The sequence below is a fragment of the Haloarcula sp. H-GB5 genome (genome assembly GCF_054850705.1).
This window is the reverse complement of sequence record NZ_JBTWBG010000005.1, coordinates 57,672-173,014: the sequence shown is the minus strand read 5'-3', so window position 1 is coordinate 173,014 and position 115,343 is coordinate 57,672. Positions and strand designations below refer to the sequence as shown.

Annotated in this window: 111 protein-coding genes (2 of these 111 cut by a window edge); 97 read left to right on the top strand and 14 right to left on the bottom strand. The window is 52.7% G+C overall.

The window, feature by feature from the left end; translation table 11 throughout:
• The 11 genes from ACYJ11_RS19070 to ACYJ11_RS19020 all read left to right on the top strand — a co-directional run.
• Positions 1–506: the 3' portion of a deazapurine DNA modification protein DpdA family protein gene (locus tag ACYJ11_RS19070; protein WP_461649028.1), read on the top strand. 424 nt of this gene lie to the left of the window's left edge; the window shows 506 of its 930 coding nt (coding positions 425–930); its start codon lies beyond the left edge, outside the window; its stop codon occupies positions 504–506.
• A 109-nt stretch (positions 507–615) separates the two neighbouring features.
• Complete coding sequence (locus ACYJ11_RS19065; protein WP_461649027.1) at positions 616–786, top strand: hypothetical protein; 171 nt, start codon at positions 616–618, stop codon at positions 784–786.
• Positions 787–834: 48 nt separating this feature from the next.
• Positions 835–1,677, top strand: a complete 843-nt coding sequence (locus ACYJ11_RS19060; RefSeq protein WP_461649026.1) for a DNA adenine methylase — start codon at positions 835–837, stop codon at positions 1,675–1,677.
• Entirely contained in the window at positions 1,678–2,562 is an 885-nt protein-coding gene (locus ACYJ11_RS19055; protein WP_461649025.1) for a DNA adenine methylase, read from the top strand.
• Positions 2,563–2,621: 59 nt separating this feature from the next.
• On the top strand, positions 2,622–3,203 hold the full coding sequence (locus ACYJ11_RS19050; RefSeq protein WP_461649024.1) for an ASCH domain-containing protein: 582 nt from the start codon (positions 2,622–2,624) through the stop codon (positions 3,201–3,203).
• Between the two features lie 38 nt (positions 3,204–3,241).
• A complete protein-coding gene (locus ACYJ11_RS19045; protein ID WP_461649023.1) occupies positions 3,242–3,577 on the top strand; it encodes a hypothetical protein in 336 nt (111 codons plus the stop codon).
• Positions 3,578–3,583: 6 nt separating this feature from the next.
• Complete coding sequence (locus ACYJ11_RS19040; protein WP_461649022.1) at positions 3,584–3,940, top strand: hypothetical protein; 357 nt, start codon at positions 3,584–3,586, stop codon at positions 3,938–3,940.
• A 58-nt stretch (positions 3,941–3,998) separates the two neighbouring features.
• Positions 3,999–4,673: an RNA polymerase subunit sigma-70 gene (locus tag ACYJ11_RS19035; protein ID WP_461649021.1), complete on the top strand. Its 675-nt coding sequence runs from the start codon at positions 3,999–4,001 to the stop codon at positions 4,671–4,673.
• Positions 4,674–4,676: 3 nt separating this feature from the next.
• Positions 4,677–5,375 (top strand): nucleotidyl transferase AbiEii/AbiGii toxin family protein, encoded by a 699-nt coding sequence (locus ACYJ11_RS19030; RefSeq protein WP_461649020.1) that lies wholly within the window; start codon positions 4,677–4,679, stop codon positions 5,373–5,375.
• A gap of 413 nt (positions 5,376–5,788) precedes the next feature.
• Complete coding sequence (locus ACYJ11_RS19025) at positions 5,789–6,109, top strand: hypothetical protein (protein WP_461649019.1); 321 nt, start codon at positions 5,789–5,791, stop codon at positions 6,107–6,109.
• Between the two features lie 15 nt (positions 6,110–6,124).
• Positions 6,125–6,610 carry a hypothetical protein gene (locus ACYJ11_RS19020; RefSeq protein WP_461649018.1) on the top strand — a complete coding sequence of 162 codons (486 nt, stop codon included), beginning with the start codon at positions 6,125–6,127 and terminating at the stop codon, positions 6,608–6,610.
• A gap of 83 nt (positions 6,611–6,693) precedes the next feature.
• Here ACYJ11_RS19020 and ACYJ11_RS19015 read toward each other — a convergent pair whose 3' ends face one another.
• Positions 6,694–6,861, bottom strand: coding sequence for a DUF1931 domain-containing protein (locus tag ACYJ11_RS19015; protein ID WP_461649017.1), 168 nt, complete (start codon positions 6,859–6,861; stop codon positions 6,694–6,696).
• Between the two features lie 271 nt (positions 6,862–7,132).
• Here ACYJ11_RS19015 and ACYJ11_RS19010 point away from each other — a divergent pair, with 271 nt between their 5' ends.
• From ACYJ11_RS19010 to ACYJ11_RS18980, 7 genes are all read left to right on the top strand, one after another.
• A complete protein-coding gene (locus ACYJ11_RS19010) occupies positions 7,133–8,239 on the top strand; it encodes a transcription initiation factor IIB (protein ID WP_461649016.1) in 1,107 nt (368 codons plus the stop codon).
• A 204-nt stretch (positions 8,240–8,443) separates the two neighbouring features.
• Positions 8,444–8,887, top strand: coding sequence for a protein-tyrosine phosphatase family protein (locus ACYJ11_RS19005; protein WP_461649015.1), 444 nt, complete (start codon positions 8,444–8,446; stop codon positions 8,885–8,887).
• 105 nt (positions 8,888–8,992) lie between these two features.
• On the top strand, positions 8,993–9,310 hold the full coding sequence (locus ACYJ11_RS19000; protein ID WP_461649014.1) for a hypothetical protein: 318 nt from the start codon (positions 8,993–8,995) through the stop codon (positions 9,308–9,310).
• A gap of 14 nt (positions 9,311–9,324) precedes the next feature.
• The gene (locus ACYJ11_RS18995) at positions 9,325–9,522 is read left to right on the top strand and encodes a hypothetical protein (protein ID WP_461649013.1); all 198 of its coding nucleotides are present in this window, start codon (positions 9,325–9,327) and stop codon (positions 9,520–9,522) included.
• A gap of 658 nt (positions 9,523–10,180) precedes the next feature.
• Positions 10,181–10,603 carry a hypothetical protein gene (locus tag ACYJ11_RS18990; RefSeq protein ID WP_461649012.1) on the top strand — a complete coding sequence of 141 codons (423 nt, stop codon included), beginning with the start codon at positions 10,181–10,183 and terminating at the stop codon, positions 10,601–10,603.
• A gap of 352 nt (positions 10,604–10,955) precedes the next feature.
• A complete protein-coding gene (locus ACYJ11_RS18985; RefSeq protein ID WP_461649011.1) occupies positions 10,956–11,390 on the top strand; it encodes a hypothetical protein in 435 nt (144 codons plus the stop codon).
• 65 nt (positions 11,391–11,455) lie between these two features.
• Complete coding sequence (locus ACYJ11_RS18980; RefSeq protein WP_461649010.1) at positions 11,456–11,689, top strand: hypothetical protein; 234 nt, start codon at positions 11,456–11,458, stop codon at positions 11,687–11,689.
• 51 nt (positions 11,690–11,740) lie between these two features.
• On the opposite strand, the gene ACYJ11_RS18975 is transcribed toward ACYJ11_RS18980, so the two are convergent.
• The gene (locus ACYJ11_RS18975; protein WP_461649009.1) at positions 11,741–12,424 is read right to left on the bottom strand and encodes a S26 family signal peptidase; all 684 of its coding nucleotides are present in this window, start codon (positions 12,422–12,424) and stop codon (positions 11,741–11,743) included.
• A 112-nt stretch (positions 12,425–12,536) separates the two neighbouring features.
• Between ACYJ11_RS18975 and ACYJ11_RS18970 the strand changes: the two genes are divergently transcribed.
• The 4 genes from ACYJ11_RS18970 to ACYJ11_RS18955 all read left to right on the top strand — a co-directional run bounded on the left by ACYJ11_RS18970 (position 12,537) and on the right by ACYJ11_RS18955 (position 18,015).
• Positions 12,537–15,275 carry an oligosaccharyl transferase, archaeosortase A system-associated gene (locus ACYJ11_RS18970; RefSeq protein ID WP_461649008.1) on the top strand — a complete coding sequence of 913 codons (2,739 nt, stop codon included), beginning with the start codon at positions 12,537–12,539 and terminating at the stop codon, positions 15,273–15,275.
• Between the two features lie 157 nt (positions 15,276–15,432).
• Complete coding sequence (locus ACYJ11_RS18965; RefSeq protein WP_461649007.1) at positions 15,433–15,882, top strand: hypothetical protein; 450 nt, start codon at positions 15,433–15,435, stop codon at positions 15,880–15,882.
• A 143-nt stretch (positions 15,883–16,025) separates the two neighbouring features.
• Entirely contained in the window at positions 16,026–16,451 is a 426-nt protein-coding gene (locus tag ACYJ11_RS18960) for a hypothetical protein (RefSeq protein ID WP_461649006.1), read from the top strand.
• Between the two features lie 208 nt (positions 16,452–16,659).
• On the top strand, positions 16,660–18,015 hold the full coding sequence (locus ACYJ11_RS18955) for a DNA methyltransferase (RefSeq protein ID WP_461649005.1): 1,356 nt from the start codon (positions 16,660–16,662) through the stop codon (positions 18,013–18,015).
• Between the two features lie 40 nt (positions 18,016–18,055).
• Here ACYJ11_RS18955 and ACYJ11_RS18950 read toward each other — a convergent pair whose 3' ends face one another.
• Positions 18,056–18,568: a DUF192 domain-containing protein gene (locus ACYJ11_RS18950; protein WP_461649004.1), complete on the bottom strand. Its 513-nt coding sequence runs from the start codon at positions 18,566–18,568 to the stop codon at positions 18,056–18,058.
• Positions 18,569–18,888: 320 nt separating this feature from the next.
• On the opposite strand from ACYJ11_RS18950, the gene ACYJ11_RS18945 reads away from it, so the two are divergent.
• The 4 genes from ACYJ11_RS18945 (at position 18,889) to ACYJ11_RS18930 (ending at position 22,026) form a co-directional block, all read left to right on the top strand.
• On the top strand, positions 18,889–19,338 hold the full coding sequence (locus ACYJ11_RS18945; protein WP_461649003.1) for a hypothetical protein: 450 nt from the start codon (positions 18,889–18,891) through the stop codon (positions 19,336–19,338).
• Between the two features lie 81 nt (positions 19,339–19,419).
• Complete coding sequence (locus ACYJ11_RS18940) at positions 19,420–19,938, top strand: hypothetical protein (RefSeq protein ID WP_461649002.1); 519 nt, start codon at positions 19,420–19,422, stop codon at positions 19,936–19,938.
• A 96-nt stretch (positions 19,939–20,034) separates the two neighbouring features.
• Positions 20,035–21,579 (top strand): N-6 DNA methylase, encoded by a 1,545-nt coding sequence (locus ACYJ11_RS18935; RefSeq protein ID WP_461649001.1) that lies wholly within the window; start codon positions 20,035–20,037, stop codon positions 21,577–21,579.
• Between the two features lie 231 nt (positions 21,580–21,810).
• A complete protein-coding gene (locus tag ACYJ11_RS18930; RefSeq protein WP_461649000.1) occupies positions 21,811–22,026 on the top strand; it encodes a hypothetical protein in 216 nt (71 codons plus the stop codon).
• Between the two features lie 157 nt (positions 22,027–22,183).
• On the opposite strand, the gene ACYJ11_RS18925 is transcribed toward ACYJ11_RS18930, so the two are convergent.
• Entirely contained in the window at positions 22,184–22,801 is a 618-nt protein-coding gene (locus ACYJ11_RS18925) for an archaellin/type IV pilin N-terminal domain-containing protein (RefSeq protein ID WP_461648999.1), read from the bottom strand.
• Between the two features lie 298 nt (positions 22,802–23,099).
• Here ACYJ11_RS18925 and ACYJ11_RS18920 point away from each other — a divergent pair, with 298 nt between their 5' ends.
• From ACYJ11_RS18920 to ACYJ11_RS18830, 19 genes are all read left to right on the top strand, one after another.
• A complete protein-coding gene (locus tag ACYJ11_RS18920; protein ID WP_461648998.1) occupies positions 23,100–23,648 on the top strand; it encodes a hypothetical protein in 549 nt (182 codons plus the stop codon).
• 349 nt (positions 23,649–23,997) lie between these two features.
• Positions 23,998–24,267: a hypothetical protein gene (locus tag ACYJ11_RS18915; protein WP_461648997.1), complete on the top strand. Its 270-nt coding sequence runs from the start codon at positions 23,998–24,000 to the stop codon at positions 24,265–24,267.
• A complete protein-coding gene (locus ACYJ11_RS18910; RefSeq protein ID WP_461648996.1) occupies positions 24,260–24,739 on the top strand; it encodes a DUF6884 domain-containing protein in 480 nt (159 codons plus the stop codon). The genes ACYJ11_RS18915 and ACYJ11_RS18910 overlap by 8 nt, the downstream gene beginning before the upstream one ends.
• A 406-nt stretch (positions 24,740–25,145) precedes the next feature.
• Positions 25,146–25,340 (top strand): hypothetical protein, encoded by a 195-nt coding sequence (locus ACYJ11_RS18905; RefSeq protein WP_461648995.1) that lies wholly within the window; start codon positions 25,146–25,148, stop codon positions 25,338–25,340.
• A gap of 422 nt (positions 25,341–25,762) precedes the next feature.
• Entirely contained in the window at positions 25,763–27,169 is a 1,407-nt protein-coding gene (locus tag ACYJ11_RS18900; protein ID WP_461648994.1) for a DNA-methyltransferase, read from the top strand.
• 269 nt (positions 27,170–27,438) lie between these two features.
• The gene (locus tag ACYJ11_RS18895; protein WP_461648993.1) at positions 27,439–27,861 is read left to right on the top strand and encodes a hypothetical protein; all 423 of its coding nucleotides are present in this window, start codon (positions 27,439–27,441) and stop codon (positions 27,859–27,861) included.
• A gap of 190 nt (positions 27,862–28,051) precedes the next feature.
• A complete protein-coding gene (locus ACYJ11_RS18890; RefSeq protein ID WP_461648992.1) occupies positions 28,052–28,237 on the top strand; it encodes a DUF192 domain-containing protein in 186 nt (61 codons plus the stop codon).
• A 566-nt stretch (positions 28,238–28,803) separates the two neighbouring features.
• The gene (locus ACYJ11_RS18885) at positions 28,804–29,217 is read left to right on the top strand and encodes a hypothetical protein (protein WP_461648991.1); all 414 of its coding nucleotides are present in this window, start codon (positions 28,804–28,806) and stop codon (positions 29,215–29,217) included.
• Between the two features lie 130 nt (positions 29,218–29,347).
• Positions 29,348–31,618, top strand: coding sequence for a DEAD/DEAH box helicase (locus ACYJ11_RS18880; protein ID WP_461648990.1), 2,271 nt, complete (start codon positions 29,348–29,350; stop codon positions 31,616–31,618).
• 145 nt (positions 31,619–31,763) lie between these two features.
• Positions 31,764–31,976 (top strand): hypothetical protein, encoded by a 213-nt coding sequence (locus tag ACYJ11_RS18875; RefSeq protein ID WP_064289247.1) that lies wholly within the window; start codon positions 31,764–31,766, stop codon positions 31,974–31,976.
• 305 nt (positions 31,977–32,281) lie between these two features.
• Positions 32,282–32,803, top strand: a complete 522-nt coding sequence (locus ACYJ11_RS18870; RefSeq protein ID WP_461648989.1) for a hypothetical protein — start codon at positions 32,282–32,284, stop codon at positions 32,801–32,803.
• A gap of 104 nt (positions 32,804–32,907) precedes the next feature.
• A complete protein-coding gene (locus tag ACYJ11_RS18865) occupies positions 32,908–33,726 on the top strand; it encodes a hypothetical protein (RefSeq protein ID WP_461648988.1) in 819 nt (272 codons plus the stop codon).
• Positions 33,727–33,728: 2 nt separating this feature from the next.
• Positions 33,729–34,097 carry a hypothetical protein gene (locus tag ACYJ11_RS18860; RefSeq protein ID WP_461648987.1) on the top strand — a complete coding sequence of 123 codons (369 nt, stop codon included), beginning with the start codon at positions 33,729–33,731 and terminating at the stop codon, positions 34,095–34,097.
• Between the two features lie 79 nt (positions 34,098–34,176).
• Positions 34,177–34,611 carry a hypothetical protein gene (locus tag ACYJ11_RS18855; RefSeq protein ID WP_461648986.1) on the top strand — a complete coding sequence of 145 codons (435 nt, stop codon included), beginning with the start codon at positions 34,177–34,179 and terminating at the stop codon, positions 34,609–34,611.
• Between the two features lie 16 nt (positions 34,612–34,627).
• Entirely contained in the window at positions 34,628–34,993 is a 366-nt protein-coding gene (locus tag ACYJ11_RS18850; protein ID WP_461648985.1) for a hypothetical protein, read from the top strand.
• A 98-nt stretch (positions 34,994–35,091) separates the two neighbouring features.
• The gene (locus ACYJ11_RS18845) at positions 35,092–35,877 is read left to right on the top strand and encodes a hypothetical protein (protein ID WP_461648984.1); all 786 of its coding nucleotides are present in this window, start codon (positions 35,092–35,094) and stop codon (positions 35,875–35,877) included.
• Positions 35,874–36,314 (top strand): hypothetical protein, encoded by a 441-nt coding sequence (locus tag ACYJ11_RS18840; protein ID WP_461648983.1) that lies wholly within the window; start codon positions 35,874–35,876, stop codon positions 36,312–36,314. Before ACYJ11_RS18845 ends, ACYJ11_RS18840 begins: the two co-directional genes overlap by 4 nt.
• Positions 36,315–36,413: 99 nt before the next feature.
• Positions 36,414–36,770, top strand: coding sequence for a hypothetical protein (locus ACYJ11_RS18835; protein WP_080510122.1), 357 nt, complete (start codon positions 36,414–36,416; stop codon positions 36,768–36,770).
• A complete protein-coding gene (locus ACYJ11_RS18830) occupies positions 36,770–37,789 on the top strand; it encodes a prepilin peptidase (RefSeq protein ID WP_461648982.1) in 1,020 nt (339 codons plus the stop codon). The genes ACYJ11_RS18835 and ACYJ11_RS18830 overlap by 1 nt, the downstream gene beginning before the upstream one ends.
• A gap of 73 nt (positions 37,790–37,862) precedes the next feature.
• Here the strand turns inward: ACYJ11_RS18830 and ACYJ11_RS18825 are convergent, their stop codons facing one another.
• From ACYJ11_RS18825 to ACYJ11_RS18810, 4 genes are all read right to left on the bottom strand, one after another.
• Entirely contained in the window at positions 37,863–43,415 is a 5,553-nt protein-coding gene (locus ACYJ11_RS18825) for a CARDB domain-containing protein (RefSeq protein ID WP_461648981.1), read from the bottom strand.
• Positions 43,416–44,590: 1,175 nt separating this feature from the next.
• On the bottom strand, positions 44,591–45,160 hold the full coding sequence (locus ACYJ11_RS18820) for a hypothetical protein (protein ID WP_461648980.1): 570 nt from the start codon (positions 45,158–45,160) through the stop codon (positions 44,591–44,593).
• Positions 45,153–46,079 carry a ParA family protein gene (locus ACYJ11_RS18815; RefSeq protein ID WP_064289236.1) on the bottom strand — a complete coding sequence of 309 codons (927 nt, stop codon included), beginning with the start codon at positions 46,077–46,079 and terminating at the stop codon, positions 45,153–45,155. Before ACYJ11_RS18815 ends, ACYJ11_RS18820 begins: the two co-directional genes overlap by 8 nt.
• 288 nt (positions 46,080–46,367) lie before the next feature.
• Positions 46,368–48,914 (bottom strand): bacterio-opsin activator domain-containing protein, encoded by a 2,547-nt coding sequence (locus ACYJ11_RS18810; RefSeq protein ID WP_461648979.1) that lies wholly within the window; start codon positions 48,912–48,914, stop codon positions 46,368–46,370.
• Positions 48,915–49,047: 133 nt separating this feature from the next.
• Between ACYJ11_RS18810 and ACYJ11_RS18805 the strand changes: the two genes are divergently transcribed.
• The 10 genes from ACYJ11_RS18805 to ACYJ11_RS18760 all read left to right on the top strand — a co-directional run bounded on the left by ACYJ11_RS18805 (position 49,048) and on the right by ACYJ11_RS18760 (position 58,983).
• Positions 49,048–49,704 carry a hypothetical protein gene (locus ACYJ11_RS18805; RefSeq protein ID WP_461648978.1) on the top strand — a complete coding sequence of 219 codons (657 nt, stop codon included), beginning with the start codon at positions 49,048–49,050 and terminating at the stop codon, positions 49,702–49,704.
• 223 nt (positions 49,705–49,927) lie between these two features.
• A complete protein-coding gene (rdfA, locus tag ACYJ11_RS18800; protein WP_461648977.1) occupies positions 49,928–50,632 on the top strand; it encodes a rod-determining factor RdfA in 705 nt (234 codons plus the stop codon).
• Between the two features lie 133 nt (positions 50,633–50,765).
• A complete protein-coding gene (locus tag ACYJ11_RS18795; protein ID WP_461648976.1) occupies positions 50,766–52,616 on the top strand; it encodes an archaea-specific SMC-related protein in 1,851 nt (616 codons plus the stop codon).
• Between the two features lie 104 nt (positions 52,617–52,720).
• Positions 52,721–53,089, top strand: coding sequence for a hypothetical protein (locus ACYJ11_RS18790; protein ID WP_461648975.1), 369 nt, complete (start codon positions 52,721–52,723; stop codon positions 53,087–53,089).
• A 318-nt stretch (positions 53,090–53,407) separates the two neighbouring features.
• Positions 53,408–53,596, top strand: coding sequence for a hypothetical protein (locus ACYJ11_RS18785; RefSeq protein ID WP_461648974.1), 189 nt, complete (start codon positions 53,408–53,410; stop codon positions 53,594–53,596).
• A gap of 269 nt (positions 53,597–53,865) precedes the next feature.
• A complete protein-coding gene (locus ACYJ11_RS18780) occupies positions 53,866–55,110 on the top strand; it encodes a DNA cytosine methyltransferase (RefSeq protein ID WP_461648973.1) in 1,245 nt (414 codons plus the stop codon).
• Between the two features lie 79 nt (positions 55,111–55,189).
• Entirely contained in the window at positions 55,190–55,420 is a 231-nt protein-coding gene (locus tag ACYJ11_RS18775; protein WP_461648972.1) for a hypothetical protein, read from the top strand.
• Between the two features lie 17 nt (positions 55,421–55,437).
• Positions 55,438–55,995, top strand: a complete 558-nt coding sequence (locus ACYJ11_RS18770; RefSeq protein WP_461648971.1) for a response regulator — start codon at positions 55,438–55,440, stop codon at positions 55,993–55,995.
• Positions 55,996–56,693: 698 nt separating this feature from the next.
• Complete coding sequence (locus ACYJ11_RS18765; RefSeq protein ID WP_461648970.1) at positions 56,694–58,097, top strand: AAA family ATPase; 1,404 nt, start codon at positions 56,694–56,696, stop codon at positions 58,095–58,097.
• Between the two features lie 328 nt (positions 58,098–58,425).
• Entirely contained in the window at positions 58,426–58,983 is a 558-nt protein-coding gene (locus ACYJ11_RS18760; protein ID WP_461648969.1) for a response regulator, read from the top strand.
• 332 nt (positions 58,984–59,315) lie between these two features.
• Here the strand turns inward: ACYJ11_RS18760 and ACYJ11_RS18755 are convergent, their stop codons facing one another.
• Entirely contained in the window at positions 59,316–60,758 is a 1,443-nt protein-coding gene (locus ACYJ11_RS18755) for a hypothetical protein (RefSeq protein WP_461648968.1), read from the bottom strand.
• A 517-nt stretch (positions 60,759–61,275) separates the two neighbouring features.
• Here ACYJ11_RS18755 and ACYJ11_RS18750 point away from each other — a divergent pair.
• The 11 genes from ACYJ11_RS18750 to ACYJ11_RS18700 all read left to right on the top strand — a co-directional run bounded on the left by ACYJ11_RS18750 (position 61,276) and on the right by ACYJ11_RS18700 (position 71,991).
• Complete coding sequence (locus ACYJ11_RS18750; RefSeq protein ID WP_461648967.1) at positions 61,276–62,502, top strand: tyrosine-type recombinase/integrase; 1,227 nt, start codon at positions 61,276–61,278, stop codon at positions 62,500–62,502.
• A 76-nt stretch (positions 62,503–62,578) separates the two neighbouring features.
• Positions 62,579–63,274 (top strand): nucleotidyltransferase domain-containing protein, encoded by a 696-nt coding sequence (locus tag ACYJ11_RS18745; RefSeq protein WP_064289216.1) that lies wholly within the window; start codon positions 62,579–62,581, stop codon positions 63,272–63,274.
• Positions 63,275–63,332: 58 nt separating this feature from the next.
• Positions 63,333–63,776: a DNA-binding protein gene (locus tag ACYJ11_RS18740; protein ID WP_461648966.1), complete on the top strand. Its 444-nt coding sequence runs from the start codon at positions 63,333–63,335 to the stop codon at positions 63,774–63,776.
• A gap of 265 nt (positions 63,777–64,041) precedes the next feature.
• On the top strand, positions 64,042–64,662 hold the full coding sequence (locus ACYJ11_RS18735; RefSeq protein WP_461648965.1) for a rhodanese-like domain-containing protein: 621 nt from the start codon (positions 64,042–64,044) through the stop codon (positions 64,660–64,662).
• Positions 64,663–64,696: 34 nt separating this feature from the next.
• The gene (locus ACYJ11_RS18730) at positions 64,697–65,887 is read left to right on the top strand and encodes a hypothetical protein (RefSeq protein WP_461648964.1); all 1,191 of its coding nucleotides are present in this window, start codon (positions 64,697–64,699) and stop codon (positions 65,885–65,887) included.
• Between the two features lie 62 nt (positions 65,888–65,949).
• On the top strand, positions 65,950–66,972 hold the full coding sequence (locus ACYJ11_RS18725) for a DNA N-6-adenine-methyltransferase (RefSeq protein WP_064289213.1): 1,023 nt from the start codon (positions 65,950–65,952) through the stop codon (positions 66,970–66,972).
• A 100-nt stretch (positions 66,973–67,072) separates the two neighbouring features.
• Entirely contained in the window at positions 67,073–67,336 is a 264-nt protein-coding gene (locus ACYJ11_RS18720) for a hypothetical protein (RefSeq protein ID WP_155120791.1), read from the top strand.
• Positions 67,337–67,483: 147 nt separating this feature from the next.
• Positions 67,484–67,960: a hypothetical protein gene (locus ACYJ11_RS18715; protein ID WP_155120790.1), complete on the top strand. Its 477-nt coding sequence runs from the start codon at positions 67,484–67,486 to the stop codon at positions 67,958–67,960.
• Between the two features lie 55 nt (positions 67,961–68,015).
• A complete protein-coding gene (locus tag ACYJ11_RS18710) occupies positions 68,016–68,549 on the top strand; it encodes a hypothetical protein (RefSeq protein ID WP_461648963.1) in 534 nt (177 codons plus the stop codon).
• A gap of 123 nt (positions 68,550–68,672) precedes the next feature.
• Positions 68,673–70,151: a hypothetical protein gene (locus tag ACYJ11_RS18705; RefSeq protein ID WP_461648962.1), complete on the top strand. Its 1,479-nt coding sequence runs from the start codon at positions 68,673–68,675 to the stop codon at positions 70,149–70,151.
• A gap of 31 nt (positions 70,152–70,182) precedes the next feature.
• Positions 70,183–71,991, top strand: a complete 1,809-nt coding sequence (locus tag ACYJ11_RS18700) for an AAA family ATPase (RefSeq protein ID WP_461648961.1) — start codon at positions 70,183–70,185, stop codon at positions 71,989–71,991.
• Between the two features lie 246 nt (positions 71,992–72,237).
• Here the strand turns inward: ACYJ11_RS18700 and ACYJ11_RS18695 are convergent, their stop codons facing one another.
• Positions 72,238–72,546 carry an FUN14 domain-containing protein gene (locus tag ACYJ11_RS18695; protein ID WP_461648960.1) on the bottom strand — a complete coding sequence of 103 codons (309 nt, stop codon included), beginning with the start codon at positions 72,544–72,546 and terminating at the stop codon, positions 72,238–72,240.
• A gap of 140 nt (positions 72,547–72,686) precedes the next feature.
• Between ACYJ11_RS18695 and ACYJ11_RS18690 the strand changes: the two genes are divergently transcribed.
• The 13 genes from ACYJ11_RS18690 to ACYJ11_RS18630 all read left to right on the top strand — a co-directional run bounded on the left by ACYJ11_RS18690 (position 72,687) and on the right by ACYJ11_RS18630 (position 86,461).
• On the top strand, positions 72,687–75,779 hold the full coding sequence (locus ACYJ11_RS18690; protein WP_461648959.1) for a VWA domain-containing protein: 3,093 nt from the start codon (positions 72,687–72,689) through the stop codon (positions 75,777–75,779).
• A 70-nt stretch (positions 75,780–75,849) separates the two neighbouring features.
• Positions 75,850–76,206: a hypothetical protein gene (locus ACYJ11_RS18685; RefSeq protein WP_461648958.1), complete on the top strand. Its 357-nt coding sequence runs from the start codon at positions 75,850–75,852 to the stop codon at positions 76,204–76,206.
• Positions 76,207–76,214: 8 nt separating this feature from the next.
• Positions 76,215–78,023, top strand: coding sequence for a hypothetical protein (locus ACYJ11_RS18680; RefSeq protein ID WP_461648957.1), 1,809 nt, complete (start codon positions 76,215–76,217; stop codon positions 78,021–78,023).
• A 55-nt stretch (positions 78,024–78,078) separates the two neighbouring features.
• Positions 78,079–78,894: a lysostaphin resistance A-like protein gene (locus ACYJ11_RS18675; protein WP_461648956.1), complete on the top strand. Its 816-nt coding sequence runs from the start codon at positions 78,079–78,081 to the stop codon at positions 78,892–78,894.
• 205 nt (positions 78,895–79,099) lie between these two features.
• Positions 79,100–79,315, top strand: a complete 216-nt coding sequence (locus tag ACYJ11_RS18670; protein ID WP_461648955.1) for a hypothetical protein — start codon at positions 79,100–79,102, stop codon at positions 79,313–79,315.
• Positions 79,308–79,610, top strand: coding sequence for a hypothetical protein (locus ACYJ11_RS18665; protein WP_461648954.1), 303 nt, complete (start codon positions 79,308–79,310; stop codon positions 79,608–79,610). The genes ACYJ11_RS18670 and ACYJ11_RS18665 overlap by 8 nt, the downstream gene beginning before the upstream one ends.
• A 26-nt stretch (positions 79,611–79,636) precedes the next feature.
• Complete coding sequence (locus ACYJ11_RS18660) at positions 79,637–80,647, top strand: hypothetical protein (RefSeq protein ID WP_461648953.1); 1,011 nt, start codon at positions 79,637–79,639, stop codon at positions 80,645–80,647.
• Between the two features lie 494 nt (positions 80,648–81,141).
• The gene (locus ACYJ11_RS18655) at positions 81,142–81,849 is read left to right on the top strand and encodes a hypothetical protein (protein WP_461648952.1); all 708 of its coding nucleotides are present in this window, start codon (positions 81,142–81,144) and stop codon (positions 81,847–81,849) included.
• 51 nt (positions 81,850–81,900) lie between these two features.
• Positions 81,901–82,224 carry a hypothetical protein gene (locus ACYJ11_RS18650; RefSeq protein ID WP_461648951.1) on the top strand — a complete coding sequence of 108 codons (324 nt, stop codon included), beginning with the start codon at positions 81,901–81,903 and terminating at the stop codon, positions 82,222–82,224.
• Positions 82,225–82,287: 63 nt separating this feature from the next.
• The gene (locus ACYJ11_RS18645) at positions 82,288–82,614 is read left to right on the top strand and encodes a hypothetical protein (protein ID WP_461648950.1); all 327 of its coding nucleotides are present in this window, start codon (positions 82,288–82,290) and stop codon (positions 82,612–82,614) included.
• A gap of 18 nt (positions 82,615–82,632) precedes the next feature.
• On the top strand, positions 82,633–83,877 hold the full coding sequence (locus ACYJ11_RS18640; protein WP_461648949.1) for a hypothetical protein: 1,245 nt from the start codon (positions 82,633–82,635) through the stop codon (positions 83,875–83,877).
• An 89-nt stretch (positions 83,878–83,966) separates the two neighbouring features.
• On the top strand, positions 83,967–85,055 hold the full coding sequence (locus ACYJ11_RS18635; protein ID WP_461648948.1) for a radical SAM protein: 1,089 nt from the start codon (positions 83,967–83,969) through the stop codon (positions 85,053–85,055).
• 620 nt (positions 85,056–85,675) lie between these two features.
• Positions 85,676–86,461 carry a DNA polymerase sliding clamp gene (locus tag ACYJ11_RS18630; RefSeq protein ID WP_461649034.1) on the top strand — a complete coding sequence of 262 codons (786 nt, stop codon included), beginning with the start codon at positions 85,676–85,678 and terminating at the stop codon, positions 86,459–86,461.
• Positions 86,462–86,637: 176 nt separating this feature from the next.
• Here ACYJ11_RS18630 and ACYJ11_RS18625 read toward each other — a convergent pair whose 3' ends face one another.
• Positions 86,638–89,973: a helicase C-terminal domain-containing protein gene (locus ACYJ11_RS18625; protein WP_461648947.1), complete on the bottom strand. Its 3,336-nt coding sequence runs from the start codon at positions 89,971–89,973 to the stop codon at positions 86,638–86,640.
• Between the two features lie 267 nt (positions 89,974–90,240).
• Here ACYJ11_RS18625 and ACYJ11_RS18620 point away from each other — a divergent pair, with 267 nt between their 5' ends.
• Positions 90,241–90,762, top strand: coding sequence for a hypothetical protein (locus tag ACYJ11_RS18620; protein ID WP_461648946.1), 522 nt, complete (start codon positions 90,241–90,243; stop codon positions 90,760–90,762).
• Between the two features lie 60 nt (positions 90,763–90,822).
• Positions 90,823–91,584, top strand: a complete 762-nt coding sequence (locus tag ACYJ11_RS18615; RefSeq protein WP_461648945.1) for a presenilin family intramembrane aspartyl protease — start codon at positions 90,823–90,825, stop codon at positions 91,582–91,584.
• A gap of 50 nt (positions 91,585–91,634) precedes the next feature.
• On the opposite strand, the gene ACYJ11_RS18610 is transcribed toward ACYJ11_RS18615, so the two are convergent.
• Entirely contained in the window at positions 91,635–92,138 is a 504-nt protein-coding gene (locus ACYJ11_RS18610) for a hypothetical protein (protein WP_155120788.1), read from the bottom strand.
• A 395-nt stretch (positions 92,139–92,533) separates the two neighbouring features.
• Between ACYJ11_RS18610 and ACYJ11_RS18605 the strand changes: the two genes are divergently transcribed.
• The 4 genes from ACYJ11_RS18605 (at position 92,534) to ACYJ11_RS18590 (ending at position 95,136) form a co-directional block, all read left to right on the top strand.
• Positions 92,534–93,073, top strand: a complete 540-nt coding sequence (locus ACYJ11_RS18605; protein WP_461648944.1) for a metal-dependent hydrolase — start codon at positions 92,534–92,536, stop codon at positions 93,071–93,073.
• Positions 93,074–93,168: 95 nt separating this feature from the next.
• Complete coding sequence (locus tag ACYJ11_RS18600; protein WP_461648943.1) at positions 93,169–93,606, top strand: hypothetical protein; 438 nt, start codon at positions 93,169–93,171, stop codon at positions 93,604–93,606.
• Between the two features lie 150 nt (positions 93,607–93,756).
• Positions 93,757–94,731, top strand: coding sequence for a hypothetical protein (locus ACYJ11_RS18595; protein ID WP_461648942.1), 975 nt, complete (start codon positions 93,757–93,759; stop codon positions 94,729–94,731).
• Positions 94,732–94,767: 36 nt separating this feature from the next.
• Positions 94,768–95,136, top strand: a complete 369-nt coding sequence (locus tag ACYJ11_RS18590; RefSeq protein WP_461648941.1) for a hypothetical protein — start codon at positions 94,768–94,770, stop codon at positions 95,134–95,136.
• Positions 95,137–95,172: 36 nt separating this feature from the next.
• Here the strand turns inward: ACYJ11_RS18590 and ACYJ11_RS18585 are convergent, their stop codons facing one another.
• Positions 95,173–95,892 (bottom strand): hypothetical protein, encoded by a 720-nt coding sequence (locus tag ACYJ11_RS18585; protein ID WP_461648940.1) that lies wholly within the window; start codon positions 95,890–95,892, stop codon positions 95,173–95,175.
• A 289-nt stretch (positions 95,893–96,181) separates the two neighbouring features.
• Here ACYJ11_RS18585 and ACYJ11_RS18580 point away from each other — a divergent pair, with 289 nt between their 5' ends.
• Genes ACYJ11_RS18580 through ACYJ11_RS18570 form a run of 3 tightly spaced genes read left to right on the top strand, consistent with a single transcriptional unit; the run spans position 96,182 to position 98,442 of the window.
• The gene (locus tag ACYJ11_RS18580; RefSeq protein WP_461648939.1) at positions 96,182–97,207 is read left to right on the top strand and encodes a hypothetical protein; all 1,026 of its coding nucleotides are present in this window, start codon (positions 96,182–96,184) and stop codon (positions 97,205–97,207) included.
• Positions 97,208–97,235: 28 nt separating this feature from the next.
• Complete coding sequence (locus tag ACYJ11_RS18575) at positions 97,236–97,859, top strand: hypothetical protein (RefSeq protein ID WP_064289183.1); 624 nt, start codon at positions 97,236–97,238, stop codon at positions 97,857–97,859.
• 49 nt (positions 97,860–97,908) lie between these two features.
• Complete coding sequence (locus ACYJ11_RS18570; protein ID WP_064289182.1) at positions 97,909–98,442, top strand: hypothetical protein; 534 nt, start codon at positions 97,909–97,911, stop codon at positions 98,440–98,442.
• Positions 98,443–98,494: 52 nt separating this feature from the next.
• Here ACYJ11_RS18570 and ACYJ11_RS18565 read toward each other — a convergent pair whose 3' ends face one another.
• On the bottom strand, positions 98,495–98,749 hold the full coding sequence (locus ACYJ11_RS18565) for a hypothetical protein (RefSeq protein WP_461648938.1): 255 nt from the start codon (positions 98,747–98,749) through the stop codon (positions 98,495–98,497).
• A 301-nt stretch (positions 98,750–99,050) separates the two neighbouring features.
• Between ACYJ11_RS18565 and ACYJ11_RS18560 the strand changes: the two genes are divergently transcribed.
• From ACYJ11_RS18560 to ACYJ11_RS18520, 9 genes are all read left to right on the top strand, one after another.
• Positions 99,051–99,413 (top strand): hypothetical protein, encoded by a 363-nt coding sequence (locus ACYJ11_RS18560; RefSeq protein WP_155120785.1) that lies wholly within the window; start codon positions 99,051–99,053, stop codon positions 99,411–99,413.
• A 35-nt stretch (positions 99,414–99,448) separates the two neighbouring features.
• Positions 99,449–101,179 carry a hypothetical protein gene (locus ACYJ11_RS18555; RefSeq protein WP_461648937.1) on the top strand — a complete coding sequence of 577 codons (1,731 nt, stop codon included), beginning with the start codon at positions 99,449–99,451 and terminating at the stop codon, positions 101,177–101,179.
• Between the two features lie 244 nt (positions 101,180–101,423).
• A complete protein-coding gene (locus tag ACYJ11_RS18550; RefSeq protein ID WP_064289180.1) occupies positions 101,424–102,485 on the top strand; it encodes a hypothetical protein in 1,062 nt (353 codons plus the stop codon).
• Between the two features lie 124 nt (positions 102,486–102,609).
• Entirely contained in the window at positions 102,610–105,282 is a 2,673-nt protein-coding gene (locus tag ACYJ11_RS18545; protein ID WP_461648936.1) for a VirB4 family type IV secretion system protein, read from the top strand.
• A 321-nt stretch (positions 105,283–105,603) separates the two neighbouring features.
• A complete protein-coding gene (locus tag ACYJ11_RS18540; RefSeq protein ID WP_461648935.1) occupies positions 105,604–110,733 on the top strand; it encodes an MATE family efflux transporter in 5,130 nt (1,709 codons plus the stop codon).
• A 248-nt stretch (positions 110,734–110,981) separates the two neighbouring features.
• The gene (locus ACYJ11_RS18535) at positions 110,982–111,419 is read left to right on the top strand and encodes a hypothetical protein (protein WP_461648934.1); all 438 of its coding nucleotides are present in this window, start codon (positions 110,982–110,984) and stop codon (positions 111,417–111,419) included.
• A gap of 203 nt (positions 111,420–111,622) precedes the next feature.
• A complete protein-coding gene (locus tag ACYJ11_RS18530) occupies positions 111,623–113,254 on the top strand; it encodes an ATP-binding protein (protein WP_461648933.1) in 1,632 nt (543 codons plus the stop codon).
• A 162-nt stretch (positions 113,255–113,416) separates the two neighbouring features.
• Positions 113,417–113,935, top strand: a complete 519-nt coding sequence (locus ACYJ11_RS18525; RefSeq protein WP_461648932.1) for a hypothetical protein — start codon at positions 113,417–113,419, stop codon at positions 113,933–113,935.
• 127 nt (positions 113,936–114,062) lie between these two features.
• Positions 114,063–115,343, top strand: partial view of an ATP-dependent DNA helicase gene (locus ACYJ11_RS18520; protein WP_461648931.1) — the 5' portion only. It continues 1,203 nt past the right edge of the window; 1,281 of the gene's 2,484 nt are visible here — the first part of the coding sequence; the start codon lies at positions 114,063–114,065; the stop codon falls past the right edge of the window.

Here is a 115,343-nt window from a genome sequence, read left to right as displayed (position 1 = left end):
GTGACGCACTCCCCAGTAAGTACACGCTCCATGGTCTTGGCATCACGAAGCGCCATCTCCAGTACCCCGGTATCCGCGAGCACTTCGACACCATCGACACGCAAGCGTGGAACAAGCAAACGAATCAACTGTCCACTGATCTTGAGCCGGTCAAAAACACCTGGATCGGGTACATCTGGGCGTTCCGCAAGTACGTCGAAAAGCTCCAGCAGCAGACGGAAACGACGTCCGAGTCCAGACAGGGAACAGGTACCAAACTCTTCGACTTCGCGGGAGGCCAGCAGTCGGTCGCCGGGCACTCAGACAGTCCGCTCAACGAGTGCGTATGCGGAACAACAATCGACCCGAACGCGATTTTAGACTATTACGACGACTCCGTAAATACGGAGAACACCGACCCCCTTGACGCACTCGATATGGCGGAGTGTCGGCACTGTCGGCGTCGTATCCTCAAACTCTCGATGCAGTGTCTCGACGACGTTCCAGACCGATTTGGCCCAACCTGACCCGAGGGGTAGGTTTGTAAACCCCCACGGGGGTAGAGGGTATAGAAGATAAGGTACCAGCATATCGGCGCTGTTGCCTCGAGGAAGACGTAGAAGGAAATCACCAACAGTGCAAGAAAGCATCCCAGACCTGATCGACGAAATCGAATCGCTTGAAACCGTCAACTCCATCGAGGCCGCTCTCGTGGAGACTGGGCCGGACGAATCCGCGTCCGTTGGTGACGTGCTTCGGTTCAACGCCGACGAGACAGACTACGACATCAAGCTCCCCGCCCGCTGAAAAAAAAAATCGCGAGGTGAGAACCTCAGATACACCACCGACCGGATGATGGATTCTCGCACAAACTCCCCAGTGTCCAGCCTGTTCAGCCAGCCTACGTTCACTCCGCAGGCCGAAACAGCTCCAGCAGTAAACCAACTCGCCAACGATATCGTCGAGTTGCTTCCAGACCATGAGACGTATGTCGAACCGTGCGCGTCCCGTGGGACGCTCCTCGGCGTGAAGCCAGCGAGTCGAAACGAGATTGTTAACGACGTCCACGGCGATCTCCTCCACCTGTATAACACTATCAAGGACGAGCACAGCGAACTTGTCCGATTCCTTGCGGAATCTCCACTCGATTCAAGCCTTCAAGCAGAGTGGGAGAAGACGTTCCTACGGGGCTATCGGCATACAGACGACATCGTTCGCGCAGCTCAGTTCTTCGTTCAGTTTGCCTCTCCCTCATCCGTGACAGGGAGTATCGATGACAGTCAGGACGCAATCGGAGAACACCTCCGAGAGTTTAAGCGTCGGTTCGACGATGTGCTAATCGAGGCCAAGACACCGCACGAATTGATGGGCGCATATGAGGACGATTCCGTCTGTATGTTCATCAACCCGCCGTACGACGGCAGCCGGTACGAATACGCGAATAGGTCGTTAGACCTCCTGATTATGGAGCATCTGATGGAGTGGCAAGGCGGCGTCGGCGGCGAGCCCTACTGGGCGCTACTCACGAAGCAGTCACCCAGTCCTATTTCGATGCTCCCAACAACCGACCTCAGCGGGAATACGCTGACGCGGAACTACAGTTTCAATCTTGAATCCACCTCACCCTTCCTCGAGGCAGATTCCACCGAGAACGGCATTACCCACCTCTCTGCATTCGGTGAACAGGAGGTAGCCTAGATGCCACGCGCTTCAGCCCCGTTCCCGTGGCCGGGAAACAAAGGTAGGCTCGCAGACTGGGTTCTCGACACCTTTCCTCGCCACGACACATACATCGACGTCTTCGGTGGGTCCGGAGCACTCCTCTTCGAAAAGATACCCGCAGAAACCGAGATCTACAACGACGCCGACGCCGACCTCGTGCAGTTTATGACCACCCTCCGTGACGCTTCCGAAGAACTCATCGACCGCCTCCAGATGATTCCGTACGCTCGTGAACTCCATCACGAGTGGACAACCGATTTCTTCGAGGGACACCGTCCAAGTGACCGAGTCGAACGGGCTGCACGATACTACTTCATCCGGCGTGCTCAATACGGCGGAGAGGCGGCGAAGAAAGCCGGGTTCCGAGCGACCGTCAGTGGTCGACGGAATCCAGCCCGTCAGTGGAACAACTCAATCCAGCGACTCTCCAATTTCGCACGCCGCCTACAAGGAGTACAGATCGAATGCCAAGACTACGCTGACCTCTTGACGGATGCCGCCTCCGGCACCCACTCTACAGTCGTATATTGTGACCCTCCATACCGAGATTCCACGAATCGCTACCAGCTCCGAGGCACACATGATTCGCAGGCGAAGTCGTCATCAAGTCCGGCATTCGACTTCGGGGAGTTCACAGCAACCATTAGAGAATTCGCCCGACAGCAGAACGGACCTCGCATTATCGTCTCCACCGACGTGATCCCCTCCGAGTTGGACTTCCTCCATCGCGTGTCGAAGGGGAGCAACTTCTCGATGAACGCAGCAGGCGGAACGAAAGAGACGGCAGAACATCTGCTAACGAATTTCGACCCAGAAGCCACTCCATCGCATACAGAAAACGCGAGTCTAACTGCGTTCTAACCCCCGCTATCCAGCAATATCAGCCGGAATTTTATATTATCCCTCTGTGAAGTGAGAGTATGGAAACACAAACGAGGATAGATCCGGAGATAGGGATGGACCCGCTCCGGGACAAGCCCGTCGTTTTACTCAGCATCAAAGAGCGATGGGCGAATGCCATCCTAGACGGTGAGAAACGCTACGAGTACCGCCGACGACCCCCGGCACAGGACCCGCCGTATCGCGGTGTGCTATACGCTACGGGCGGCCTGGGCGCTATCGTCGGCGGCTTCGAGACACACACTGTCACCGAAGCACCCGTCGACGAACTCATCGAACAGACAGTTCGTTTCACGCCCCACGAAACGGACGATCTCAAGGACTACTTCAAGGGCAAAGAAACCGGGTCAGCGATCCGAATTGACGGCTGGCTTGGTTACGACGATCCAGTTCCTCTAAACGACCTTCAGAGCGCCAACGCGGAGTTCACAGTCCCGCAGAACTTCCGATATCTCCGCCCGGACGAGGACGTGGAACTTCTCAACCAACTCCCCTATGACCGGGGTGTTCCATTTGAACGACAGCAGAGTGACTGTCAACCGACTCAACGAGATAACGGTCTCCGAACGCACATTCGTACGAACGAACCTTTCCGAGAATAAAGCTGAATATGTTTCTACCTCCCGTATTCGGGTGAAGGATGGAAGTGCCAGAGTATCTTCAGATAGTGTTAGAAGAGGCAGAAAACCGACTTGCTGCTAGCGAGAAATCGCCGTCAACGATCGCAAGTAGGATCGCAGAGGAACACGACGAACTCACAAGCCCTCTCCGCGGTGAGAACCGCTTTGACAATCTCATTGTGCTCAAGGATATCCGCGACATCCACGGCATCTGCGCCGACGAGCTAGAACCCTACCGTGTGACCTCACCCAGTACCGGTTCCTGGGGTGAAGCGACTGTAGAAGCAGTCGTGCGCCGCTCACTTGAGGACCTCATCTATACGCATCTCAGTGACGAACAGTCCAGGTTCATCTGAGTGAAGATGGACGAATCGACGGATGAATACGTTCAGAAAACCGTCAAGATGGTCCTCTACGATTTCATCCACAATGAGGGGACGCCACACGTACACGACGCTGTTGAGATCAACAGCGGTTACTGCCGTAGGTTCGCCAGCCGTGTCCTCAAACGGCTTGGTTCCCTCTCTAAAGTAACTCGTCAAGATGCTGAAGATATACACACATGGGTCGAAGTTGACGGTAAACACTATGACGCGGAAGTAGTTGGGGGCGTCGACGACCCGCATGACCTACCGATCTGGGAGCGACTCACCGATAGCCGTCGAGAGCACGCAGCAGAAGCCTGTAGCGTGCTCAACCACACGAAATTCCGTGAATAGCCTTTCATGCGCTATGGGTAAATGTTTTTACTGTTCCCCGAATATTGGTAATTGAAAGATGTACGAAGTATTCGACGGAACGGCGGCACGGGTCCTCCTCGGTCTCAATAGCGGGGACTCTATTCGGAACGTCTCCCAGCGGATTGGGACGCCTTACGAGACAGTCCGGCAAGCAGTCAACCGGTTAGAAGCCGCTGGATTCGTCGAGTACGATAAGGGCCTGTATCTTACCGACGAAGAAGTTCGTGACCGCGCACTCAGTTTGTTGACGGCGAGCGCCCGCACAAGTAGTCCAACTATCGAGGAAGCATACACGCTTCCACACTTTGCTAACCTGCAGTTCGCCTTCACTCGGATCGACGCTGTCTACGTGTGGACACAAGGTGGGTATCAAGTCGGTCGAGATCCAGACGACTATCCGCTGTTCCTCACCGTCCAGCAAGCAGATACCGACGCCTGGAGGGACTTCTTCAGCCAATTCAACATTCCCGTAGCAAACGAACGACAGCCTGCAGAGAGTAATGAAAGCGCGCTCCAGATCGTCTTGGAACCTCGCGACTGGCTCGATACCGATACTGTGGAAGGCTACCCCGTTATCCCCAGAAGCGAGACCATTGAGTACATGGAAGACAATTACGCCGCCTTCGCGTCAGCGCTGGAGATGCTTGACCAAATGTATGAGGAGCTATCACTCGATGTGAACTACAGTGAACACGACCACGCCACCCCATAAGATATGAGTTTCAACGACCGGAGTAACGCTCTTATCAGCCTCCTTGCCGATTTGAATGAGAGTCCCCACCAATTTGTTCTCGTCGGCGGGTACGCTGTCTCCGCATTCGAAACGCGGTTTTCGACTGACCTTGACGTAGTTATCGCACCCGAGGATCGAGATGCTGTCATCGAGTTCCTCAAGACTCGGGATTTTAAAAAAACAGAATCCCAAAGTAAGGAGTGGATCTACGACACCGAAGTCACTCAATACGAGAAGCGGCTTACCCCACAGCAACCAGTGGGTGTTGACCTCCTCATCAATGGTCTCGGTTGTCGACAGACGGAGGCACAGTGGTCGTTCAACTACCTCCTCAACCACAGCAAAAAGCAGACCATCAGCGGAGGGACAGAGGAAACAACTGCTCGGACCGTCACGGGTGATGTCCTTATTGCGGTAAAGCTTCATAGTGGGCGTGAAACCGACCTTCGTGACGTTCTCGCTATCGCGGGAGACGTCCCACTCACTCAGATAACGCCCCATCTCCATCGTGGTGACGAAGAGAAACTTCGCGACCAGCTGGAGCAAGGAGTCGAAGTACTCGATAGCGACGAACTCCGACACGGATTCCGAAGTGACTTCGGGGCCTCAACAGTCTCTGAAGATACTGTCGAGCAGCTCAAGCAATACCTCGACGAGCAGATTGAGCGGCTTCCAAAGTGATTTTTATCTCCCAATGGAGCCAGAGGAGAGTAATAATGCACGCGCAGATATCCCTCACCACTTGGTGCTCGGACACCCGCCACATCTTCACTTTCATCGGAGATACGGAGCGAGGAACCATCTATCCTAAGGAGATGGACCAAGGGGGAGAACACTACCGAATTGGCTGGGATGACGTCCCCAACGAAGTCGAATCAGAGTTAGACGAGATGGGGGACTGGGAGTTCGTCGAGGAATGATCGATGATGAGTTCGCGCCGACATATCGCTCACTACATCAGCAGTTGAGCATCAAGACTGAGACTCCCTTACGAAATATGGCCAACGGCTTGTCCAGGACTGCTTAGCTGAACTCCCGTCTGTGTGTTAGTGGAGTGAGTTTATACCCCTCTACAGAGAGTAGACGGAGATAGTATGCCTGATACCATCAAAATCGAACTCTGGATACCAAGGCGATCAGACTCGCGAATCTCCAGCATCTCCGAGGAAGTCGCTAGCATCACGGACTCAGAACCCGAAGTCATAGATGCCACCAACTCACACGTCCAGATCCTCACAAGTACCAACTCGTTCGACGACTGTTCAGCGTTAGAATCCTGGATTCCAAGTGAGTTCCCCGACCACGAGAAGTGGATCGACTCATCGGAGACGCGTTTTACACTCCGCTTATCGCCATCAACACCTGACGTAAACAGTGTCCTGAGCAAAGACGAAATCAATCGACTCAACAGTTAAACCACAGAAAGAACGATGGGATTCATCACAAAAGAACTTGACGCCAGTATCGTAGACGCAATCAACGCTCTCCAAGAGGCTATCGAGAACAGTAATAATCCAGAGTGGGTTGCGCCGGTTCCACTTCTCGTTCAGGATGTCGGCAACCCCAACATCACGGGAACGTTCTGCGAGACAGCCCACGATGCTATAGATGCAGCTCGTTACCACGACAGTAACACAGCCCATGTGACATCAGTTCTCAAGATCACGGATGCTGATGCGCTCGGTGACCCGGAGAATGGACCGTCGTTCAAATACGACCACATCGACAAGCTCGCTGAACCTCCGAGTGAAGTAGTAGAGGCCTGTATGGACTGGTACTACCAGAACAACAGTGCTATCGAGGAAACGGACGGGATTATCTTTCGATATCTCGAAGGGTTCTACCTCCGGCTTTTCCTCTCACCAGAGGCAGAAATCGTTGACCACCGACTTCTCGCCCGGTATACCGACGAATAGCGACCGGAACGCTACCAGAGGGAGAAACAGCATTACTGTGTTTCACGCTATTCAAGAATTCAACCAGAAGTTCTCTTCCCGTTCTACAGGTCGCGTGACTGCACCGTCTTCCGATCGTTCGCCGCTGCGCGTTCGGCGGCCTTGTCGACCAGTTCCGCGGCTTCCTCATCAAGCGCTTCGTAGAAGTCAGATGCAACGTTGTGGTCGTCGAGATGCTCCTTGACTGCTGCCTTGACAATTAGGTCAGACATTCCACTTGAGATGACAACAGAGTGGGTTATAAACATTCCTAAACTGGAACGGTTAAACTAGCGATTTCGGCCACCTCATGCCTATTTCACCAGAAAAAGAGGGATGGGTTTGTGCCTCTCCATGGAAATTGGCAGAGAATAAGGAGAATCATCAAGAGACCATCGGAAACGTCCGAACACGCTCAGGCTCGATTTCAATGATTTCAACGTACTCAGACACATCTACTGGTCGAACAAACAGAAAGGACAGACAGCGATAGGAGGAATAAGCATGGAATCAACACGCCACCAGACACAAGCAAGCAATACGGCGTCTGCAGGAACCCGCCAGCCGGTTTCGCAGGCAGAAACAGAGGCTCAGAGCACTTCTCACGAAAAAGAAGCTCTTGATAGCGGGGAGTGTCCAGAATGCGAAAGCCACCTCACAACAGACTCAGACGAACAATACTGTGAACAATGCGGGTACGTCAACGAATCTCCTACTATCGACCACGGCCCCGAATGGCGAGCATACAACAGTGAGGGGAAAGCAAAAAAGTCGCGCGTTGGCTCCCCACTCACCGAAGCTCGGCACGATCGGGGACTATCAACTAACATCAGCTGGCAAGACAAGGACGCAAACGGAAACCCGTTATCATCCAAGCAACGCGCGAAGATGAACCGGCTGCGGACGTGGGATAAACGATACCAGACACAGAACCGGCGCGAGCGTAATCTCCGAAGCGGCATCACAGAGGTCAAGCGGATGGCGTCAGCACTCGGCCTTCCAAGAGATGCAGTCGAGACAACTTCTGTTATTTTCCGCCAAGCGAGCAAGCAAGATCTTCTTCTCGGGCGGTCAATTGAAGGAGTCGCAACTGCCGCACTCTACATCGCAGCTCGGATGGAGAAGATTCCACGGACGTACGATCAAGTAGAGACCGTCTCTCGCATCGAAATTGAGCAGGTGAAACGGACTCAGCGCTATCTTGTGCACGAGCTCAATCTTGAGCTAGGGCCGGCATCTCCGAGGATTTACTTGCCGCAGTTCGCCAGCAAGTTGGATCTTCCGCAAGAACACATTCAAGAAGCGAACCGGCTTATCGACAATGTTGATGAGACCACGATGAGCGGTTACAAGCCCACGGGCCTTGCTGCTGCCGCGCTCTTTGCAGCAGGCCTAACTACTGGCCAATTGGTTACTCAAGCCAGTCTCGCAGAGATATCCGGTGTGACTAAAGTCACAATTCGCAACACGTACACAATCTACATCACTGCTGACGACTTGAATTCGCTTACGAGCGATAACGTAGATGAAATGAATTCGCTCGATGTCGCAAGCAAGTACAACCCTGGCGACAGCTATGAGTATATCATTCACGGATACAGCGATAACTGAGAACAGTCTGGTTGTTTTGAGTCGCTGGTCCATTTTCCCTCTCGAAAAGTAGTAGAGGGGGGGAAACAGTGTGAAACAATAGATACTGAGAGGTCATTCAAGCACTGATACGGCGAGGAACTCAACCACTCAATCTACACGCCCTCAGTCAACAATTGATAGAAAAATCTAAATTACCTCGTGCAGACTCATCACCAAGCGCAGATGGACAAGATTACAGAACACCTGTGGATTAGCGACGCAGAAAAAACCCGACAACTACCAGACAATCACCAGTTCGACGAAGTCGTAACCCTAGGATACTACGACGGGCTCGGTTTGGAGTGCCCGGAAGCATCAACAACTGGCGACGAGCTCACGTTTCTCGATGGTCCCCACAACTACGAGAAGTTTGCAGCGGCAGTAGACTACGTACTGGAAGCACTCGAAGCAGGGGACACAGTACTCGTTCACTGCCAAGCCGGCATCTCTCGCTCCGGAGGAGTCTGTTCAGCAGCGTTAGCCATACACGAAGACCTCCCTAGTGAGCAAGCACTATCAATAGTTCAGCAAGCCCGGAAAAAGGTCTACCCCGAATCCGAGATTCGGGCAAGTATGCAGCGCTACATCGACGAGGCCACAGCAGAATCCGTTGCAGTCAAAAGATAGCTGTACAATCGGTTTTTATGACCCTTATTCTGGCGAAGGTTTTACTGAAAGATGGGACATGAAAGAGTCTTAACAGTCAAAACGACCGATGGTCGAATATACGCAGTGGACAAGTGGGAAAGTACCAACTGTTCACCAGCCACAAAAGAATGGAAGTATCCCGCCCGAATCAAAGACCTCGATAATGGCCGTAGGTTAGACCGCTGGGAGACAGCGGACCGTCCAAACTATGCGATCGCAAATATGGACAGCGTTCTTGAAATAGCCATTGAAGGCCTTGAACGGCTTCTCATCGACCATCATATCGACGCGGAGACCATCACTGTCACCCGAAACGTCAGCCTCTGTGAAAGCGAGCTCAAGAGCGAAGTCGATGTCGACGCTGAGTTCGTCGATTCGTCACAGACTTCCATTCGAGCCTAATCCGAGAAACACCTATGAATTCACCACCAACCAGCACTGAGACGAGTCGTAAAGACCCCGAGAAGCTTTCAGACGAAGACCTCGTGGATGTCTACTCGGAAGTAGCAGAAGCACCAACCTCAGAGTATTCAGTTGCCTACTACGACGTAATCGTTCAGGAAATGGCTGAACGGTTTGAAGCAAACGTTCTCAACAACACAAAATCCGAATGACCTCACAACAACAAATGAGCGCGAATCCAATCCAGGAACCGAACAATGTGTAGTCTCAGGGACTTCGGAGGCGGCATCAACGACGCTGGATCCCAATCAACGCCCAGTCGGTCTACTGTTTTCCCTCGTGGCCGATGTGAAGCAGTCATCGGGGACGGACACCAGATCCGACGCTGCCAGAACGATGCTGCCCGTGGACGAGACTGCTGCTACCAACACAACGACAAAAAGAACCAAGTCACAATCCACAGTGACCCTTCAGCCCTCCTTCGATTAGGTAGACAGCGGTCTGGGTCGTGCCGTGCTCTGAAAGAAGACGGAAAACGGTGCAACAACTCAACCACTGCCACAAGAATCCTCTGCGGAATCCATCAAGATACCCAAGACCCCGACATCGTACAGCCAACGGAGAAGGAACTCAATCAAGAACTCATTCACGAAGCACTCACCTCACTGGACGCTGCTGTGAATTAGCAGGAATACGGACGTGTACTGGAAGATGTCGAAATCATTTACGGCTACAAACAACTCCGAAGCAGTTCTGTCACAAGCTGCTAACTCCGTCCTCGAAATGCCGCTCCCAGATGATCGACTTGCAGATTCCACCCGTACAGCCGTGTATGAGGAGCTTTCGCGGCATCTTCCCAATGCTGAACCAATGGGTCAGGGATACGGGCGGGCCGTCATCTGGGTGCCTGAGCTACCCCACCGTCAGCTCACCCCCCAGGAAGCGGAGCAGACCTACGACGGTCTGGTCCTCAAATTCGCGTACAACGATTTCAATGATGGGGGTGGCATCCGGCAGAACAAGGCAGAGATCAGCATCTGGGAACGCGGAACGCCCATCATCAGCCGGGAGCACCTCACACCCGTATTCGAATCTGGTACAGAAAGTCTCTGGCTCGCAATGCCATATCGGGATATGGTACGTCGATCGTGGTGGTTCGAAGACCAGATCATCGAAATCTTTGGTGAAATCCCCCGCGGGGATATCGGCACGAAGCACTGCTGGGGAATTGAACCAGCTGGCGGAATGGAGTGCTACGACTACGGGCGGTGTCCGACCAGTCCCACAGATTAATCGGCTTCACACATGGGTTTGTCCCTCTCCACGAGAGTAGAAGAGAAGCCCAATGTCAGAAACGTCGTCTTCTACCCTTGATAAATTCGAGACCGCCAGCCAGCCCACTACTGTCAATGAACTACCCCCAACTCCCTCCGAGGAGGTTATCGAGGCCTTCCAGTCAATCGAACGGTGGCAATCAGCTGTTCGAGTGAACGAGAAGTCTGAAAAACTTCTCGTGGGGCGTTCTCCAAACCACAATCGAAAATCGTACCGGCTCTACCACTCGGAAGCCGGTGGTTTCAGATTCGCTGGGAGACTCACCCACGAACAGACGTTCGGCCAGGAGACGGAACACCGTGTCGGGTTCGTGCCTGGTGACACGCCGGGTGAAGAGACCGTTGTCGAAGCAGTCAGTAGTTTAGAGGTCCTCGAGGACGACCGAACAGCGGAACTCGATGACGTTCTCCCGAGAATTCGTACCGCGCTGACGGACAGTGACTGGTCAAGTGGGCGTGCTGATACCGGCTATGGAGAGTGGATTCAGGCAGTAAATCTGCTCGCGGACTACCTCAACGAGTCGTACAACGAGGGCGAGATCGTTCTCTCCACAAAGGCCGTGATGCAGGCGAAGGTGATGCACGCTATCGCCCGCTATCCCCTGAGTGCAGAAGACCTCCTCTCGCAAACGGCAGACTGTTTCAACGATGGACTTGACGAAGGAGTCTACGAAGCTAGCCCGATGGCGCTCCGAGCAGTCCTACTCGCCTACGCTGACGAGGAAGCCCAAGCTGACGAATCGTAAAGAGAGCATCAAAGCGAAGTCCGTGTGTACCAGAATACCCGGAACACAAGAACAGGAGACTACAGATGGTTATCAACACCGCTACTGACGAACGTACAGACATCGAAGAGACCGACCGTGTGTTCGTTCGCGCTCAAGGAGCCGACCTCGGACGCACCGGAACTGTAGATGAAGTCTACGACGGCCCCCACAGCGAAACGTACGTCGTTGACCTCAACGGCTCCGGTGACGCCCACGTTTCCCGTGACCGTCTTCTCTCGGCTACGGAGATCAACAACGTATTCCATACCGACAACTAACGTCTATTTCTCCGTCACACAGGCACCCAAAAAAAAGGCACAGAACGTGAGTCAACCGCCGAGTATAAGCCGGAACCAACCAACGAACGGGACTTTCGTCCGAACAGTTCCTTCTATCCAACGTTCCCGAATCGGAGGCGACATTCCAATAGCTTGGTCGTACGACGGGTTGGCGTCACCTTTCGTGATGTACCCCGCATTCGGCGCAGGGCACTTTCGAAGTGACTGGCAGCTCTCAGCGCCATTCAGGTAGGCTGGGTTCGCTTTATCAAACCAGTTCTCTCCTTCCTCTACGTAAAACATCGCCCGGTGGACTGTCGATTGGTCATCGAAATCTGATGACGTAAACACGATAACAGAGCCATAGTCCTCAAATGTTCGATAGCCAACATCACGGCCTTTTTGAAGCGTTACAATCCCGTTTTCATCAGCAGCGTCCGGCGACAACCGGCCCTCTTCCATTATAACGATGATATCTCCTTGCTGAATACTCGGGTCCATACTCCCACTGGATACCGCAGCGAACGGAGGCCAGACCCCAGAAACTGCGACGATCAGCGTTGTTATAGCCATCGTAAATAGGAGGGCTATCAAAATATCTCGCCCCCACTGATACAGAGGCGTCTCGGTAATGCTATCCAGTCCCTCCTGCAGTTCGACATCCTCGGGTTCGGTCTCGTTTTGTGAGATAGCCGACTCACTAGAGGTGGTGTGCGACGCACGATCCGAACTCATTGAATCCCATTTTCTGGTGATTCGCTAAGAAGGTATCGAACGCCTCATTATCGATGCCTCGGAGCCAATACGCGACCGAATTAAGTATGACCGGAATAAACTTAGGATACTAATGAATGCGAGCGACGAGGACGGTAGCACCAGCGTCTTTGTTATATTCCACAGACGTCTTCTCACCGCGTCTGCCACGCAAATCGTCCAAGCGTTCGCATTTTTTGCCCTTGCAGTCTTCATCATCTGGAACCGCATTCGAAACTACAGTAACCTAATCCAAGACAACGGAGAAATTACCTTCCAGTCTGCCGATGCCTGGTACCACCGTCGAAATGTGCGTTACACCGCTGACAACTTCCCGAATACATTATCATTCGACCCGTTCACAACGTTTCCAACGGGTAACCACGCCGGCCAGTTCGGGACTGTCTTCGACCAATTTCTTGCGGTTCTTGCACTCATCATTGGTAGAGGAAACCCGTCCGCTTCGACGATAGACACAGTTCTTCTATTCGCACCGCCAGCCCTCGGCGTCCTAACTATCGTACCACTCTACCTGCTGGTGAAAGAACTGGGCACCAGCTGGGGCGGGCTTGTGACCGTCCTTGTAGTCGCACTTACTCCAGGTCTCTTTCTCTCCAGAACCGTTGCAGGATTTGCCGACCATCACGTCGCAGAAACCCTACTCGTCGCGACCGCTCTCTACTGTTACACAAAAGCACTGACAGCTCGTCGTAGCATAAACCCGCCACTAACCCTCTCTTTACACCGATTAAGGAAGCATAAGCCAACGTTCCGATGGAGTTTCCTCGCTGGAATATCAACCGGCCTCTACCTGTTGACCTGGCCGGCGGGGGTGTTTTTCATTGCCTCGCTTGCAGTATTCTTCCACATCCAAGTGATTGCAGACTACATCCGAGGTCAAGAAGGACGTTCTACCGCCCTCCTTGCCGCCGTGAGTATGGGGACAACGAGCGTCATCGTCTCCCCGTTCCTCACTACCATATCAGTGACTGCAACTGAGACGAGCATCCTTCAAGCTGCACTTCCAGTTATAGTCGGCCTTTCGACGGTCGTCATCAGCGAGATCGCATATCGTTGGGAAGATACAACAATTGGTAAAGCGAAATTCCTACTGACTCTCGGAGTAGCGGGAGCACTAGGTATAGCAAGCTTCTGGGTGGTGTTCCCCGAAATAGTAGCGTTCTTCATCGGGAAAAGCGAATACGTGATATGGTTCGTGGGAGGGCACGACAGCCCCGGTGTCGCGGAAGCATCCTCCTTACAAAACCCGCTGGAATTCGGATTTATTACCTATGGAGTTGCTTTGATCACAGCAGTTGTGGGTTGGGGCTGGATGTTGGCCCGTGCTGTTCGCGGCCAAGGTAGTACAAAGTCGTACACACTACTCGTCGTTTTCTCAGCGACCGTCGCGTCCGCGACTGTCTCACAGGTTCGCTTCGATTACTATCTCGTGATCGCTATCTCCATTCTCTCGGGGTGGGCGGTTCAGCAAATCTATCATACCCTCAAAGGTCGATGGGATGCAAAATCGGTCGGTGACGCCAGGTTCCGAGCGAAAATTGTTACCAGTGCAATCATTATCCTCATTATCGCCCCTTTCGCGATTTCAGGAGCAACACTCACGGCAGCGGACAACTACACGTCGGTATCCAGTGACGACGGCTGGCGGCAAACATTTGATTGGATCGAGTCCGGAACGCCAGCTCCTGGTTCATACAGGACTGGAGAATCACCCCGATTAGAGTACACGGGTGCATACTCCGATGTTGGTGACTTCCAATACCGAAACGGGGAGTACGGGATAATGACTCGGTGGTCCGCTGGCCATCGGTTGACCGTCGAGACGCATCGTATTCCGGTTTCAAATCCGCATCAATGGCACGCACCGACTGTCGCAGACATCCTCTTAGAGACCGACGAGTCAGCAGCCATTGAGAAGACTGACGAAACCTTCGGAGAAGCAAGTGGAGTGCCGTATGTGATTCTTGACGATTCATGGGGGAGCGGAAACAATCCTCAGTTCGCTAATCCGGCACACTTCGAACAAAGCCACGATCTTGAGGCGTCCGATCTTCATCGCCAGCTCGTTAATCCGGAAAATGGAGAAAAGATCACACACATCCAGTCAGCACGTAGTTACCAGAGTCTTCGGACGCGACTCTATCAGTTCCACGGAAGTGCGGCCCCCGCAAGTAGCCTTGTCGTCTACTACAACACCACCCACAGAGAGGGGACAATCGCGGCACCTCGTGATGCTCCTCTCGTCCGTGAGTTTAAATCGCCGAAAGCCGCAACGGAAGCCGCAACAGGCAACCCAACAGCGGTCCGGGGTGGCCTTTATAAGGAGCCACCAAACTCAGTAAGAGCTCTTGAACATTTTCGGTTAGTGTACGCGTCGGAACAAACCGTATCAGGTACTCCCCAGTCACTCCGAAACCAGTCCTCGTTCGTCGGCGAAAAGCGAGGTTCCGAAGTCAAGGTCTTTGAGCGTGTTGAAGGGGCGACCATCACTGGCACCGCTTCTCCCGGCACGACGGTAAAAGCCAGCGTCAATCTCTCGATCACGACCACGGGAAAAAGGTTCACCTATACACAGTACACGACAGCTTCTGAAGACGGCACATTCGAGTTGACCGTTCCATATGGGACAACAGGGTACAGCGAATATACGACCAGTGAAGGCTACACGGATACGAGTGTGAGAGCGCTCGGCCCATACGAAGTCGTCACTATGAACTCGTCCACAGGTCGCGTCATCAAGAAAGGCGAAGTAGCAATCTCAGAGGGCGCTATTCTCGGGGAATCAGACGGTGAAGTGGTCGTGTTTGAGTAGGTAGACTACCCCGCAGATGGTTTTTGAATCCCCTAGACGGTGAAGAATAATGAGTTCCAAGAGTAGCAACAACGGTAGCTGGAGTTTGCTCAAGGAAACGGCCCTTTCGGTTATCCCGGCACGTTCATATATGTCGGCTATAAAGCCGAACTCAAACATGGTAGATACAAAACAGAGCAACCGTCGGAAGTTCCTCAGAACAACGGGCGGCGTAATGAGTGTCGGACTCGCTACGTCGATGGCAGGCTGTTCAGCCCTCTCTGGCGGTGACGGCAATAACAGTGATAGTGGTAGCGAGGCAGACATCACAGGAAACATCAACATCGGTGACAGCCTCCAAGGAACAATCGAAGTCGTCGAACACGAGGATATCATCAACGAACAGACCAACCAAGTCGGAGCGTACGTCGAGATCGCGAACTCAGGCGACCAGAACCAATCACTGAACGTACTCGCGGAGTTCTTCAAGAACGGTGAGAAGGTCGGAGAAGACAAGGAAAATTCGGAGATGGTACCGACCGACAATAATGCCAAGCTCCGGCTCGGGATCGCAGGCACCCGAGACAATATCGACCGGTACGATATCACAATCGAGTCAGTATTCTGAGCCAGCAATCTCACAAGTAGCGAAAAAAACCGAAAACAGTGATAGGTCAGCTCAACGATTTCGGACTTCTCATAGAATTCTAAGACACGCTCGAAAGAGCATGTATAGGCGTTTTTTACCCTCCAAGTGAAGTGAGAGTCCAAATGAATAATACTTCCTGTAGTAGCCTTGCCGCGCTCGAAGACTCCGGCGCACAGTTCGTCTACAACGATACTGAAAGCATCCTTGAGAAAATCCTTGACGTCGACGCCGAGTATGACGACAAAGGTATGCCAGAGGGAACAGTCACAGTAAAGCCAGTCGCATGGAACGACAGTTTCGAGGTTGATGCAGAGGACTTCGACACTGATCTCCACAACAACACCCGGAACGTCATTGACTCCAGTGTGATCGAGAACGCCGAACAGATTCTCATCAACTTGGGGCTCAACAACCTCATCGAAGACAAGCGTGTACTCGGCCCAGCTCATGACTACAACCTTCACCACGGAGACGTCGATGAGGTGACCGAGGTTCGAGATCTCCTCGCTGCGGAACAGACTTATCAAGCAGGCGCAGTCGCAGAGTAACGCCCGGAGATGGAGAGTACAACTACAAGATCCGGGTCGGCGATACAGAACGCTGCCTTCTAACGAAACCGGTATTCGGGACTATGAGTTCAACATGAGGTACGGTGTCGACGAAGCGTCGCCTTTCGCTTACTATTTTATCGTGTGAGTTCGAGACGAACGTTCAGTCTTCTCTCAGCACTTTCAATACGACAATCGATTCGTAACAATGTCCCAACATACACTCGCTGGGTTCGGTACAGAACAGCGCGACCCATACGACCTTTCAGGGTACGACTGGTCGCTTAGCGGCGTAGATACCACCCCGCTCACGCACGGCCTTCACTACTATCCGGCGCGGATGATTCCGCAGATTCCCCACCAACTCATTAATCACTGGGAGGAGACGGGCCTTATCGAACCGGGCGAGGTAATCTATGATCCGTTCTGTGGGTCGGGAACGACCGTTACCGAAGCCCAACGTGCTGGCTACCACGGCGTCGGAACGGATATCAACCCATTCGCCTGCTTACTCGCGCGAACTAAGGCAAAACCTATCGACCCAGCCAAAATCGAAGCTGCCGCCCAGAGCATCTTCAGCGACTGGCACGTCCATCGTCGATTCATCCACGAGGGACACTCAGCTGGAAGTACATCTGAACCGACCACTGTAGCTAAAGGGTGGTTCCCAGAACCCCAAGTGTACGAACTCGATTCGATCACCCGACGACTTTCTGAAGGTCGCGGTGAGTGGGGCTTCGAGGTCATTAGGTTTCTCCGTATTTGCCTCGCGTCTATCGTCCGGGAAATAAGCTACCAGCAGAACGGCGAATTCAAACGCCAGCGGATTCCCGAATGCGACCGTGCAGACCACAACCCCGACGTGTGGGAGCTGTTCTGTGAAGCGGTCACGGATAACGTCGGTCGGATGGAACGCTACTACGAACAAGCAAGCGAACAGGGTAGTATCGACGTCCGACTTGCGGACTGTCGAAGCCCCACCGAGATCGTAACGAATTCCATCGATTCAGTCATCACGTCCCCTCCGTATGGCGACCACTCAACCACTGTCGCCTACGGACAATATTCGAGAGCACCAGCGCTCGCCGCGACCCCTCTCAACATCAAGACAATGCGGGACGTAGACCCAACTGGCCTTGGTGGCACTCGGAGCGGTGCGTTTACCGAGGTCGATGACGTGACGGTCTTTTCGACTGCACTCCGGAACACGCTCGAAGAGCTGGAATCTGTCGACGGACGTAGCGACGACGCCTTTGCGTTCTTTGCCGACTACTTCGAGGCGATCAACCAACTCGCTCGTGTCGTCAAAGAAGGACAGCCGGTCGCCCTCGTCGTTGGGAATCGAACGATGAGTAGGACGCCGATCCCGATGCACCTCATCACCGAAGATTTCTTATCTGCCATCGGGTTCACTCTCGAAACCACCGAACCACGATCAATACCGACCAAGACACTCCCGTGGGAAAATGCCCCTGAAAACGAAGCGGGGAATACTGGCGAACTAATGGCCGATGAATACATTATCGTCGGAACGGCTCCCGAACGAAGTTCGTCCAAATGGTGATTGCGGTAGCAGTGGTCGGGATGAGCCTAAAAGTCCCAGTCTAACAGCCGCCTTCAAATTTTACAGCGTCTCCTACCCCAACTCGTTCTGTCGCGTACCCGTTCGGGACTTCAAGAACATACTTCGCTTCTCCTGAGTAGTGGTATTTCGGCTCCTCTCCTGTTTCATCCGGGGCGGGTTTCTCTGCGCTGTGAATAGTCGTTATCTCACACGACGAGTTGAGGAATACAATATCGATTGAGAAGTTCATATCACGCATTACATATGTTCGTTCAGTAGTCTCGCCGTGGATGAACAACATCCCTTTGCCGACTGCCAGTGTATCGTGGTTACTCAATCCAGTCACCATCTCAGATTTGGTATTAGCGACCGAAGCGTCGACTGATCCGACAGAACTGCCGTCAGACTTGAGGGTGACATTGAGCATGTCCTCGTCCGCTAATTGTGACAGAGGGCTAAGCGCACCCACTACGCCAGCAAAGGCAAAAAGAACTACGAGAACGCCAAATGTATACACTTTCCAAGAGTAAGGATCATCCCTGATGAGGTCCATACACGTTTTAGCCGTGTGCTGCATTATAAGAATGTTCTAGTTGGAGTGGTTTTTAGCCAACCAAAGCGTGGGAATTGAGTATTAGAGGGGTGCTTCCGAATGAACACGGCAAATCAATTTGAATCTGAACCAGACGCAGTGGTCGTGCCAGGAACAACTACCAGCTCGCAGTTCCCGAACTCGACTCTCCCGTCATCGAACTGCTGAACAGTACAGAATCACGAGAGTATGTCCGAATAATGCCCAGCACGGGCCAATACTTAGTCGCGTATCAGCCGACCCCAGACGCAGAGTGGGAAACGATCTCGAAGACGGCCTCTATGCAAGAGGCCATCAAGAAAGCGGCCTACGTATGTGAGTTCGATGTCGAGATGGTCGAGGACAGCCAGACCGAGCTCAAGCAGACCTATCTACGCCCAGGTCGTGAAGGCGGTATCGCAGTTCGGTCGCGGAACTATTTCCCGATTCACCTCACCCAGACAGCAACCGGACCGCACCGTTCGGGTAACGAAGTTCTTATCGAAGCCCCGGACGAGCAAGACCGAGCCATCTTCGGGAAGCCAGCGTTTGCGATGAAGACCCGGACGAGCCGGTCAGAGCAGTGGCGGACCTTCCACACGGTACACGATCCCATGAACCCATCTGAGGTACTCACCGTTCTCAACAACATCACGAACGTCGACGTCTGGACACCAAGGACATCCTCTCCCTCGGTGAGTTCGTTGAGAAATCCACCAGACCGTCGTCGATATGATTCAGATGCGCCGTAGACACCACTGAGGGGACCAGATATCCTCGCGTTGCGCCTCCAGAGGGCAAAACATCAAGTGCCAGTACGGAAGACCATAACTATGGCCGCTTCCTCAGAGTCGAATCCCAGCGAGGAGACAGAATTGGGGGTACATACGCCGCCCCTCAAGCAATGCTCTTGCAGTGCCTGTGACTCGTACTTTAGCGAGCAGACAACCATCGAAACTGCAAAAACTGTCGTCTCCCACTGGAACGACGAGCACGCGAACATCCTCACGAACAGTTTCACGCCGTTCACTACTGAGGAGGTCGAACGTCACGCACTCACAGAAGGACTATCGCAAGCCCGAGAGCAACACCTCTTTATTACGGTTTACGATGTGCTCGATACCGATGGTGCGGACGCGCTCAGTAAGTCGTTCGTCGAAGACCTCAGGTACGAAGATATTTGCGTCGCGTGTGGCACCTCGATTTTCGATCTAGAAGACGTCAGCTACGAGGAGTTACCATCCGAGAAGCCGTTCAACCGACATATCTGCGATGCCTGCTCTGCGAGGCGGAAGCTCAAACGTCGAAAGCAAAACAACAAGCAACTCGACGAGTGGAAAGTTGACGAATAGGAAATCATCCCGTTTGGGGAAGGGGAAGGTTTTCGCTTGGAAAGATAGTACGAGTCTATTTTTATTCGCCCACGGGGGTAGAGCAGGTTTCAACTAATGCCATACTTAGCCCCATATCGACACGAGCTTCGAGACATAGTCAAGCCTCTCGCAGAGGTGATCACTGGCACGCAAACACTTTCGACCGAACGGCGATTCGACAGCATCCTTGACGAAATCGAGAAACTCCTCCAAACAGGCAATATCCCGAAGGGGACAGCAGAGGAGGAGTACACCACAGTCGTCGCTGCTTGTCGCGAGAACCCACATGAGATGAATGATAAAGAAATCGCACGCGCCATTACTGCTGTAACCGCCGCAACCAAGACCGATATTCTAGGCGCACTCTACCAGCTCACTGGACGGACTGCTGAGGACAACTTCAACCAGTATTTCACGCCTCCGAATGTCGCGGATGCTCTCCACGGGGTCGGTGAAACCACGAGAGACTATTTCGAAAACCCGGAGCCGACAGTAGAAAACGTGTCTGGTCAGTCCGCTCTCGGAATGTTTGCTCGCGAGGAGACAAAATCAGCGCGTACAGACGGCGGTCAGGTTGACAGCCACAACACTGAGTCGACGGTACTCTTCGATCCAGCGTGTGGAAGTGGCCGATTGCTGTTAGCAGCTGCTCGAGGAACAGAGAATGCTGTCTGTCTTGGGTGGGATATCGAACGGACTGCAGCCCGAATGACCGCGCTCACGCTCAGTCTCGTTGGCATCCCCGGCTGGGTCATCGGTGGGAACGCGCTGACGATGGGGATTCGAGAGATATATCGCATCGGAGCAGACGACGAGAACACACCCCAGTGTTTCCGGAGTATGCGACCAGAAGAGGCCCCAGAAATGCCGAAAACGCAAGGTTACAATTCCGATGCCAAGGCGGATAACACTGCCTTCATTCCTCATGAAGAACTCTCCTCCCCCGCCAACAACGTTGACGACTGTTTTACCGAAATTGAGCGCGTCCTCCGGCATGGCGTCGACCAGACCGTCGTGAACCCTCCGTTCGACAGATGTGATCTCAACGAGAACGCCATCGGCCCACTCTCTCTCAGCCGATTCGATACCGCTCACCGGACAGTCGGGGACCACAGTACGAAAACCAAAAGCTCGCAGCGATACGAGTGGCTCTTCCTTGAGCACGCCCTGAGCTACACGCTCCCCTCGGGTGCAGTCTCACTCATAACCCCGACATCGATGCTGGGGAACCCAACCGAAAAAAGCGAGCGCCAGTGGTTAATGCATCAAGCATACCTAGATGCGAGTATCGAACTCCCTCCAACAACATTCGCCCCAGAAACGACAACCGGCACCAGCATCATCACGTTCATTCCCCGACAGACAGATGCCGTAGACCTGAACGTCGACTATCAAATCTTCATGGCCATCGCGGAAGAAGTCGGCCAAAATAAAGACGGTACCAGACTCTCCTACACAGACGACGCGGGAACGATCACACTCGATACTGAGTCGCTTCCACGCTACTATCGAGGCCACAGGTGGCTTGGCCATGACACTATCACGCTGCCGGACGACGACCTCTACGACGTTCTCAAGGAGCACCGTGATATGCGTAAAAAGGAACCTGAACCTGCATAAATCACAGATTAGCCAGTAAACGCTTAACCAGATGTTCAGGTAGTTGCTTGTCTGTTTTTGCTCTCCATAAGCTGATAGAGACGTAGATTATAAGATGAGCCACAGCCAGAAGCCGCTGAGTGCGTCTGACAGTGAACAACCCAATATGATTCGGCGAATTATCGATCGGCTACCCGGTAGCGAAGACATTCATAAACAGTTGAAATACACGTCAACTGGAGGTGGCGAGTAATGTTCCCTTCTCCCCTTTTCGCGTTCGCCAGCTTCATTTACAGTCGAGTAACCGGCGCACCCTCGTTGTTCAAGTACGTCATCGCAGTCTACTTTTTCTGGCTCTCTCTCCCTGTTCTACTGGGCGCAAGCAACCCGATCACCCAGACCATTGTTTCCTCCATCGTAATCTATGTCGTGTACACGCTCAAGCAAGAGCAGAAGGAGCGGAGATAGCCACCTTATCCGGTTCACATCAATTTTGAGTGTAGTTCCAATTTGAGTCCTCCCGTAGATCCCGTCTCGCCGCAAGCTGAAAGAAAAGCACTAATCAATAGTTCTAGGTGAGCGGAATAGTCATCCCACTGTTGAGTCGCAAAAAGAAAGCGCTGATCTACAGCGTAACGGCGGAGTTGCCAGACAGAGTCTCCGGAACAACAAGGCGGGCAGTCGAAGTACCGCCAGACTGTGTGTTCAGGCGAAGCGTTGCCGTCTCACCTTCTCCAAGCCCGCTGCCACCATGAATCTTGGTCACATCAAAAGTCAGCGCTGCGCGATCTGACGGTTCATCTAGCACTTGACTACTCGAAATCGAAGAGCCGTCATCATCTTGGATGGGCTCGACTGAGTAATGGTCACTCGCAGTCGTATCTGGGTTATCCTCGTCGACGGTCAGATCGTACGAGCCACTTGAGTCGACCCACTGCCCAATCGTACTTCCGATGTCGATGTTTGCTGAACCGGGTGCTTTCTTGACTGTGAGTCTGACCTTATCCACTTCATTATCGTCTTGGTCGATAGTCGTCCCGACTGCACTCACAACTTCAAGCCGGTTCGTCACTTGGTCACTACTCTGTTGTCCAGTTTCTTCAGCACTGCTCTGGAGGAAGCCAGCCGTGTTGATTAGGACGCCCGCAGCGATTGCCGCCACCAGCACCATCGCGATGAACACGATCAGGGTACCGATACCGACCTGTCCGCGGTCGTCGTCATTCATAATTTTCGTGAACATAGGTAATTACGGGTCTGTCTGACCCTACTGTAACACATTATTCCGCCCATAATAAGTATTACTAAAAAATATCAAATCTGATAATAGAAATCTCGAAGACCCCCTCTGATGGTGATTTGTAGATATTATCATCTGACAGCATCGGTCAATAGCTGGGTTTGGGAGGTCCGCCACGTAGCTCACACAAGCGAAGAAAACGGAGCGTCCCGTTCTTACCTAACATTTAGAAGAGGGCGTGGAGTAGTTTGGTAAGACTGGGTTAGTTTGTATCCTCCGAAGAGGACAAGAGAGACTATTGATGAAGTCGAAAAAGAGTCAAGATCAACCAGAGGCGAGCACTGTCATCCAATCGCTTCGAGAGCAGCGAGAAGCTTGTACCGTTGGATACGGAGAGCGCTTCCCAGAGTCCGATGTACCCGAGCTCGTTGTCGAAGACAATAACTCCGCGACAGGCATCCGACACGTAAACCAATCTTCGGAGGTCGCGTACGACATCACGACTTTTGGGGCTGGCGTCCTCGGCGTCAAACGGTTCCTTTCCGTCCTCCAAGCGGCTGGTCTCGACCCTTGTTGCGACTATATCCGCCTTTACCGTGACTTAGGGCGCGGAGTCGATACCGACTACCAGGACCACTTCCTCCACGCGTGGATCAACGATGACATCCTCGTGGCGTGTTCAAATAATCCGGTAACAGGCGAGGGTTGTTCGAAAAACCATTGTGGGCAGAAAGGGAAAGCGGGGTACATTGGCGTCGGTGGAGATGAACAGCTCGTCGAAAAGACCACGAGTAGGATCGATGCGTACTCAAATAGCAAAGGCAAGCGAGAGGGAAGGTTGTTCTTCTGATGGGTGACACTGGTCAAGCTGCTCGCAAGTATTTATGCGATGGGTGAGAACCAATGGATCGAAAAGGATGTCTGGTGAGCCACGCGATGTAATTCAGCAGCGTGAACCCAAGCGGGAACCCCGTCCCCAAGACGAAGGAGGGACGTACTACTGTTATTCCGAAGATTGCAAGCAAGAGGCAGATATCGCGCAGCCACGACGGATTGCGTCAACGGGATTAGACCCGATTGAAACCGTCGTAACATTCTGCCTCAAGCATCACTGTGCGTGGAAGACGCTCAGGGAGACAAGAGATCCGCTCTCTGAAAGCGTTGAGATCGAAAAAGAGCTTTCCGAAGACTACGGAGACATGGGATGGAACACAGCGCGGTTGTATCCTCGCCTGCTCGCGAACATCGTTCTGTTCGATGACCCGCGCGGCAGTGACCCAACGGGTGATGACAGCCCGCTCGGGGACATCTTCAAGCACGCTGGAGAACGCGGAGAGGACCTCTGTGAGAAACTAGAAACGCAGATAGATGAACAGCTACGGGCGTTCGACTACCCTGACATGGAGGACAAGAGCGAGGAGACAGACCCGACCCAAGAGACCACATTCGAGGATTTTAACGATGACTGACCATGTTATAGGTATCACAGCGTGCAGCAAATCCAAGAGAGGAGGCCCCGACTCAGTAGAAACGTTTCCGGCGAGATATCTTTATGACTCTTGGCTGTTCGACGGGCGAGTCGCCGCCCTGGAAGCAAACTGTGACCGGTGGTGCATCATGTCCGCGAAACATGGCTACGTCGAGCCCAATGATGAAATCGCATGGTACGACCAAAAAATGAGTGACCTTCCAGAAGAAGAGCAGCGTAAGCGTGCCGAGGACGTTGCCCGAAACGTCACAGAAGCCGACCGCGTGATGATTCTGATGGGACGGAACTATGCCGAACCGCTCAAGTCGGCTCTCCCCGACAGCATCGAAGTCAAGGACCCCTTGGAGGGGGTTGGGCTGTTCGGCCAGCGAAAAGAATTGGACGACCTTGCTAAATCAAAAAGGCCCACAAGTCAAACGACGTTCGATGAGGTTAGTGAGAGTGAAAAGTGAGCGAACAGACGAGAATAGCCCCGGAAAGAACAGTCAACGGCGATATCAAGCATAACGAATGAAGAGGGATCCCAGACGCATCCTCCAAGAGTCAACCCTTCCGGAGCGGGACGATAGCAATAAAAACTAACAACTGGATTAAATTTGATACAATCAGTCCGTGTTATTACCAGAAGACACTAATTCAGCAAGTTAGGAACCAAGTGACCGGCAAAACGTAATCAAAGAGCCAGCAGCCTCTCAGAGAGCCTCAGGTATCGACCAAAGGATAACAGAGCCTACTCCCATCCCCAGTGAAACATCGTTACTGTGTTTCAGACCAACTGGAACAACCACCGAAACTGATAAGCAGGTACAACAATCTGTTTCAACCAGACCCATGACAGCCGGCTTGTTAGCTCATAGTATGATGTCCGCCCCCATCCCGCTGTTCCTCGGAGGATTGTTGAGTCCGCTTCAAATCTTCCTGATGGTACTATTCCTGTTCTCATCAGGATTGATCTTCACGGTCGTGAGAAAGGAGTTGTCAACTACAGGCGCAATCGGCATAGCCGGCGGGCTGTGGCTCATCAGTTTCACGATGACGTTCTTCATGCTGTAAAGACAGTAGCGTCATCAGCCGCGTCAAATATTTTTACCCCTCAAGTGGGAGACAGAAGAGAGTTAGAGAGGCAGCTGCGGCTACCCTATCACAGAACAACCATGTCAACCGACCCTCGCCGCAACGACGGACATCTGTTCAGTACTGACTATCTACTCACACCGAACCGGAAAGTAGCAGAGTCAATTCTCTGGCCGGTGCCTGTTCTCAACCAGTGTGCGAACTCCAGCATCGAACTCAATGGGCTCGAAGTTAGCCCCGGTGACGTCCTCGAACTCATCTCGGAGAAGCGCGAAGAGTTTCTTTTAGCCGTAGCGACCGTTAGCGACAGTACGCGCCGTACTCCAACAGGATACACCGGTCTGGTTTGTTATTCTACGAATACAGAGTTATTCCAACACCTCCACCGACACAATTGTCGAGTGGCGGCACCGACGGAAGTTATCCCAAATCAGCATAAACCGGATTCCGAGAACGAAAACAATCAAATCCTCGTTCACAACGAACACGCCTATGCTGTCCATAGTGACGTGGTAGATCCGCTGGACGACAATCCGGTCGCGTCTGTCTCATTCGTTCAGGAGTCGCCCGTCGTAGGCGAGTACACGCAATCGCGACCAGAAGGCTACTATCCCTACAGCAGCCCACCAAACCCGATGTCTCCCAGCTATCCGAGCGGGACTTACAGCGTCGACGCAGATGCTATTCTCGGCATTAACGACATCAAGGATGAACTCTTCCACGGGGACGCAGTTGAGGTCCTCAAGAGGATTCCTGACGAAGCGTTCCATGGCTGGGTAACAAGTCCGCCGTATCCTCATTCTCAACGTGACTACGGTGTAGACGGGCAGATTGGTATTGAGTCTACGGCTGGAAAGTATTTAGAGAACCTCTTGAGCGTAATTCTACAAGCGATGCGAGTCACGCGGCCAGACGGAACTGGTTGGGTGATCGTCGACGACGCAATCTGTAACGGGGAGTACATCGGAGTGCCCGATCGTTTGGTGGCCCAGTTGAAAGAAGAGGGCTTCAAAGTGTTTCACAACGGCCCTTGGGTGAAAACGGGCAGGAAGCCTGACCCGGCCCCCAATCGGTTTGCGCATACTCACGAGCGCGTCATCGGCATCGCGAAGTCAGACGACTACATCTTTGACCGGCGAGCAGTCGAAGACCAGTCAGATGTTCTATCCCTTCCAACAAGCGCAGAGAGCAAGTTCGATACGCCCGATGTCGAAGGGGTTTCACACGACGCAATGTTCTCTATCGAGTTAGCGAGCCATCTGATTACGGCGTCAATTCCCAAACACATCTGCCCAAAGTGCCGATCGCCGCTATCGCCTCAGTATGAGGTCACAGACATCCTCGACCTCAAGGAGAATCGCCACAAAGAGCGCGTACTGGATGCGTTCCACCGAACACCAGAAATGACACGAAAACATGCGAGAGCGTGTCGATCAGTCGGGCTCTGTGATGCAGGACAGGGCGCTCGTACGCAATCAGGAACTGGCCGGAACAGCAACCGGGTCCAACAGCTCGTCAACGAAGTTCGGGAGTCAGATTTCCCCTCCTCCTATATCCGTGAATTCAGTTACGCCAAGAAGCACCTCACGGGTTACAGACAGACATGCGAGTGTTCTGACGTTGACATCGGCGAAAACACCATCGGCGGACTTGTTCTCGACCCCTTCGTCGGGAGTGGGACAACGTGTTCAGCAGCAATCCGCCACGGTCGCCACTACACCGGTATCGATCTCAACGAAGACTACATTGATCTCACGACTAAACGGCTTTCTTCCGGTGTTGACTCTTCATTGTCAGAGTTCTTCTAATAGGGTTCGTAGTACCGAAGAACTAAATCGATAACAGGAAATATAATAATCGCAGCACACCACCCGAAAGACCATGAACGAGCAAATGGGAGCGGCCAGCAACAGAACCGAAACAAGTACGGACGATATAAAAGACTACAACCAGTGTTTGGCATATATAGGCGACTACGAGTGCGACGGAGACGTTGCAGGATTATACAACGGTCTCCCACTCTGTAGACACCACCTCGACAAAACGGACATTTACGACTATCCTCGCATCAGATAGTATGCCGTCAGGATTTTATTACCACACCGAAGAATTCGACACTGACGAATTCGCCAGCAAGTGCTCCGACCGTCTGGAAGACCTCCCGCAAAATCCGGATGATGCTGCCCTACGAACGAAGAAAGCAGTCGATCCACAGGACTTCTTCGACTCAAATCTCACAGCAGACTGGAAAGCAGCGAACTACGGAGACAATATCGTCGAATTCGATGTTCCGTACACCGAACTGAACGACGAGAGCAGAGAACGGGAAATGGAGGTTCTGTCCACCAGTTACGGTCAGTTCTTCATTGTCGAGTTAGACGTTCATGCCGACGGCGAACAGCACAAATGTAGTGCCCTTATCGAGATCCGTGGCCGTGCGCAGGAAGGCAAAACCGAATTCTTCATTCAAGAGCTTATCAGCGGTGAAGCAGGCGTTTAAACAAGCAGGGTCCGAGCATCCCCAGCATGAAAGTGTCTGAACACGACCCCATCCAGATCGGAGGCAAAGAAATTCCAGCAAAGTACGCAGACACGACACTATCGCGGGCACGCGGGCATATGTTCAGGACCACCACCCCGACTATGCGCTCGTGTTTCCGTTCGGCGACGTAGGTTGACACTCGTTGCATATGCTGTTCGTTCCTTTCCCACTCGACGCTGTCTACATGATCGATGGGGCAGTGGAGAAAGTATCCACGATGAGGCCGATGATCGACTTCTCCCTTGGAAAAGCCGATGCAGTAATCGAACTCCCCTCTGGAGAATACGACATCTCTGAGGGTGACGAAGTGCGAAGAGGCATGAGCGGTACCTGAGCACAGACAGATCTCTGGAAGACTACACTCCCAGCAAATTCAGAGGCCCCATTATCGGCTACCGTCATACACTACTCTCAAGAATCACCGTATAAGGGGGAGAGAGTCGGTGATTCTTTTGGTGCTACAGTGAACAGCCGTTCGCTTATTACACGATTCTTTCCTCTATTTCCGGCGTCACGTACGCGGAAACGCACCGACCATATGAGTCGGCACCTAAGCGATTTTGGCGTTCGCCCAACACGCAATTTAATCAATGACGGTAGCAATAAAATAGTTTTTGGCCGATCCACTGCGATTCAGTCTATTTCGCGGTGCGGGTAAGGAGATGTATTTATCCATCATGGGAAAAATAAGAGTATGAACGGCGGTCAAATCCATTATTGAATTGAGGGGCGCGTTTGAACGTTCAACTTCGAGCTACCGGAAAGTCCCCTGGCTATCATCCACAGAAATGATGTCCGGTCATGGGCCAGTCTATCTCATCGAACTGCTACAGTCTCAAAGACGATCTGAGGTACATCTTTAGTCCTCCGCCACAGAAAGGGTAGTATCGAGAGCAAAATATGATCCCTTGTATCCCTGAACACATTGGCGAAGCCCGTTGTCCCGGGTGCGGAGAGAACCACAAAGAGTACGGCACTCTCCCAAACCGTGCCTTGTCCCCTATTGACTTAGACGATATTCTTGGAATCGACTCCATCGATTCGTTGATGCCGATTTTCAAGGTCCAAGGAAAAGACGAAGAAGGGTACTATATGCAGGTAGTGCCCGCACTCGTCATCGTTTCAGGTGATACTGTTCGGATCGTTTGGTTCAACCCGAATACCGACAACGGGTGGATCAATGTTCGAACAGAAACAGACGTCGAACAGCCAGAGTTGCTTGCAGAAGAGCTCGGCCTGACCCTTCGTGAGAGCGCAATGCAGGAGGCCGAAATTGAGGGGATGAAAGTCATAAAGGATAGACCTGCAGCCTGAGTGACTGTGGGGTTTTTCCCCTTCCTATGAGAAGTGAAGGAATATAGGTAGGTTCGCTGAATCACCAGCCGAACTTGACCGCATAAGAAGCCAGCTAGGACACAGCAAGATACCGCATTCCAGACCAGCTATGATACACCCACCGGACCTCAACATCTCGCCAGAAAACAAAGCAATTCTCGCTGAACTGATGGACGCCCACGGCTACGATGGACTGAAAAAGACGCAAGCATTCGCCTTCGAGAACGGCATCCTCAACGACGGAAACGACCTGCTCATCGCAGAAACAGGGAACGGAAAGACCCTCACTGCAGAAGGTGTCGTCAAGAAACACCTCAACCAAGGAAACCGAGTCGCGTACCTCGTCCCATCAGTTCAGCTGGTGTGGGCAAAGAAAGAATCCCTCCAAGAATGGGCCGGAGACTACTCTGTCTACTCTGGCCACGGGAAGTACCGCACCGCAGATATCGCGGTAGGCACGTTCGACTCGTTCTACCAAGCAATTCTCCAAGGCGCAGAAGGCGCGCGGTCGCTCGATGCCATCATTCTTGACGACTTCCACGAACTCTACTCAGACTTCAGAGGGACGGCGATTGAATTGAGCATTTCAGCCGCACTCTACGAGGATATCGACATCTACGGCATCTCTGCGACCCTCGGGAATCCTGACGAGCTTGGGAAGTGGATGAACGCTGACCCACACATCAGTCCGGAAGACCGCCAAGTTCCCATCAAGGAACACGCCGTCGACAGCAGTACCAGCTCAACGAAAGAGAAGATAATCGACGTGATCAAGCAGAATCCGGACAAAGGTCCGTATCTCGTATTCTGCTTCGCAAAGTCATGGACGGAATCTCGAGCGAAAGGAATCGCAGAATCCAACCTGTTCGATGGTCCATCTGACCGAAATCTCCGTAAGGAACTCTCCGACCGCGTCGACGGGATGCTAACTGAGACTCATCGTGAGATTCTCAAAATGCTCCAAGCAGGCGTTGCCTATATCCACGCCGACCTACCTGGAAGCGTCAAGCAGTATATTCTCGAACTGTATGAAGAGGGCGAACTACAAGCACTCACAACGACCACGAGTCTGGCATACGGTTTCGACAGCCCAGTCCAGTCAGTTATAGTTGCAGACATCACTCGCCGTGGTGAATACGTGGGCGTATACGAATATGTGCAGTGGGCAGGACGTGCCGCCCGCCCTCGTTTTGACTACCCGTGTGGACACTGTTTCGTCTTGACCGACAGTCCAGACGAGACTGCAGAGCGCTTCTTCACCCCCCACCGTGAACTTGAGGACGTTCAGACGCACATCGACGACGAAAGCGAGTTCCGATGGCTGGTTCTGGAACTTATCGCAAACGGTTGGTCGTCGACATACGAACTAGAGGACTTCATCGAGCACACATTGTACTACGAGCAGATGAACGAGGAGTCAGCGTGGGGGCAGAGTCCGAAGCCGAAAGACGAACGGTTGAAAGAGCGCCTAGAAGAGACAACACAGTGGCTGGCCGACGAAGGATTCATTGATGAGAGCGACACATGGGATGCATTCAATACCACAGCACTCGGTGAAGGCGCTGTCGGGTTTAAGTATAACTCATTTGTCGACGCAAGTCTCATCAGCATCAAGAGTTTCTACAACTGGGTAGAAGAGACAGACCACGAGGACATTCGGCAACTAGACTATCTCCACCGAACCATCGCAAACTTCGATGTGCAACTCGCAGCCAGTACCGTCGACGGGCCGCTAGAATCAGTCATCAGAAACCACGGATACGATCTCAACGAACCCGGCATCACAGCAGGAGTCATCCGCTGGTACTGGATGCGGAACTACTCAACCGAAGAAATCGAAGAACAGACCGGTATCGACCCGACTTACCTACCAGGGCTTGCGAGCAAGTTGAGCGATACGCTCATGGCAACCAAATATGTGGTCAAAGCAGCACCAAACGCGCGCCTTCCGGAGTGGCACGAGAGTCTCGTATATCGTGCAGACAAGGGCGTCTGTGAAGATGCCGTCCCAGTCGTATCCGAAATCAACGCGATGGGACGCGCTCGTATTCGGTTCCTCCGGACGTATCTCGAACAGATGTCCCGACAGACGCTCGACATTTCGCCTGATTCTGACCTTTGGGAGCTTCTCGCCGCCTTCCGAGAGCATTGTGGCAACGAGGGCAAATTTGAGGACGTGCTCAAAGAACAAGTCGCGATGGTCGGAAAAGTGACCGCTCGCAACATCAACTCGTTCATCGAAGATGCGAATATCTCCGAGACAGACCTTTCAACCGAAGAAGAGCACGCACTATCGGTAGATGCTACGAGTGGGGCTCGGACATCTGATAAAAGTTTATCCCCCGAATCAACGCGGCCAACCAGTCTCAGAGACTTCTAACCGCATCGTTTCCTACGAAATGCCATCCTGCTAGAAGTGTGGGTTTCTACCTCTCAAAGCCAGTTGAGAGAAGGACTTCGGTGAGAATGCACATCGATACTAGGGTGCAACCATCAAGCCGTTCACCACTCTCCTCAGCCAAGTTATGATCGATATATCAGAGCTCAGGGTTGGAAACACCCTCGTTGGGAAGAAATACGGAAAAGAATGGAAAGTAGCAGGAACCGTCACTGACATCGAAACAGGTGAGCGAGTTGGTGTCTTGGTCAACGACGGGTTAGAGGGCTCCATTCGGACAGACGCCTTTGACCAAGATGATCTCACAGAATTTCAAAAGAAACACAGAGACGACAAATGAGCAGCGAATCAGCCACTAAACCGAACAACTCCAATCTCCCGTATGGGCTAGATGGATGGCCAACTTCCCATGCCGGGTGGGTACAGGTAGAGTCTCACGAGTCCAGTCTGATAGAGTATTGGCGACGCGGCAGCACACACATCAGCGGTCAATACGAGCGGCTTTCCGTATCAGAATTGAGCGACGGAGACCTCCGACTGCATCGACAAAGCTTCGACCAGTTTGGACATCCACTCAGCGGACAGACACTTTCCGAACAGCCTCCAGAGCGAATCGACTGGATCTGGAAACAAGCTCAAGACAATATGGAGGAGTGGCCTGCACTCGGAGAGTTCGATAGCAAGCCAGAAATTCCGTCGCAGGTCGGTTCGTGGAACCTCATCTCTCTAAAACACGAAGGGAACGCCCAAGACTTGCGCTGGGAAATCGGCTTCGGTGAGGCGACACTTATCCTAGAGGAGTTGCGGATTGAGTCGTACTACAGCCACACGAAACGGCCACACGAACTTCGGTATCAGGAACCGAATGCGGACCCAGAGGTCATTGTGAGTGAGGTTCCGCAAACAAGTGCTTTCGAGATAGCAGTGAATACTATGTACCAACTGCCTGAGCCAGTCAACCGCCTTCATGACCATCGTGAGCAGTTGCAGAAAGTCAAGGGTATCGGGCCAGCAAAATCCGCGTCCCTGCTTCGGCTGGGGATTACTTCTATCTCTGCACTCAAAGGCCACTTTGGAGACGATCCCCCCGTGAACCATCATCACTCAGTCGCTGTCAACAAGATCCTCACAGGAACGATTAAGAACGCCCTCACCACTGGAGAGTGAAAAGTCGATACTATCAGTCGTTGCTAATACGGCCTTCTTATTCAGAGAAACTATAATTTCATAAACTCCATCAGAGATTTTTACTCTCCCTGAAGAGGTGAGAGATGGTTCTGATAGAAGAAGGTCAGCAGTTTCAAACGACATTCATAGAGGAATCAGCATTCGAAAGCGGCTTCGAGAAATACGTTAAGCAGGAACACGACATCAAAGTCGGTGAAAGAATCGAACAGCCAGATTCTGTACCGACGACAGAGCCCGAGAGATGCATCAACCTAGCAAAAAGGTGTTTACTAGCAGGCGGAAACCGGACGGGATTCACGCACCACACTGAAGTATCGGCGTCTCTGCGGAGGTGCGAAATCGACAGAATCGACAGAAGCACCGTAAGGACACTCAGACCTTCTGAGATTCGCTTCGGTCGGTTCCGTGGCGATAGAGAAGAGAAACTGGCGAAGGCAGAAACCGTTCTGGCCTGGGCCTCAGCAGAGATCGATCAGCGTGTCCTGAAAGACATCGAACGCGAACAAGAAGAGCGTATCACGAAAAAGTGGGACACTGCTGTCGAGTCAGCAGAAAAAGAAGCAGCAGCCCGCCAGCTCCGCAGCAACCCGCCCAAGACACTTAACGGGTGGAAGCAATTCGACGCCACTCACGATGATGTGAAGACCGCGTACAGGGGAGTAGTCCACGGCATTCCCGTCATCGCTGCAGTCTACGATACATCCGAGGGTATGAAAGCCAAGGAGTGGCTGGTGGACCACTGGTCGGAGAACGAGTGTTCCCCCCATGAGACACCCCCCAACCGCCACCTATCTGTCGGACAAAACAGCGATCCGTACAAAAGCTTGATCTCGCACTTGCGAATGTTCGACGTGGGGGCTGCCAATACGGGCGAAAGCTTTAACCCTTCCCATGCGGCGTGAATATGGGCCAGAGAACCACTCTACCAGAGGAAAACGGGCAGTCAAGTGGCGGTCAGATAGCCGAGTCTGAAGATACAATGCCACACCAGACAGAGGATGAAATCATCGACGACATCCTCAAGTATCTTCGCAAGCACGAATCCGTCTGCATCCAGACGGAACGTCAATCGGGCCTCGGTTGGATACGGAAACACAACCGCGGCTGGCAGCATGTTAAACAAACAAGCCAAGGTGAGCTTTCATCCACCATCATGAAAGAGGAGATGGTCAGGGCGATACTAAAGGCGAATTACTACCAACTCATCCCAACCACCCAAGCCGGAACAGAATCTGAGAAACGTATTTGGACCGCAGTTGAGGACAGCGAGTAACGACGGTCAAGTGGCACCGTAGCTCACAGAAGAGGAGAGAATTTTTACTCCCAAACAGGGGGTAGAGGATTCGATAGAAATGATAATCGATACAGACGATATCAGCTGGAACACTCGCGCAATGGCAATGCCGGACTACCAAGATGGGATTGCTCCCTCGACTGCTTCCCCCATCGTTCGAGAGTTTGGCGAATGCCCCGAGTGTGGGGCCGACGTCGACCCAGAGGTGGCGGACGCACTCTACCAAGATAGAGACGTTATGTGGGAGAACGACCGAAATCACAAGTCGAGCCCGCACGTCTGTCCAGAGTGCGAAACTGAAGTCCGGATCTTCGTCGAAGAGAAGGCCTTTGGCATCATCGGAGAGTCGCAACTGCCGTCAGATGCTGACACATGTGAAAACGTCTACTTCATCCCCGTCAAGGACTCCAGCAACTATCTCGTTATCAACACTCACCAATTCTGTCTCACTGAAGCCACACCTCGAAAGTCCCAGTCACAGGCAGTTAACTAGTAATACAACGCCACAAATGGAATCTACTACTCAATCAGACGATCATAACTCGGATGGCGATGCACCGGGCGCAGTCTACATACTCCCTGGAGAAGACGATCAGGTCTACGTTCTCAAAGGTAGTCAAGCAGATGAAGACAGGGAACTCACCGCAAAAATCGTCACCGACCTCCGGTCAGTCATCAAAGAAGCGTCCAGTCCCTCGCGGAAGATCAGATGTGCTCTATCGTCTCACAGAGGAGATCGGGCACACATCAGTATCGTAGGGGAGTTCCCCGGTCTGAACCACGGATTCGGGAAGAATACTCGGTTCTCAGAAATCTTCTTCGCCCACGACAGTGCTGAGCCCCCGGATGGTGCCATCGAAATTGACCTCCCTTGAAGTGATTAGCGAGGTCCAGAAGCACGGTTTTCATCCAGATGATATCGAGCGTGCTCTCCGAAGCGGATTATTTGTATTCTCCTACATGTGGTGAGAGTATGTCTACAGAAACATTAGTGTCGACTCAACCAGCCACATTCCAGCATAGCCCATCAAACGGAGAGTGTAACTGTCCAATACACCGGAACCAGACGAGCCCTCCGTTTACCGCACCGCTCGGTCTTCCATTTAGTAACAACGTCTCGATCAAGCCGATTTCCCAGAAAAAAGCTGAGGAGGTATACGAAGCACATCACGGGTATATGGACGGAGATCTCCACCCTGCGAATCTCGCTCACCACGGCCTCTATTACCAGGACTTACTCGGCGCAATCACGTACCGATATCCGTTCTTCAGCAAGAAGAAACTATATTTCAACAGTGACGACGAACTCAAGCCGAAACCATACACCGAACGTGATTTTGAAGGACTCCCCGACAATATCGAACCGCGCGCCCGCTCTCTTCTCTCAGGTGTGGATGGCAGCAGTATCGATCATACAGAAGTCCTCTCCGGCGACAAGTTCGTCGAGGCAAACCGGATTTGTATCGGTGAGCGGATGCCGAATCTAGCCAGCTGCTCGCTCGCTCAATCACAGGAATTCTTCGTCGAATCGTCTGATTGCCCCGCAGGTATCGAGTATCTTATCACGTATGTCGTCGCGAATTTCGAAGGGTCGATGATAAAAGCGCTTCGCGGGAAAGGATGGACATGCATCGGGTGGAGTGAACCCAGTCAGGCAGGAAATCGAGAGCACAAAACGATTCGCGACCAGTACAAATGGGTCTTCGTGTGTCCTGTGAGCAAGGTCTACGAACAGATGGGACTCAGTGAGTGGAAATGACACCTGATACGAACCAACCACAAGCAAAGTTCCCGGACGATACACCAGCCGACCTGTCCGAGTGTACGGCTGTTTCATACGACAACCATGTCTTTCACCGTCTGCACCGGACTTGTGGTGGAGAGCCATATGGCGGCGCTGTATGGTATGGTGAATCCGAACTCGTCCGCGTAATGAGGTATCAGGATTCGTGGGCTGTCGAAGTACCACCTCTCGAACGGGAGTCTGTTGACGGTGAAGATGGCAGCAGAGAGCAGATACGCATCATCGAGTATGAGATGGATGCTGAGTACGGACTCGGACAGATGGAGGCCTACCAGCTTGCAGACGCCTATATGAGGGGCGAGGAAGACCTATCGGATGGCGATTGGTTTGTTCAAGACGGCCAAGAAGAAGCTGGAGGCCAGCAGACCTTAGATGATATCGCCGCCCAGTAGGTTTTCAGTGGGTGTAACCTTCGGTACAAGGTTGGAAGCGTAAAGTGCGTTCTTACTTAACTTTTTAATGCATTCCGTTAGTTTGTTTGGTAAGATACGATGATCGACGACCCACCACCAGCACCCGACCAAATCCCGCAGTACATCGTTGAAGGGCTGCATCGTCAGGATCTCCAGAGCTTGGCAACGATTGAGGAGTACACTAAAACCCTACAAGACTTCATCGAAGAACAAGATGATACCCCTATTGAAGAAGACGAACTCGCAAGCAAGAACGAGAAGATCGTCGACACGGACGAGAAGGGTGGTTGGACGTACGTAAAAAAGAAGGTCCCTTGTGGGAAAGACTGCAAAGGATGTCCTCATGGGCCGTATATGTACCGCGTGAAGCGAGAGAATGGCAAGCTGAAGTGGGACTATCCTAAAGACCATCCCATGAACAGCAATGACGACTGATGATCAGTGCAAGCCCAGATTTCTTACGGTTACTCTCGGTCCCACTGCTCGCGTGGGCGGCCTGGAGTGATTATCAAGTCCGCCGTGTCGAGTCACGAGTCTGGCCAATCCTCATCGCGATTGGAGGGATAGCTGCAATCTGGCAGATCACCCAAATAGCACCCATTAATTCACCCGAAGATGCATACATGCACCGTCGGCTAGTCGGTGTACCCGTTGGGATGGCACTCATCAGCGCATTCCTATTCAGCGAGAACGCTATCGGCGGAGCAGACGCAAAAGCATTATTTTCGCTCGGACTTCTCTTTCCGGCGATCCACCAGTACACGATCCCGGTCCTCGGGATTGAACTGCCACTTATCCAAGGAATGACCGGATCGCTCGCCGTCACTATTGTGGTGAACGGATTTGTATTCGGAGCGTTCTACCCGCTACAAATGTGGGTCAAAAACCTGTCCCGTGGAGAGCGGAAAAAAGAGTTGTTCTTCTCAAAGCCAGTAGCAGTCTCCGACCTTACAGAAACAGTAGGGAAGCTCATCATCAACCGCAATACAGACGACGAGTTTGCAGTCGACGCCGATGCAATTAGAATGTATCTTCGGTGGCGGGGTGAGACAATCCAGACACTCAGAGCAAGAGGCGAGAGTCTCCGGTCCCCAGAGACTATCGCAGAGACCTACGAAGTCGGTACGGGCGCGATCAAACCGAATGCTAATTGCTTCAAGTCTCTTCCCACCACAGACGAAACTAGTCCATCTGAGCGGACCATTTTAGCCACAGAAAGGGGGTCAGTAGAAGATACATGGGGGGTTGAGCGGTTCGTCGATGAGGTCGATCACAACATCTACGAAACGACTGCTGATGAGCTTCGCGCAGTACTTAATTATCTCTGTGACCATGATGAAGTACACGTACAGCCGGCGTATCCACTCATCGTCCCGATCTTCCTTGGTCTACTCGCTGCGCTTACTATTGGTGACATAGTCGTTCTATGGATGTATCTCATCGTCTCACCCTAGTGTCACCACAAACTCTCTGCACCACCCTACAGGGCGAATCAGTTAACTAAGAACAAGGCACTACTGACGCAACTTATTCGACTTTGAACGAGACTGTATCCACCGACCCTTCTGGTTCGTACACGGTTTGAACATTAACCTCTGCAGTATACGTCCCCGTACCGACAGTCACTCCTGGCGCACACGACATTTCCGTCTTCCAACACCGTTCGTCGATCAATTGGCTATAACTGACTGTCGTCGACTCGCCGGGAGCAAGTGAGTCTATTTCCAACGTCTTGTGGGTGACGCGGTCGCCATCTTGGTTGTACATGCGGACTTCAGCCGTCGTCTGGTTACTCTGCAAATCCCCAGCATTAGTTACCGTTACATTGACATCGGTCTGATGGTTCAGTTCGACATCTTCTACTGTGATATCGGCCCGAAGGTCTGAGGAGAGGACTTGAATTGTGTCTGTATCCCCTGTTCCAACTGGGAACTCCTCATCGCGGACATTCAGTTGAACAGTATATTTTCCGTCATCTGGAGGAGTCATATTCACCTTCTTATCCGTATTTGAGCCGGCATTTAGAGCGCGTATGTCGACCTCGTGCGTTTCGACAACTTCCTCGTTCAGGTTCATTAGCGCTACCGTAGCTGTTGTCGCCTCGGCTTTGTCATTCCCGACGTTCTGGACGGACACCGTAACAGCCGTCTCTGATTCGACAGGAGTCGAATCGTTCCTGAACGAAACGCTCCCGTGGAGATTCCCATGAGAGACCGTGATGTCGTCTGTCTCGGCATAGTTCCCGTCAGGGAATTTGCTATCATCGACTCTTGCACCGACCGAATGCACCCCTGGTCGGGTGAAGTGGATAGAGACCGTTGTTTCATATGTCTCACCAGATCCGACTTCTGGGAGGGAAATCGTCTGCTGGCTGAGGATGTTCCCAAAGTTGTCGTAGAGGTAGACCCTCGTTGTCGTTTCTTGACTCGAACCGGGGCCATTGTTCGTTATATTAACATCGACGGTGGTCCCATTGCTCTCGACAACGGATGCCGACGGTGTCACATCCACAGCCAGATCCGGCCACCGAATACTAAACTCATCCGAGTCATTCGTCCCCGACGGACGGCCTTGGTCATCAACATCGACTGTCACAGTGTAACTTCCGGCCTCACTCGTAGTGAAGTCCAAGTGCCGGCGGATATCACGACCTCCTCGAATAGGATCAGTCGAGATATTCCACTCCTGAACAACCATTCCGCTATCATCAACGACTTGGACTGTTGTGTCTACGGGGTCACTATCCGCTGTACCATCGTTGGCAATTGTGACGTTGATAGTTGTCTTATTCGTCGTTGTAACGTCCGAGGAGGACACAAAACCTTTCAAGTTCACGTATTCGGTCTGGAAACCATTCCGAGCCACGCTACCGGTGGTGTCATCTTTCGCGTTCACATCAATTTTAGCAACGTATCGGCCGGGGCTCTCAAGCGTGACATTGGAAAACAAGTTAGTTTGGTCCTCGCCGGGTTGCAGGCTTCGGACATCAACGGTAGTCCGGTTAATTACCCGCCCAGCATCGTTCTCGATAGTCACTGTCGCGGTGGTATTCTCGCTGACCGCCCCACCGTTGTTCGCGACTTGAGTGGAGATATCCACGTTTTGTCCCTCTCCAATATCTCTTGCTGTGATATTAGCTCGGAGGTCCCCGCCGCGAACGTAGAAGGCGGTCTTGGAAACGTTTCCTCCAGGAACTCGAGAGTCATCAACTTTCACTTCAGCTATATAACGCCCCGGCTCGTCGAGAACCCGTGCAAGCGGGGTATTGATCTGTTTGTCACCCGGCTGCAATCTCCCGACAGGATACTGAGTCGTTTCGAGAACCTCTCCGTTATCGGTCTTCAGCGTCACAGTCGCTGTGGTCTCGTCGCTCAGAACCTCGCCAGCGTTTACGACTGTCGTGTTCACGTAAGCTGTCTCACCATTACTAATGTTCGAGACATGGATTCCCGTTCGGTGATCGGGGACAGCAGTGACGATCTCCTCGGAGTAATCGACGTTCCCATCGGGGAATTCGTTATCGTGAAGCTCAATCTTCGCCGTGTACGTTCCGACTTCGGGGAACTTCACAGAAACCGGATTGGAATCGGTTTCACCCGATGCCAGTTCATCGACGTCGATCTGCTTTCTATCGACGCGGCGATTATCTGAATCGTACACTGTTACCGTAGCATACGTTACGCCGCTCCGCCCTGGACCAACGTTGCCAATAGTCGCGTTCAATTTGGTTTCAAATCCGTCAACCGTCGTCTCTGACGCATTGATTGTCCCATGGAGATTTGACCAAGTGATGTGATAATTTGTGTGATAGGTCTGTCCGTCAAGTGAGGCTTCAGCTCTATGCACACCCGCTCGGTCGTGGTTCACCTCGAAGCGACGGATTGTGCTTTGATCCGCCTGGAGTCTACCTACATCAAGTGTTCTTTCTGCTACAATTTTTCCTGCTGGGTCAACGATATCAACGTTGACAGAGGTGGGCTCACTCAGACCGGTCCCATGGTTTGTCACATCAATTGATATCTGGTTATCATCCGATTGTGACACGTTCGACGCACTCACCTCGACGCCGAGATTCTGATAGACCACATTAAACTCATCTGTGTCCTTCGTTCCAGCAGTAGCCAACTCGGCATCAGCATCCATCGACACTTGATAGGTGCCGGGTTCGTTAAGCGTGGAGCTGACAGGGTTCGTAGAGTAGCTTTCACCGGGAGACAAGCCGGGCACTTCAATCTCCGCCTGTTCAATGAGTGTCCCATCGGGGTTCGTGAGGTTTACTTGAGCCGTTGTTGGCCCTGCGTAGTCCGTCCCTTTGTTCCGGATTTCTGTTGTGATATCAGCCTGTTCTCCCTTCTTGATCGTATTACCAGTCACGTCCGTACGAAGGTCAGGACCAATCCCAACGAGAGTGGCCGAGTCCGTCGTACCTGCAGAGAACTCGGGGTAGTGGACGTCCACATTCACATGGTACGTGCCTGTCTTTTCAGTAACCACCGTGAATTCGCGGGCGGTCGATTGACCAACAGATAGGTTTTCGACATCGACATTCCACGATTTTACGACTTCGCCACTCGGACCTACCACTTCTACGTCAGCAGTCGTCGCTTCAGACTTGTTGTTCCCCGCATTCCAGATGTCAACTGTGAAGTTTGTGTTCGTCCCAACACGCGACGTAGAGTCGGTCTCAGAAACCTCGGCACGCACATCCCCGTGAATGATCTGGAACTCAGTCTGGTCAATGTTCCCTTCTGGGAAGAGGTCGTCCTCAACATCAAGAGTCGCAGTGTAGGTTCCGGGCGCTCGATACGTGTTCGTTATCTCTGTCACTGAGTCTTCTTCAGGATCAAGTTCGGCGAGCGTAATCGTCTCTCGGTGGACTTTATTTCCATTTTCGTCCGTGATGACAAGCTCAGCTGGAGATGCTTCGCTGAAGGCTGTTCCATTGTTGTATATTCGGGCGTCAAACGAGGTCGTGTTTTCGTAGACCGTCCGACCCTCAGAAAGGTCAGACCGGAGATCAGCGTACGTGATGGTGATAGTTTTGTTGTCATAGTTGTCCCATCCAGGGCCGCGCTGAAGCATCTCCTGCTCGTCGAGATTCGTAGCCGCAATCAGATTCACATCTCCGACTACACGATTTTCGCGGAATGAGGTGAACTTAGTAATTGGGTATTCGCGCCACTGTCCGCCATCAAGTTGCTCAATGAGCAATTTATCTGAGGGGGTGCGTTCATCACCACCATACAACGTCCCTTCAGAGGCCACCGTGAGATTAAACGTATCAACAGTCTCCGTTTCACCGATATTATAGATACGAACATCTGCTTCCACACCGTTCCGAAGAATAAAATCATCATCCTCAGTCATCAGCTCAACTACGAGATACGGGTCAGGGACTGGTTGAAGGCCAGCAGTTACAGAGTCCAACTTGCTATTCTTGCCCTTAATCTCCACCGTCGTTGCATTGGTGACTGAGATTTCAAATCGGCGGTTCGAAATGATATCTTCCTCAGCAACGAGTTCGTCTCCATCGTAAATGCGAACAGTCATTTCGTCATCAGTTTTCACCTCCACAAATCCTTCTTCATGCTCAGTTCCCGTCAAATCAAACTGCTTAGCAATTGTACCATGAATTTCTAATTCACACCCCTGCCCTGCCGATGACTCAACAGGTATCGCCGTTCCAGACTTCGCTTCCCAGTCTTCAGTAGTGCAGGCTGAGAAGTCGTCTTGCTCGTGAAACGGTCGTCCTGCAAGGTTCTCCGAGAGCGTGTCACCGGCATCAGCCGTCCCCGTGGTAAGCCATGCTGAGGCTGTAATTAATGCCGGCATGAGGAAGACAACAAGGAGGATGATCGATCCTGCACTAAGGTACTCGTGACCACCTTTTGAAGGGAACCACGATGACTGAGCAAATAACAGCATCATCACCGCACCAAGTGCTATAACGAAAATCCCCAGCATCAAGTAAGACGTAGTCTGAAACGAGAGAAAGTTCAGAAGAACCGTCTCAACAGGGTCTTTCGACGCTGCAAGTTCTTCGATAACTGGATGATAGCGTGCGCCACTGAACAATTGACCTGTTGGGAGTTGGACTGGCGGGGCCACTCGAGTGAGGGACTCCTCTGGGTTGCTAAGTCCAGTTGCTAACCACGAGATCGCGTGCAAAATCGGGACTATCGTGATTGAGCCACCTAATCCGAGCGCTGCTCGATACAAATGTTCTTGCTTATTTCCAATATCATACCGGAATGGCCAGTGGATGAGTAAATAACTCACACTGAGGAAGGTCATAGCCGAGATGAGAATGAACGAAATGCTGACCTGATACGTCTGGAACAACATGCCAAGACCGGAGACCAGACCGTCTATTCCCTGTGCGGCCTCTGGTCCAATCAGTCGCTCCTCGAAAGATGTCCCGAATACACCGTCAGCTGGGAGTGCCTCAGGCGTCTTCTGAGTATCAGTCGCCACCCAGACCACGGTGTACAGAAGTGGGAGAAACACTGTCACGACACCCACCCCAATTCCCACGCGGCGGATATACCGAGACTGTACATCCGCGATAATCTCTGTCGGCCACTTCGTTGTGTAGTAAATCACAACGAGAGAAAGCAAGGCAACAACCCCAAGCGTCGTCCAAGAGAGGAAATATGCCTGGAAGAGGTCGATGAGAATACCTAAAAATTGGTCCAACCCCCGTGAGGAAGGGTTCGGTCCGATGATCCGTTCTTCAAGAGGCGTTCCAAACACACCGCCAGCTGGCAGGTCAGGTCCAGCAGAAGTTGTCCCCTTTGCGATCCACATTGCTGCATACAAAATCGGGAATATCGCGGACGCCACGAGAAGAGCGGTACTGGATCGGTGGAGACGCTTCCTCTTACTCTGCGTCCCGTAGCTCGTCGGCCCTCGTAAGCGGTAGAGGATGACCAATACAATGATAGAATAGGCCAAGAAGGATGTGACAGAAATAAGGTAGGCGTTAAAAAAGTAGATGAGTATCTCATAAACCTGCTCAGGTGACGGTACGGCAGGGTTGGGACCAATCTCCCACCCCTCGGTTGGTGGTAACGGAGGCATTTTTATCAGAGGTTATGGACTGAGGGTACCTACGGCTCGTACGCGGGCATACTCGCAGGTACGTTGCATATCTGTATCTGTGCGCGCTTCATTACTCTTTCCCATGTTGTGTTGAATAGCGCCTCCTAAGCCACGGTGAGGCAGCGCCGGTTCTGAGATTGCTGGCACTAGCCCCTGACAAGTCGACTCAAATTTCTACTGTCCTAACCAGCACCGCTATTCAACACAGCACTTTCCCACGAAATTCAGGCTTCAGCACAAAGACTTCCCTAGGGGTATCTCACACAATCTGGTACTCCGACTTGCCGAGGACGACCTAGGATGGACGCTAATGAGGTCGGATCAGACCTCAAGGGCGACATAGATCCCGGACAGATTCACGAGAACTTCTTACACCAGGACCAAGCATATTGGCCTTAGATTGGGATGAAACTCGCAGGAGATTTCATGTTCCGAGTGTACCACAAGTTTCGCATGTTCCGATACACATAGACCTTATCTCTCCCCCCGTGTGAGTTTAGTGAACACTCCCTCAGGAAGTCCAAGCATCCTCAGTGTCTCGAACGGATCGAGTGTATCGATACATCCAGTCACATAGACTGCTCAATAAAACTGAAAATCTGAAACTATCGAAGGTATCGGAATATCTGAGTGTTCTGTGTGTATCGTATGTCCTGTATTATTCAAATGTATCAGCAGTTTCACAGCCTCGATACTTTTGCAGTTCCGTGTGTTGCAGATGATCCAGTATTCACTGAATACCCAGCTGTTCCACTAACCTACACTTCAGCGTTGTACGAGAAATGTATTTCCGTACATAATGTTTACTATGTATTTCTATACATTCAAACATATTCAAATACGCAGTACACACAGAACACAGAATACATACAGAACACCCAGTACTTCAAGGGCCTTCAGAAGCACCTGAAGGCCTCCCAGCTGTGCTCCAATCACTATGTGAAGTCCGAACAAGGCTATTGTTCCAATACACCACCAACATACAGAACATATGAAACACACAAAACACGCAATACATACACAATATTTTGAAGTACGGTAAGTCCAGATGTTTCGTAGAGCCTGAGTATTCTGTATCTTCCAACTCAGACGGACTAAACAACAAGCGTATCCACGTAGCGATAAGCGAACAGGAATACAGAACTTTAGCAGCGCTACTTGTGATCGCTGTACTCGGAGGAAACGAAGTCGATGAACTCTTCTCGGTGCTCTAGCAGAAATTCACCCATCTTATTCTCGATAGACTTTTTTTGGAAGCTCTCACCGACCTCTTTTTGAACGTCAATGTAGACTGAGTCCGCCGTCACACTGTCAGCGAACAAGCCGTCAATAACCTCCGGTAGCAGATTCCACTGCTTTCGTTGAAATTCACCAGGACGGTTGCCAAACTTGTCTGGTTGATGCTTCTTACAGTACGAGCTACCGGGTTGTGCATCATGATCGCACTGCGTTCCGTCTCGAGTGATCTCCTGACACGACGAAGTAGAGTTTCCATCTAGGGCCGTAGACTGATCCGCCGGTTGCTGTGTCTGTGTTGAGGTTGACTCCGTGTCGTCGGATATCTCCTCTTTCGGTTGCTCATCTATTCCAGAGATCGATTCAACTGACTGTTCTTCTTGCTTGTCATCGGTATCGCTTTCAGTCGACTGTTTAGCCTCATCATCGTCATCTTCATCGGGATTAGCCAAGCTATCACCGAGTCCGGCGAGATCACGTTCACCCATTCGCTGGCACCTCCTCTTGGTCGGTCATATCTTCCCCTTCGCAGGAGTCGATTACCATTTGAGCAAGTGTATCGAAGTGCTTGATTTGATCGCAGTCAGCATCATACTTAGCAACCGGAAGCCCATTCTTGAACGCATCATTGATAGCCTTGCGTTCACGGAGAGCGGGTTTCGGAATATCAGTCAATGATTCTCCGGGTGTGTCGATCACCTCGAAAACATCAGGATCAACACGCGCATACGCTGGAAGGTATTCGCGGAATGTTTGATTTAGATCCCTCGTGATTGTTTGCTCGCCGCTATCTCGGCTGATGCTCTCATGCATCCTGTTCGGCGTGATCGCGACAATCTCGATTTCCATGTTGGCTTCCTTCCGGAGCGGGTCAATCGTACGCTCTAGGAGGCGGGCGAGGCCGTTCACCGTTCCAGCTTCAGGAGTGATTGGAACGATCGTCCGCTGGACAGCGACGAAAGCGGCATCCAACATCTGTCCCTCACCACCGGGTGGGTCAATGACAAAATAGTCGTACCCGGCTTCGTAAAGGGGAGCCGCAATCTCATTGCGAATGCGGTTGATACCAAGCCGGGTGTTTTTCATTTTTGTAACAACCTCTCCCATCAGATTCGTACTAGGGAGAAGCTTGACACCGAAGTCCGTCTCGATGAGGAGTTCTTCAGGGTCCAGATCCCCGAACATCGCCTTTCCAATGTGGTTTTCGTCATTGAGAACTTCCTCCTCTGTTTCATCATCAAGCAAGAGGCTCGTCAAATGGCAGTCGTGATCGAGGTCAATCATCACGACATCGTTCCCACGGTTTGCTAAGCGCTCGGCCACGTTGAGGCCGAGTGAGGTTTTCGTGACGCCGCCTTTCTGGAGCGCGGTGACTACACCTGGTAGTCCTTGAATTTCTCCTGTCATAGTTTTTGAAATGTCGGTTGTTCACTGGATGGCACTCCAACTCCAAACGAGATGCTAGTGGACTGCGTGTACCAGACATCTCGAACGTTTCGGAACACCATCAAACTCAAAGTGGGCGCTACACCACTTATTTCTTTGCGTGTATCGCAAGACGCAAGTCATACAAATAAGCCGTATGTTTCGTATGTTCCAGTACACACAAACTATTAGATCCACATAAGTGCGAGCTGTGGTATTACAAGAACCGGTGTTCCGGTACACACAATCCCAAAGCAGGGTAGAGATTCGTTACTCGTAGATAATACTAAGAAGGTGACCAACAGCAGTCTGGCACTGCTTCGAGAACCCTGGTTGAGAGATACCGATTGACTCAGCCACTTCGGTTGCACTACTATCACGCGGATAATTGAAGTAACCAGAGTAGTAAGCGATATCGAGGATTTCTCGCTGCCGGTCAGTGAGCAGCTCAAACGGAGACCCTTTTCCGCCAAGATCACTTTCTTCCTCAGCCTTTGGCCTCTGTTGAGAATGGAGAGAAACACTAGGGTAGCGGTTACGGACGCGATCAATGAAAGACTGGACACCCTCATCCCGTGGGATAGCCACCACAAGCGACAAATTATTACTTGTTGCCTCAGCACGAACTAACTCTGCACCGAGATCCGTAAGATCGAAGAGCGAAGAATCTCTGTGGGCAACCAATTCAAAGATGATCGTATCTGACTCGGATATCAACCGAAAGTCGTCAACTAGTGGGAATTCTTCCAATACCGCCGCTGTGTCTTCTACAGATATTCGACCCTGGAAAGCCACGTAGACCAGATACGTCTCGTCGCTTCGGTGCGTGATATGTTGAATTTCGATTTTCGACCCAACCTCTGACGCTAGTTGGATAAACGACTCCTCTTCGTCATCAATCGTTAATGAGACATCAACATTGTCATCGGACACTAATGCATCACGCTGGCTGAGAGTCTGATGAGCAAACCCAATTAGCTCTCCCAATTCAGAAAGTGTATCCAACGTCATATCTTCAACGCCACCAACCTTCTTGCTATAGACCGTCAGGACACCATGAAGAACGCTATCGTATAGTAGAGGGACGCTCAAGATAGATCGGTACCCGTTCAAAAGTGCTTGGTTCTTCCACTCGCTATTCTGAACTCCGCGAGCAATGTTCTTGTCAACGACCGGTTCTCGTTGCTCAACAACTGAAACTGCAGGCGGCGAATTCTCCGAATCGATATCGAAAGCAATTTCATCGATATACGAGTTGACGGGGTGTGATTTCGCTTGGGGGTCTAACTGATTCTCCGCATAATCCGGTTCAGCAATCCAAGCAAAATCAAATTGCTCAATTTCGACGAGAGAATCACAGACAGATTGATTGATATCAGAATGAGAATCCGCGTCCATAACCGTCTGATTGACTGTTCTAATTTGTTTGTTCAATTCATTCAGTCTGCCATATTTTTCCTTTTGTTTCTTCGACCGCTCCTCCCTCTCACGGATCTCTTGAATCTGGTTCACCTGGTCCATTGCAGTTTTCGCTGTCGAGCTTAGGATCTCAATAGCCTCCTCGCCAGCGCCGTCTAAGTCGTGTGAATCAGCGAATCCCGCAACAATGACCCCATACCCATCGATAGGAGATATGAGAGTCTCCCGAACGTTGGAGGTGAAAAACTCGATTTCGGCCTTTTGATTAGTAGAATCAACTGACTTGCTCTCTAAGTCCTTGAAAGCCTGCCAAAGGGGGTTTTCACCCGCCTCAAATTTGGGCGGCTTCGACTTTCCGGTCCGTTGCGAATATGCTGCAGGATATAACTCGCCGGTTTCATCATCGTACAGGTATACAAACGGGCCGATCAACTCAAATACATCAGACCCAGCATCAGCGACAATGTGAGCTACTTCTCCAATTGTATCAGATTGCGATGCTGCACGCGAAACCTTACTGACGGCCGCAAGTGACTCCTCACGAACAACCTTTTCAGTCGAATCCCAACCAATCCCGCGAACAAGAGTACCCTCACCATCAGGATGTTCCATTGGCACTAAGTAGGTCCGAATATAATAGCTGGCACTCGCTTGGTCGAGGACGCGGAAGTTCACGAAACGCGGGTCTGAATCCGGATTCATATCCATCATTGCCTCTTTCAATCCGTCACGATCGTCTGGATGGACAAACTCAGCCAACGTGTCTAAAGTCTGATCTCGAAAGTAACACAGATCATCAGTTTCAGCTAATCCTTCGTAGAGAGAAAGACTCCACGTATTGAGATCCACTTCGAAAATTCCTACTTTCTCGATGTCCCATACGTGTTCGTGTAAAAAGTCGGCATACACCCGTTTTTCATTATCGTCCAGACGACCATCTTCGAACTGCTCTGCAACAGGTTTGAGACCGTCAAAAATACGCTCTTGAATTGACGTATATGTTGAGGCATCTAAGTCCTTGGGCACGTACTCCGTTACACCGTGTTCAATCGCTTTGCTTGCGATCGCTTCGCTACCAGAGCCAGTCCACATCAAGAATGTGACTTCGCCGTACTCATTCCGAACCCAGCTCAGGAGATCAAGCCCAGTACCGTCCTCCAGTTCATACTCTGAAACGACGTAGTCAATCCGTTCCTCTTCAAATAGTGTCATTGCACCACCAATTGTTGCCTCAGTTATAATATTGGTATTAACCGAAATATGCTCACCTTCCTCAGAGAGTGATTCAGCCAGTTCATCAAGTTCAGGAGACGTACCAACTAACAGTATATTAATCCCATAAATAAGACTACAATTCTTACCCGCCTCACCTCGAGAATGTATAGAGGGGTTATACATATTACCACAGTCTGAGGTGGCAGTTTGTTAAAAAACCTTTGGTTATTAAGGTAGGTATTTCGTTGTCAAGTACGCATATGTTGGTGCTACAATATTCAAGCCCCGTTGGCTTGTGGAGATGGGGGATCTAATCATGGAGGGCCTAGATGGGAAGACCGAACGGTATCTGGCCCGAATAGCCAGCGAAATTGGCTATATCTACCGGGACTACTCGGACCAACCGACAGAAGAACTCTTCGCGAAGAAAGATGTCCCCCTCTACCACTGTAGAAAGATCAAGATTGAAGAGGACAAGTTCGCCACCATATACAACTTCCCAGCAAACGTTGGCGAATTTGCTTCACGGCTCAATCAGAACACGAGTCACGCTGACGAAGATGAGTTCCACTACGCCGCAGACTGGCCCGTCCAGACCGGCTCGGGATATGTCCATCACACTTTCCTCTTCGACACCCTCCCCCAGAGATCAGACATCAAAACAGCTCGACACATCAATAAGGTGTGGAAGCAGATAGACTGCAACGAACTCAAGCAGTACTTCACATGCCGCGTCTGTTCTCAGCGCACACACTGGACAGAAACAGAAGGGTCCGCAGATGAGGAAACAGACCTCTTCCGAGAGCGGGTGATAATGCTCGAAAATCAAATCTGTGATCACAGCACTCTGGAACGCGAATCGTCCACTCACGTCAAGACTAAACCAAAACAGAAGGATTCCAGTAACGAAGAAGTCGACTCCGAAAGCAACGAGTCCGAAGACGCTCGAAACCAGACTCAGAAAGCAAATTGAAGACAGCTCACCAGTTTAGAAGTTGTCTGAGAAGGACCGATTCGTAATTCACATTGTGGTTTTTTCATTGATTTCTATTTAGCATTAACAACCAAGTCAGGCCTTAGTGTTTGGCAATTTCCGTACTAACAACCGGTTTTAAGGCCTGCCTAAAGCGGTTAGAGGTATTCGGAAGAGGTTTCATGAAGAAATCTTTTTCAATGAGAAATGTGTAGACAAGACTATGGAACATTGCTGTAAGGTCGGCAAGAATATTGATAAGTACGGCCTTGAGCATGGAGTCGTCGGGGGTGATCTGAATCAGTATATGCTAGCCAGGTGGATGGGGAACAACGAATACCCAGAGACGGGTCTGCGGCCATTGACAACTTGGCTGAATCAGAAAATTCTGAAGACAGTCTATACTGAACACGATCGAAACACGCTCGACAGTCGGATTGAATCAGACCACGAAGCACTCGCTAGCGATGATGACGAGAGACGCCTCGCTATCATCGACGATCTGGAATCTGACGGCATCGATGGGGAGCAACTGCTTGATGATTTCGTTTCCTCTACGACGCTCTACCGCCACTTCACCAACTGCCTTGACGAAGAAAAAACAAGGGACATAGGCGAGGACGATGCTGCAGCAGAGGGCGTTATGGAGAGAATCCAATATTCGCGAAACAACACCAAGGGTCACATCAGAGAGAACTTGAAGACCCTCGAAAACAGGGGGAAGATTCCTCATGCCACAGATGCAGATGTCTCTATACCAGTCATCTTGGGATGCCCTGTTTGCTCTAACCAAGTACAGTTAGAGCGGGCGCTTGAGCGCGGATATATCTGCGATGAGCACATGAGTGAATCAGCTACCGGACCTGGGGAATCCTCCAGTTCCATTTCAGACGACAACGAACCACAACCCGAATCAACTCTCCTGTAATCTCCACCTTTCCGCTGCGTTGTTCCCATCTAGCCAGTCTCCAGACTGGTAGAGTTATCAGTACTGTCTTGGAGCGTCTGAAGCTGTTCTAAACAGAGCATTATTAAGCCATCCCACTCTATGTGAGATTAGTATGTGGGACCTCGACATCAACAACATCGGAGGAATTCGAACCGGGAAGGCAACACTCACTCCCGGTCTCAACACGGTTCAAGCTTCTAACTTCCAAGGGAAGTCCAGCTTTATGGCGGCCATCCGGACCGTCGTCGGCACCACAGGGATGTTCGGTGAGGACCACCCTCTTACAGAAGGCGAAAAGAGCGGTTCAGTCACCCTCAATGCAGACGGTGATGAACACGAAGTCACGCTCAGCCTAGAAGCTGAGGAGACTGTAACCCGAAGAGGGAACCCTTACCTCACAGACGAAACAGATCGAGTGTGTGCACATCTCTTCTCGTTCCTCGGAGAAAATAACCCCATTCGGTCTGCCGTCCGAAACGGTGAGGATCTAACCGAGTATCTTCAAGCACCACTCAACATCGAAGATATCAACGCCCAGATCGTCGAGCTCCAGAAAAAACGACGAGAAATCAAAGAAGACCTTCGAAAATCCGAGCAGTCTGCGAAACAACTGCCGTCAGTCCAAGAGGATATTACACAGTTGGAGCAGGAACTTGAAGAACTCCGTGACCAGCGCGATGAGTTGTCCGCAGAAGCCCCAAAGGACACTAATGCTAGCGACCTCAGTGATAAGCTCGGCAGCAAGCAGGGCAGTCTCGAAAGCACTGAAAAGGAAATCGGTCGCTTAGATTCGAAGATCAACCGCCGTGAAGATGCCCTTGAGGAGAAACAGGCCGAACTCAACGATCTTGAGGTCCCCTCCGAACCAGAATTGACCGCTGACGTTAATGAAAAAGAACAACGGGTCAACGACCTCAAACTTAAAATCAGTCTCCTTCAAGATCTCTACCGAGCGAATCAGCAGATTCTCGAAGAAGGAGAAGTCGAACTGGTGACAAACGTCGATCGAGGTATCGACATGGACACAATTAATTGCTGGGTCTGCGGGAACGATACAACCTCGGCAGATATTGAAGAGCAACTCAACGCACTCCAGCAGAAAATCAACGACCTTCGGAGTGAGAAATCTGACATCGAATCCGAAGTTGAAGATATTAAGAAAACGAAACGCGCAATTCGCAAGAAGAAGAACGAACGCGACCAGCTGCAAGATGCCATCGGAAAGATCAAAGGAGATATTCAGGAAGCGAAAGCTGAACTGGAGCAAGCAAAAGAGCGTAAAGAGCGTCTTGAGTCCGAAGTTGAAGAGCTAAAGGCTGAAGTCGAGGAGGCGGAAGAAGAACTGAACGAAGAACTGACTGATATCAAATCCGAGATCAGTAATAAGGAACGGGAGTTAGAGCGGAAACAGGGACAGATCGAAGACTTGGAGGCTGAAGCTGAGAAGATTGACGAACTAGAGGATAAACGCGATGAATTACGTGAACAAATCAAGGAACTTCGCCAGCGGAAGAACAAAAAGCAGCACGAACTCGCGGAGGAGTTCAATGACGCGCTTGAAGACGTCATTGACAGGTTCGCACCTGGGTTTGATGGTGGCCAACTCGTTCCGAAGACCACGACAGAGGGTGGAGATATCGAAGAATTCGAACTGAAAATCGTTCGCGAGTCAATTGAAACAACAATCGACACGCTCAGTGAAGGAGAGCAAGAACTGGTGGGGATTGTCGTCGCCATCGCTGGCTATCGCACATTCAACGTGGACGAGCGCGTTCCAGCCATCCTTATCGACGGCATCAGCCAGCTGTCCTCAGACAACCTTCGGTACCTGCTGGAGTACCTCGAAGATACAAGCGAGATGCTCGTGACAACCGCCTACCCAGAAGCTGGTGACTTCGAAGGAACCACAGTCGACCCAACCGAGTGGGACGTCGTCTCCAACTCAGAACCCGCAACGGCCTGACGATAGCACCGGAGTGTTATTTGTTTGCGGCCTGAAAAAAAGAAACTTTGGAAGGACGATGCTAGGATAGGTTTATATCTCCCAACGCAGGTGGAAGAGCTCAAATGAAAAGTACGATCTTAATCAACCACGACGACGTAATGGTAAGCGGAGATGACGACCGGACAGAGAAAGCGGAGGCTGTCGAAGCAGCGGTCGAAGACCTCTTCGACGAAACCGATACTCTCGGACCAATCACAGTCGAGAATCTCGGAGTCAACCTCGGTGCGCAGCGCGACGACTGGGAAGAAGGCGAACCGTGCCCCGAGTGTGGATCTACGATAATCAGCGTCATGAACCTGACTGAAGACCGCTACGTGTCTGAGAGCGGTAAATTCGAGTTCGTCAAGAAGGGGGACGCGATCGGGCCGGACACCTCTTACGTGTGTGGTAACTGCGTCTCCTTCCTCAAGTACAGTCCAGCGACCGAATAGTCGCAAAAAGCGACCAATGGAGACCAATCACTGTCTGTGAAACAACGTTACTCTGTTTCATCCTTATGAACGAGCGCACAGCGGGCACATAGCGCAGTTTTGTCTGTGGCGTAGCCAGAACCAGTGCAGGATGAGTATCGCGTTACGTCGCCGCACAGGCGATTTTTACAGCATCCAGACAGGCCGAGCAGCCCAGCCAGAAAGAACACCACAACAACCCGCCGCAGGGGGTAGTGACTCAACGCAAGGAGTATTCACTCTGAAAAAAGTCCTTGAACTGGGCGCGTGAGAGTTTCTATCCACCGGAGGAAGTGAAGTATGACCTACGAGATTCCAGAGAGTTCGCAGAGAGAAGCAGAAGTCGAAACTGCCCATGACAACCTCGCGACCGAACACGGACGAGACAACGTCCTCGTGACTGAGGTTGACGGCAACATCATCTCTATCGTCGGAGACAACATTGGCACCATCGACCCTGTTACCGTCAACGTCGACGATCTCAAGTAAGCGCAATGGCAGGTCAAGAAACTGATTCCAAAAACGCACCTCCGAGTTAGTCCTCTGTTCGACCGGAGCCACTGGCCCCAAGAGTGGACATCCGAGTGGCGGATACAAGTCCTCGACCTCTTCGCAGGGCGTGGTGGGACAGGCCGAGCGCTGGACAAAGTCTTGCCCCGTCGGATGTTCCTCAGCGTCGACAATCTTGGCTTCAACACTACCGTCGTTCATGACGATAGCGATGAGACACACAGACACAGTTCATTCCTACTCTGACAATGACTCCAGAATTCGAAGGTCCCGACAACGCACCGACGGCTATCGATTTGTTCGCCGGCTGTGGCGGGTTCACGTACGGGCTGATGAACGGCGGGTTCCGCGTAAAGGCAGCGTGGGAAAAGGCGACACCAGAGTTTGGGACGTATCATCAGCACCACTGCCAAGCAAACGACATCACTCTCTTCCGAGACGCGACCGACGTCGACGCCTCGAAAGCCCCGGACGACCTTACCCTTTTAGCCGGCGGTCCTCCCTGCCAAGGACTTTCGTCCAATCAAGGCGAAACGAACTCAGACGACCCGAGAAACCAACTTCTGTTCACGATGGTCGATTGGGCCGAAGCGACGAATCCCCAGCTCATCGCAATCGAAAACGTGACTGGATTACGCACTTGCCACACCAGACTCTTAGATGCACTTACTGGTGATCTAGAAGATTTAGGCTACGAGGTTGGAGTCATCTCATTGAACGCAGCAAACTACGGCGTCCCCCAAACAAGAGAGCGGCTCTTCGTACTTGGGGTGAGAAACGACCTATCGCCGCCCGACCAGTGGGAGCCACCGCGGGTCTGCAACGAAGGCCAACAGAGGTTAAGTGACCTAAGAGGATCAGGATGGCCAGCGTCGTACTTGACGGTCAAGGAAGCAGTCAAAGACCTACCGGAGCCGCTCGAACCTGCATCCCCCAGTGAAGACCCAATTCACCACACGCTCGCAGAACGTCCTAGTATTGACGACAACCAACTCACTCGGGCACGGGTTGATCCGAATACAGTCTCTGGATTCATTACTCGCGACGGCGAACAGCAATGGATGCCGACAAATCACGTTGCCCAAGACCACGGTACCGACCATCGTGAAAAGATGGCTGGATATCCGTTGGGACATACTGGGCCACCGACGACCGCAAGGCGACTCCATCCGGACGAACCAGCGCCTACAATGACAAACTCAAGTGGAACACCGCCCGTCCACTACCAAGGCGCGGCTCCCAGTCAGGAGGGGAACAGCGCAAACGTCCGGCGTCTCACTGTCCGTGAGGTCGCTCGAATCCAAACATTCCTTGATGAGTATACATTCGCAGGAACACGGGGAGAGCAGTACCGGATGGTCTGTAATGCGGTTCCGCCTGCGTTAGCCTATCATATCAGCCGCCATCTTCGGACTGAAATTCTTGAAGCGCAGACAAGCTATTCCAGCACAAACCAACTGGCAGGTCGAGCAAGTGCACCAGAAAGTGCCTGAGGTTGGTTTGGGCGTCAATATTATAAGAGGTGACCGAGAAGTGGTTATTGACCGGGCTAACCGGAGGTAAGCATCTATAATGAGTCTCACTGAGCGCGCAGGAGCGGCTAACAAGCGAATGGTACAGATACTCAACTTCATCGACGAGAATAGCGAAGCAGCCCGTCTCCAAGGAGCGGCAATCGCCGGCGTCCTTCTTGGCGGTTGGCTGGCCGCAACTGGAGTTGAGATTGGTTATTCGGCACCAGTCATCGCCTCGATAATGACGGTCGGAACAGCAACGGCGTTCGCAATCAGAGCTATAGCATAAGGGTTGTCAGATACATCATGATGCATTCTGCAACCCAGGTAAGAACGGATACCGACCAAAATTCAGTTTTCATCGTCGACGACGAGAAGGATCTGCTCCTGTTGTACGAAGAGATTCTCGAAGACGAATACGATGTACGGACTGCTACAAGTGGTCCTGAAGCCCTCCAGAAAATCGACTGTTCGGTCGATGCCGTCCTACTCGATCGAACGATGCCAGAGATGTCTGGTGACGAAGTGCTGGGTATACTTCGCGAAGAAGGGCTTAATGTACCTATCGCGATGGTCACCGCAGTCAAGCCTACCGAAGAGGTCGTTGACTTGCCTTTTGATGAGTACATGACAAAACCCATCACTCCTAACGAGGTGCTCGATCTGGTAAACACGTTGATGACACGGAAAGAGTACCATCAAGCCAGCCAAGAGTTGTTTAGACACGTATCAAAGAAAACTGTGCTCGAGAGAGCAAACTGCGACAGGTCAGACGAGTATGAAGACCTCGTCGAAGAGATAGCAGATTTGCGGAAGAATATTCGGTCTATTCTTAACGATATCTCTTCGACTAATCCAAGCTGAAAGCTTCGTTAGTACCGAATTGTCCTTGCCCAATAGGATTTTTAGCTTAGACACCACGCACAGGAGTAAAAGTGGAATTTGGGGGGTCAAAGTTCTTTTTGCAGATACACACACCATGCACAGGAGTAAACGAGTCCTGGAAAGGCCAGAATTCATCTACTACAGACACACACCGCGCACAGGAGTAAACAGAACAGAAATGAATCGAAGTATCCTTTTGAATCTGCAGATCTCAGGAGTCTATATCCGTAGAATCAGGAGATATATAGAGTATAGACGATCTGGATAAGGACTCCGGACGCGACTAGGAGTCGTATCTGAATGACCATAGTGAAGGCGAAATAACCTTTTCTTCGCCTTCTCTAGGTGGTTTGCAGTTACTGTTATGCTGTTATTGTATTAAATCTTCCCGTATTTATACATACTTTCTGAAACACTGTCTTAGACATTCTACTCGGTGTTTCTTGTGTTTGAAGACGGTATACGGTGGATTTGAGCCAATTCTCCCCTCCCATTGTCTGGAGTTTACTCCTGTGCGCGGTGTGTGTGTCCTCCTATATCTTCCAGTTACTATTGCGCACACTTTCTGAAGAATCCCGGCTCCGTCCCGGAGACCGGCCTTACAAGGCTCCTTACGCCGGGTTTACTCCTGTATTCACTAGATAGTTTTATTATCCCCTAAGAGTAAGATAATGACTATGCCCGATGACGGCCCCATCTCAGACATAGATGACGACATCAGGGATGAACAAGCCCCGATATCCCGTGACAATTCTGACAATGATTCTATCAGTAGTATCGAAGATGAATTCGAGATGGAGCGAGTTACGGTATTTAAAGATGAAACGCTCCTCCATCCCACAAACCTCGTCGACGAAGACCGTATTTATGGCCGGGACAAGCAATTAGACTCAGTCATCCGCCAGTTGAAACCAGCGTTAGATGAAGTGCCACCCAAGGATATGATTCTCCACGGGCCATCTGGCACCGGAAAATCGCTCATCATCGGGACAGTCACTAATAAGCTCGTCAAAGTCGCTGAACGGAGAGGGTATAATATCGCAGTTATCAAGCTCAATTGTGTCGATATCAAGACAGAAGACGCAGCTGTCTACAACCTCGCGAAGAAACTGGCTCGAGAACTTGATATGTCCTTTGACCTCGCTCGTAAGGGTATCTCTACGAATAGAAAGTACGAGGAGCTTTATGATCTGATCCGCGAGCATCTCGATCTCACAATATTCGTTCTTGATGAACTAGATAGTCTGGTTGGTGGTCGACGGACTAACAATGAACCACCTGCTTACTCAAATCTCCTCTACAACCTCACGCGGGCAACAGATATCGCAGACTTAGAACACCAAGTCACCACCGCTGTTCTAACCAACGACGCTGACTCACTAGTCCAGGGTCTCGATTCAAGAACAGAGAGCTCTTTCTCTCCCCGTGAAATTCTATTTGACGATTACAACGCGACTGAGCTCCGTGAAATTCTCCGTCGTCGTGAAGACGCGTTTCAGGAAGGGGTTCTCGAAGATGATGTTATACCGCTAACCGCAGCTTATGCAGCACAGGGCGAGGGCGATGCCAGAAAAGCGATTGATCTGCTCCACTCAGCTGGTGAAATCGCTGACGACAAGGGAAGTCCCGTTGTTACGGAAGATCACTGTCGGGAAGCACAAACCAAAGTCGAAGTCGAGTACTCGGTGAGAGAGATACGGAACGCGAGCATACAAAAGAAGACTCTCATTTTCGCAGCCGCCCTCTGTGACCTGTACAACGACACCGATATCGATGGAGTACCGGGCCAAATCGCACACAATGTCTATGAGAAGATCGCAGAAAGTGAGGACATGGACAAACGGAGCCGGAGTCGGACGCGAGTGTGGTTCAACGAATATGTGACGAATAGCCTGTTCACTTCGGAAACAAAAGGCTACGGTCGCGGGAAAGGCAAGCACACCCACTATTACTTCCAGAAGGACCCCAATAACATCCGAACCGAACTCGTCAACTCCGACGACCGTCTTCAAGACGTTCACAACGACCGAGAACTATTCCGTGAGATCGTTCGAAACGAGTACAAGTGGCTGGCTTCCTAACTTTGACCTCTATGCCGTTAGTCTCGCTCTCTTCCCCGACCAGGTTGCTGGTTTTACTCCTGTGCGCGGTGTCTCTCCTCAAAAGTGGATAAGAAAATCACACTAGCAACTACCGTTAGGCTTTCGGAACCTTGCTTACTCTTGTGCGCGGTGTATTCTCTTAGACGCTCAGGACTTCGTTTACTCCTGTGCGCGGTGTGTCTCCTCAAAATATATCTATCTTTATTTACTCCTGTGCGCGGTGTCTAAAATAACCAGTCGTTATACGGAACAGCACGACTAAATACGAAGAAGATAAATCGGGATAGTAACCGCAAAGGGCTGATTGATGAACACCAGTCAAAAGGGAGACAATGAGTCGAAAGAAGACGAGACCGTCTTCATTATTGACGATGAGGAGGGAATGGTTGTTTTCCTGGAAGATTGTCTTGACGGCCATTATACAGTCAAATCAGACACGGATGCAATACGCGCCTTTCACAGAATCGACAACTCAGTTGATGTGGTCCTACTAGACAGGAAGATGCCAGAAATGACTGGCGACAAGCTTCTGGGCCTCCTTCGTGAGAAAGGACTCGACGTTCAAATCGCGATGATCACTGCTATCAAACCAACTGAAGAGATTATGGAAATGCCGTTCGACGACTATCTAGTCAAGCCAGTAGAAGAACCAGAAGTCCTGGGGCTCGTCGATACGCTGATAACACGGAAACAATTCCGCCGAGCAACCCAGCGATTCTTCCGTAACATCTCCAAGATACAAGCCCTAGAAAAAGCCAACCGAACTGATACCAAAGAGTACGACAAACTCATCAAGCGGACTGCCGAGCTTCACGGCAAGATCAACGAGATTCTTGACAACATCAACTCACCAAACTTCAGCTAACTCCTCTCTGATCTACAAGCTGGCCAACACCCCGCTGATTTTCTTGTAGTGCGAATGGACCGTAACAGTAGTTGATAGCGCGGTTTTGTTCAGATCTGTCCCTGAAACTGAAACGGCCAATCGGTACATACAGAGTACGGCCTCAGTACAGACGTTAGACCCGGAAAAAGAGTAAGAGGGTACAGAGCAAGTCGAACTCACTGATTTCGACTATTTCTGAAGAAGAAAACCGTACTAGCAACGACTGTTTGACCAGTATAGCAGGTGGAAAAGCAGAGAACAGTGTAGATGTACGAATTGCGTTCTTCGGGTGAACTGCCTTTCTTGACCGGTTAATCTTCCACTGGCCCAGATAACTCAGACGGATCGAGATCATCGATTAACGGGAATAGCCCCTCACCAGCTACCGTTTCAACAGTATGTCGTCGTAGTAACCCACGGTCATTATCAGTCAGTGTTCGGATTCGGTTCGGGAATCCGAGAACGCGCAGGTACTCATCGACGAACTCCACCATTTCTGCAACGGCATGTTTGGTGAACTGATACGCATCAATGCTCGTGTGTTCAGTAATAGTGGGGCTCTCACGTTCTGGCGTGATAATCCCCCACTCAGTCATCAGTTCATTCGGAAGTACGGAATCATCAAGCTGTGTGTAGTACTTCTTGAAATCCTCCCTATCGTCTTCGGAGAGAGTGGTTAGCCAGATTGAGTGCGACCCCCATTCTACCATGTTGTCTCCAGTTACAGTATGCCCCGGGCCACGCTTGATCACGCCACTTTGATGGATGATGTCGTTTCGGAAGATGTGCAGCAGTTCGATGAATGGGTGGTTTTGCTGGACATGTAGCCACGCGTCTTCGTTTTCCTCTTTTAGTGCCTGGAGAACCGGATTACTACCTACTCGAAGGTTCGTGTTTCTGTCGCTCACATCAACGTCGAGCATGTCTCGCGTGTGCAACGCGAGGACATCACCGATGCCGGTCAGGAGTGAGATGCAGTTGTTGAAGTGGTATCTTACCATGATATCGGTGTGATTTCCGGTACCACGATAGTGCTGGGTGCCGATCTCGTCTATTCCGACGCAGAGAGACTCGATTCGGTCGATCATTGATCCTAGGTATTCGTTTGCGCTGAGATGCGGGACGAGTAGTCGTGAGAGGCTCCAGCACCAGTTCGTTCGTCCAATCCGGTATGTTCCAGGGCGATCGCTGTCAGCAGGTGGGTAGAATTTGAATTCGTTGTTGTTTCGGAAGTATATACCAGTGAATTCGACGGCTTCCCGGGTGCTCATCAAGTGTAAGCGCTCGCGCTTGTGTTTACAGAATTCGTGTTCTATTTCGTATCGGTTTCGAAGAAGACTCGTTCGTTCAGTGATGAAGATGTCGAGATCACACTCATTGGAGAGCTGTGTGAGGGATTCGAATATGTCGATGAGGGCGATGTCGTCTGTTTCTGGTTGTGGTTCGGTGTAGTCTCCACGAGTGGCGAGAGCGTCGTGCCGGTCGGGAAAATAACTGGTTTTGAGGGTTTTGTCGCCCCAAGAGATTTCTAGGTCTGTTTCTTCAGGGTTCCGGTCGATCGAGAGTGATGTAATGGCGTCAAGTTCGGAGGAGTGTGCTTGTTCAGGGGTTCGATAGAAGGAGAAATCGTCGTGCCAAGTGTAGTGGAGGAGTCGTTCGAGTGGTGAGTAAGGGGCGACGTGTGAATCGAGGCTTTTGGTGTCGAGGATGTATCGTATTGTGGTAGTGTCTGGGAGGATTTCGCGGGAATCCATTTGTTTTGGTGTGTTTGTCTACTGTCCTAAGTGTTTGCGTGAGGAGCGGTGGAAGTCGTGAACTGAAGTGTGGTGTTTTCCAGTGGTAAAGTCAGGTGTGGCGGTGTAAGTTGTGAATGTGACCTGTGGATTACAAGTTCAGGAGTGGGCACGTTTCTGGACAACACGCAACCCACCGACTTGCGGCTTTACCCCAAATAGTTTTGACCAGTAGAGATCAACAAGTCACCTAATTGGTGGTTTGTAGGAATCCAAACGCTGAATCTGTGGAAGCAATCCAATCACATTTTGTATAGCGTGATGCAGTTTATCAGAGTGGATTTGTTAACTCACACGGGTTGAGGAGGGTGAAACTAGCCGATTCAGGGGTATAGGTAACTACTCTTGATTAGAATAGTAATCAAGAGTAGATTGAAGTACCCCGACGCCGTCGGTGAAGCACGAAACGTGAATCCAACTCAGCACAGCCTTCTATTACCAGAAATCAACGGTACAGCCGACACATGGAGGGAAGCGTATGCTCGGTGACGCAGACGCCGGCACCTCTCTGGATACCACGTTCGACCGCTACTTTCTGGACATCGGAAAGGGTCGAGGCAGCGACGGCGGCCACTACCGCCGGAATAGCAAGCGAGAATTAGAACGGTTCATCGAGTGGGCAGCTGGTGATCGAGGCCCTGACGAGTGGACCGGAATCGTTCCCGACGACGCCGACCGCACCCCCACGTTCACCGACCTCTCTGAAAGCGTCTTCCGTGAGTACGCACGTCACTTAGCCAACGATCGGGGACTCAAGCAAAACACTGTCCAGACCTATTACGCCTACATCTCTGCGTGGTGTGGATGGTGTGTCACCGAAGGGTACCTTGAGACGCACTACGCTCAGCGAGCCAGCGCGACGGCCCCACTCCCCGATGACGACGGTCGAAAACCGGGAGACCAGCAGGCGTGGACCTCCGAACAGCGACACGCTATAACCAAATACGTCAACGAGGCCGCCTACCAAGCGAGTGAAAAAACCGCAGACATCCCCAGTGACGAATCCGAGAAGAAGTCTCGTGCCCGCTATGATGCACTCTGCGCGGCCCGTGATCGGGCACTCGTCTATCTTGTCGCCTACACCGCAATCCGAATCGGTGAACTGGTCCGTGACGTAGACGACCCACGCCGCCGTGGGGTGCGGTGGGAGGACGTCAATCTCGACGAAGGTAGCATTGACGTCTATCGGAAGAAGCAGTCGTGGGACAGCGCAAGTCTCCCCGAACCCGTGATTGACCCGCTCAAATTCTACAAGCGGCGTCTCGATGCTCCCTCAGAGAGGTGGCCAGTCTTTCCCACACTCCACTTCGCGACGGTCTCGAAACAGATTCAAGAGGAATTGGAGGATCGGGGCTTGAACGACAACGAGATCGCCGCCCGGCGTGATGAGTTTGAATACGACCTCTTCCTCGCCCTCGAAGAGGACATCCGTCTTCCGTCAATTTCCACTGACGGCGCGCGCCGTGCGCTGAAGCGAATCACCGAAAAGAGCGACATAGAAATTGAGCACCCGAAACACGAGTATCTCGCTCCACACGGTGGCCGTCGGGGGATGGGCGAAGTCCTGGTGAGAGCGTTCGGATACACCATTGCCGCCCGATATCTGGATAACTCTGAAGAGATGGTTAGGAAGAGATATTCCCACATCGAGGCCGGTGAACTCGGTGACTCTGCTGCCGAGGCGATTGAAGACATTGACGGATAACTTGGCTACAGAAGTATTTAAGCAAGACTGTACTTAGTGTATAAAGTTTTTATAGTAGTGAGCCGTAATATGGCACATGAGCCATCAGACGGAGCCAAAGGGGTCAGACGGAGTTTCGATTTCTCTCTCAATACCCGCCCAGAACCCTGAATTGTTCAAAAGCAAGGCTACGAACGACATCCTGCTATTTTTAACGAATCACCGATTCAATCAGTTCTCACTCCGCGAAGTCGCTGAGCAGATAGAACACTCCCAGCAGACGGTTCGAAGGGCCGTCAACACCCTCATCGAAAACGGGCTGGTAATTGAGTCTCCCGAGAGTAGTCGACGCCTCGTCCAAATCAACCGGACGCGACTCTCCATCCCAGATGACCCGATCCTCCGAATCCCACAACCGGAATACCAAGAGCCTACTAAAGCCGCTATCGACGACCTCACCGCCCGTCTCGACAGCGTCGTCGCTATCATCCTCTTTGGAAGTGTTGCGCGTGGGGAAGCTGACCGACGAAGTGACATTGACCTCTGGGTACTCACCAAAGGAGAGCGGGCCACGAACCAGCGAGAAGCAAACGCCGTTGCCCGCGAACTTGAAGACATGGAATTTAACGGAAACAGATACGCCTACGACATTGACGTTGAGGCAGTTCAATCAGTCCCTGCGTACACGGAGGATATCCGTGAAATCGTTGTCTCAGGCATACCAATCTACACGACTGCCACGTTCGAGACCGTCGAAAAACTGCTACTCGAAGAAGGTGATAGCAATGAATAGCGGATCTGATCCCACTGAGGTCCGAGATGGACTGGACCGTGCCCAGGACGCTTTTGAAATGGTCGGTCGTGGTAAAGCAGAATTCGAGACTGGGATCAACGACGGCGATGATTGGGAAACTCAGCTGACAAAGGCTTGCCGGCTTATCGAAGTCATCGGCACTCTCCAAGCGGAAGGTAGCTACTACACAGCGGTGATTGAACTCAGTTTCGGGGCCATTGAACGGTCAATCGAAGCGTATGCGCTCGCGATGACGAACGACTCGATTCAGGACTTTCAAGATCACCAGTCCGGGTACGAGCGCGCGCACGAGGTCGGACTGTTCACGAAGGAGACTGCGAAGGGTATGAAAGACCTGTACGCTGAAAACCGGACAGAAAGCTACTACGGTGGTGGACGACCGACAGGAGAACAAGCAGGCGCAATGGCTGACCTCGCAACTGCCGTCCACAGGTTCTCCGTAGACCAGATTCGGGTAGGTGGTGTCTGCCTCTGTAGGTAGCAGAAGCTTAGGGTTCAAATAGTCGGTAATATACTGCATGTCGCTATACTATTCTCTGGGGGCAGCTAACCACGTTTTCGGAATCACAAATTCTACCAACCACTAGATTGCTGAGGACGTTCCTTGCGGAGACCCAGTCATCCGACCACCGGTTCCGGTAGACGTGAAACTATGCATCGTAGAAGTGTCATCGCAACATCAGTCTGGGGGCAGGAGCCTCTCACACGAGTCTTTTTAAGATGGTACCGACAAAGAAAAGTCAGGAATGAAGAGACGCAGCTTTCTATCGTCAGCAGCCGGTGCTGTCGTGTTAACAGCGGGTTGTACAAGCAGTGCTCGCTCCAGTGCAGCAGAGAATTACCACGACATTATCAATCCAGATCCCTCCGCTTCAAACGCTGGTTTAGCCTCAAACCCAGCTGAAGTCGATGCCCGTAACGTTGAGCCGTCCTCATTCGAGACCTACACCGCCACTAACGAGGCAAACACGAACCTCCGAATGGTGCCTCTCGATATCGCTCGATACTGGTATCACACTCAGAAAGCGAGATTTATCGACACGAGAACGGCCTCACAGTACCAAGAATCACATATTGCGGGTGCTGTTTTCAGCCCCGCCCCAAATGGTAAGGAAAACGATCCAGTGGCCAATTGGGATAAGAATGAACGTGTCGTAGCCTACTGTACATGCCCACACCACCTCTCAGGGATTCGCGCCGGAAACCTCATTGAGGATGGGTTTACGGGCGCATACATCCTTGGCCCAGGGATGGAACCGTGGGCCAAGAAAGGCTACCCGACCGCTGGGATGCAGAAGAACAAAACCGAGTTCGTCGACGACTATTCCAACGTCAACGGAAACGACGAAAACGAGAGACAGGAGTGATAACCTCTCCGTCTAAACCGATATATATCAGAAAATGGCAGGAAAAATCATCGTCGTCGGGGCCGCAATACTGGGAATAATTGCCCTGATCATGCGGACTGCTTCAGTATCGTTCGACACAAGTGACGACGAAGTTGACTCCGACGTCGAGATCGCGACCGGAGATACTGGTCGCGGTGGCGGTGGTGGAGGTAACCACGGGAGTAGCTTGGAGAACACAGTAACCGCCACAATCAGCGACCGTCCCGGTGGAGGCGACATCAAAGTCACCACACACAGCCCGATCAAACCACCTCACACAAAGGGTCGGGGGCGACAATCCAGAACCCAACGAAGTACGTCTTGCGACCACTGTGGAGCAGCTAACAAAAACAAGGATTCTCGATGCTGGAGTTGTGGCTCAAGCCCGCAGGCAACGTTCAGCTCGGAAAGTCTGGAATCAGTCAACAAGCGTCTTAGAGACGCCGCTGCTGATGAGTCGTACGTCGTCAAAAAGAGCGAGGATCCAAAAAGCCGCCCTGTAGAAAGCCCTGCGATTCCTTCAGACGAAGAAGATGATTCATACGGAAACACTGCGACCGAAGAGGATGACATTGAAAACCGTGAGGACATTCCGATCTACTGGACGTGGATTGGATTGTTCTTCGGTTGGATGGACAAATGGCGCACACTCACGAACACACATATACGGAGTATTAGCCTCGTTGCAGGAGTGACGCTTCTTTTCTGGGGGACTGGTATCATCGCCGGAGCGTTCAAGTACGGCACAAGCGGATTGACTGCGCTAATAGGAGCATCCCTCATCGCCGTCGTTACTGGGGCTGTCGCGACGTTATTCTATCTTGCTCCTGGACGAGTCAAAACCGTCGCGATAGCCCACCCATTTGCCATCAGCACACTCTTTCTCCCTACGACTGTCATTGCGCTAAACGAAATAGCGTTCAGCGGTTTCTTATATTTCAGTTGGTTGATCGTAGAATTCACCAACAATACGTTCCTTGCCCCTATCGGCTTAGAGACATTCTTCCGTACCACCTTTGACTTGGAGGGTTCGAATTATCTATTGCTGTGGTTCGCAATCTCCTTCCCGATTGGGTGGACTTTCGGGACTGGCTCTTACCTTTTCCACAAGCTCATCGAGCAGATGAAACACACACTCCAATCGCGAGAGTCCGATTCTCCCCCTGCTGGTCCAACGCGAAATGTTAGCGATGAAGGTGAGTGATTCCTGTGGGGGTTGAGAGTCCTTCTTTCTACCATCCCAGGAGAGGTAGAGATTGATTCCTTATGGGAGACAACGTTCAGTTAGATTCATTCAACCAGACCGCAACTGAGGAGCCGGGATCACCGGGTGACACGGAGGACGCAGAGAGTCCATCCGCCCCAACCGAAGGCGTGTCGGCTTCCGAGAACACCGGGAGTGACGAATACGGGACTCCGCGTTGGCTAATTCGCCGGCTGACCGACCACCAGAAGTTCGACCTTGATCCCGCTGCTGGAGCAGAGCCGATGGCTATCGCCCAGTCGCGATTCACAGAAGAGGACGATGGATTGTCTCAGTCGTGGACGGGGCCGGGCATCGACAGCATCTACCTCAATCCGCCGTACTCTGACCCTGAGCCGTTCCTCCGGAAGCTCAAGCACTCCGTCGACCCAGACGACGACGATGCAGCTACGTACGGCATCAGCCTCACCAAGTCCGACACCTCCACTAACTGGTTTCACAACCATCTCGTTCAGGCGACTGTTCTGTGTTTCCCCGATACGCGCCTGAAGTTCCATGGGGGGAAGCAGGGTGCGAAGTTCCCGAACGTCCTCGGGGTATTCGGGGAGCCGCCTGAGCCACTTCTGGATACGCTCGCCGATCTCGGTGAACTGTATTCGCGCGTCGAGGTCAATACGGCAGTCGAACAGCAGCGTCTCGACGACCTCATCGCTGACGGTGGATGTACTGCGGCTGCCATCCCGGTCACCACAGACAATGGTGGATTCAAGAGTCGTTACGCGAGTCTGGATTTCGTCGCTCCGGGTGACAAGATCGAACTGACGTTCGATACCGATTCGCTGGCCACTCGCCACAAAGACATCCCTGAGCGCGTCCGTCTCACAGTTCTGCCGGAAGGCAAGGAAATCGAAGCCCGTACGGGAAGCATCCTCATCGACACAATCGGTGAAACGGGCGACGGGACTGATGTCTGCGCTCAACTGCGGAACTCTGCCGAGATCGTGAGTCACCTGGAGGTCTCGCTCGCAGTCGGGATGGACCACTGGGAGCTCGTCACACCAAGCACCGTCCGCCTCCTCCCGTGAGGAAAGGGATTCCCACGGCAAACCTCAAGGGACTTCGGTGTGCAGTTGTGCTATGGAAGATCCGATTAGGAGGCAGGACTACGAACCGACACCTGATGGTATGAAACGGTGGGCGGCAAACGAACTCCCTCACGGCGTACCCCTTCTCTACGCCATCGTCGGGTTCGCCACAATCTCCACGCTCGCCACCGTCATCCTCGCGACTGTACAATTCGCGTTCAACTGGAGCGCGCCGACTTGGATGCCTGTTGGAGTCGCTTTCCTCGGCGTGTTCTGGGCGTTCGGCGGCTGGCAGCACGGCGTTGAGGCCGAAGCCGACCTCGACACCAACTCGGACGCCCGCGCCTCTGATTCGGGCATCTAAACAGCAAACTTCCTCCTCGAAAAAATTCCGTGTCGTGAAACAGCGTAACTCTGTTTCACCACCCTCTCCCAGTGCAGGCTCGACACCAGTTCTGTCCAAGACCCAACACAACACCTATGGGAGCACCTTCCATATCTGTACGTAACGATGTCTGAAAGGAGTGAAGGGGAGCAGCAGCCAGAATCCCCGTCCACACAATTCACGAGCAAGGTGTTCGACGTCGAGGAGTTCGACGATGTCGTCGTTGGGACGGTCGAAGGGTCGACAATTCCAGAACGCGACACCAGACGACTCCGGGATACCATCCGCAGCGCCCAGCACGGAGAAGAAGTGGAACTCACGCTTGGCACGGGCGAGATGCAAGCCACTCGCCGTGGGAAAGTGGTCGGTAAGAAAGGCCCGCGATGCACGAACCCGCCTCACCTTGATTGGGAATTCGCTCTCGAGGTTGAGGTGCCACTGGATGAGGATGAACCAAGCCGGCTCTATCGGATCGGGACTGGCGATGAACGGTTTGGGGAGTGGTTCGTCTTCAGCTACGACTACCGTCCTGAACTCGGCGTCTTCAGGAACGAAACGGAAACAGCCCACGGGTGGGCCATCGAAGTGACTCGGAATCCCTAGTCCCTGTTAGAGGTCTGTTTGTATCTCCCCTCCGTGGGTAGAGGAGAGATTCCAGATGAGTGAACATCCAGAGGGCTACGTAGAGCTCCAGCCAGAGGGTGAGGTCGACGGTCTCGGAGATGCCGCCATGAGTAGTATATCCCTCAGAGGCGGCTTCTCGCCCGCGTTTGACATCCCTGTCGAACTCGTCGTGGATCGTTTCAAGGAGGAGCTGATTGCGCGAGCAGCAGACAAAACGTGGGAGAACGACTACGACGGGTTCGACACCTTCCACACGAAAGCGATTCGGTCCATCGAAGCAGTCGTCGACCACGAGATCCCTCGCGTCGATCGGTGTTCCGCGGCGGGTATCGTCAAAGAGAACATCGGCCCGCAAGCAGAACAGCACTATGACGACTGGGAAGTGCTCGCTGAGTCCTGGATCAGCCAGTGGTTGATGCTGTACAACTCGATTCTCGAAACGAACGTCGGTGCAGACGTCGAAGCATTCGAGGACGCCCTTCGAGGCGTGTACGCGAACGAATTGATGGATGGAGAAGACGCTCGGGCGCTCGCAGAGCACCTCCTTGACCAAGTAGAGTCGGAGTGACGCCCACGGGTGAGTAGAGTCTCCGCAAGTAGTTTTTCACCCCCAGAATAGGTGAAGGGATTTCCAGTAAGTGGATTCAGTCCAATCAAATCGTCTCATATCTCACACAGGAGAGTGAATACAATGTCCCAATCAGAGTCTCCGTCAGGAGGAACCCAGCAATTCCAGACGGCTGCAAGCATCGTCCCAATAACCGATCTCGTCGAGCAGGAAGGAACCGTCCCGTTCCTTGGAGTAAACGGAGCAGCTGACGCCGAGTACCCCGAGGGAACGGCTACAATCGGTTCCCGGTACGTCGGAGACAACCCACGCTCGTTCAAAGAAGCGCTCGATGTTCTCCCCCATCCCGCAGAGGGGGATTTGTGGGCGGACAATGAGTTCGTTACTCCCGGCGACAGCAGCAACAGCGTTAATGTTGATCTAGAAGCGATCCGTGACGTCCATGGTCTCAACATCAGCGACCTTGAACAGCGTACGGGGATGACGCTTCGAGAGATGGTGAACGCGGCGGATCCAGATCCACTTATTCCAGTCAACTCGAACAAGGACATCATTGACCACCGCCGGCTCGCGCTCAACACGCTAGGGTTCGACTGTAAGTTCCGATGGCAGATCGCATCCAGTCGATACGACACTGGGAATATGCGGGAATTCTTCAAGCGGAAGATCGCGGCCTGCCAGCAGCACAACGCCGATGATGCGTTCGGGTGGATTCGACATCACGACTGGGGTGGGTCAGTCACCATCACGACCATCTATCCGAGCAAGGCGTACGAGGTCGGGATGCCGGACGATACGGACATCGACATCCAGCAGGACCAGCTCACCATCGCGGACAACCCCGTGGGGCAGAGCTTCAACGAGCGAGAGGACGGTGACGGTGAAAGCATCACCATCTACTACGGGGACCGGATGGGGTACGACTTCCGGGGGACACAGAAGCTCTGGGCAAAGCCAGTCATCTTCGTGCCATCCGTGGGCGCGATGATTCCGATCCCCTACGACGGGACGGATTTCAGCCGGAAGCACACGGGCAACCTGATGGAGGACGCGATCAAGTGGCACGGGAAGATCCTCTCTAAGATCGACGACCTCACCGAGTCCGTCAACCAGACCATCGTCCGGGCACGAATCGCGGCGCTGGACTTCGAGGAACTGCCGTTCGCAATCGAGGACTTCTATCGGTACGTCGGCATCAAGAACGACACGTACTGCGAGAAGGCCGCAGAGCGCGCGCGGACACTCGCCTCGCCCGAGACGCAACCGAGTCTGTGGAACCTTCAACTCTCCCTCAAGCTCGCGATTCTGGACAACTACGAAGGGTCGAAGGCGGGGAAGACCTACCAGGAGTATCAGGAGATCGCCGGCCAGATTCTTCGCTACCCGTCGACGCAAATCCAGCTCGCGATGGAGCAGTACGAGTACGAAAAGGACACCGTCGACGATGACGAGCCGCTCATCGACGACGAGCAGCAGACCCTCGTGGAATCTCTCGAGGACGTCATCGACCTGAAGGGCGTCACGGAGAACCGCCTGAACGCAACCGACGCGCAGAAAATCGAGAGCCGTATCCAGCAACGGCTCCCGACCAGCGGCGACTGAATCGCTCGCGAACACGTCTTAGTGATACAAAATGTCGAGCTCAGCCACCCCAACTGACAGCGCAACCGACGAACAGATTCTCAGCCACTTCGTCTACCGGCGAATCCGCGAGAACGGTGGCCCGGTCGGGTACGAAGAAACCGTCCTCTCTGTGAGCGACGTAGCGAATCTGACCAGCCAGCAAGCGAAAGACCTCATCGAATCCGGGGAGCAGTCCGGGGTCTACGAGACCAAGCGTGACCCCAGTGGGAGCATCCTCATCACGAGTGCGTCCCCCATCGGCCAAGAGCCCGCAGTCATCTCCCAGCGCTTCGGTAAGCGAGTCCACCAAGGGGCGGACTTCATCGTCCTCGATGGCGTCGACTCAGAGACTGAAACCATCCTCGGGAACCACTACGACTCCTTCGAGGAGCTCGCAGACGCCGACCCCGCCACCGTTGCGAACTACGTGAACACGGGGTTGGACGCTCGCGCAGAACCGAGCGAATTCAACGAACTCACTCGCCTCACAGGAAGCGAAGTGGCGGCCCTCCAAGACAACGGGATTACGACCAAACGCGATCTCGTGCAAGCCGACCCTGAGCAGCTTGCGTCCATCAAGGGGACGACGCTCACGGAGGCGAAGGTCACGCGAGCCCAACAGCAAGTCGAGGACGACGTCAACGTTCTCACTTCGGCGGACGCGAGTACAATCATCGCGAGCGCTCGTCAGCACATCCCTGTCGGTGGGAGTCTCGCTGAGTACGCGGTCTCGAAACACGAAGAGCGGAAAGCCGTCCTCGGCGCTGCGAAGGCGAAGGTGTCGAAGGTCGAAGACGAAACCGGGCGGGTCGGAGAACCGTTAGCGGTTGTTCGCGGCGACCTCGATGCGAGCGATGAGGAGGCGAACTACGTGAGCGATACCGGGCACAACGAAGGCAACCCGGTCAACACCGGCCTGCCGGTGCTCGAGGATGTCGGGTACGACAAAGTCCCGAAGCTGGCGACAGAAGCAGACGCCGGCCACTCGGCGCTCCCTGCCGACGAAGACGGGAACGTGGTTCCACCCACCATCCCGCTGGAACGTGACCTGAAGATGCCCATCGATGAACTGGTCGCGAAGAAGCTCGCCCGGAACGTCCCGGTTCGAATCGTCGGGCCGCGTGGGTCGGGGAAGAACTATTTGATGAAGTATCTCGCCTACAAGACGAATCGCGGCTACCGGAGTCTGGACGTCGACAAGGCGACGATGCCCCAGGACCTCTTCGGACACATCTCCCCCAACAAGGACGGCGTTCTCGAGCCGAAGAACGCGGACGTGAAGCAGGGACTCATCAACGGCGACTTGATTGTGATCAATGAGTTCCCTGTGATGACCGCCGGGGCTGCTATGTCGATGCACCAGCTCCTGAATGAGAACAAGATCGTCATCAAGGAACACGGCGAGGAAATCGAGCCTCATCCGCAGGCGCGGATCATAATCACGATGAACCCGCCGACGCGTGAGTACCGCGACAGCGAGCCAATGAACTCAGCTACTCGTGGTCGGTTCCGGACGTTCTGGCAGGGCTATCCGGACACCGTCAAGGACGAGGTTCGGACGCTGGACCAGCAAATCAACACGACTGAGACGGTCGTACAGCAGGGGACGCTCAAGAAAATCGTCGAGTTCGCGCACCGGACGCGGCGAGACAATATGAGCACATGGCCAACGCTCTCCACGCGGAACCTGACTATCGTCTGCGAGCACATCGGTGACGGTGCCTCTCCCGCCGCTGCTGTGAAGAACGTGTTCCGGAACGTCGCTGAGCCGAATCAGAATCCCGAGGATGCGTTCGACGCGATCGGAGACCTCTTCTAGAGACCAACAACCGAGTTGGTCTGTCTACTTCGGGCCGTAGCGCTTCTCGCAGGTTGTTCCAGAAGACTCATCATTTGTGACGCATAGCGCCACCCAGTCACCCGACGCGAACGGGGGGAAATCTTGGGAGCTGTTTTCGTATTCGCCACGCCTGAACTCTTGGACGACAACGCGACCGCCTGAATCCAATGTACCCGCTTCTGTCCCACAACTTTCACATACTTTTGCCATGAGTTCTATTCTGGGCTATCCCTTCTTAAAACCAATGAGAGCGCCTGCGGCGAACCCGCCACTCAGGGGTGCTGCCGAAAGGATATCCGCGACGAACGGTGGTATCCCAGACTCACCCGCCGTAGTGCTGAACGCGGCTGCGTTCTCGAGGAGACTCCAGTTGACGGACACGATGCCCTGATTCTCCAGATACGCGAGGACCCCGAGTTGCACGCCGACCAGGACAGCAACCAGTTTCACGATCTTCTTCGCCGCAAAACCGATTACGCCCCCGACAACGGCACCGCCACCTGCCTGTACGCCTAGCGCCGGGTCGAACTCCATACGCTCGCTTGATAGGAAGCCTCCTAATACATTCCGGTCAGGCTAGACATTCCCTTAGAGGGACGCGGTGAAGTTTTTACTCCTCCAGAAAAGGTAGAAGGAGTTCTGTCCCAGATGAAGCTGGGAACCCAGATTGAACTATGAGCCAATCAGCAGACACCCCTACATCGCACTCCCGCGCGGCTGAGATAGCAACCCCGAGCCCAGCCGAGGTGCGGACCTCGAAACAGCGGGCTGAAGAAATCAAGCAGTACATCCTTGGTTTACTCCCCGCTCACATCAGCAAGTCCGTCGACGTCGTCATCACCGAGCAAGTCCCGACAGCAGCAGTTCTCCCGGCGACAGAAGATGCCTTGCTCACAGACGGACAGGCGGAGTTTGACCGACAGCAGGCCCGCCGGCTTATCGAGTCAGTCGACGGCGACTATCTCGTTCTCATCACGGCACGCGAGACGCCGGACGCTGGCCCACTCAACGACGAACAATCAGCTGATCGGGCACACCAGTTCGGGCTTGCCTTCCACGAGACCCTCCACATCCTGAAAACGGCATTCAAAGGCATCCAGACGCTCCTTGCGGACGATGTCGAAGACCAGTACCGTGATTTCGTCCACGACCTCATCAACGCCACCGAAGACGGGGCTATCGAACACGAAGTCTACGTCGGGGAGGACTTCTCAACGCGGGCTGGGAACCGCCTCCGGCTCGTTCGCGAGATTCACAAGCGCAAGCCAGAAGACTATGAGGCGCTCCCTGACGACCGGTCGGAGTTCACATTCAGGGACGCACTCCAGAAAGCGCTCCACGATAACGTCATCCTGCCCCCATCAGGAACGACGAGCGCTCTCCTCGACGAAGACGACGACCGGGTAACGTTCGCCTCAGACGAAGAGCGCACCGTCTTCTTACAGATATACCCCGAGATCGAGCGGCTGGCAGACGACATCCACAGCATCCGTGGGGACGTTGGAACAGAACTCCACCGGAACAACGCTGAGGCATCTATCCGGCGAGCGAAACGGACGATCAAGTTCTGGCACGAGGTCGTGAAACCGCTCGTCGATACCGACGCGAGTGAACAGAAGCAAGACCAGCAACAGCAGCAGTCAAGTGGTGATGGACAGCCCAATCAGTCCGATGAACAGGAACAGGGGCAGGACCAGCAACAGCAACAGGGGCAGGCGGGTGAATCGCCTTCCAGTACCCAGAGTTCATCAGCTGGCAGTGATGGTGACTCTCAGCAGGATGCTACGCAGACGGGGAGCCAGAGCCCGGATTCTCCCCAGGACAGTAGCGATGAGGCAGCGCCGAGTGACGGCATCAGTCCCGAAGACCTCTCCTTAGAACGGAACGCGGTCAGCGACTCTCTCCAAGGTGTTGCCGACCACCCGTCGATCACCGACGAACCCAACCCCGACAACGTCGACCTCAACCCAGACGGCGCAAAGGATGAATCCGGTTCGGACGACAGCACCAACTCGTCCTCTGTTCGTGAGAACGGGGACGAGCCATCCCAGGAAGAGAGCGATTCCGGCCCTTCGACAGACACCGATTCTGACTCCACGCCCGGTGAAATGCCGGACGCTCCCGGTCAGCCTGATTCCGATGGGGGAGACGACTCCGAAGGGGGTGAGTCCAGTACTGGCGATCAGGACTCTGCCACTGATGCTACTCCTGAAGACGACGCAGGTGAGAGTGAGTCTCATTCGGGAGGCGAAGTGGAGGTCGAATCCGAATCCGACAGCTCTGACCTTGCATCGAGTACGCAGTCATCTTCGGGAGCATCTACTCAGTCTACGTTCGGGGATTTCGCCCAGGACGAGTCTGAATCAGAAAGCGCGAACGGGGGCGATGATGGAAGTGAGACCGGAGGCAGATCAGGGACTAGAGAAGAGCAGGTGGATGAAGTCAGCGAAGGCGGGGATGTATCTAGCGAACAAGAATCGGAATCCGGTCAGAATGGGAACGGCCTCGGAGAATCTCCGCCGTCTGAGAACGCTGAGAGCGCCGAGAAGAACGACACTTCGCTCGGGGAGGGTTCTTCCTCACCCCAGTCCAGCGAAAGCGGAGAGGATGTCCAGCCAGCCGAAGACGGCGCTCCTACAGTTTCGGGTGAGGGTCAATCGCAGGATTCGGAGAGTGGACAGCCTGATGCAAGCCAGCAGTCGGGAGGAAGCTCATCTGCCGGTGGCGAGCAGTCCACGTCATCAGCATCGACCAGTGGAGTGTCGGGACCTGAGCAAACCGAAGATGAACTATCCTCCGAGGACTTCGAGAGCGACCGCAAACGCGCCCAACAGACCGCAGACGAAATCTCCAGCGACGGTGATGCACTCCAACGGGAGCTTGAGGCGCTCGACCAGATGCTCGGTGAAGAAGCCGAAGCAGACCCCGACAGCGAAGCCGGCGGTTCTGGTGCAGGAGCCGGCTCTATCAACGAACTTTCGGTGCTCCCAGACCCACAAGATGAGAGCGCGTCCGAAATGGACTGGGGGACGGTCGAAAAAGCCGCCGGGACCGTCGCGGATACCCTCGCGAAGCAGCTCCAACTCGATCAGCAAACAGGCGTTCGGTCGGGGTTGACCTCTGGGACAACCGTCAACCGGAAGGCTGCCTATCGACTCGGGTACGGAGACCCGCGTGTATTCGATACGCAGATCCCTGGCGATGAGAAGGAGTACTTCATCGTAATCGTGCTTGACCGCTCGGGGTCGATGGACCCGGCTCGGTACAACAGCAACGGGTCAAACGGACCGACGAAGATCCAAGTCGCGACGAGCGCTGTCGCCCGGTTCGCGGTCGCCTGTGAAGACCTCGGCATTAACGTGGCTGTCGTCGACTTCTACGACGATACTGCTCGGCTCGCCAAGCCTGCCTCCGTCGACGCTGAGTTCGCACAGGAGGCGCTCCTGAACACGGACGCGGGTGGTGGAACACCACTCTCGGACGCGCTCACGCTCGCCACATCGCTATCAGAGATGGACTCCAAGGAATCCATCATCATCACAATGACCGACGGTAAGCCGCGAGACGTAGACGCAACCGCTGAGGTCATCAAGCAATCGTACGCTCCGGTCTGTTCGCTGACTGTCGCCACGGACTGTGAACCGGGGAATCCGCCCGAACGGGCAGCAGAGTTGGAGCCGCACTTCGACCAGACAACAACCGTGTTCGACCCGGAGAAGCTAGACGACCGCCTAGACCAGTTCGCAGCACTCCTCGGGATGTACTAAGCGCTAACTGTTGGGTGGGAGTCGCAGTAGAAGGTTTTTGTCCCCCTACGCGGGGTAGAGGGATTGGAATATGTCCAAGTTAGAGTACATCCGGAAGTTGGAGGAGATGGAAGCAGACGTGAAGGTCATCGAAGCAATCGATGAAGAGGGCTCTGCTATCCTCCTAAGTGATCCTGCCACGCGGGAACTGTGTCTCGCCCTCAACGACTATCTCGACCAGATCGACCCACACAACGCCGACAAGCAGGAGTCCGTTGCGTTCTTCTACGAGTCGATTATAGACAGCTTCACATTCCATCGTGGTAGCTACCTTCTTTCGAAGTGGATTTCCCAGACCGAGGCCAGCGAACTGTTCGAAAACTACACGGCTAATGATTCCGAGGTGTGGGAAGAACTCCGTGAAGCGTTCAGCGAAGTGCTAGAGTGACCAGTCTTATGGCTACCAAAACAATCCTCTCGGCGAACGCCACCGGGAGTGGAGGCTCTCCGCCCTCACTCAGATATTACTCAGACACAACCGAGGGGTCAACGTTTGAGTCACCGAAGCTCCGTCAGTGGACAGAGTCGTACCTTGAAGGGGCGGACCGCATCCTGAACCCGTGTGCCGGGAACGCCCGGTTAGGTGTCGATGGCGAGGTCCTCCGAGTTGACGTGAATGAAGACGCCGATGCGGACCTCCACATCGACTTCCGGAACCTCCTCAAGCACGCCGATCCTGAATCCTTCGACGCGATCGTCTACGACCCTCCGTACTCCTACAACCAAGCAGTCTCGAAATACGGTCTCGATATCGACCGGGACGGCTTCTACTTCTTCGACGACGAAGTGATGGAGCTGTTCGACACGCTGCTTGCGCCCGGTGGTGTGTTCATCCAGTTCGGGTACACAACAGCAGCGATGGCACCGGAACTTGGGTACAGCGTGGCCGGCGTCGGCCTGTTCAACAAGCTCGGGTCTCAGAACGACTACCTCGGAATCGCCCTCGAAAAACCCGAAGTCAAGTCCTCGGAAACGCTCCCACTCACCGTCGAGGACGCTGTCCTTCCGAACGTCGATGCTAACCAGATCTCCAACAACAACGTATCCACTGGGGGGAACGGTGGCGACCCTATCGAGATGCGCTACCAGCGTAGTGGGCGCAACACCAAGTACGAAGCCGCCGTCTCGGATGCAGTCAACCAGTGGGTCAACAACACCGACCATGTGCTCCACATCTACGAGTCGAACCCAACCGTACAACCCGCAAGTGCCGAAGTGACGCGGTGTGCATATCAATGCGTCGACCTACAGGCACCGAACGAAGAGGTTGCTGCCGACGTCGTCGAGACGCCGTGGAATATCGCTTCGACGTTCGCGACCGGCGTCTTTGATACGGTTATACTGGACCTGCCCTACTCGGCGTTCCAGCAGAACATTCGGACGCCGTGGAAGGAAGCAGCGAGCGGTGGGGACAAAACGCACGTCGCGACGGCACTCAAACGAAGCATCACGGACCTCGTGTGTGGCGACGGCGGGCGCGTGATACAGATCGGTCGAACAGCGACGTTGATGAGCGGCCTAGATTACGACTACCGGAGAACTGGCGTCAGCATCATCCAGCACCCGTCAAAGGATACCGACCGGATCGTCGTCGTCGACGAGAAGCCCCACGAGAACTTAGAGACGGTGGGGCTGCCGGACGGTGAAGTAGACCGGTACGAAACCCACCACATCATTACAGGCCGAGAGAACGCGACTGGAGCGGCCAGCAAGCACAGTCGAACCGACCTGCCACCAAGCGATTCAGCGCATTTCTGCGTTCACTGCGGTAACCATTTCTACTACCATCCGGCGATGTATCTCTCGTGCGTTGAATGCGGAGCGCAGCCGGGGAACTACTGTATCGATAGCGATAGAGACGTGCTCTACGACACCATCCACGACAGTCGCATTTCTGACGCGGCAAACCGCCACAGCGGGTCGTGCAACCACAAGATGCCATCCTACCTCTCTGCCAGTGAAGACCGCGTCGAGGCCATTGTAGGCGCTCTGGAAGAACACGTCAACCCAGAAGATCTGGACGAAGGGTTCACCGAAGACACCCTCCGGAGACGCCTCGAAACCGAGGTTGCAGAGACACCACGGTCGACCGATATTGTCGAACGTGCCCTATCTGAACTCCAGACACCTACGCTAGGTGCAACTCCTCACAACGGGAAAACTCCGTCCAGTACAACGGAGACGTCTCTAAGCGACTACCTCTGATTGTAGGGGCACCGAAGGAACCAACACACGCGACCACAAACAAACACGACAACTAATGGCGACTGAAGATACTGAAAGCATCTCCAGCACGGCCAGTGGAACCGAACCACCGAATGACGCCGGCCCAGAGAACGAGGCCGCACCATCGCAGTTCCGAGCGTTCCTTTCCGCAATCGGCATCAGCGTCGTGTCGATGCTCCTCCTCGGATTGTGGACGGCGTTCCTGGGTGCGTGCTATTACGCGCTTACTGGCGGTATCGATAGGCCAACAAGCCTCCTCTTCGAGAATCTGGGATTGCTCCTCAGTGCAATCACTCTCGGCCTGCTCTTTCTCCAATTCTCCGACCACAGCACCAACTTCTACGACTTCGAACTCCCATCGGTGAAGCAAACGCTAATCGGTCTTGGTGGTGCAGTCGTACTTCTCATCGCCTCTAACGGGATTGCCTTCATCTTCCAGCAATTCGGCGTATCCGGGTCGCAGCACGCGATCACTCAAATGGCGACCGGCGAAAACGCGGTCTCACCAGAGTTCTTCCTTCTGCTCATTCCCGTCTCGATCTTCCTCATTGGGCCGTGTGAGGAATTCATTTACCGGAACATCGTCCAGAAGTCCCTCTATCCGACATTTGGGAAGACGTACGCCATCCTCTCTACAAGCATCATCTTCGCTGCAATCCATTTCCCCGCTTATCTCACGGGAACGCCGGGAGAAGCAGTCATCACGCTCCTGTCTGTGCTCGCGCTTTCGCTTGTGCTGGGTGGAGTGTACGCCTCTACGGAGAAGTTAGCCGTTCCTGCGATTGCTCACGGCGTCTACAACGCCATCCTGTTCTTCGCCCTCTACGCGGATCTCACTAACCTAATGTGAATCCGCAGGGGGAGCGGCGTTCGAGTGGAGATCATTCGGCTCTTACCTAACATTTGGAAGAGATCCCGTGGATGTGTTTGGTAAGACACGACCAAGATTTCTCTCTCCTTCCGTGATGTCCTGTTTGTATCTCCCCACACAGGTGAAAGAGGGTAGTGAGTCAGGAAGTGGAAAACACTCCCTGTAAACCCTCTCAAAGCCACCTATGACAGACGCAACTAACGCTGACTCCGCAACGTTCACATGTAACGGATTCGCAGAACGCAACCTCAACATCGAGGTTTCCGCAGAAGCCGGTGACTACAAGCAGGCTGAACAGGAAGCCCAGCAGCAGGCCGAAGAACAGCTCGAAGCACTCGGCATCGACCCGTCCGCAGTCCTCATCGAGTTCGACGAGATCGTGGAGGTCGACGATGAGTGAGTCGAAACAGCACTACGGCCAGGAGCGCGGTATCTACAGGGGAGACGCAGAGGTCGAGATCGATGAAATCGCTCGGCGTCGAGGCGGGTTCCTCGCCGAGTTCATGGACGCCCAAGACGCAGAGCGGGACGACGAGAACCCGGAGACTGTCTTCTACCTGACGTACACTGCCGTCGCACCCGGCGAGAACGAAGCGTACCATCGGATCGCGAAGCTCATCGAGGCGAAGGCGTGCGTCGGTGGGTACAGCGGGCACTTCTCCATCGAAAACATCGACGTGACTCACACCGCGTAACCAGCCGCCGACTTCTCGTTTCAACTATGACCATCAGAGAAATTCCCACCAGTCAGGGACTCCCCCCGCTGCGGCTCCCTGCTGGTGCGCTATCGTCACAGGATAGAGAGCACAGTATCGACCCGGTCCAAGACCAGCCCGCGATCGAGCCTATCGAGCACAAGCTCCGGGTCGACTTTATGCAGGCAGGTCCGCCGGACAACCTGAAACAACTGTTGGACTCCTACGTCCACTACCAGTCCGGGCCAGGAGATGAAGACCCGTGGAGCGAAGCCGGTGTAGGAGAGAAGCCGCTCGCGCTACAGTACGCTGAAACGACCATCGAGAAGCAGTGGGAGTCTGAGCAGCGTTTCTTCGAGAACTTCGAGTCAGACGACGTCCTCGCGGATGCGCCTGCATATCTCGCGAACGCCCTACGTGAGTGTCGGAGCAAGTCGAACCCAGAGCAAGCTGTTCAACAGGAGCGGGAGAACCGAGCCAAGTGGTATCGGCTGATGCCCTGGAAGAACCTGTACGCCGTCTTCAAGCGCAGTACACTCGGTGATCTCTCGCGGCCCCTAATTCAGAACCCAACTCCTGGTGCTGGCTACGGTGGGTCAAACTCGTCCGAAACCCGGTATGTCGGCGTGCTCGTCATCCCCAGTGACGCCAATGTCGACACCGTGGCGGATGAATACGGTGTCAATCCGACATACGTTCGCCGCGAATCGGAATTCGAGACACACCATTCCAGCAGTGCCGAGATGCCTGTCCCATCTGACTACGGGATCGAGCTTCCCGCACCCCTCCTGTTGGGGGATTATCCCGGTCAGAGCGAGTACCTCTTCATTCCGTGGTCGTCTGGGTTAGTCTGTCAGGGGCCGTTCAAGCAGGAGCACGCTTATCGAGTGACCTGTAAGCACGAAGTCTTCGCGTCCTTCGTCCTCCGTGAGGAGGGGAGTGTCTTTCTGCCCGTCGACGAAGGCATCAGCGTCCCAGCGCGCGCCCGTCGGTTCATCGACCCACAGGTAGCCGTCAACCACTCCCCAGAACAGTGACCCGAGATGCTCCACGCGACAGCGAGATGTACTGGAAGCCCCGTGGACGAACTCCTCACCCCGACGATACCCCGCTCGACCCTTACAGTCCGAGAGAGTTAGACACGGAGCCAGAGACTGAGTTCAAGCGTCCGTTGTTGATGATCGCGAAGAAGATTCGGACAACAGAGGCGCAACTGAAGTCCAATCTCTCAAAAGCGGGTGTGGCTACGTCCGATGACCTTCGTGACGCGACCATCAATCCACAACGTGAGATGGTGCTGAATCCTGCGAAGTACCCTGCGTCGAAGCGGGCGAAGACAGCGCAATCGCATCTCGAGTCTCACTACCGACGGTGGGCAACTCTGTGCGAGAAGCATTCAGCAGCTGTCCAGATGCTGGACGAGCAAACAGACGCTGACTAATAAGGATTCATCAGAATGGTAGTGTTTCTTTCTGCGGTCTCCGGTCCAGACAGGCCTGCGAAACTCCAAGAGTTTTATCGGAAACTCGGTGTGCTCCACGAGAGGACTGACGGCCCCTACTACCTGTCCGATGCCGACGGTAGTCTTGATTGGCCAGACCGTGGAATCTACATCTTCTTCAGCACGGACACCGACCTCGAGTTAGATCCCGTTGAGGAGTGGCACATCACTCGGATTGGCACCATCGGTGACTGTGCCGGGTCAAAAAGCACCCTCTGGGAACGACTCCGAGCGCACCGGGGAACGAAACAAGGCGAGTACGCTGATGGAGGGAACGCGCGTGGGTCGATTTTCCGTAAGCACGTCGGGCGGGCGATCATCGAAGATGAAGGGCTGGAAGAGAAGTACCCTAATTGGGGGACACCCCACCGGAATCTCCCTGATGAACTGAGCACACCTGAACTCCGAGCTCAGGAACACTCGCTTGAACTTCGGGTGTCGGAGTATATTCGCGACCTCCCGTTCTTAGTCATCGATATCCCCGGTGACCCTGGCCCTGACTGTGACCGCGCCCGGTTCGAGAAGAACCTCATCGCTCTCGTTGCACACGCACGAAGAACCACACCAGCCCTCAAGAAAGACGGCTGGGTCGGTCATTGTTCGCCACACGCGGAAGTGGCGAAAACGGGACTCTGGAACATTGACCACGTAAACGCCTTCTACACAGGGAGTATTATGACCGAGCTTGACCCCTTCATTGAGAGTACCGACCCCGTGGGGTACGCCGACACCGATTGAGCATCCCCCTCATTTTTGATGGTATAGAACCGAAAAAGCAGTACCAGACCAATGCTCCCCGAACTATCTGAACAACAGCAGCGCCGTCTCGCACCCGTCAAACGGTACGCTCTCTACGTGATTGGCCTCCTATTCGTGATGAACGGGCTGGGGTACTTCGCGGTCTACACGTACGCGGGCGGTGTCTTGATGATCGCAGCAGGCCTGTTCCTCTTCCCTGCGGTGCGTTCATCTCTCGAAACCCGACTCGGGGTTGACATCACACCGTTGGTCGCTCTCGGCGTGTTCGGGCTTCTGTTCTTGTCATCATCGGTGTTCGCCCTTACAGCGGTCGATATCAGCCAAGCACCCGATATCGTGGCACTGTTCCGATAACGGATGCCGGAGCGCAGAAGCCCAAGAGATTATATTTACCGCCGATAACAATCCGGGTAAGAAATGGCCACCGTCAGCTTTCTAGTCGCACTGGTGCTCGTCAGTTTCATCCTCGCAATAATGGTCGGGTTCGGCGTACAGCTCGCTGCCAGCCAGTTCGAACTCGGCCCGATCCCGCGTGCGTTCATCGGCGGATTCTTCAACCTATTCGTCATCATCGCTCTCGTCATCGATTTCGGCGTCATCTACTTCACCCCGATACTCCTGTTCGTCTACTACCTCGGGACGTTCCAAATGGGAACGCGAATCGGGCACGCCGTAGGCCTCCAAGCTCCTGACGATAACGACCCGCCGGATATCTTATGGGAGATGATGAACCGCTACCAGTAGTTATTCTCACTCGTTAGTTTGTATCCCCCAGCCCGAGTAGAGGCTAAAGTAATGAGAGTTGCCACCACAGGCGAGAATGAGCCATTCAACCGCGCTTCAGTCCCATCAGAACTCGCCCCATACTGGCCGTCACGTATCGAACACGACCGCCTCTGGTACCGGAAACTCGCCGTCGAAGGCGAGCGCTTCTATTGCCCTCACGAAGACCACGTCTACCAGCTCACCGACATCCAGAACGATGGAGACGTCTTCTCGCTACACCCCTGCGCGAAGACAGAAGACGTCACAGATGGGTTTGAAGAACCTCTCTCCGAGCCTAACTTCGTCGACAACGTGTGTGCGCTTGCCGGAGCCATCGAAGCCGGCGACCTCATCCACTTGGAGTCCGGTGTGATAAAGACGGTCGGAGACGCAGCATTTCTGACAGTCGGTGAGCTAACGGTTGAACTACCGGAAACGGAAGCAGACTCCAACGCACTCCTCAACCGACTTGACCCACCGAATGGGCCAGCCTCAACTGACATCGCGAAACTCGCGCCAACCCTCCGCTCACTCCAAACTACCCCTCTAGTATACGTTCCAACAGCCACCCCCCGAACAGAATCCGCGACACCAACCACCCAAACACAGTCCTCTGCCCGAGTCGGAGAAGATGTCGATACGCAGTTCTTCTCAGTACAACCGTTCAGCCGGTGGACGTTCGAAGACGCAACCATTCGAGCGTGGGTCGAGTCACACTTTGAATCCGGAGACCGGATTCTAAACGCCTGTGCGGGTGCTACTAAACTCACACCACCGCCAGGCGGGGATATCGTTCGCAACGACACGAATCCAGACCGAGATGCTGACTATCACCGGGATGTAGCAGAACTCGCAGCAATCCCTGACTTCCAAGCCGATGATTTCGATGTAATCATATTTGACCCGCCATGGTCCCTATATCAGGCGAATCTCCGGTACTCAGGCGAATACGTAACCAAGGAAGGTATACCGGAAATCGACCTATCAACGTTGCCATTCGAGACGCCCGATCCGGAAGAGAAGACCCAGCTTGGCCACTCCCGATTAGCGAAGGAGGGCTTTAATCATCTACTACGTTCTGGCGGCATCGTAATCGAACTGACCTTCCACGGGACCGCAATGCCGAATCGCCTCGGCTACGAGCAAGTTCGGCGGGCAATGTTCAATCCGCTTGGAGAAGCGAAAGCAGTCATCGGAAGTGTCGACCGTAAAGTCCGACAAGAACTGACTGATTTCTTCTGAGTGAATAACCTTCGAGACCAGTTTTATACCTCCACAGGCGAGTGAAGTGTTGTGTGAGTTAATCTCAGCTCCACAGAGGAATCCTAGTTATGAGCACGCCACGAAAAGCCAAAGACCCGACAAAGACGCTACTTTCCAAGTCCAAGTTACACAAGAAGTATCTTTGTGACTACGTGCTGAACATCTGCTCGGGTTGTCGTCACGGATGCGTCTGGTGCTACGTCCCAGGAACCCCTAACATCCGAGCACGAAAGAAGATGCTTGCCGAAGAAGTTGAAGTAAACGATCCGCAGGAGGAGTGGGGTGAGTACGTCCTCTATCGTGACCAAATCCCAACAGAACTCCCTGGAACCGTAGAACGTAAGCAAAAATGGAAACGCACAGACAAAGGTCGGGGAATCATCGGCATCAGTTTCCATACAGATGCATATATGGATCAGCGGGCAGCCAACCTCGCAACTCAAGCAGTACGTATCCTCACTGACAGGGGCCGCCACGTTCGCGTGCTTACTCGTGCACCGATGAACGCCGTAACACACCCAATCCGCCACGACCCAGCTGGACGGGTAACTACCAGAGGCATCGACGCACTTGCGAACGCTGGAGACCGCTTAACTGTCGGCTCATCAATTAACTCTCTGAATAACGATGAGGTGACGGCCTTAGAAAGGAATGCTCCGCCAGTTGAATCACGGTTCGCGGGTTTAGAACGACTCAACGAAGCTGGTATCCAGACGTTCGTGTCGATGTCCCCAACATACCCGACACAAGAGCGAAACGACCTCCGGCAATTGATGGAACGAATCGCCTGCCTCGATCCCGGAGTCGTGTTTCACGAACCAATCAATCCTCGGGGTAACAACTTCGAGCTCACCGTCGCCGCCGCCGAACGTGCTGGTGAAATTGAATTGGCACGGGCGTTGACAGAGATTCAATCACCCTCCGCATGGCGTGAATATGCATGTCGACAATTCCAAGCAGTGCAGGAAATAGGGGAGGAGTTGGAACTTCCTATCCACCTGTGGCCTGACAAAGCGCTGGTAGAGTCCTGCGAAGGCAAGCGTAAAGAGTGGCTTCAAGCGTGGCGTGACCGGCAATCTCCTGAAAAGTTCGCTGGTCGTAGTACCCCCGACATTCCGATGCCGGACCCGCCAGCAAAACAGCAGTCGTTAGTCTGATTGCTTGGGAGAACCGCTGAGTATAGTTTTTATCATCCCACCGTAGATGAAGAACGTTCAAAGAGGTAGTTAAGAAGATGTCCAAATCGAACACCCAGAGCAGCAGTGCTGCAGAGCCATCGAACAACGAGTCGGACTCCGGAATCGTCATCACCGGAGGCCTCGACACTCCCGATCAAGAGCCCGAGTCCCCAACCCCTCCAAACAAGGAAACGGAGTCCAAAACCGACGACGAAGAGCCCGAGGCCAAACCAGAACCCAATGTCGAAAGTGCTGGCAAAGAGCTTGATACCGGAACTGAAGAAACTGAAGAGAGGGTAGAGGCAGACTCCGAAGCCAGTGTGGACCGAAACGAGGCCAGCACCGACGACACGCTAGGAGAGGAGATCGAAAAAGAAGGAGCATCCACTGTGGATGCTGACAAGGAAACCAAACCTGCCGTCGAGGAAGAACCAGAATCCACAAAGGAAGTTATCGACGAAGCGGAGGCAGCAGAGATGGAAAATAGCGAAACCGGAAACTCGCCTAGCATGACTGAAGCCGATGGGACTGAGGCTGAAGCCGTCGAAGAGACAGACGCCGACGACGACGACAGCGAGGTCGATGTGGAGGACGAATCCATGGAGACCGGAGAGGTGAATCACCCACCGAAGCGATTCAGTGCGACCGCCGAAGCAGACGAACTCGCCAGGTTTCTGGACAGCCTCACCGTCATGGCCGATGAGTGTAAGATCCGAACTTCCCCGAATGGTCTTCAGGCTCGCGCCGTTGACCACGCTAACGTTGGAATGGTGGATGGAGAACTGAACGCCGATGCATTCGAGAGTTTCGACACGACAAACGGTGTTCTCGGCGTCAACCTGACTCGGTTCGAGGATGTCGTCAATTTCGCTGACAGTGGCGAACTTGTCACGCTGGAGTACGACACAGAGAAGCGGAAACTGCATATCACGGTAAACGGTATGGAGTACACGCTCGCACTTATCGACGCCGACACGATCCGGCAAGAGCCAGACATTCCTGATCTGAACCTTCCCAGCACGTTAAAGGTCGAAACAGGCGACCTCAAACGTGGTATCAAGGCCGCCGATATGGTGTCTGATCATATCGAGTTCAAGACCCAACTCGCACACAGCAGTGACCAACTCATCATCGAAGCAGAAGGTGACACGGACGACATCAAACTCGAACTGGACGACAGAGATCTCATCTATTCATCCATCGGCGATAATGTCGCGTCCCTGTTCTCACTCGAATATATGAAAAATATCAAGAAAGCTCTTCCGACCAACGGCTCTGTCGAGATGGAAATAGGCGACGAGTTCCCCGTCAAGCTCCGATACGGCAACGAAGAAGAGACGCTGAGCGTGGAGTTTATGATCGCTCCACGCATTTCCTCCGAATAGGTCACACTATACAGAGCAGGCAGCGCTCACTCTAGTTTCATCAATTCGTTCAACGAGGCTCCGGATTGGAGGCCGTTATTCTATGCTAGCGCCCTTCAATCAGCGAGAGAAACCACGATTAGTTATGTTTTAAAGGTGCTTCTTAACTCACGATAGCAAGGAAGAAGATCAATCTCTTACTTCCGTGCCCGTTTTGCGATAGGTTCGATTTCGGAGTGGACGACCTCGGCGTCGACCTGCGTCCAGCCGCTAACGGAAAGTTCTTTGGCGAAGTTGAGTTGGACGGACTCTGTGTCTTCGTCTTCTTTTACGGTGTGTTCACGCACAAGCGGGATAATTTCGTTCTCGGCCACCTCTGTCTCGATAGGTGTCCAGTTCGACAGATTCGACTCAGCACCAAAGTAGATCTTCGAGTACGACACCGCCCCACCTTGGTCGGGGGTAGAATCAGTCGAGCTGGTCTGCTCTCTTGTTTCTCGCGAAATTGTCGCCGTCTCGGTCGTGGGAACAACGTCTTGGGTTGTCGCGTCAGCTGTAGGCTCTTGAGCATCACTCGACTGTTCGCCTGTTTCGGTCGCGGCCTGGGCTGTTTGCTGCTGGCGCTCGTCGATGTCGTCCCAAAACGTCGAGAGGACTTGGGTCGTACTCTCGGGGCGGACGGTCTGGAACTCTTGTCGCTCTTGTTCGGAGAGGTACTCGTTCACACCGTCCCAATCCATAGACCCATAGCGTTCATCGATGAGCAAGCGGAATCCAGCCTCATCCGGTCCACGGATCACGCGCCCGAATGCCTGACGGACCTTCCGGACAGCAGGAATCGTGAGCGCAGTTTCGAACCCAGACCCGGAACTGATTCGCTCGTCGTATGCGGCAATCGTCGCGTCGATGCGCTTGGAGTTCGTAGGGAGGAGCGGAATCCCGACCGCGATACAGCCGTGGAGTTTCTCGCCGTCGTAGTCGACGCCTTCTGTGATTGTGCTGCGGGAACTGGTGAAGATCACCGCGTCACCCTCTGCAAAGAACGCTTCCAGCGTCTCGTCGGTTTCGAGTGCCGAACTGGACTGGTCGAGGTGGAAGCGCTTGGAGATTCCTGTGTCTTCCAAATACTCGTACGACTTTCCCGAGTCCTTCAAATAGTTGTATGCCCACTTGGCTTCTCGGTAGTTCGGCATCGCGACGAGTATGTTCCCCCGCGTCTTTAGGACGTTCCTGATGAGGTTGATGTATTGCTTGCGTACGGGCTTCATATTGCTGGGGTTCTGTGTCTGCTTTCCACGGTTCCGGTTGGTGTACTTCGGCAGGTCCGCGATCAGAGAGACGCGGTTTTCTTGGGGGAATCGGAGTGGGTACTGCTCGAACGCGGTCGGGCGAGTGTCCGAATCATCGAGGTCAGAACTATCCGACGGTTTCGACGAGACGTTTATGCTCTCGTCCTCGTCGTCCTCGTCGTTCTCCTCATCTTTTGTGGGGTAGGGGATGCTGTTGATACCCACTGCTTCCTCGAATACGTCTTGTGGCTGTAGTGTAGCACTCATCAATACGCCACCGCCGAGTTCCCCAAACACAGCGCTGAGCTCGTCGCGCGGGATGCAGTTGTAGAGCTGGAACTTTGGCGTCCACGCTTTGACCCACTGGGGGAACTCTGTGGGGATGGTGTCTTTCATCCGGTCATCGAGTACCACTTCTCGGTGATACTCTACAGAGTCCTCCGATGCCCATCGCTTGAAGAACTTCCCGACCTCGACGCCCTGTGGCGTCCGGTCGTAGAGTCCGGCTTCCTCAAGTGCTTCAAAGACAAACTTCGTGGCCAGCATCGACGGATAGACCTTGAGAAATGAGCGTGTATCGAACTCGTTCTCAGAGATGACATCCGTGGTGAATTCGTCAGTGCTGTCGAAGTCGTCAGGCTCAGCAAGCGCCTTCTCGACGGGATCGGCACCCCACCGTTCGACAGCCTCCTGCCAAGATCCGTCCTCATACCGCTCGTTCAGCCCTTCAGAACCGTACTCAGACAACTTCTGCTTGGCAAACCGGAGCAATCGCTCAGATTCTGCAAGGTCGTCGACGGAGACTGAATAGTTACCGACCGTATCAAGCGCCCCATCTGCGAGCGACTCTGCGAGTCGCGCATCACTATTGTCGAGGTTCGGTGTTGGCGTCTTCGGGATATCACCCACCGCGTACTGCCGAGCTATTTCGAGGTCGTTTATCGCGCGATCAAGTGTGTAAATGTCCAGCGACATTGAGAGCATATCGCGGACACGCTCCTCAATCTGGTGAGCTTCGTCGACGGCAACAATAGTCTCGGAATCAAGCAGGCCGATTTTCTCCTCGGTGAGCAGGCGCGTCTGGGGATCAGCTAGGTGGTAGTAGTTACCCAGAACGACTTCGGCCTCGTCCGCTAGCTCTGCCATCGCTTCGTGCGGGCAGATCCCGCGAGATGCAGCTGCGGTGAACAGCGACTCTTGATCGAAGACGTATTTGTCCGAATCTTGGAATCCGAAGGGGAGTCCCCGCTCGTCAGCGAACGCGCCTGCGTAGAATGGATCAAACTTCCCTTGAAGATCTAAGGGAAGTTGCCCTGTTCCACGAGACTGAAGCACATCCGTATCAACGACATCGTTCGTGTGCGGAACGTACTCGGGGTACGGTGTTTTTACGCCGTTGACGACGAGGCGGTCATAGCCCCCAGTCGTCTCGGGTTCCATTTCAGCAATGATGCGCTTGACAGCCTTTGCTCGTTGCGGGTCGTACCGTAGCTTCTCTCGGTGCTGTTCCGCCGTAACCGAGGCCTCCTCCCAATTGTAGGTCGACTTTGAGAACTCTGGTGGAGACATATCCTCCGGCCAGTCGAGAGGAATGTCGCTTCCGAACTTGATGATTTCGCGCGTCATCTCGCGTAGATCATCCATCTTCTCGCCGACGCCATGGTGGTCGAACGGCGGCAAGTCGACGTAAGCGTACGGCATCATATCTCCCCGGCCCCGGATGACGACAGTCGGGACTGGGGACTTCGTCTTAGGGAGAGATTGGTTGATGGCTCTCATTTCCCGGACGAATTGTCTTAGCTGCTGCTTCAACGGTGTGACCACGAGCATTCGGGAGAAGTCGGGGAACTCATCGGCTCCCTCGTTGAGGGTTTCGGTCAGCTGGTCTTGGTCGCGGATTGCGTGGATACCACCAGTAACCGCAGCCAGCGTCTTACCCGTCCCACACGCGCCTTCCAGTGCGTAATAACCGTTCTGTGACAGAAGAGTGAGGAACGTATCAATCGCATCGATCTGATCTTGGTAGACCGATTCGTAGCGGAAGTACGGTGCCCACGTCCGGTCGAGGTCAGCAACGTCAACCCGCTTAAGCCCCCGCGACTCAGACGAGTCGCCGCTAGCAGACACCGAACTATTCGCACCAGGACCACCTTGGATGACTTCCGGTTCGGGAGACTCATCACCCCTAACAAAGGGGGGAACCGGAGGAGAGTCGTCTTTTCCATCTCCGTTGTCGGGTGCCATTATATACTCATTCTTTAGCCGCTATCACTCTTGAACCTTTGTCTCTGAGTGAACGCTACATCCCGATATCGCTACCACTCCCCGAATGTATTCAAAAATCCCCTGTCCATGACTGAGTTATGTGAGAGTGTACACGCAAGTTTTTATCTGTCCACTCTGAAAAAGACGCTAAATTCAGCGTACAGGGTGAACTCACTGATGATACAACACTATATCCCCAGCTGGAATCGAGTTCAGAGACTTCTCTTGATCGCAACTGCGTTCGGTGTGATCATTCACGAACTCGCCCACAAGGAGATGGTTGAAGACTTCGGCCTTCGAGTTAGAGACCATTGCTACTTCCAGTTGAACAATCCTTCTGGGTACGTCATCCACGACGAACCGCGCGGATACTTTCCGACATTCGCCATTTCGACAGCTCCATTCTTTCTGAACAGCGCCGTCACATACACCACATTCACTATCGCTGGTGGGATGTTGACCTCTCGGCCCATCGGTAGCTTATCACAACTCCAAGTCGGCGGCATAATCGTTCTCATCTGGCTCGGGATTTCCTCGGGCGTTCACGCATTCCCCAGCAGTCAGGACACGAAGAACATCTGGAACGCAACAAAACGACGTTGGTGGAATCCGATTGCGATTCTGGGCATCCCAGCCATCATCTTCCTTCTCTTCCTCGATAAAACGAAAGCTATCGGCTCCAACTACGTGTTCACTGCTGGAATTGCATATCTTTCATACCGATTTCTCCGCTTCCTCTTCACAAGCAACAGTCTTGGCTGGTTCTAACAGGCGAACTCCGTTATTGGGGCACTTTGATATAGCGCCCGGTTCAATCCACAATTAGCCATGAGTAACGTCGAGAGCCGCATGAATTATATCTATACACAATCAGGCCAACGTCAGCTCCTTCTCGCGATGCTCACTGCCGGAGTTGTCTTCCCGGTTTTGTTCGCTGAGTTCCTCTCGCCAGTCATCGTTCTCTCTCCGGTTGTAGTCATTGGAGGGACGCTATTCGTCCGGCATGGGTTCCCCAAGGGAATCCCGACTTGGATCACATTCAACTGCGTTAGCTTCTTCATTATCATCTATGCGGCGTACACAATCGGGACAACATTGCCCGTCCACCTGCTGTTGCTCTTCTTGCTTGGGCTGTTGGTCTACGATGTCGTTGGAGTCGAGACAGGGAAGATGCAGAAGATGAATCAGACGATGCTTCTTTCAGGCCTCCCTATTGTCCTGTTACTCCCGCACTCCCCAGAATTCTCATACGACTCATTTCGGGATATTATCCGAGAAGACGGCTTAGAAGGACTTCACGGGTCCGCCCACGGCGTGACGATGCTCGGCATCGGAGACGCTGTCCTCCCAGCAGCACTTGGAGTCGGAGCCGGTATAGTTGGTACAGCATACCACTTCGGGCCGGTCACCATCACAACGGTCCAATGCTTTGCTGCGCTTGGCGGTATTTTAGGACTTGCAGCGCTGATCTGGGCAGACCTTCCCCGACCAATCGCAGCACTCACGGTCTCAGTTCCCGGCGCGCTACTCGGATTTGTTGTCGGACTCCTTGTAGACCCCACGGCCACCCTATCGTGGCTCCCAGTCTAACAGTAGTTAGTAATATAGCTTCTTTATTCAGCTCGCAGGGTCAACTCCCACTAAATCGGCTTTTGTCCTGACTCGGATGCAATAACGTCAGAAAGAACATCTGTGTCCGCTAGTTCGCCTTTCAAGTTCGAGAGCGGCGTTCCAAAATAGTTCACCAAATCCTTACCTGCTTCCGCATAATTCTCATTTAGCACTTCAACGGCATTCAAAATTGGCGTATACCCCCCTAACCTCTCTGCTGTCCTCTGCAGACCAGATATGGTTCCGGCCAGTGCTACAAGTGGATCGTAGTGGTCGCGTGACTCATATTCGATATCGAAGATACTCGCTGCAAAATCCGGCTCAGAAACGGGATTTTCGGGGAATCGGTGTTGCTCAAGCTCACTAATCACCTGTCCATATGCCCGCCCCTTCGTTTCAAATAAGAGAAGATGCAGTGAGATAGGCGGGCGGACACTTTCAGAGGGAATGAACTGAGCAACAAGTACAGGCTGATTGCAGTACGTCCGCGCATCCTGAAACAGTCGGGGATCACATCCTGGTCCATAGTCCATATGTATATCACTCAAAGGGGATTTACAGATTGATAGTCACAAGTCGAGGTTAAAAGTCCATCGGGGACGCAGTTGGCGGCGGTGACTCCGGTTTCATTCTCCTCTCTACGACGACACCCTCACATCCATCTGGGAAGGAACAGTCGGCGAATGGGTGGCTTCTCGAACAGACCTAAACATTCCACCCGGCCACGACTTCGACAGTTGGCTGACCAACCAGTTCAAACGGTTGATAAACGGACTCCAAACAGACTACGGATCTATCATCGATATTAAGATCGATTTGATCAGGAGTTGAGCCATACACACCAGCGTAACGCTTTCTCAGGTGTGACTCCAGGGAGAGGAACTATTAAATCACTATTCTCGGTATATTCGGTATTCAGAAGGTCGTTATGAATAGGAAAGGCCATATTGGACTTGTGTTACTGGTAAGCGTGCCGTTCGCCCTCTTGCTTGGGCTGATACTAAATCCGCCTTGGACAGTCATCGTCGTAGGGACCGCGCTCCTCGCTGACCGAATTCCAGATAAGGACCACCAAATCCCATTCATCTTGCACCGTGGAATCACTCATACAGTCATCTTCGGGGCCATCGCCAGCTTCGTTCTCGCCGTGTCCTTCACAACCATCGCAACCATCACGCAACCGTCATCACCGTTCGAGGTGGGTCTCCTTGAAAGCATAGCCACCAATCCCCTCCTGTTCGCGGTCTCGCTACTCGGGTTCGCCCTCGGATTCACAGCCCACCTTCTCGGAGATATGCTGATAAAGGCCTACGATTACGCAGTCACTCCATACTGGCCGTTCTCAAGAAGACCAGTCGCCTTAGGCTGGGCTAGCGCAGAATCAAAGCATCTCTGGGATTGGGGGCTCCTCTTATTCGGTATTCTAACGAGTGTCGGTCTAGTGGCCGGCGTTTTCGCTCTTAACTAGCTACACCTGAATCAATTGTCTGTTAGGGAGTTAGTCTCTCTTTCTGTTTATACTTCCCAGAGATGGTGAAGGAATTCATTCCATAAAAAGAGACTATGTCTACGAATACATCCAGTGCCGAATCAAGCAGTACAGACACTAAAACTCGGGATATCGAATCTGGCCTCAACGATTCTTCGGAAGATATCTCCGTAGGAGAGACTTCTGAAGGTACCAAGGATACAAATGGTGTTGAAGAGCATAAAATCCAGACAGAACAGCAGATGCAGTTCGGGGATAACGGATCTCTCGAACCCGCGGAAGAGACGGTCGAAACGACACTCGGACAATTCGATGTAGAAATCAGTCATCGCGACCCAGATACTCGACTTGAACAGCCCAAAGCATCCGGCATAATGCGCGACGACCGCCCAGAAGCACAATCCCAGAACGCGGGCGAGCAGACGAACCTACTGCCCGACGTTGAAGACGACCAGATCACCTTGGATGGAGACAGTGCCCAAGATCGGACTCTGTTCAAGGACGACGATTAGCTAAAACCAGAATCCAAGTTTCTCTCTATTATGAGTACTAATTGTATTACAGTGACGTCGACCACTACTCCGTCTCAAAAAGGCTGTCACAACGACAGTGAACTGACGCAGTGGCGAAGTTTAAATGCGAACGGGAGACAAAGATGGCGTATGAATAACGAAGAAAACCCCGACACCCACCTTCCGGACGTCGAGAACCCTGGCTCAGCTGGAACGCACCGGCACTCTGGTCGCCAGTACCACCAGCACTCAACAAACTTCGAGCAGGGTATTGGTGAAAGCAGTCCCAGTAACTGCGAAGTCTGTGGATGTTCAATCCCGCCAAACCGCTTCCGATGTAGCGACCACCGACAGTCCGGTTCCGAAGCACGGACGAACTCCGAGTTCGAGTGGTCTTTCTCTCATATCGCAATCGCAGTCGTCCCTGCATCGAACATCTTCCACGCAGCTGCGATGGGGAATTCTGCGTTCTTCTTGCGTGACGATAGTGATTCAAAGGACAGTTTCGACCTGATCTACGACTTCAACGAACCATCGAAGACATTCACCTCCGGTTGGAGTGAAACCCTGCCTGACGCTGTCCCGATCGACTCCGAGGACGGGCAGCGGCTACTTGAGTGTGCCAAGAAGAAGACGAACTGGGGAGGCGTGCTCGATGTGGAGAAGGCACTTGGTGTCGACGAGTCACCCCTCTCAGATTCGAAGGCATACATTTTCAGCGAGGGTGGTGAAGAGATTACTGAGAAAGAGCAACTGGAGTCTATGCTTGATGAGTCTGAAAAGGAGCTCTGGGTCGTCCCTGCCGCACTCTACAATCGGAAGCGAAACACATCAGGAAAGACAATCCGCAATCGCCCTTGCCCGTCATGTGATGCGAGGACGAAACACGTTTTCGACGAATATGACGGTGGTCACCCGTCCCTCCACACCGGCGGAGTGGCCATCTGGGTCTGTCTCGAATGTGAGACCTCGCACGCTGGATCTCCTCCCACCGGTAGCATCCCCGACGAGCCTTGGGAGGACGACAACTTTGCTGGCGGTGACCGCCGTAACGTTGATACTGCTGCTGACGAGCAGCATCGTGCTGTGATGAACCGGTTGGACGATGAAGGGAAACTTGATTAGACCCTCTGCGATAGGTGTACAGTAAGGCGACTCCCAATGTTGAACATACTACCCTTTGGGGGCGACTCTGAGGCCGACTCAACCGACCCCCCAGATGATTCCAAGGAAGACTCAGCAGAGGAACTGACCCGCGCCGAGAAAGTCGGCCAGCTCACATACGGTCTGCCTCAGACATACCGGATACTCCGATCCGAATGGAAAGAAGAGAAGGCCCAATTCTATTTTCTCCTGTACTCCGTTGCTGCCGCATTCGCAATGCTGTTTTCGATACTCAACGAAAAACAACTTATTCTCTACGGGATCTTTGCAGTTTACGCTATCACCGCAATCCCGCTGCTCTATATTTATGAAGAAGAGCGATACTTTAGTCACGACGAGAATCCGTTTAGCAATGACGAAGACTGAACTTGATTCCGCTCCGATTCCGCTCCGATTCCGTGCTCACAGTGACGAGTTTTCTAGTCGGTCCTCTACTTCGCGGATGCTATTCATTACGCTCGAGGATTGAATATCTCGGAGAGAAGCGAGGGCTTCAGGACTTGCGTTCGGTTTCGATGCGTTCGTGTACAAGAAATAGTACACCGCCGCCACAAAGTGCTCGCTGCCCACCTCTTTCAGAATCTGAGCGAGTGTGTCTGCTTGATTGGTGGGGTGGTCCTTCCATTCGAGTGAGAATGTCTCGAACTGGTCCGTTTCCCTGTTGTATTCGCCAGCACACCTCAGATGGCCTTCTCGCCGGAGTTTTGTCCTCGCCCACAGCGGGAGACTCTCCAATGTTTGGTGGAGTAATGGAGTACTCTCCAAGATTTCTGATGCGAGAACATCGTAGATTGGGAGGTTAGCCATCGACTCAGGAACGAATCGAATCGCATAACCTGTCACAGTTTCCGGTTCCTTGTTCTGTACTTGATAGCCCTTCTCGCTGTGATCGGTGGTCCCAGTAAATGTATCCTTTGCAGGTTCTACGACCTCTTGTAGAGCCGTGTGAATAAGCGCGTAAACATGTACGGTATCGTCTTGTCTCGCTTGTAATGAGGGCTCAAACGGGCTTGGTTTCCCAGCTCTGTTTGCTTCGTCAGTGGGTTCCGCGCTGGAATCGATTCCGAATAAGACGTCCTCTGGATTCCGTGGTTCTCGCTCTCGCCTCAAAGGCTCGCTCATATCACCTCGTTTGTCATCCTGTACCAAAAATGTACTTGGGCCTATGACATCACAGTCATTGCACACCACAGGACTGCCTCGAAAGCGGTTTCTTAACTAACATTCTAAAGAGTTACCGTGGCCGTGTTTGATAAGATCCACCCACGCTCTATTCAGTACCCCCACACATTTTATACCCTCCTGTGAGTAGTATACAGCAACCGAAGAAACGGGAGCCCATAGACACGGAAGTTGCTACCAGCAGGAGCATGAGGCTCTGCCGGCCTTCGGAACGCACCCAATCCGTACTATGACAGACAAAAACCATCAAGAACACGTCGACGACATCTTAGAAATCGTCGACACTGCCGAAACGGAAACCGGCACCACAATCAACGTTGATGAGGCCGAGATTGCAGACCGACTAGATAAATTCGTCCAAAAACGGATGGAGCCCGAAGATGGCGTCCGAGTCATCGCAAAAGAAATCATCCGAGATGCGGGTGAAGACCCCTACAAGTTCGTTCGTGGTAGTGGGACTGGCAGGCAAGCATCGGGCAGTAATGAACAGTTAGTCGCTGGAGATATCGAGGAAGAAGGCCGCTGGATCGCTTTCGAGGGGACAGTTATAGATCTCAATGACCCAAACCTAGAAGAGATGATCCAAACCGGGCGTCTCGCAGACGACACTGGCTCCATACGATTCACTATCTGGGAGACCTCTGACGGGCAAAACCCAATCGACATCAGTCTTGAAATCGGTGAAAGCTACCGAGTTAATCCGGTCGTCACCAATCTCTACGAAGAAGCAGAGCAAATGGAGCTCAACTTCCGTGAAGTGAGCGAGGTCACCAAGCTGGAAGGCGACGATGCTCTCGATATAGATCCCGATACATACACCGAGACCGTGAGTGGCACCATTATCGACTTCCAAGATCCGATGGGACTCGTCGATCGGTGCCCCAATAACGACTGTGGGCGTGTCGTCAAACAGCGAGACCACTGCCCGGACTGTGGCGATATTGAGGCTGAAATCGATCTCCGGACAAAAGCCATCCTCGACGACGGAGAAGCCACATGGGTGATTATCCTGGATGCAGACCAAACCGCTCAGGAAGCAAACCTCACACTCGAAGACGCAGAAGAGCTTGTCCGCGAACACAACGACCGAAATGTCGTGGACCAGTACATTGAAGCACAACTCCATGGAGAGTACCTCCACGTTCACGGGATGAACCACGGGCGGAACTTCAGCGTTGAGTCAACTGAACTCATCGAGCCGCCGAGTGTCAGTGATCTAGCTACCATCCGTGAACACCTGATGGAACTTCCCTGATAACCACCAACCAAACACGAATCCAACAATGAGTCAAACAAACTATCAGACACGGAATCCGGCACGCAGAACCTTTGCGTGGGAGTACAAAGATGCGACCCACGAGGAACGAAAGGGAGACGGTGACCGAGCACCCAGATACCTCCTCCTCCCCACTGGAGAATGGGCTAACCGCGTCTTCATTGTCGGGACGCTAGCAGAGATTGTCGACAGCCCTGAGAACGACCAATACATCCACGGCGAAGTCAACGACCCGACAGGACGATTCCACATCGACGCCGGCCAGTACCAGCCTGACGCCATCGCCAAAATGCGTCGGATCGAAACGCCTGACATGGTTGCCATCACTGGAAAAACAGGAAAGTTCGAAGGCGACAGTGGCGTAAACACAAAAATCCGAGTGACCAACATCACCCCGATTCCCGAAGCGCTCTACGACCACTGGGTGGCAGACACTGCTGCGAAGACAATGAACCGTCTTGAGCGATTCGGAAACGAAGATAACGAAGCGGCGAAAAAGGCCGCAGAAGTATACGGCACCGATCTTGGTAAGTACCGAGATGCCGCTATCGATGCTCTTGATCGCGTTCAAGAACTAATTGAGGAGGACCAAGGCCAAAGCAAAAGCTCAGTCGAAACAGCCACTAACTAAGCCCACAAAACTCTTAGCTGACGTCGGCCCTCCCCACCACTTCCTAGATATGCCCTACGAAGAACTCATCAAGACATCCTGGAAGCTCTACGAGATCGCCATCATCACAGCCGAAATTCTAGGCTGGATGGGGATCATCATCGGGGCAATAGGATACGGAATGACGAAAACGAATCCAGCGAAGCATCGTCGGTACAGAGGGATGCTCTTTGGCGGTGCTGCTGGGCTAGCATCTGTACTTCTTACGGGGAAAGTCTATCGTGCGATCACATTCACTATGATTGGTAAGGTGAACAGTATTAACCACGACACTGCGATGTATCCCCAACAGTTCCTCGATACTTTCAGCGGCCCGCTTTTTGATGCCGTCGCGATTGCGGGAATTCTCTCACAGGTAGCAGCCGTTATCGGAATGGCTGCATTCTCGTTCGGGACTGGGTTCTGGGGCATCAGTAAGCGGCGAAGCATATTTCACACGAAAGCCGTCCGAATCATCTATGCGGGTATCGCCTTGATGGTGATGTCCGTCTGTGAACGTATCTTTGCCGCAGCAGCATACATCTTCATCGACATCTTATCGTGACCCATGCGCAGTCGTGAAACAGAGTAACGGTGTTTCATAATCAAACGACTCCTCAACCGAACAACACGACGACTGCAAGACCGAATACAAAAAACGCACTCGCAGCGGCCACACTGATCGTGAGAGCAGACCACCGATAGCTCACGCTCCTTGCTTCGTCAAGATCCCCCTCCCATTGAATCCGGAGACGTTGTTCATCGATTCTTCCAACATCATGTGGGTGATACTCTCCGAGATGATCCAAGTACTCAGGAACATCGTGTCCATCGGCGTCGATATCTTGATTGCAGTACTTACACTCGACCATAGTAACTCTATCTCGGTATGACCGACTAAAGCTTAGGGGTCTACCGTCCCACACAGAATTAGAATGGTAACAACCGATCGTCCTCACTCAGTTCTCGTCCCGTGCCCATACTAAGACCCCGAAATAGATCAAACAGCAACTGTGGGTGCGAATAGTAGAAGTCCTAATAGAATCAGAAACCTTTATTTGACAGCCAGAGTATCGTTTTTTCAGATGGCACTACTGGAGCTACCAAGCCAGTAAAATAAATCACATTATAGGTTGACCCACAGCAGGAAACCTAACAAGTAAGAAAATAAATATGAACAAGAAAATCACAAACAGGACTAGCACTATAATTAAGCTAAGTATCGGAGTTACTGCTCTGTTGACTGTGTTTAGTGGCTCCGCAGCAGCCACAACAGGAGTAATGATGCAAACCTCAGTGGCTGATCTTGAGATTATCGCTGTTCTAGGGAGGCTCCACGAATTACTCAGGAACATAGCTTACTTGCTTGGCCCGATCATCCTGCTGCACGGGCTAACACTCTGGGCATTCGGAAGTAACAATTCTTCCTGGTCCCAACGAGGGTACACTGCCATGGTTGGTGGATTCATCCTATTTGGGCTGGCTCTAGCAATGGACGTGCTACTACAAGCAGCCGCGTTCATCGGGAACGTCTAATCGCAAAAAGCAGTATCACAAAATACGCTTCATTTATGATTACAGCATCAAAGACAATTCGAAAAGTTGGCCAGTTCGTCGTAATAATAATGCTGATTAGTTCTCTCTCTTTCACATCACCTGCCTTGGCGCAGGAATTATCTTCGCAAACTTGGTACGAAGCTGACTTTATTGGCCATAGTACTGGTACCCCTCCAGATTCAACAGTCAGAGACAACCCTCCAGCTAATTCGCAAATAACAGATAAACAGTATGGCGAAGCAGAAAGTTGTGGAGGCCAACTGTGTGTTCGGGACGGATACGATTCTTTAGATTTTGTAGTTGCGCCATCACAGTCTGTTACAATTGATAAAGGGAAGACTGTCGAAGTCACCCTAGATGCAAGGATCAGCAATCAGTATGGTGCCAATGGGAAGATGGTACTCCGTACCTCCGACGGTGATAAGAAACTCACTGAGAGTACCAGCTACGACGGGACATTCACCTACACAGCCAGCTCAGACAATACTGAAATTCAGGGCATTTACATTGATTACGATCATAGTAAAGATCAAACAATCTACGGTAGAATATACGAAATCACCTATGTACAATCCGTTGAGTTCGCTCATAACATTGATGGATATCAGTCGACCACAAACATTCAGTACAGCCCCAGTGGTGAAAATAAGTTGTATTCTAAGGGGTTTGAAAAAGAAATAACATTACCTAACAGATATGAGGAGGCAGAAAATATCTATGTTGAGATCAATTCTAAGCCCGGAAACTCCGGAGCGACTTACGAGGTCGTAGATAATGGCCGTGTGATCGGTTCAGCAGTAGCCGAAAGTGGTGTGTCAGGAGAAAGTGTGATACAGATAGAACCGAAAAGTAAAGATATCACTCTTCGAATGACTAGCAGCGATACCGTTGGTGTGAGTAATGTATCTGTCACGGCCCTTGCTCCTACTCCAGGAAGCGATCCGCTTAATGTTGATAACAGTGGACCTGAAGAGCTTGATTCACAAGGTGGATATGACCGAGTCTTGGGCGTACTGTCCCAAGTATTGTCGCTCACGACTCAAACAGTGTATTATCTCATGTTCGCCTCACTAGCGATTGGAGCAGTTGTATTCGCCTATTCGAAAGGCCTCCGGGGAACCGAGTTCTCACAATCGCTGATGATGGCTGCTATAATCGTAGGGGTCTCCGTGCTACTATTTAGTTCGATACTCAACATGAGTGCTTGGCTATTTACTGGAGACAACAGTCGAGCCTCACTAGGAAACCCAAATCTTGAGGCAGAACCTCCAGTCTACTACAATAATGGCTTCAATGACGGAAAATTGGATAACTGGAAGGCAGGAAGTGCTTCAACCTCTTTAGCCGTGAGGTCACACGGCAACGAGTTAGCACTTACTGCCAGTGGTCAGTCCCTCACAATATCGAGGGAGGTTGATATTACACTCGGGAATTCCTTGGACACTGGATACATTAATTACGACATTGAAACAATTTCTAGCGATTCGGTTTCGGATCATGCAGTCACAGTATATGCTAATGTATACATAGACGGTGAACAGGTTGTCACACGGAAGGAAATCGCCCGCTCATTCGGTGGACAAACCGTCTCAAAAACAGGTTCGGTCATTTACGAACAAGCCGGGACTGACGTTACCGTGGAATTCGTAGCCGAATCTAATGATAATAGTGCAGCTGCTAACCTCCGAGTCTACGATATATCTGTAGGAGCCACTGCTGGCTCACACAATCCAGGGGAAGAATAGCTCTCACCTTCTGATAATTCTCTATTATCCTTCCTCAGATGAATGCGTTCAGCAGGGAATCGAATCAAACACACCCTATCAGCCTGAAACAGTGTTACGCTGTTTCAATCTTGCATAGATCGCTCACCTTCCGCCACTCTATTATATTGTTAACAGAATCTGCTGGAAGTCTGTTCTCTCACTCTGTCTCTCTGGAAACCCTACCCGAAGGTATTAATTAGACTGGGGGAGATGGAATATATATATGGAGCCGGTACCGGTAGCAGAGAAACTCCTCAAGACAAAGCTCTTTGGCTTCTCAGTCCAACGGCTCATCCAAGCTTTTGCAGTCCCGATGGCCCCTGGTCTTATTTTGACCGTACTGAACTTCCCAGCGATAATCTTCGGCCCAATCGTCATCTTGGGAGCGGTGATTGGCATCTCAGTCTACATCCGCACCCCCTCTGGCCAGAACCCAGCTGCGTGGCTGATCGGGATGATAAAATTCAAGCTCGGCCCCGACTCGTTTTACTGGAAGCCCGTCCAATTTGACGACGACCCGGTTGAAATCCAGACTGGTGAAATGAACAGTATCACAGACGAAGACCCGGCTGAGACTCAAACAAACGAATCTATGGTTGGAAACGAAAACACTATCGAGAACCTTGACTTCGAGGCAATACACGACGATGGCGTCATCGAGACAGACGAGGCATACTCCCTTATCATCGAGATTGAAGCCCGACCGTGGCTCATTCTCGACAAGCAATCACGGCAAGCGGTTTACCAGTCGTTCTCACAATTCTTGATGGGTATCAAAAGCCCGATTCAGATATTCACACTTCCGATACCGTACGATGCAGACGATTATACTGAGAGTCTTAAAGAATCCAACAACCACAAAATCGACACTGAAAGCAAACTACTCGAATACGGTCGAATCCAACACGCACAGTGGTTAGAGAACGTCGTCGAAATGGGCGATATCCGCGACCGCCGTCACTTCATTATGGTAACCGCTCAGAAACACAAGCAGAACGAACAGGATGCCAGTGATAATTTTCTGGACCGCATCAACCCGACTAGCGACGATGTCGACCAAGAGAAGCGATACGACGAACTCTGGTCGAGAGCCCAAAGCGTAACCAGCGCCCTTCCACGAACAGGCGTGAGCACCGATATCATCAACGAACGGGAAGACACACTCAAAATCCTCTACTACTACTACAAGGGTCGGCGTCCTCCGGAGAATTTCAACCACGGGCTCCTTACCAAAGCACCATCCGAGAGCGACATGGAAGATATAGACACGCAGTCTGTACTGTAATCTTGCACTCATTCACCCACAGACTAATGTACGAACAAGAAGATTAGAGGCATAAGCAACAGTCACCTGCAGAGCCCGATAATTGCCTTGGTCCGCATGTGACCAGCGAAATCAAGATACTACAATGAATCCAGACGAAATCCGAGACAAATTCCAAGAGTTCATCGGCATCAAAGACGATAGCAGCAGGGAGCGTGGAGGCAGGATAGACATCGATTCCTTGAGCGGCACGGAACTACAGGATGCAATAGACTATCTCGATGCAATCGGTCGAGATACAACCCGTGACGATATCGAGGAAGCCGCGTACTACCTGCGAAATGTCGACGACGATGTCGAACTGTACTCCGCATTTGAGAGCGGCACAGAACGTAGTCGGGTTGATCGCTCTATCGTCGCACCGAGTAATATGGAGCGCGATACGAAATGGCATACCCGCGACGGAGACTTCTACCAGGTGCTCACCGCGACCTCAATGCCTCGTCTGGTGACTCCTGGCTGGCTCGTCCCGATTACCCTCTCGGAACATGACATCCGTCTCTCAATGCAGATCAAGCCCCGCGAAACGGCATCTGTGAAAGGCAAGCTCCAACAGCGCCTTACGCAGATGAAGAGCGCAATTCAGTGGAAGAAGCGACGTGGCCGGACTGACGTTTATGAGGAAGAGCACGAACGCAAAGAATTGGAACGCCTACTCCGAAGCGTCATTGAGGGAACAACCAAGTTGTTCAACGTCGGTTTCTATATGGAAGTCCATGGACGGACGCTTGAGGAGATGGAAGAAGCGAGCCGAAACATCCAGCGGACAGTAAGCGAACAGGGAATGGACCTCACGCCTATCGAAGGGCGACAGATCGAAAGCCAGCAGTCGATGCTTCCGGTCGGAACCGACCCAATTAGGAACTACAATACAGTCCAGTTGGAGGCGCTCGCGACATTTTTTAATTTCGTCGAACCACCGGTCAATCAGCCAGACGGAGTTCTGATGGGATTCGACGACAGCAAGCGTCCAGTTATTGTCGACCGATTTAGCCTCAGTGGTCACTCGAAAGTGGTCACCGGAAAGGTTGGTGGTGGCAAGACCTACTCAGTGAAACTCGCGCTATACCGTCGCTTACTAAATGACCCTGGCCTCCGTATCATCGTCTTTGACCCGCTTGGAGACGACTTCGTCGATTTTACCGAAAAGGTAGGTGGGACTGTTATCAAATTCGGCGGAGACGACCGAATCAACCCGCTCGACATCCAGCCGCCGAGTGGCGGTGAGTCTCCCGAAGATCTCTACACGACGAAAGTTCGCAGTGCCATAGAGATACTGAAGACCTATTTCGCCCAATCCAGTCGGGGTGGAATGAGAGCAGGTGAGGAGGGTGTAATCACGCAATGTATACACTATGCATATTCGAAGATGGGGATCACCTCCGATCCAGAGACGTTTGATAACAAGTCCCCCATCATCGACGACGTAATCGAAGGCGTCCGTATCATTGCGCAGGGCGGTCTGGAATCTGATTCCTCACCGATCAATGAAGAGATGGCGGACGGGGCCGGGACTCTTGATCTCTGTCCCCCACGCGTTCGAGAAATTATGATGGACCCCTCGGACCAGCACGTCAAAATTGCCCAAGAGCTGGTCCCGAAATTCGAGTCGTTCAAAGCGGGGTCAGTAAATAATAATCTAAATGGGCAGACAAATATTGAGCTCGATGACCGGATTGTCTGCTTCAATATGGAGTCCTTCGCTGACACTGGCGAAATGCCGCTTATCATGCACACGATGCTAGACTGGGCGTATCAGGAGACACGAAGAAGTCCAAAACGGACTGACGTAACGTTTGAAGAGGTCCACTACCTCTTAGGGCGGCCCGGTGCGCGAAACCTACTCAACCTCTTCATCCGTCACGCACGCCACTTCGATGCCGGACTGACGCTTATTTCACAGACGCCAGACGAGTTCCTCGGCCACGACCAGAAGAAAGAGATCTACGACAACTGCGACATCAAACAGTTGTTCTACCAAGAGAATGTATCCCCAGAGGTAATCAACTACTTCGATTTCAGCGAGGAAGAAGCGCGGTTCCTCCGGCAGGCAGCGCGTGGTCAAAATTCGAACTTCTCAGAATGTCTCCTGTCGACGTCTGAGCACGGTCGCCGCCGCTTGGAAATCTATGCAGGACCGTATGAACGACATATGCTTGAGGAAGACCTCGATCCAGAGGGATATCTCAAACAGCAAGGCTTGCTAGAAAACGAAACAGACGTCGGTAATAGTAGCCATCTGAAAGATGCGGTTCCTCAGACCCAGGACATCAGCGAACCAATGGCACCTTCGACAGATCCCGCCAAACCGTCAAAGGACAAGCCGCTCACTCAAATCGAGAATCCCGATGACCTTACGGAAGCGAATCAGACCGTCAGGCACGACCCCGAACCGGAGGACTCCGAGGATTCAGGTAAGACATCAACCCGTGACCCCTTCCGTGTTTCTGGTAGTGGCCAAGCTGAATCTGTTGAAGTCAATGGATCTGAGACTGAACAAAACGCTGTTGCTCCAGAAGAACAACCCAATCTGCAGGAACACCCACAAAACAACTCACTCAGTGGGGAGGGCGAGGATATCCGGGGAACCGCCCCCGATGACATCTCTCTTGATGACGTGGTCAAAGAGCAGAATAATATCTCCGGGCCCACCAAAGAGCACGAAGAGGCAGAGGAAACTGACCCAAGTCTGATACATCAACTGCTCGAGCGGGTGCCGATTGGTAGTAACGGATCGTCCGAAGATGACGAACAGTAACCCGCCGGCAAAACCGGTCCAAATCATTAAACGGACACCAACACAGCAGCCACCTCAAGTGACTGCCTAGACCGCCACTGTCGTGTGCTCCTGAAAGTGGAAGCAACCATTTTTGTGCTCATTGTTTAGGACTCGCGGGTAAACTACCGCCACGTCGGCTGATAGCCGCCCCACCGGTAGACTGATAATGCACAAGTTGGAACAAAGTTCTAACGAGTCACAAAAAAGTGTGACCACTCTGCCAGTGCAAATCCACCCTAATAAGAGAGCATGATACCACAACTGACACTTCTCGGTCTGAATAGCAACGGAATTCACCCTATGTCGGTGTTACTACTCGTCGGTGGCGGGATTGTTGACAGACTCTTGGATGGTGTCTCGAACGCAATACGCGCAGCTGGGGAGGGCCTAAACGGCTTATTCAACTTCGGGATTGAAGTCTTCCTCCACATCGAAAACCCGTACGGGGTTGCGAAGGCGAACGAAGCATGGATGAACTCATTTGAGGTCGCTCTCGCGATCTTCCCCGTGATGATTATCTTAGGGCTGTTATCGATGCCCTTTGCTGATGAAAAAAAGACAAGCCTCTGGCGTCAAGGCCTTCGGATCGTCGGCGTAATTTTTATTATTGCTGTCTCTCGGCCTCTTATTGGATTCGGCGTCGACCTATCTAACACAATGGTGACTGCGCTGATGCCAACGGGGACAGACATCATCAATATCATGAACCCGTTTAGTAGTGGGATTGGAAGCCTCTCGAATATTTTGTCCGGATTCGCCCTCGCGGGCATTATTTGGTTCCTCGGGTGGTACTCTCTCATCGCCGTCGCCATTGTTACTGTCCTCCTGGAGCTCCGTGATTTTCTTATCCACATCGTCTACATTTCGTCCCCTATTCTCGCAGTATTCTGGTACCCCGATTGGGGCCTCCTCGAAAGCGTCAACGAGTTTGCTAACAAGTGGGCGCGAATGGGCATCTATACACTCCTCTCTGGCCCTATCATCGCGATCATCTTCCAGACCATGGTAGTTATCGCAGGCGGCTCGATGATGCAAGGCGCTGATGGAATCGCCGAAGGTATCTCTGCTTTCTGGTCTCAGTTAGTCCTTGTCACATGCTTCCCAATCATTATGATCGCAGCAGTCTGGAAGATTGTCTCATGGGCTGGCGAGCCGATCGGTGCTGGACAGGCTATGACTGGTATGACGATGGCTTTCGGTGCTGCAATTGGCGGTGCGGCAGGCGCTTTAGGAAGTGAAGGGAGCGCAGCATCTGGAGCATCGGGTGGTTCCGAAGTTGGTCAGCAAATGTCTTCAATGGCTGGCGGTGGAGGCGGCAGTAGCGGTGGAGGTGGTAGCGGAAGCGCACCAGGAGTAGCATCCGATGTTGGTGCATCGAGTCCAGGGCAAAATTCGGTGGCACAAGCTGTTCAAGATCAGGAAGGGGAAACCGTTTCTGCGAGTGGAGGTCCCTCCAGTGAATCCACAGCAGACACGAAATCGGCAAGTGCCTCTGCATCACAAGCAGGACCGAGCTCACAAGGTGGTCTCAGTGGAGACGTTCCCGGCGGCACCGGCGGTGCCGGTGGCCCGTCCGACGAAGTGACTGGTGCTGGAGGACCGTCTGGAAACGAAAGTGAAACGCAAGGATACATCAGTGCTGCGAAGAAGCGGTACGGTGACTTCAAAGAGCGGAATGCAGCGAAGATCAAGGATACTGTCTCCGACTACAAAGACAGCGCGAAAGACCGGCTCAACCCAACAAACTTGGAACGTCACCACGCAGACCGCAAGCGGAGCCAAGCAGAAACCGTCGAACAGCAGCACCAACACTTTGAGGAGGGTGTCGATATGGAAGCAGGTGAGAATGGCACAATCGATTTAGCGCAAGCTGAAGAATCCGGTGCGTTGAGTGACTCAGTGAAAGCAACAGACTATGATACGCCCACCTCCCCAAAGGCCGAGCTCAGCGAGGACGGCACCTTCAGATACAAGAACGAGAATGATGAAATGGTCACGGGCTCTGTTGGGGCTAAACGCAAGCAGTTCCGTGATGAAAAGGCTCACCTCGAAAGTCAAGCCGAGGCCCACGAAGCTCGTGCCGACCGCATCGACGAGTCGATGAGTCATACAGGGTCAAGGCTGAAAAAGACAGGAGAAAACGCCAAGGAAAAATATGGACCAGCGGTCAAAGCAGCAAGACAAGGGTTCGGCCAAGAGATGGTTCGCGGTACTGTCGGTGCTCACTCGCCCTATTTGATGGCTGGTGGCGACGGCGTTTTCGGTGGTGGACAGCGCGGCGGAGAAGAGCCTCCTCAGAACCCTGACGTCGGAACACATGAACATGAAGAGAGTACGAACCGGCCAAGCACGGCAATCAGCCCCTCTACGGCGAAGAAGCATGAGGATACATTAGCTGAGTCAGGTGAGCGGTTCGACTTAGCGGGTGAGGAACTAAACTACGTCCCCGGCGGTGGTCGTACGCCCGATGATGTCGCGCAACAGGGCTACATAGAGACAGCAGAAGAGAACGAGCGAATTGGTGCAGTAGAAGTGAGTGAAGACTCCGATGTAAGACTTCCCACAGACGATTCATTCCGGATAGGGGATGTGAACATGGGGAAGCGCGACGGTAGTGAGGCACAGAGTCTCCCTGAAGAGAGCGGAGAATACGGAACGTTCCAAGTTGACGAGCATTCCCGCCTTCTTGATGAAAACGAAGCCCGAGTCGACCAAGTCATCGGGAACGATGAGATGGTCGGAGAAGAAGCCCAGTTCAAGGATATGCTGGTTCGTAAAGCCGATAGCGATCCTGAAGACTACGCAGCCCAATACTACGGTGAATCGCCTACTGGGGAGCGGATGCCAATCGACGCCCCGAACGAAGAAACGGAAGAAGTGATTGATGAGCATATAGGCGAGCGAGTCGATCTGACTGGAACGGTCAAGAACAAATACGGGATGTCGACTAACACCCATCCCGAATACGAGGGAGCACATGATTATGCCGCGTTAGAAGTTGACCTCAGAGATCAAGACGAAGGCGGGTCTTCCAACTCGGCTAGCGACGACAGCGATACAACGTCCAACGAAACTGCTACCTCTACGGGGGCTGGCAGTTCTGATGACTCAGAGTCTACTAACCACAGCATCAGCACTAACGGGGACATTGGTGGCGACTCATCCAATGGTATTAATTCAGCCTCCAACTCGTCAAGCGGTCACGAAATTTCAAAATCGACTGATACAGGGAGTAGCTCTAGCGGTAACGAAACTGGAGAGAAATTGAGTGCTGAAGAGATGATCGCTGGAAATGGTGATGACCACGACCGCGTCTCTTCAGACGACACATTCATGGTCGAAAGTTCAGCGACCGACTCAGACAAGCACGCCAACGCATACAAATTCCGAAGGACGAACGCTGAAGGTGAACCCGAAGGCGAACCCATCGCTGTTACCCGAATGGGGGGAGAAGCAGGACCACCCGAATTGGACGACCCTGAAGAGCCGCCTGCAATGAGGGATCAGAACGGAAACGACCTCGGTCGGCAAGACCCCCAGCCCGGCGATGTTGTGACTAATCTTGAGGGATTCAAATACGGATCATACGGTGAAGACTGGAATGGTTCTCACGAAGGCATTGACGCTGCTTCTCACGGCGGGGAGGAAGGCAAATACACAGAACTCCGCCCCGACGAGAATTCGTCTCTTACCGTACTCAATCGGAATAGCGAGCCAACGTCACAGTCTAAATCGACCTCTGAAAGCACGCCTGAAACGTCCAGCAGCAGCAGTTCACACCCAACAAATAAAAACGAGAGTGAGGGAAGTAGTTCCTCATCTTCTGCCAGTAGTGGAAAGAGCGAAGAAACCGCCCCAAGTGAGAATGAATCTGTTAGTAGTGATCGCCCACATGAAACCGAAAGCCGCGGTAACTCAGCCTCGGAAACAGAAGGCTCCCCGACCAGCGAGGTAGACCAAATCTCAGATGACGACAACAGCTCGTCGGAAAATAAAACTCCGGAAGCCGAAAAAGGCGACAATAAGTCGGCAGACTACGGCGGTACAGTCGAAGCCGGAGAAAAAAGCATTCCCACAGACGACATTGAGAATGTAGAATCCCTTGACGGTGAGCGCGTAGACGCTAAAGGTGTCGGAGGAACTGATATCCTTGAGGACGCTCAACTAGAGTCCAGCGAGAATGACAGTGATTCAAGAATCCACCTCGCAGACAAGACGAGAGATAACGAAGTCGCTGAATACGGCGAGGGTGCTTTAAGCGAAGTTGAAGAAGGTGAATCCTTTGAGGTCCGCAACGGCAAAGCCATTGAGTTCCAGAATGGGAGTCATGGAATCCAGATAGACGAAGATAGCGCCGTAGAAAAAACCGACGAGCACGAAGGCAACCCTACTGTCAGCATCGGCACTGACCGGAAAGAAATCAAGGAGAATAGAGGCAAAGAGGAGCAACAAGAATCTGGTGATGAAGACCTCCCTCAAAATCCCGGTAGTGGGGGGTCCACTGCCGGGGAACACTCTGACGAAGTGGACGCTTCAGAGTGGGAGGAACGCGCTCGTAACTGGCGTGAGCACTACACCGAGTCCGAATCTGAGACTCTAAGTGAGGGAGCTGGATTCACGGCAGAGTCAATGCGGATCGAAACACTCGATGATGGAGAGCGTCTCTTCATCACTGACTACGACGACCTTGACGAGTCGTTGGCAGAAGAAGAGATCATAAACCCTGTTAGAGCAGAAGAACTCAAACACCAGTCCCTCGTGGGCCACGCATGGACCAACGCAATGGGACAAGAGGTCCCGAACGTCGCGTATAACGAAGAGACAAATGAAGTTATCCAGCAAGAAGCAGGTGGTGCTGATACAGAAACATGGGGAATTGACGAAGCCCCGGAAGAAGCCTTGGAACAGGTTGAGCGTGAGGACTTCGAAGAAACGATGGCCATCCAACTTCTTGGCGGGAACCCCGACACCAATAAAGATAATGTCCACGTCGACGAAAATGGCGGATTACACGTTATTGACTTCGACCGTACCGCGAGTTCGATGGGCGAAGTCGATAATGCGGACGAGATGAAAATAAACGCTGGTGCAGCAGGCCGTGTCGGTGAAAAAATCGGAAAGATCAACGAGGACTTCCACACAGATCGCTTCGAATACGAATCTGAGGTTACCAGCAAAGCTGCCGAAATCGCTACAGAATTAGAAGAAAACGGCGAAACGGAAAACGTACTCAGTTCTGTGGAAGAGGTTGACGAAAACCACAGTGGCGAGTCTGAGCCGCGAACAGGTATCATCCGTCACAACATCAAAACGATTGCGAACGAAGATGTCGAGATAGACTCACCCTCTGGCACAAGCCAAGGAGAAATGGACGAAATCTTTGACGAACTTGACGAAGAAGATGCAGACAACGGAAAGTCTGAAGAATAGGAAGAATATCTCACAAGATTGTTCTGTTTCTGAAGTGGGTAAAACCCTAACCCCATATGATTTATATAGTCCACAGAGTAGTGACTTGTATGGGAGAAGGTAAAACCGTAGATAGCTGCCGTCCGCAATTCTTTGACGAACGCGGCGTCCCTGCGTCTGTTGAACCGCCTGAGAAGATGGTCGGGGTCTATACATTCCGCCAAGACGAGAGCGTATCCGACCAAGATCGAGTTTATAAGCGGGTCGGTGTGCTGACCTCGGAAGGATGGGTCCCACCCGTCTCGAAAATCCTCGTTCACGCTGTCGCTGAGACAGGCCGTAATCCGAACGACGTCGACGCGCTGGGGAACTACACTGTGGGGAAGGGGACGCGGATTGCTATTGACCCGCGAGAGCTCCGAATTCGTCTCAGTGAACAGGGGGAAATCGTTGAGGACGACGTTTCCCCAGTAATTCGCTCTCATTACCGGGATGACGTGGATTTCTACGTCCCCGAAGGCCTGGACGATGACGATGTGGCTGAATATCTTCGTGGATGTGTCCGACCAGCGATCGGCTACTATCTGGACAAACACGATGGCGAGCACCCATCTCGAGCCCAGCTCGCAGATATCCTCGTCGACGTGTATGGCGTTAGTCAAGACGACGCCCTGCGGACGGTTACACTCGTGGTCAGTGATTCATAGCTACGGTTTCTGTTTCCTTCTCCAAATATCGGGTCATAACGCCGTGCTATGCTCTCAGAGGCGGAACTTTATAACTGAAAGCGCAGAAGCAAATAATAAGAACGGATGAAAGCCCACCTCGAACCCCGGCGGCGCGTGCCTACGGCTGCGGCCCGAGCGCTGGGCTTCTTTCCCGTTCACTTGACTCAAGGAGGAAATCAACAATGAGTCTCAGCCTACTGCTATTTGCCATCGTCTACATCTGGATGACCCTCACATGGTTCATCTACGCAGACAGAGTCGAACAACCACCAATCAAGAGAACCGCCGTCCAGATTGTGTCCCTAGTAGCGCTCGCCAGTATGACGAATTCTCCGGCGCTGCTCTTAGCGCCTGTGGCACTCAGCGCCGGGAGCCACCTACATTTGGATCTCTGGGAGCCTGTGCACACGGGCATCGTTGCTGGCGCTGTCGGAGCCGGAATCATCACTCTCCATGGAATGAGTCTCGGCTATGCGCCCACTGAATGGATTACTGGCGACGGCAGCGCTCAGACTTACGCCATCGCGGGCATTGCGATGACGGTCGCGACTACCGCTACGCATATCTACGGAAACCCGATCCGGTCGGTTCTGGTGCAGAGTGGCGTCAGTAGCCCTACAGCCCGCGCAAGTCGCACGAGTGAGCTTCCATACGGGACAGTCTACAACGATGTCGTGTCTAACTCCAACCCGCCTCAGTCGAATGTGGGCGGTTCTGACGCGGCCAGTGAGACTGAGGAAGAAGCATCGACCAACAGCCCGGCTGAGTCAGACAGCAATTCGGAGACATCTTCCCAGAGCCACAACCACAGTATCAGGCCCGCCCGAAGCGACCCAGAACCCTCAGAACAAACGGACGAACAGGAAGCCGACGCACATGACGGCAATGCAGAACCGAGTGACGAAAAGAACGCGGGTCCACAGCCTGCTGACGAGCACTCGCAGGAGGCCGCAGATAACTCAGAAGAAGAGACCGTAAGGCCCGAAGTGGTGCTTGACGAGAACGGCGAGAAGGTCGAGGAAGAGCCTAAAATGGAAGAATTCGTCTATCCATGGGAGGAACCGCCGGATATTCGGTTCGCAGACATCGGCGGCTACAACGATGTTAAGGAGGAACTGACCAGTCAGGTTATCAATCCGCTGCGGTCAGACAGCGAGAGCTACGCTCGGTTCGACGTGCAGCCGTCGCGTGGCCTGCTGTTCCACGGCCCTCCAGGGACGGGTAAGACACTGTTCGCCCGGGCGCTGGCGAACGCTCTTGACCGTCCCTTCGTCGAACTGACACAGGCTGACCTCACACACGAACACATCAACAAGAGTCCGCAGCTCATCAAGCGCCTGTTTGAGGAAGCACAGCATCTCGGTGGAGTCATCTTCATCGACGAGGCTGAACAGCTACTGGGCAACCGAACGCAGGGAGAAAATGCACACGCGGAAGATAACAAGGTCACGAATATGTTCCTGTCTGCGCTCACGAAGGAGGATCAGGATTTCATCCTGTTGCTGACGACGAACCAGCGGGATAAGATGGATGAAGCAGTTCTCCGGCCCGGTCGCGTCGACAGTGAATTCGAGATTGGACTCCCCGACGTCGAAGCACGGACAAAGATCCTTAAGCTGACTGTGCTGGAGGTTCCACACAAGTTGACGGAGGCCCATGTTGAGAAGTTAGCCGAACGTACTGAAGGCTGGTCGGGGGCCGACTTGGATGCGGTCACGAATCAAGCTAAACTCTTGGCAGCCGAGCGCGGCGCAAGTTACCTCCGATGGGAGGATGTCAAGAAGGCGTACAATGAATTCGTCAGCAAAACATAATCGGGGCATCTCCCCGGACTTACCCTTCGACTCTCTTCGTTCCTTTCCAGTTGTCCCACGGCTATACTCCACGTAGTCTAGGCACTATCCACCAGATTCAACACAGCAAGGGAGACGATATGCTTTTATGAAATCCCTCTATCTATCCAACTGGGTAATCGCATGAGTGATTCAGAGACTACCAGTAGCCAGTCTGACCAGCCTTCGGATGGTGAAAGTGATAACCACAGTTCGGAGACCAGCGAAGCAAAATCTGGTGGGAAGAGCAAGAAGAGATTGTTCGAGAAGGAGATGGACGTTTCCCTAATGACAAAGGGCGCACAGGGGTACATCTCTTTCCGCCGGGACTACAGTATCGCCCCCAATTCCACTGTCGTCGATCAGTACCTCCGTGGATACTCGGCCATATCGTTTGCTTACGACGAGAATGCAAACGACCTGTGGATGGTTCCCCTTGAGGTCTACGATCAAGACGCAGAGGACGAGTACAAACTACCGGACGAACTCGACGGAAGTTTCAGTATTACCTCACGCCCCATCTTCAACAAGGTTGGTCTCGACTTCGACGCCTCCCATCGGTACAATCCTGAGTGGGATGACGACGTCGAGGCGCTTTGCATAGATCTCGACCAAGAACCAGACATCTACCAACACTCAAACAACGACGAAGACTCCGAGTAACGCCCTTAGCGCTTACTTGGGTGTCGATGCAGGCTCCACTTTCCTTGCGATTGGGAGATGATATTCGTCCACAACGCGGCTTTAAATACCAGACTTTCGTTACTCACAGTAGAGAGGTTTCGCAAGTATGAGCGAACACCAGCCATCGGAGAAGGCTGAATGGGCTGATATCTTCCCATTCGATCCCTATCCGAATCAAGTCAAGGGCATCAACTCCATCATCAACACATTAGAATCGGGTGGGTTCCATCTGCTTGAAGGGCCGTGTGGGACCGGGAAGACGCTAATCGGCCTCACTAGTGCGCTCTCGCTAGTTCGCGACCCCGAGACAAAATTCGAGCGGATACTCGTTACCACGAGCAAGAAACAACAACTGTCCGCATTTGAATCTGACCTCAAAGCGATTAACAATCAAGATGATGTCTACTTCCCTGGACTAACGCTGATCGGCAAATCTGAACTCTGTCCGTACGTCCAAACGGGTCATATCGGGGAACAAGAAATCTACCACGAGTGTATCTCGCTGCGGGATAACACTCAGGAGCTGATGGAAGAAGCGGTGAAGAAGGATCGAACCGCGCGTGAAGCGAACGCCGCTTTCGGGCTACAAGCACGGGCAGAACAGGCTCCGAAGCACGGGCGTCTCACGGTCAACGGGAAAGAAACTCCGTATATGCCAGAAATCCCCTCCGTTAGTGACACTGAATACTGTCCGTTTTACGCATCACACATCACGAATGCCGTCCAAGAGGAATACCCGCTTTCAATCCATCGCGTGACGACAGGAAAAGAGACACTCACAGAGGGGTCAGCTTGTGGAACGTGCCCCCATATAGAGATGCGTCGTCTCTATCCAGAGGCAACCGTCACAATGGGGAATTACAAGCATGCATTCGGGCCGAGAACTGTCTCCGCTCTCACCGCACCCCTCGTCGACAAGGAGACGATACTGATTTGCGACGAGGCACACGGTTTGGTCTCCGAGGTTCGAGACCAACTCTCGTACAGCTTGACTTACAGCAAACTGAATCACGGCGTCGGGAACCTGAAAGAAGTCTACGGGTGGTTGACAGGCGATGGGCACCAAGCGAAGCAACGTCTTGCCAGCTCACTTATCGCAGATAGTCCGTTGGAGGCATCGGACTTCGCGACGTCAATCAAGTTCCTTGAGAAACTCCGCTCGTTTATTTCTCAAGCGATCGTTGACGGCCTGAAGGATGAGCACGGTCAGTCGTGGCGGGAAGATATTCAATCAAGTCGCCGCAGCGAGATATCGATACCAATGCAGAGCCCGACTAAACCCCAGCCCGACCCGGTTTCTAAATGGGCCGAAAAAAACGACTATGGGAATATATGGAAGCTGTTCTTGCAGGTCGCGAAGCTCACTGATAGCGTGAAGGATATCGTC

Bases quoted from the DNA above. Each gene is read 5' to 3' on its own strand.
- ACYJ11_RS19020 (WP_461649018.1), top strand. From the start codon at position 6,125: ATGGGATTCATCACAAAAGAACTTGACGCCAGTATCGTAGACGCAATC.
- ACYJ11_RS18610 (WP_155120788.1), bottom strand. From the start codon at position 92,138: ATGGACTATGGACCAGGATGTGATCCCCGACTGTTTCAGGATGCGCGG.
- ACYJ11_RS18955 (WP_461649005.1), top strand. From the start codon at position 16,660: ATGTCCCAACATACACTCGCTGGGTTCGGTACAGAACAGCGCGACCCA.
- ACYJ11_RS18630 (WP_461649034.1), top strand. From the start codon at position 85,676: ATGGAGACCGGAGAGGTGAATCACCCACCGAAGCGATTCAGTGCGACC.
- ACYJ11_RS19010 (WP_461649016.1), top strand. From the start codon at position 7,133: ATGGAATCAACACGCCACCAGACACAAGCAAGCAATACGGCGTCTGCA.
- ACYJ11_RS18685 (WP_461648958.1), top strand. From the start codon at position 75,850: ATGTCCAAGTTAGAGTACATCCGGAAGTTGGAGGAGATGGAAGCAGAC.
- ACYJ11_RS18815 (WP_064289236.1), bottom strand. From the start codon at position 46,079: ATGACAGGAGAAATTCAAGGACTACCAGGTGTAGTCACCGCGCTCCAG.
- ACYJ11_RS18720 (WP_155120791.1), top strand. From the start codon at position 67,073: ATGAAACGGTGGGCGGCAAACGAACTCCCTCACGGCGTACCCCTTCTC.
- ACYJ11_RS18550 (WP_064289180.1), top strand. From the start codon at position 101,424: ATGGAGCCGGTACCGGTAGCAGAGAAACTCCTCAAGACAAAGCTCTTT.
- ACYJ11_RS18570 (WP_064289182.1), top strand. From the start codon at position 97,909: ATGCCCTACGAAGAACTCATCAAGACATCCTGGAAGCTCTACGAGATC.
- ACYJ11_RS18735 (WP_461648965.1), top strand. From the start codon at position 64,042: ATGAAGAGACGCAGCTTTCTATCGTCAGCAGCCGGTGCTGTCGTGTTA.
- ACYJ11_RS18530 (WP_461648933.1), top strand. From the start codon at position 111,623: ATGAGTCTCAGCCTACTGCTATTTGCCATCGTCTACATCTGGATGACC.
- ACYJ11_RS19050 (WP_461649024.1), top strand. From the start codon at position 2,622: ATGGAAACACAAACGAGGATAGATCCGGAGATAGGGATGGACCCGCTC.
- ACYJ11_RS18555 (WP_461648937.1), top strand. From the start codon at position 99,449: ATGATTACAGCATCAAAGACAATTCGAAAAGTTGGCCAGTTCGTCGTA.
- ACYJ11_RS18660 (WP_461648953.1), top strand. From the start codon at position 79,637: ATGACCATCAGAGAAATTCCCACCAGTCAGGGACTCCCCCCGCTGCGG.
- ACYJ11_RS19045 (WP_461649023.1), top strand. From the start codon at position 3,242: ATGGAAGTGCCAGAGTATCTTCAGATAGTGTTAGAAGAGGCAGAAAAC.
- ACYJ11_RS18965 (WP_461649007.1), top strand. From the start codon at position 15,433: ATGGTAGATACAAAACAGAGCAACCGTCGGAAGTTCCTCAGAACAACG.
- ACYJ11_RS18855 (WP_461648986.1), top strand. From the start codon at position 34,177: ATGATAATCGATACAGACGATATCAGCTGGAACACTCGCGCAATGGCA.
- ACYJ11_RS18920 (WP_461648998.1), top strand. From the start codon at position 23,100: ATGAAGTCGAAAAAGAGTCAAGATCAACCAGAGGCGAGCACTGTCATC.
- ACYJ11_RS18730 (WP_461648964.1), top strand. From the start codon at position 64,697: ATGGCAGGAAAAATCATCGTCGTCGGGGCCGCAATACTGGGAATAATT.
- ACYJ11_RS18910 (WP_461648996.1), top strand. From the start codon at position 24,260: ATGACTGACCATGTTATAGGTATCACAGCGTGCAGCAAATCCAAGAGA.
- ACYJ11_RS18865 (WP_461648988.1), top strand. From the start codon at position 32,908: ATGGTTCTGATAGAAGAAGGTCAGCAGTTTCAAACGACATTCATAGAG.
- ACYJ11_RS18810 (WP_461648979.1), bottom strand. From the start codon at position 48,914: ATGTATAACCCCTCTATACATTCTCGAGGTGAGGCGGGTAAGAATTGT.
- ACYJ11_RS19055 (WP_461649025.1), top strand. From the start codon at position 1,678: ATGCCACGCGCTTCAGCCCCGTTCCCGTGGCCGGGAAACAAAGGTAGG.
- ACYJ11_RS18715 (WP_155120790.1), top strand. From the start codon at position 67,484: ATGTCTGAAAGGAGTGAAGGGGAGCAGCAGCCAGAATCCCCGTCCACA.
- ACYJ11_RS18860 (WP_461648987.1), top strand. From the start codon at position 33,729: ATGGGCCAGAGAACCACTCTACCAGAGGAAAACGGGCAGTCAAGTGGC.
- ACYJ11_RS18665 (WP_461648954.1), top strand. From the start codon at position 79,308: ATGAGTGAGTCGAAACAGCACTACGGCCAGGAGCGCGGTATCTACAGG.
- ACYJ11_RS18740 (WP_461648966.1), top strand. From the start codon at position 63,333: ATGGTCGGTCGTGGTAAAGCAGAATTCGAGACTGGGATCAACGACGGC.
- ACYJ11_RS18795 (WP_461648976.1), top strand. From the start codon at position 50,766: ATGTGGGACCTCGACATCAACAACATCGGAGGAATTCGAACCGGGAAG.
- ACYJ11_RS19030 (WP_461649020.1), top strand. From the start codon at position 4,677: ATGAGTTTCAACGACCGGAGTAACGCTCTTATCAGCCTCCTTGCCGAT.
- ACYJ11_RS18825 (WP_461648981.1), bottom strand. From the start codon at position 43,415: ATGCCTCCGTTACCACCAACCGAGGGGTGGGAGATTGGTCCCAACCCT.
- ACYJ11_RS18675 (WP_461648956.1), top strand. From the start codon at position 78,079: ATGGCGACTGAAGATACTGAAAGCATCTCCAGCACGGCCAGTGGAACC.
- ACYJ11_RS18835 (WP_080510122.1), top strand. From the start codon at position 36,414: ATGATCGACGACCCACCACCAGCACCCGACCAAATCCCGCAGTACATC.
- ACYJ11_RS18760 (WP_461648969.1), top strand. From the start codon at position 58,426: ATGAACACCAGTCAAAAGGGAGACAATGAGTCGAAAGAAGACGAGACC.
- ACYJ11_RS18830 (WP_461648982.1), top strand. From the start codon at position 36,770: ATGATCAGTGCAAGCCCAGATTTCTTACGGTTACTCTCGGTCCCACTG.
- ACYJ11_RS18710 (WP_461648963.1), top strand. From the start codon at position 68,016: ATGAGTGAACATCCAGAGGGCTACGTAGAGCTCCAGCCAGAGGGTGAG.
- ACYJ11_RS18915 (WP_461648997.1), top strand. From the start codon at position 23,998: ATGGGATGGAACACAGCGCGGTTGTATCCTCGCCTGCTCGCGAACATC.
- ACYJ11_RS18560 (WP_155120785.1), top strand. From the start codon at position 99,051: ATGAACAAGAAAATCACAAACAGGACTAGCACTATAATTAAGCTAAGT.
- ACYJ11_RS18605 (WP_461648944.1), top strand. From the start codon at position 92,534: ATGAATAGGAAAGGCCATATTGGACTTGTGTTACTGGTAAGCGTGCCG.
- ACYJ11_RS18880 (WP_461648990.1), top strand. From the start codon at position 29,348: ATGATACACCCACCGGACCTCAACATCTCGCCAGAAAACAAAGCAATT.
- ACYJ11_RS18525 (WP_461648932.1), top strand. From the start codon at position 113,417: ATGAGTGATTCAGAGACTACCAGTAGCCAGTCTGACCAGCCTTCGGAT.
- ACYJ11_RS18890 (WP_461648992.1), top strand. From the start codon at position 28,052: ATGCTGTTCGTTCCTTTCCCACTCGACGCTGTCTACATGATCGATGGG.
- ACYJ11_RS18780 (WP_461648973.1), top strand. From the start codon at position 53,866: ATGACTCCAGAATTCGAAGGTCCCGACAACGCACCGACGGCTATCGAT.
- rdfA (WP_461648977.1), top strand. From the start codon at position 49,928: ATGGAACATTGCTGTAAGGTCGGCAAGAATATTGATAAGTACGGCCTT.
- ACYJ11_RS18875 (WP_064289247.1), top strand. From the start codon at position 31,764: ATGATCGATATATCAGAGCTCAGGGTTGGAAACACCCTCGTTGGGAAG.
- ACYJ11_RS18775 (WP_461648972.1), top strand. From the start codon at position 55,190: ATGAGTCTCACTGAGCGCGCAGGAGCGGCTAACAAGCGAATGGTACAG.
- ACYJ11_RS18895 (WP_461648993.1), top strand. From the start codon at position 27,439: ATGCCGTCAGGATTTTATTACCACACCGAAGAATTCGACACTGACGAA.
- ACYJ11_RS18820 (WP_461648980.1), bottom strand. From the start codon at position 45,160: ATGGGTGAACGTGATCTCGCCGGACTCGGTGATAGCTTGGCTAATCCC.
- ACYJ11_RS18870 (WP_461648989.1), top strand. From the start codon at position 32,282: ATGGAGGAGTGGCCTGCACTCGGAGAGTTCGATAGCAAGCCAGAAATT.
- ACYJ11_RS18905 (WP_461648995.1), top strand. From the start codon at position 25,146: ATGATGTCCGCCCCCATCCCGCTGTTCCTCGGAGGATTGTTGAGTCCG.
- ACYJ11_RS18695 (WP_461648960.1), bottom strand. From the start codon at position 72,546: ATGGAGTTCGACCCGGCGCTAGGCGTACAGGCAGGTGGCGGTGCCGTT.
- ACYJ11_RS18680 (WP_461648957.1), top strand. From the start codon at position 76,215: ATGGCTACCAAAACAATCCTCTCGGCGAACGCCACCGGGAGTGGAGGC.
- ACYJ11_RS18940 (WP_461649002.1), top strand. From the start codon at position 19,420: ATGGCCGCTTCCTCAGAGTCGAATCCCAGCGAGGAGACAGAATTGGGG.
- ACYJ11_RS18575 (WP_064289183.1), top strand. From the start codon at position 97,236: ATGAGTCAAACAAACTATCAGACACGGAATCCGGCACGCAGAACCTTT.
- ACYJ11_RS18970 (WP_461649008.1), top strand. From the start codon at position 12,537: ATGAATGCGAGCGACGAGGACGGTAGCACCAGCGTCTTTGTTATATTC.
- ACYJ11_RS18690 (WP_461648959.1), top strand. From the start codon at position 72,687: ATGAGCCAATCAGCAGACACCCCTACATCGCACTCCCGCGCGGCTGAG.
- ACYJ11_RS18585 (WP_461648940.1), bottom strand. From the start codon at position 95,892: ATGAGCGAGCCTTTGAGGCGAGAGCGAGAACCACGGAATCCAGAGGAC.
- ACYJ11_RS18580 (WP_461648939.1), top strand. From the start codon at position 96,182: ATGACAGACAAAAACCATCAAGAACACGTCGACGACATCTTAGAAATC.
- ACYJ11_RS18995 (WP_461649013.1), top strand. From the start codon at position 9,325: ATGAATTCACCACCAACCAGCACTGAGACGAGTCGTAAAGACCCCGAG.
- ACYJ11_RS18635 (WP_461648948.1), top strand. From the start codon at position 83,967: ATGAGCACGCCACGAAAAGCCAAAGACCCGACAAAGACGCTACTTTCC.
- ACYJ11_RS19005 (WP_461649015.1), top strand. From the start codon at position 8,444: ATGGACAAGATTACAGAACACCTGTGGATTAGCGACGCAGAAAAAACC.
- ACYJ11_RS18625 (WP_461648947.1), bottom strand. From the start codon at position 89,973: ATGGCACCCGACAACGGAGATGGAAAAGACGACTCTCCTCCGGTTCCC.
- ACYJ11_RS18980 (WP_461649010.1), top strand. From the start codon at position 11,456: ATGGTTATCAACACCGCTACTGACGAACGTACAGACATCGAAGAGACC.
- ACYJ11_RS18745 (WP_064289216.1), top strand. From the start codon at position 62,579: ATGAGCCATCAGACGGAGCCAAAGGGGTCAGACGGAGTTTCGATTTCT.
- ACYJ11_RS18565 (WP_461648938.1), bottom strand. From the start codon at position 98,749: ATGGTCGAGTGTAAGTACTGCAATCAAGATATCGACGCCGATGGACAC.
- ACYJ11_RS19060 (WP_461649026.1), top strand. From the start codon at position 835: ATGGATTCTCGCACAAACTCCCCAGTGTCCAGCCTGTTCAGCCAGCCT.
- ACYJ11_RS19035 (WP_461649021.1), top strand. From the start codon at position 3,999: ATGTACGAAGTATTCGACGGAACGGCGGCACGGGTCCTCCTCGGTCTC.
- ACYJ11_RS18705 (WP_461648962.1), top strand. From the start codon at position 68,673: ATGTCCCAATCAGAGTCTCCGTCAGGAGGAACCCAGCAATTCCAGACG.
- ACYJ11_RS18725 (WP_064289213.1), top strand. From the start codon at position 65,950: ATGGGAGACAACGTTCAGTTAGATTCATTCAACCAGACCGCAACTGAG.
- ACYJ11_RS18790 (WP_461648975.1), top strand. From the start codon at position 52,721: ATGAAAAGTACGATCTTAATCAACCACGACGACGTAATGGTAAGCGGA.
- ACYJ11_RS19040 (WP_461649022.1), top strand. From the start codon at position 3,584: ATGGACGAATCGACGGATGAATACGTTCAGAAAACCGTCAAGATGGTC.
- ACYJ11_RS18750 (WP_461648967.1), top strand. From the start codon at position 61,276: ATGCTCGGTGACGCAGACGCCGGCACCTCTCTGGATACCACGTTCGAC.
- ACYJ11_RS18755 (WP_461648968.1), bottom strand. From the start codon at position 60,758: ATGGATTCCCGCGAAATCCTCCCAGACACTACCACAATACGATACATC.
- ACYJ11_RS18805 (WP_461648978.1), top strand. From the start codon at position 49,048: ATGGAGGGCCTAGATGGGAAGACCGAACGGTATCTGGCCCGAATAGCC.
- ACYJ11_RS18975 (WP_461649009.1), bottom strand. From the start codon at position 12,424: ATGAGTTCGGATCGTGCGTCGCACACCACCTCTAGTGAGTCGGCTATC.
- ACYJ11_RS18650 (WP_461648951.1), top strand. From the start codon at position 81,901: ATGCTCCCCGAACTATCTGAACAACAGCAGCGCCGTCTCGCACCCGTC.
- ACYJ11_RS18600 (WP_461648943.1), top strand. From the start codon at position 93,169: ATGTCTACGAATACATCCAGTGCCGAATCAAGCAGTACAGACACTAAA.
- ACYJ11_RS18595 (WP_461648942.1), top strand. From the start codon at position 93,757: ATGAATAACGAAGAAAACCCCGACACCCACCTTCCGGACGTCGAGAAC.
- ACYJ11_RS18960 (WP_461649006.1), top strand. From the start codon at position 16,026: ATGAATAATACTTCCTGTAGTAGCCTTGCCGCGCTCGAAGACTCCGGC.
- ACYJ11_RS18845 (WP_461648984.1), top strand. From the start codon at position 35,092: ATGTCTACAGAAACATTAGTGTCGACTCAACCAGCCACATTCCAGCAT.
- ACYJ11_RS18950 (WP_461649004.1), bottom strand. From the start codon at position 18,568: ATGGACCTCATCAGGGATGATCCTTACTCTTGGAAAGTGTATACATTT.
- ACYJ11_RS18590 (WP_461648941.1), top strand. From the start codon at position 94,768: ATGTTGAACATACTACCCTTTGGGGGCGACTCTGAGGCCGACTCAACC.
- ACYJ11_RS18930 (WP_461649000.1), top strand. From the start codon at position 21,811: ATGTTCCCTTCTCCCCTTTTCGCGTTCGCCAGCTTCATTTACAGTCGA.
- ACYJ11_RS18840 (WP_461648983.1), top strand. From the start codon at position 35,874: ATGACACCTGATACGAACCAACCACAAGCAAAGTTCCCGGACGATACA.
- ACYJ11_RS18925 (WP_461648999.1), bottom strand. From the start codon at position 22,801: ATGTTCACGAAAATTATGAATGACGACGACCGCGGACAGGTCGGTATC.
- ACYJ11_RS18935 (WP_461649001.1), top strand. From the start codon at position 20,035: ATGCCATACTTAGCCCCATATCGACACGAGCTTCGAGACATAGTCAAG.
- ACYJ11_RS18615 (WP_461648945.1), top strand. From the start codon at position 90,823: ATGAGTAACGTCGAGAGCCGCATGAATTATATCTATACACAATCAGGC.
- ACYJ11_RS18545 (WP_461648936.1), top strand. From the start codon at position 102,610: ATGAATCCAGACGAAATCCGAGACAAATTCCAAGAGTTCATCGGCATC.
- ACYJ11_RS18645 (WP_461648950.1), top strand. From the start codon at position 82,288: ATGGCCACCGTCAGCTTTCTAGTCGCACTGGTGCTCGTCAGTTTCATC.
- ACYJ11_RS19025 (WP_461649019.1), top strand. From the start codon at position 5,789: ATGCCTGATACCATCAAAATCGAACTCTGGATACCAAGGCGATCAGAC.
- ACYJ11_RS18700 (WP_461648961.1), top strand. From the start codon at position 70,183: ATGTCGAGCTCAGCCACCCCAACTGACAGCGCAACCGACGAACAGATT.
- ACYJ11_RS18885 (WP_461648991.1), top strand. From the start codon at position 28,804: ATGATCCCTTGTATCCCTGAACACATTGGCGAAGCCCGTTGTCCCGGG.
- ACYJ11_RS19015 (WP_461649017.1), bottom strand. From the start codon at position 6,861: ATGTCTGACCTAATTGTCAAGGCAGCAGTCAAGGAGCATCTCGACGAC.
- ACYJ11_RS18945 (WP_461649003.1), top strand. From the start codon at position 18,889: ATGCAAGAGGCCATCAAGAAAGCGGCCTACGTATGTGAGTTCGATGTC.
- ACYJ11_RS18770 (WP_461648971.1), top strand. From the start codon at position 55,438: ATGATGCATTCTGCAACCCAGGTAAGAACGGATACCGACCAAAATTCA.
- ACYJ11_RS18670 (WP_461648955.1), top strand. From the start codon at position 79,100: ATGACAGACGCAACTAACGCTGACTCCGCAACGTTCACATGTAACGGA.
- ACYJ11_RS18850 (WP_461648985.1), top strand. From the start codon at position 34,628: ATGGAATCTACTACTCAATCAGACGATCATAACTCGGATGGCGATGCA.
- ACYJ11_RS18540 (WP_461648935.1), top strand. From the start codon at position 105,604: ATGTCGGTGTTACTACTCGTCGGTGGCGGGATTGTTGACAGACTCTTG.
- ACYJ11_RS18785 (WP_461648974.1), top strand. From the start codon at position 53,408: ATGACCTACGAGATTCCAGAGAGTTCGCAGAGAGAAGCAGAAGTCGAA.
- ACYJ11_RS18765 (WP_461648970.1), top strand. From the start codon at position 56,694: ATGCCCGATGACGGCCCCATCTCAGACATAGATGACGACATCAGGGAT.
- ACYJ11_RS18990 (WP_461649012.1), top strand. From the start codon at position 10,181: ATGGGTCAGGGATACGGGCGGGCCGTCATCTGGGTGCCTGAGCTACCC.